Below are 104,842 nucleotides of genomic sequence, written 5' to 3'. Positions count from 1 at the left end.
GCAGAATCAATGCCGTGCACCTCTTCAAGCACAATCCGTGCCGGACAGCCGTGGGACGACCCCGGCCATGACGGGGAGACCCTCGCCCCGTCGTCACCGATCGCTCGCATTCGAGCGAAAAGGTTAACGCCTTGTTGGGGTTAAGCCTCCGCTAACGAGTCCCGTCTTAAGCTCTCGGAAAGGTCGTTTCGAGCGCCGGCGAGGCTTGTTCGCGTATGTCGTCCTTGTTTCCGGGACTGGACAGTCTGGTCGGGCTCGCCCGCCATGGCGTCGACGTCAAGCCGACGCTGCTGCGCGTCCTCACCGATCTGTATGTCCAGAAGCCGACCCATACGCCGGACGAGGAGCGTCAGTATGTCGAGCTGTCGCTGCGCCTGATCGACGCCGTCGACGCGGCGACTCGCGACATCGTCGCCAAGACGCTCGCCGCCTATCCGGGCGCGCCCGAGACGGTTCTGGCCCGGCTCGCCGGGCGGCCGGCGCCCGCGGAGGCGCCGCCGCCGCCCGAGACGCGCGGCCGGAGCGAGGCGCGCGCTCTGGTGCGCGACTTCTTCAATGCCGACACGGACGGCCGCCGCAGCCTCCTGGACGCGCTCGACCGCGCCGGTCCCTTGGTTGCCGGGGCCTGGCCGACGCCGGGCGATGAGGTGGCGCGCCGGCTGGAGACGAGCGTGCTCGGCGGCCGGCCCGGTGACTTCGTGCGCGAGCTCGAGCGAGCGCTCGGCATTTCGCGAACGCTCGCCGAACGGATCGTCAACGATCTCGGCGGCGAGCCCCTGGTGGTCGCGGCGCGCGCCCTCGCCGTGCCGGCTCCGGTGCTCCAGCGCATCCTGCTGTTCGTCAACCCGGCGATCGGCCACTCGGTGCGGCGCGTCTATGCGCTGAGCGCCCTCTACGACGAGATCAGCCTCGCGCCGGCGTTGCGGCTGGTCGCCGCCTGGCGCACCGCCGAGCCGGCGGCGCCGACCGCCGCCCCGGCGCGCCCCGGGCCGTCGATCGCGGCGCGCGCGGCGACGACCCGCGGCCGATTCGGCACGGGGGCGCCGGCGCTCGTCCCCGATCGTCTCGTCGGGCCGCCCCGAAAAGCCGGCGTCTGATCAGCGCAGCACGCGATCGAGGAAGTGCCGCCCCGACGGCTCCTCGATCTCGACCACCCAGACGTCCGGATCGAACCGGCTCTCCTTGGCGATGAACGCCTCGACGTCGCGCTCCGGCACCGGGCTCTCCGTCATGACCGAGACGAAGGCGCGGTCGAACGGCATCGCCTCGTCGAACGCGGTCTGTGGCGCCGGGCCGTAGAGGTCGGCGGTGCCGTTCAGCCGGTTGACGATGACGAAGACGGCACCGGCCTCCTCGGCGCCGCGCCGGCGCACCGCCGCGAAGACGCCCTCGACGCCGCAGCGCCGGATATAGGCCGCGACCCAGATTCCCGATTTCAGACGCATGCGGCCTCGGAAGGAGCGAATAGCGAATGGCGAGGGGCGAATAGTGAAGGAGCGGGCGAGCGGGCGCCATCCCCACGCGCTACTCGCTGCTCGCTACTCGCTGATCCCGCTCACTCGATCGGCCGCCCGGTCAGCGCGACCAGCTCGCGCACCAGGCGGTCGCTGACCTGCCCGGTGACCGGCATGCGGCGGGCCTCCTCGAAGGCCGCGATGGCGTCGTGGGTCGCCTTGTCGTGGCTGCCGGTCGGCCGCACCTGGCCGTAGCCGTAGTCGGCGAGCGCCCGTTGCACGGCCTTGATCTGCGACGTGCCGGCGGCCGTCGCCGCGCCGCCCGCCCTCGGCTGGGCGATCGGCTGCGGGGGCGCGAGTGCCGGCGGCGCCGCGAGGCTCGTCGTGGTCACGGGCGCCACCGGATGGGCCGCGAGCGGCGTCGCCACGGCCCCACCGGTCGCCTTCGCGTGCACGACGGGCGCGACCGGTGTCCGCACGGAAGCCGACGCGGGTGCGCCCCCGGACAGAAGCCCGGCGATCGGATCCGGCCGCGGGGCCGGCGCGGCCGCCGGCTTCGGCTTGGCGGGCGAGCGGGTGATCGATTTAAGGATGGCGTCGGTCGGCTCACCGGTCGGCGACAGCCCCTGCGCCTGCTCGAAGTCGCGGATCGCCGCCTCGGTGCGGCTGCCCGCGATGCCGTCGATGGCGCCGTCGTAATAGCCGCGCCGCATCAGCTCGCGCTGGATGTCTCCGACGAGCTCGGGGCGAGCCCGCGTCGCGGGCTTGGCGGCCGTGGCGGCGGCCGGCTCGGCCTTCGCGGTCGGCTGCGCATCGGCCGGGCGCGGCCGCGGCAGCACGGCGAGCGTGCCGGTGGACTCGCGCGTCGGTGCGGGGGCCGTGGCGGTGCGCGGCCGCTCGGTCTTCAGGGCGAAGATCGGCGCCGGATGCGGGCCCGGCTGCATGTACACCGCGTTGATCACGACGGTGGCGCAGGCCGCGATGGCGGCCGCGGCGGCCAACGTGTCACGCGGCCGCCCCATGAGCTTGAGGGCGATCGCACCCGCGCGGCCGCGCGCCGCGCGCGCCCCGCCGTCCCGCCCGTCGACGTCGTCGTCGACACCATCACGCACGCTTCTTGACCGCAAACGCCGCCTCGTCGCTCGTCTCGTCGGAGGGAAGGGGCTCGGGCGGAGGATCGCCCGGCAGGTTCAGACGCCGCACCGTCGAGGTCGCGGTGGCGCGCGGCGCCGCCCGGCCGCCGCGGGCGGGATCGCAATCGAGCGGAATTCGAACCGTGACGCAAGTGCCGGCGCCGAGCCGGCTCGTCATGCCGATCTCGCCACCGTGCAGGCCGACCAGGCCCTTGACGATCGACAGGCCGAGGCCGGTGCCGTGATGCGGCCGATCGTAGGAATCGCGCGACTGGAAAAACGGATCGCCGCAGCGCGCGAGGTCGGCCTCGCGGATGCCGATGCCGTTGTCCTCGACCGTGATGGCGAGCCGGGCACCCTCGCGCCGGGCCGCGACCGTGACGCAGCCGCCGCGATCCGTGAACTTCACCGCGTTGGACAGGAGGTTGATCAGGATCTGCTTGATCGCCCGCTTGTCGGCGACGAGCTCGGGCAGTGTCGGATCGACCGCGGTCTCCAGCCGGATGTCCTGCTCGCGCGCCTTGAGCTCCAGGAGATCGCAGCACGAGCGCACGACCGGCGCCAGCGCGAACGGCTCCGGCCGGATCTCGAACTCGCCGGTCTCCAGCTTCGACATGTCGAGAATGTCGTTGACGACCGACAGGAGATGGCTGCCGGACTCGTTGATCAGGCGTGCGTATTCGAGCCGCCGCTCGGGCGTGATCTTGAGCGACTTCTCGTTGATCAGCATGTCCGAGAAGCCGATCACGGCGTTGAGCGGCGTGCGCAGCTCGTGGCTCATGGTGGCGAGGAAGCGGCTCTTGGCCGAGTTGGCGCGCTCCGCCTCGGCGCGCGACTCCTCGACGGCGCGCTCCTGCTCCTTACGCTCCGTCACGTCGCGCATCACCGCGACCACCTCGCGCGTGGCGCCCTCCGGCCCGGCGACGGCGCGATCGAGCGGGCGACAGCGCATCTCGATCCAGATGAACCGCACCGGCTCGCCGGCGACGTCGGGATCGCGCCTGACCCTGAACTCGACCGAGCCCGAGAGCCCGTGCGCGGCGGCGTCGGCGAGCGCGTTCAGATAGGCCGGCCGGTCGGCGATGTGGACGCGATCGAACAACCCGTGGCCGCGCAGCTCGGCGGCGCGCGCGCCGAACAGCGGCTCGGCCGCCGGCGAGACGAACAGCACGGCACCATTGTGGCCGTGGCGCGTGATCACGTCGGTCATGTTGCGGGCGAGGAGCCGGTAGCGATCCTCCTCGGCGTAGAGGAGCCAGAAGCTCTTGCGGGCGAGCGACTCGGCGCCGAGCGCGAGGCCGGTCGCGTAGAGCGAGGCCGAGACGATGCCGAGCGCGGCGAGCGCGCCCGCGTCGTGGCCGACGCCGATCTGCGCCGGCAGATGACCGGACGCGGTCAGGCCGACCAACAGGCCGGCGGCGCCGAGCGCCATGGTCGAGGCGAGTGCGACGACGCGGCGCGACGCCGACAGCGCCGCCTCGAGCGGCACCACGACGAGCCAGATCGCCGCGAAGGATCCGATGCCGCCGGTCTTCGCGGCGACGACCGTGACGACGCCGGTGAGCGCCAGCGCCGAGAGCAGATGCGCGTTCTCGTAGCGCCCGGTCCGCGAGAGATAATAGGAGACGAGAATCGGCGCGGCGAGCCAGCAGAACACCAAGACCTCGAGCGCGCTCGGCGCGCCCCGCCAGGCGAGCCACGCCGGGAACGCGACCAGCGCCGTCAGGCTACCGATCAGCCGCGGTGCGATGAACGCCCGGTGCCGGGCCCGCGCCAGCGGGTCGGCCTGCACCGAGGGGTGCACCAGCGCGTCCACGTAATGTCCGAGTGATCCGATAACGCTCACGTCGCCCACTGCACGTCCCGACATGGACGCCCCTTCGCGTCGATGGGATCGTGTCAGACCCCCCTTAAACGAACACTAAGGTCGCCGCTCCGCGGGGAAGCGGTTTCGTCCGCACACGACAAAGCCCCGTTCCGACGCGATCCATTCTGCGCGAATGGTGAACGCGACGTTGAATGGTGAACGCGACGTCAATTGGTGAACGGTCCGTCAAGACGCGCGAACGAACGGCGTTAGCGCCGATGAAATCGATGTTTTCTCCATCGCCCCCGCCGAATCGTCCAACCCCTTGAACGAGCGACGCACGGGATGCCCGAAAGGTGCTGACCGATGGTGAACGCGATCGTTCGAATTGTCCTAAAACTCGCGTCGAATGCGACCGTCGCGCCGAACCGCGCGTCAAAGCCCTGCTGCTACGGTCCACCTCGGGGAACAATGAACAGGGACACGGGACGAGGGAGACGGGGCACACAGGGACAGGGACAATGGGTTTCTTGTTGCGCACGGCCTTCTGGCTCGGCGTCGTGGCGGTGCTGTTGCCGACCGTCACGCGCGGGCCGTCCGAAGGCGACGGCGCGCCGGCGGTGAGCGCGGCGGATGCCGCGGCCGCGGCCGCGTCGACGGTCGCGGATCTGCGCCAGTTCTGCACCCGTCAGCCCGACGTGTGTGCCATCGGCACCCAGGTCGCGGTGGCGGTCGGGCAGAAGGCGCAGGCCGGGGCGAAGATCATGATGGAGATGGTGAGCGAGACGCTCTCCTCGTCCGACCGCTCGCCGGTCACGACCGGCGCCAGCGCCCTCAAGGGCGACCTCGCGCGGCCGCAGGCCTCGCAGAACACGCTGACCTCGGCCGACCTCGCGCCGGACTGGCGCGGGCCGATCGGCCGCCGGGACGCCGGCCGCCCGCCGGGCTGAGCCGGACACCACGGAACGACCGAACGGCGGCCCGCGGGCCGCCGTTCGCGTTTTTGCGCGCGTGCGCGCCATCCGCCGGACGGCGAATTCCCTTCCGGCGCGTTCCCCCTTATGTATGCGGAGAACGGCCGCGTCGGCGGCTCGACCGAAGATCAGCCTGGACGGCGAGACCACGCGACATGACCCTCGACGAGATCCTCGACAACTTCGCGCTGCTCGACGACTGGGACGACCGCTACCGCTACATCATCGAGCTCGGCCGCACGCTGACCCCGCTGCCGGAGGCCGACCATGTCGAGGCCAACAAGGTGCAGGGCTGCGCCAGCCAGGTGTGGCTGACGACGCAGGTGCGGCCCGACGGTGCCGACGGACCGGTGCTGAGCTTCGTCGGCGACAGCGACGCCCACATCGTGCGCGGCCTGATCGCGATCCTGTTTTCGCTCTACTCGGACAAGCCGGCCAAGGAGATTCTTGCGATCGAGCCGGCCACCATCTTCGAGACTCTCGGCCTCAAGGAGCATCTCACGCCGCAGCGCTCCAACGGCCTGAAGTCGATGGTCGCCCGCATCCGCCGCGACGCCGAAGCGGCGCTGGCGGCACGCGGCTGACACTGCAAGGCCGGTGAGACCGCGGGCCGCTCCACCCTTCACCCTCATGGTGAGGAGGCTGCGAAGCAGCCGTCTCGAACCATGCGGCCACGGACAGGCCGTGGTCCGATCCGGTGCGGGCTCGACCTCGGTGCCCGCCCGCGCCCTTCGAGGCTCGACCTACGGCCGAGCACCTCAGGACGCGGGCGGAGAGAGGCACGTGCGTCGCATTGCTCTCACGACCGCCCCTGCCAGGGCGGCATCGGCAGCACCGGGGCGGCGACGGCGAACTCGGCCGGAAGCACGACGGTGGGCGTGCGGCCGCGGTTCTGCACCACGGCGGCCTGGATGTTGTTGTTCTGACCCTTCTCGTCGAAGCGGATCGGGCCGCCCGTCATCACGTGCTCGGCTATGTCGGTCGCCTTCACGGCCTTCATCAGGGTCGGGCCGTCGCTGGTGCCGGCGCGCTTGAAGGCATCGGCGGCGATCATGATCGCCTCGAACGTGAAGCCGGCGTTGAAGCAGTCGACCTCGAAACGGTTCGACGGATGGGCGCTCTTGAACGCCGCGGCGAGCGCCTGCGTCACGCTCGACTTGGCGTTCGCCCACGGCAGGTTGGTGATGTGGAAGTCGGCCAAGGGCCCGAGCGCCTGATAGAACTCCTCGTCGTAGAGGCCGGGCGAGCCGGGCGAGATGATCGCCTTCGGCTCGAAGCGCTGGCGCACCATGTCGCGGATCAGCTTGATGGCGTCGGAGGAGCGCGTCGTCGACATCACCAGCTCGGGCGCGAGCGCGCGGATCTTCGTCACCTCGACGGCGAGATCCTGGGCCTTCGGATCGTAGGCGATCGATTCGAGGATCGGGAACGGCAGCCCGGCGGCCGGGAACAGCCGATCCATGGCGGCGCGCTGCGCCGTGCCGAAGGTGTCGTTGGCATGGACGAACACGGCGGTCTTGAACCGGATGCCGGCGGCGTCGATCAGATCCTTGATCAGCTTGAGGCCGCTCGAGACCACCATCACGTTGGTGTGGAAGTTGCGCACCAGATACGTGTAGCCCTGCTCGGTGAGCTGCGGCACCGAGCCGATGTTGACGATCAGCGGCACCTTGCGCTGCTCGCAGATCTGGGCGATCGCCAGCGTCGCGCCCGACTCGAAGGCGCCGACCACGCATTGCGCGCCTTCCGAGATCGCCCGCTCGGCCTGGGTGCGCGCGATGTCGACATTCGACTCCGAATCGACATGCAGCAGCTCGACCGTGACGCCGAGGTCGGCCAGCACCTTCGGGGCGACGACGGCGCCACGGTGGCAGGCCTGCCCGGCGGCGGCGAACAGCCCGGAGCGCGGCAGCACCACGGCGACCTTGAGGGCCTTCGCCTGGGCGCGCACGACCGCCGGCGCAGCCAGCACGGCACCGGCCGCGGCGACCCCGGCCAGCACGGTTCGTCGGCTCGGCCGGGCGGCCGTGGACGCGACCGGCGGCGCGGAAACGGCATCGGGGGGCGGAAACTCGGGCTCGACTGGCATGGCAATGGTCCTGCTGACGGGGCGACCGGCGCGTCCGCTCGCAATAATCCGGGGCGGAGCGGGAAGGAAGGCCGGATCGTAGCAATTTCGCGACCCGTGAGCATGCCGTCATCTTGGGCAGGTCGCCCGCGGCGACCCGGCCGGCCGGGGGGAGTTCCGGGAACGCCCACCTGTCCTGTAGGATCGCGGCGCCGCCCCTCGGGGGCGTCCAGCGGCCGCGCTCGGCGACGGCCTCGCGAGGGGGAGGACGTGCAGTGCGACCGACGCGCATTCGATGGGCCATCGCCCGGACCGTGACGGCCGGCCTGCTGCTCGCCGCCGCCCTCGCGGCGCCGCGGCCGGCGGCAGCGGCCGAGATCCAGTTCTGGCACGGCATGCCGGGCGAGCTCGCCTATCCGCTGGAAGACCTCGTCGCCGGCTTCAACGAGCAGCAGTCGGAGCACCGGATCGTCCCGGTGTTCAAGGGCCTCTACACCCAGACCATGATGGCGGCGATGTTCGCCACGCGGATCGGCGAGCAGCCGGCGATCGTGCAGATCGCCGAGGTCGGCACCGCGACGATGATGACGCGCCGCGACGCGATCGTCGCCGTCCACGAGCTGATGCGCCAGGAGAAGGCACCGTTCGATCCCGCCGCCTACATTCCGGCCGTCGCCGCCTATTACACCGACGGCCGCGGCCAGATGCTCTCCTTCCCGTTCAACTCGTCGGTGCCGATCCTCTTCTACAACAAGGACAAGTTCCAGGCCGCCGGACTCGATCCGGAGACGCCGCCGACGACCTGGCCGGAGGTCGAGGCGGCGGCCAAGAGGCTGCGCGCCGCCGGGCAGGCCTGCGGCTTCACCACCGACTGGCCGTCCTGGATCAACATCGAGAACTTTTCCGCCGTGCACGGCCTGCCGCTCGCCAGCCGCGGCAACGGCTTCGAGGGGCTCGACGCGACGCTCGCGATCGACAACCCGCTGATGCTGCGCCATCTCGAGGCGCTGGTCGCCTGGCAGAAGGCGGGCATCTTCGTCTATGGCGGGCGCGCCACGCGGGCCGAGGAGAAGTTCCTCGGGCGCGACTGCGCGATCTTCCTCGGCTCCTCGGCGTCGCGCGCCGAGATGCTCAACAACGCCACCTTCAAGGTCGGCTTCGGCCCCCTGCCCTATTGGCCGGACGTGCGCGGCGCACCGCATCCGCCGCTGATCGGCGGCGGCAGCCTCTGGGTGCTGCGCGGCAAGACCGATGCCGAATACGCGGGCGTGGCGAAGTTCTTCGCCTATCTGTCGCAGCCCGCCGTGCAGGCGCGCTGGCACCAGACGACCGGCTATCTGCCGATCACCCGCGCGGCCTGGGAGACGAGCCGCAAGAGCGGCTTCTACGAGAAGAACCCGGGTGCCGACATCGCCATCAAGCAGCTCGGCCTCGCCCCGCCGGCGGCCGGCCGCAAGGGCCTGCGGCTCGGCTCCTACGTGGTGGTCCGCGACATCATCGAGGAGGAGGTCGAGCAGGCGCTCGCCGGGGCGAAGACGCCGGCCGCCGCGCTGAAGGCCGCCACGGCTCGCGGCAACGCCGTGCTGCGCGACTTCGCCGCCCAGAACACCACGGCGTCCGGAACGCGGTGAGGCCCGGGCCGGGCCGGAGAACGAGCGGCGCTGTCGCGTTGCCTCGACCCCGGGGGAGCCGCCTCATCTCCCGGAGGCGTTCGGCCGGCGAACCGCACCTCACTCCAGCCGCGCCACCGTGATCTCGCCGTCGGCCTTGTAGTGGTTGACGCGGCGCGGCGGCACCGTCTCGCCGGCACGCACGAAGGTCGGGTCGGCGATCACCCGATGCTCGGTGAGCTCGGCGACGATCAGGTCGCGCTCGGCATTGGTGTCGTCGTCGGTCGCGTGGGTGACCTGGAAGGTCAGCCGGGTGAAGGACAGGCCGGTGTCACGGGTCGCGGCCCCGACCCACATCACGGTGTCGCCCGCGGGCGGCGGCGGCGTGCCGAGCCAGAATTCCGGCGTGGTCGGCGACACATCGGCGCGATCCATCCCGAGCGCCCAGAAGCGGACGTGATGGCGCTGGCGCGGGCTGTCGCCGATCGGCTTCTGGAAGCCGATGTCCTGGCCGCGCCCGAACAGATGCAGGGTGCTGAACGGCGCCGTCGGATAGGGCCGGTTCAGCACGAAGGCCTGCACCATCCGCCACGAGCTCGACAGCGACAGCGGATCGGCCTCGGCCCAGCCGGCCGCCGCGAAGGCGGCGCACAGCTGCGCCTTGGTGCCGACCAGCACCAGGTTCACCGGATCGCCGGGCAGCCCGTCCACCGTCATGGTGAAGCTCGGGATGCTGGTACGGCGGAGAATGCGCAAGGCCCCGCGCACCGCCCGCGGCAGGATCACGTAGGCGGCGAGCCCGTAGGTGACGGCGACGGCGACGATCCAGGGCAGCCGCTGGTCGGCCGTGTCGAACACCACGAAGACGATCAGCCAGACGGTGACGACGCCGACGAACGCGACGAGCAGCCGCTGCACCAGACGAACCAGCAGTCTCATCCGCGCCCTCCCCGAGTCTGCTCGTTCAGAGCACCGGCCCGCGCCCGGCGCCGAGCACCGCGCCTCAGCCGCCGAACGTCCAGGTGCGCGGCGCCGCGGTGCCGCCGGTCTTCAGCATCGTATCGAGCAGCAGCAGCGCGTCGGCCGTCATGTCGGCGTCGAGCAGCGCGCCGTGGCGGTCGTCGCGGGCACTGGCGTCGAGGGCGAGGCGGTCGCACACCGCGGTGAGCGACGTCGACGCGCCCGGAAAGAGCTGGGCGTAGAGCCGCTGCGTGCAGACGTAGCGCGACTGCGGATAGGCGCTCTCGCCCCAGGCGATCGCCTTGGCGCGGGCGAACTCGTAGTCGAGGAAGCTGCGCTCGTTCTCGGCCGCGTGGGCGACGATCGGCGCCGTGCCGATGACGTCGCGCACCTTGTCGAGAATCGCCGGGAAGCGCGGCGCCGTCTTCAGGTCGGCCGGCTTGATGCCGTGCACCTTGATCGCGGCGGGCTCGATCGGCGCGTCGGGATTGACCAGCGTGCGGAAGGTCTCACCCTTGCGCCACCCGTCGCCGTCGCGGAGAAGCTCGACGAAGCCGACCTCGATGACGAGTCCGGGCGCCCGCCATCCCGACGGCTGCTTGCGGATGAAGCCGACGTCCGGAGTGCGCTTTCCGGTGGTCTCCGCATCGAAGGCGACCAGCCGGTCGAAGCCGTCCAAGAATCCGGGCGCGTGCATGGGCTGTCTCCTGAAGGCCGCCGCTCGATCACGCTCCATTATGGCGCAGGCTCAAGGTGGCATGCCACCGGTTCGAAAAAGCCCTCCAGGCCTCCCGGAAATACCGGATGGCGACGCCGGCCGCGACGCCTAGCATCGTGATCGTCCGCGGGTCGCCCCGGCGCACCCTGGTCGATCCCGGAGGTTGGAAGACTGGAGGTTCGGCATGGACGCGGATCGAAGGCCCGGACAGGTCGGCGGCCTGATCGTGTTCGTCGGCAGCATCGGGGCGCTGTTCCTGATCGCGCGCTTCACCCATTTCGTCTTCATGGTGATCAAGGATCCCGACCGGTTCTCGGCCGCGACGATCGCGCAAGGCGCCCTGATCGCCGCCGGGGTTCTGCTGGTCGGCGGGATCGTCGCGGCGGCTCGGCTGCTGCTCGCCCGGCACGACCCGCACCATCACGGCCCGGTCGGGCACTTCTCCGGCCGCGCCGCCTGAAGCCGGAGGCTGTCGAGATCAGTCGGTGCGCACCGCGAGCGCCGCACCGTTCGGTGCGTCCGTTTTCGACACCGCGTAGCGCCGCAGCAGCAGGATCGCCTGGACGACCAGCGCCGGCAACGCGAGCAGCATCAGCGGGCGCGCCGGCACGCCGGCCGCGAGCGCCGCCGCGGTGACGAGGCAGGCCGCGATCCCGCCGAGATCCCAGCCGGCCTCCGCCCGGTAGTGGAACCGCACCGTGCAGGGCGAGGTCTTGGCGGCATTGTAGACGGCGGTCATCAGGGTCGGGACATAGAGGCCGAACAGTGCCGTCGAGGCGAGGGCCGCGACGACGACGCCGGTCGGGCTGCCGGCGAGCACGACGCGCAGCAGCACCACGGCCGTCATGGCGGCGAGGTTGAGCCACACGGCCCGCGCGGCATGCCCGGCGTCGATCAGCCGGCCGAGCACCAGGCCGCCGACCGCGCCGGCGAGCGCCGCCGCCCCCAGGAGCCCGCCGAAGGCGTCGAAGCGGCGATCGAAGGCCTCGAACATGATCAGGCCCCAGGTGACGGCGAAGCCGCACATCACGAAGCCGTCGGTGGCGAACAGCCGGACGCCGTCGCGGAACGGCGCGGGCCCCGGATCCTCGCCGATCGCGACGTCGGGCACGCTCACGCCGCGGAACGGCACGATGGCGATCAGCGCGACCACGGTCGCAGCCGCGAAGGCGGCCCAGCCGTGCCAGGTGAGCAGCAGCCCGCCGACGACGGGGGCGACCGTGTCGGCCAGAACCATCACGACGGTGCGCACGCCGATCTGGGCGCCGCGCTCGCCGACGTCGCCGGCGGCCGCGAAGACGGCGTGGTAGCAGGTCCAGTAGACGACGTCGGCGACCGCCACGGCGAGCACATAGGCCGCGATGGTCCAGGGCCGGCCGGCATCGACCAGGGCGAGCACCGGGAATTGGCCCGCGAACAGAACGCACCCGACCAGCATGGCGTTGCGCAAGCCGGCGCCGCGGATCAGCGCGAAGGCGGCCGGCCGGGTGACGAGCCGCAGCCCCAGCATGGCGGCGAGCGCCAGGAAGGCGCCGGCGGGCGACAGCCCGGCGCGGAGCAGCACGGCGAAGAAGAAGATGCCGGCAAGCCCCCAGGCGAGCTGGCGCAGCCCGGCATGCACGGCCAGCCGGTTGACGTCGGGATTGCGGAACAACGGGATCTCCGGGGGCGCGCGACGATGGCGCTGCGATAGCACACGAAGGGGCGGGATGGCGGCGGGGCCGCGCAAATGACGACCACGGCGCGCGCGACTCACCCCCTCCCCACCCCCACAAGGGGGGTGGGAGCCGGCTGCGGCCCGGCAAAGACGGCCGAGACGAAACCGGAAGCCGGCCGCCGGGTCGGACGCCGCGGCTTCAGCGTTCCCTCCCCGCTTGTGGGCGAGGGACAGCGAGGGGGAGTAGCCGCGAGCGCGGAGCCGACGATCATCCGCTGCAGCGAGCCCCGCAGAAGAAAAAAACTCACTCTGGCGTCAGAACTTCCTCGCCGCGGCCGGCCTCCCACAGGCCGGTGAGGCGGCCGTCGCTGCCGAGCGCGTAGACGACCGGGGTGGCGGCGCCCCAGTCGACGGTGAGGATGTTGCCGTCGAGCCGGCCGGTGCCCTGATAGCTCGATCCGACCTTCCAGTTCAGCCGGTAGAGGTCGCCCTCGCGCCGCAGGGTGAGGGTGCCGGAATAGCGGCTGCCGTCGGCGTTGCGGCCGGCGACCCGGTAGCGCCCCTCCTGCAGCGTCATGCGGCCGGGGGCGGCGAGCGCGAAGGGGACGAGCCGCTCGGTCGCGGTGCCGTCGGCCCATTCGCCGTCGAGCACGGCGCCGGAGCCCGCTCCGAAGCTGTAGACGACCGGGTGCTTCTGGCCCCAGTTCACCACCAGCATGCGGCCGGCGAACTCGCCGTTTCCACGGAAGATCTGGCGACCGATCCACCAGGTGAAGCGCATCCCGTCGGCGGTCGGCTGCAACGCCACCATGCCCTTGTAGCGGCTGCCGTCGGGATTGCGGCCGTCGGCCCGGTAAATGCCGGCGAGCTGCGGCGCGATGGTCGCTTGCGTCGGGCGCTGGTCGCGCGGCGCGGCGACCGGCGGCGGCGCCGGGGCGGGTCCGACAGAGGGCGGCGGCGCAGGCGACGGCCGGGGGCCGCCGCCGGGAGCCAGTGCCGCCTCGCGAAAGACGAAGTCGCCGAAGAAGGACGACGACAGCCACGGCGTCTGCTTGCCCGACGTCTCCTGATAGACGCCCTTGAGGGTGCGCTTGAACGTGTCCTCGAGATTGAGGCCGGGGGTCAGCAGGGCGCGGGCGAGATGCTTGGTGTAGGGGCTGTTGCGACCCTCGCCGTCGAGCGCCACGGCGCCGGGCGAGGTCGAGAAGGAGACGAACACGCGGGCGCCGCTGTCGATGCGCGACAGGCCCTTGGTGCCGGTGCCGGGCAGCGGATTGTCGCGGCAGGCGTCGAGCACCACGATGTTGAGCGCGTTGCCGGCCGCCGTCATGGCGTCGACCACGTCGGAGGCGGCGACCGAGGCGGCGCGCAGCTCCTCCGGGGTCGGCGCCTTGGCCATGACCGGCACGATGTAGTTCTCGCCGCCGACCTGGATGCCGTGCCCGGCGAAGAAGAACATCCCGACGCCACCGCGCGCCTTCAGCGTGTCCGTGAACCGCTTCACCGCCGCCTGTAGGGCGGCCTGATCGGCATTGGTGGCGAGCGTCACGTCGAACCCGGACTGGCGCAGGGCCGCGGCGACGTCGGTCGCGTCGTTGACCGGGTTGGCGAGCGGGGCGAAGCCGTAGGCGGCGTTGCCGACGATCAGTGCGGTGCGCGGCTCGCCGGCGGCGCGGGCCGGAGCGACGCCCACCACGGCCGTGGCGACGGCGAACAGCATGGCGACGAGGGAGTGAATCGCGGCCCGGACGGGTCGTGGCATGCGGCATTCCATGCGGTGCCCTGCCGCGGGACGCGGCATCACGGGCCGACACGGAACCATAACGGCCGCTCTCGGCGACGACAACACGATGTCGCCCGACCGAACCCGGCCGACGCGGCGGCGCGGAGCGGCGCCGGTCAGTAAGGCTGCAGGGAGGCGGCCGGCCCCGCCGGTCGCGGCGGCTCCGCATAAGCGCCACCGCCATAGGCACCGCCGGACACCGGGCCGGCAGAGACCGGCCCACCCGGCGCCGGCACGCTGCCGACCGGCGCACTGCCCCAGGTTCCCTCCTCGATGGCGCGCCGGATGACGCCGCGGATCTGCTCGTTGGAGAGGAACAGGTCGTGATTGATCACGCCGAAGCCGCTGGCCGAGGCGTCGATGACCCTGATGCCGACGCCCTCGAGCTGCGCCTTCTCGGCGGCACCGACGCGCGTCACACCGCCGGCGATGATCCGCGACACCGCGAGCGCGCGGTCGTTGGTCGCGGTCACCACCGTGATCTTGTCGGCGAGCCGGCCGATCCGACCGACCGAGGAGACGAACACGTCCATGTCGATGTCGGGCGAGGCGAACACGATGGCGCCGATGCGGTTGACGAGATCGTCGCCGCGCCGCGCATGGACCTGGCGCAGCGCCTCCAGCGTCAGCATGGTGCCGATCGAGTGCGCCACGATGTTGATGCGCCCGACCGTCGGGCTGACGACCAGCTGATCGAGCACGCGGTCGAGCGAGTCGCGCGACCACATCACGCTCTCGCGGTCGTAGCCGTAGTCGAGCAGCTTGGCCCGCGACGGCCACGAGAACAGCATGCTGGCGCCGCGGAACGAGACGCCGTCGGAGAGCTTCACGGCGTCGAGCGCCGCGGTCTCGAAGGTGGTGTTGTAGCCGTGGACATAGAGGAGGAGATCGCGCCCGGTCGGCACGCCGCGGAACAGGTCGTCGACCTGCCCGACCCGGTCGATGCCGACGAGCTTCCAGTCCGACAGGCCGACGGCGGCGAGCGAGAAGCGGCTGCCGTCGGGCGGCTGCAGGCGCGCCTTGGCGATGGTGAGCGGCCCACGCTCCGCCCCGAACCAGGGCGACGCCTGGGCGCCGTTGGCGGCACGACGATTGGTGGCGACCAACAGGCTCGGCTGCGTCGCGAGCGCCGAGGCATCGTAGACCGGTGCGTCGGCGCCGACGCTGGCACAGCCGCCGAGCGCCAGCGCGGCGGCCGCCGCACCCGACGCGAGCAGAAAAGCCCGGCGCGACGGCGCCGTTCTGTTCGTCTCCATCGTGATCATGTCCCGCGTGCCGCCGCGGCGCTCGCGGGCGCCCGGCCGTTCCCCGTCCCTTCCCTGATCCCCGATCGCGGCGAGAGCAGGGCGAGCCCGTGATCCGGGCCCGCTGAACGCGACGGTAACTCGGCGGGTGTCCTCGACCGAAAACGTTACCGCCGGGTTACTGCAAGGGCGGAGCGTACTGAATCCCGCCGGCGCTCCACAGGTGATTGAGGCCGCGCGGGATGCCGAGCGGCGTCTTGACGCCGACATTGCGCTCGAACACGTCGCCGTAGGTGCCGACATGCCGCACGATGCGCACCACCCAGTCCTTGGTGAGACCGAGCGCGCCGCCGAGATCGCCGTCGTTGCCGACCAGCCGGCGGATCTCGGGCTTCTCCGAAGTCTTGGCGCGGTCGAGCGTCTGCGCCGTGACGCCCGCCTCCTCGGCGTTCAGCATGGCGAAGTGGACCCACTTCACGATCAGCGCCCACCGGTCGTCACCTTGGCGCACCGCCGGGCCGAGCGGCTCCTTCGAGATCACGTCGGGCAGGATGACGTGATCGGCCGGCGTCTTCAGGCCGGCCCGCTCGGCGTGGAGCTGCGAGACGTCGCTCGTGATCACCTCGCAGCGACCCTCCTCGTAGGCCTTGACGACACCGCGGGCGTCGGCGATCGGCACCAGCGTCGCCTTGACGTCGTTGGCGGCGAAGTAGTCGGCGGCATTGCGCAGATTGGTGGTGCCCTCGCGCACGCAGACCTTCACGTCCTTGAAGTCGAGCGGCGACTGCGCGCCGACGCTGTTGCGCAGCATGAAGCCCTGGCCGTCGTAATAGGTGGTCGCCGGGAAGACGAGGCCGAGCTGCGCCTCGCGGGCGAGCGTCCAGGTCGAGTTGCGCGACAGCACGTCGATCTCGCCCGCCTCGAGGGCGGCGAAGCGCTTGTCGGCATCGAGCGGCACGAAGCGGACCTTGTCCGGATCGTCGAAGATCGCGGCGGCGAGCGCCCGGCAGAAGTCGACGTCGAAGCCGGTCCAGCGGCCCTTGTCGTCCTTGACCGAGAAGCCGGCGAGGCCCTCGCTGACGCCGCAGACGAGGCTGCCGCGGTCCTTGACGGCCTTCAGGGTTCGCGCCTGTTGGGCCTGCGCCTCGCCGGCCGCCACGCTGGCGGCGCCGAGGGCGAACGCGATCGTCGCCGCGACGGCGGCGCGTGAAGCGAACTGAGTCATGGATCAGAGCTCCGGAGCCTGGCGGACGACCACCCGGGTGCCGACCGGGATGCGCTCGTAGAGATCCTCGATGTCCGAATTGACGAGGCGGAAGCAGCCCGACGACACGGCGTGGCCGATCGTCTGCGGCTGGTTGGTGCCGTGGATGCGATAGACGGTGCCGCCGATGTAGAGGGCACGCGCTCCCATCGGGTTGCCGGGGCCGCCGGCCATGAAGCGCGGCAGATAGGGCTGGCGCTCGATCATCTCGGGCGGCGGCGTCCAGTCCGGCCACTCGGCCTTGCGGACGATGGTCTTGAGGCCCTGCCACTGGAACCCGTCGCGGCCGACCCCGATGCCGTAGCGCAGCGCCCGGTTGTTGCCCTGGACGACGTAGAGAAAGCGCTCCGAGGTGTGGACGATGATGGTGCCGGGCGCCTCGGTGGTCCGGAAGAACACCAGCTGGCGCTGCAGGGCCACCGGGAGGCGCTCGTCCTCCGGCACGAAGCCGGGCTGGTCGTCGATCTTCATGGTCTCGACCGAGCCGAACCGGCCCGTCTGGGCCGTCACCGGACCGCCGAGTGCCACGAGGGCGAGCAGCGCGGTCGTCAACGCGAAATAGGCGCGCAAGATGTCCACCTCCCCGGAAAGAACCAAAGTACCAACCGGAGATTTCGCACCACAGGATTGAAGCAGAAATCGGACGGCGGCACCGCGCTACCGCACGTTGTGGTCACGCTTTCGACCGTCCGCCCCCAGGGCGGCCGGTGAGGAGCTCGCCCGGACCTCGCCCGGCTGCTCAGCCCGGGCGTCCCTCCGCATGGAGAATCAGCACGTCCCGCACCGCTTGGTTGAGTGGGGTCGGCACCCCGGCCGCGGCCCCGAGGTCGACCACCCCGCCCGACAACCAGGGCAGCTCGAGCCTGCGGCCGGCGGCGAGGTCGTGGAACATCGAGGCGACCATCCCGGCCGGCAGGGTGTCGATGAAGGCGAGCCTGTCCGCGGGGAAATCCACCGGCACCGCGACCCCGCGGGCGCGGGCGACCGCCACCACCTCCTGCATCACCCCGAGCAGCATCGCCCGGGTCGCGGGGTTCTCGCGCACCGGCCCGATCGGGCAGCGGGTCGCGCAGGTGAGGGCCGAGAGGCCGACCAGAAAAACGAATTTCTGCCATATCTCGCGGGTGATGTCGGTCGAGATCTCGGCCTTGATGCCGCCGGCCAGGCACGCCGCGAGAAACCGCTCGGCCCGCTCCGAGCGGGCGCCGTCGAACTCGCCGAAGACGAGCCGCTGCATGGTGCCGGTCTGGGCGATGACGCCGGGCCGCGCGATGGTGGTCGAGACCTGGGCGATCGCCCCCATCAGGGCGGCGTCGCCGACGATCGGCCGCAGCATGTCGTCCTTCTGGACGCCGTTCTGGAGCGACACCACGGCGGTCCCCGGCCGGACGATCGGGGCGATGGCGCGCGCCGCCGCCTCGGTGTCCCACAACTTGACCGCGAACAGGACGAGATCGACCGGGCCGATCGAGGCCGGGTCGTCGGTCGCCTGCACGTGCGGCAGCGTGAACGGATCCTCGGCGCTCTCGATCGTCAGCCCGGGGCTCCGCAGCGCGGCGAGATGCGCCCCGCGGGCGACGAACACGACGTCCGCCCCGCCGCGGGCGAGCCGCCCGCCATAGAAGCCTCCGAGCCCGCCCGAGCCCATCACCGCGATCCGCATGGTCGTTCTCCCGTGTGGCCGTCCCGTCCGCTCTACTCCTTCGCGCATGGCCGCGGCAGGGGGAACGGCGGAGCGGCTGGATTGCGCGCCGGGTGGGGCCCGCCGGTCTCCGCCGAGCCTTCGCAGTTGCAGCGTCGGCGTTCTTGAACGCTTAAAAGATATTCCCATATCCTGGGATGTCCGGACCCGGCAGGCCCAAGCGGCTGACGAGACCGGACGGGGCGCCGCAAGGGCCTCTCCCCAAAGTCGCTGCACAGGACTTTGAGACCATGTCGCGTGTGTCTTCGCTCTCCAGCCCGTTCCTGCTCGGCTTCGACGAGATCGAGCGGGCTCTCGATCGGGTGTCCAAGGCCGCGGACGGCTATCCGCCGTACAACATCGAGCGGATCGCCTGCGCCGACGGCCAACCGGAACGGCTGCGCATCACGCTCGCCGTCGCCGGCTTCACCCGCGAGCAGCTCGACGTCACCGTCGAGGAGAGCCAGCTCCTGATCCGGGGCCGGCAGCAGGAGGACAAGACACGCCAGTATCTGCATCGCGGCATCGCCGCGCGTCAGTTCCAGCGGACCTTTCTGCTGGCCGACGGGATGGAGGTATTGGGGGCCGACCTCAGCAACGGCCTCTTGTCGATCGATCTGGCGCGTCCGGAGCCGGCGCGCGTGGTGCGATCGATCGCCATCAGGCAGACGGACTGACGGTCACGCACAGGACTCGGCAAAGCCAGAACACAAGGAGTCGAGGGCCATGAACAACGACACCGATCCCCGCAATACCGATCGCCACGAGACCGACCGAAACGAGGCCATCTCGGCGGAGGCGCTGGCGCATCTCGGCGACGGCCGCATCGCCTACGTGAAGGCGATTCGCTCGGAAGACCTGCCGACGCTGTTCCCACAGGCGCCCCTGGTGGCGCCCGGCCTGCGCCTGTTCGCGCTGCACGCCGCGGACGGCACGCCGATCATGATCACCGACAGCCGCGAGGCGGCGGTCGCCAACGCCTGGAGCCACGAGCTCGAAGCGATGAGCGTCCACTGAGGTGCACGGACGCCGAACGGCCGGCGCGCCGCGGCGCGCGCCTTGCGTGGCTTCGCGACGATCAGAATCGGAAATGCCCGGCCGACGTGCCGGGCATCGTCGTTTCGGGGCACGGCAAGCGACGGCGTGGCGGCTCAGCTCACCGGCGGCGGCATGGCGAGCACGGCGTAGAGCGCCTCGCGATCCTGCGAATCGCGCAGCATGCGGGTGATCTCGGGCTCGCGCAGCATGCGCGCGATGCGGGCCAGCGCCTTGAGATGATCGGCGCCGGCACTTTCCGGCGCGAGCAGCAGGAACACGAGGTCGACGGGCTGGCCGTCCAGCGCCTCGAAGTCGATCGCCCGATCGAGCCGCGCGAACAGGCCGAACAGCTTGTCGAGCCGCGGCAGCTTGCCGTGCGGAATCGCGATGCCGTTGCCGATCGCGGTCGAGCCCAGCCGCTCACGCTGCATGAGCACCTCGAGGATCTCGCGTTCCGTGCGCCCGGTCAGTTCGGCGGCACGCTCGGCGAGTTCCTGGAGCGCTTGCTTCTTGTTGTTGACCTTGAGCGCCGGAATGACCGCTTGCGGCGCGACGAGATCGTTCAGCGGCATGGAACGGTCCGACTCGGGGAAACGATGCTCGGCGCACACCCTGGGGCGACGGCGCGCGGACGATAGGGACCGGTCCGGGCCGCGTCAATAGCGTGGCGGGCAGTCCCGGGCCGCACGGATCGGGTGGTCGACAGTGCCACCAGGGGGCTCCCCCACATGCGGTCTTCTCTCGATTCGACAATGACTTGGCCGATCGGCGGCCGGCCGGCCTCGATTGCGTCCGTCCGCCCGTCGTGGCAGAGGTGTGCTCCCTCCGCCACGCTGTCCCGGTGACCGACGATGGGTTTCGACGCGCTGCCGTCGCTCGATCAGATCGCCGTCGCGCTGCCGACGCTCGCGGTCGCCTATGTGATCTTCGGCATCGCCGGATTCGGCACCGCGCTGATCGCCGCGCCGGTGCTCGCGCACGCCATGCCGGTCGCCGCCATCGTGCCGACGCTCGCCCTGCTGGACTGCGGCGCCGCGATCGTCAACGGCATCCGCATCGGCGACAAGGTGGCGAAGGACGAGCTGTTCACATTGGTGCCGCTGATGGTGGTCGGCAGCGTGGCCGGGGCCTGGCTTCTCCTGATCCTTCCGCCGCGGCCCATGATGCTGGCGCTCGGCGTCTTCGTCGTCGGCTACGCCGTCCACGCGCTGTTCGCCCGGCCGCCGGAAGCGCGGCTGTCGCGCGGCTGGGTGCTGCCGTTCGGCGGCATCGGCGGCATCGCGAGCGCGATGTTCGGCAGCGGCGGCTTCATCTACGCCATGTATCTGGGGCGACGCCTCGCCGACAAGGACGCCATCCGCGCCACCCAGAGCGCGCTGATCGGCCTCTCGACGATGACGCGCGCGATCATCTTCGCGCTCGCCGGCGTCTATTCGGACGGTACGCTCGTCGTCTTCGCGCTGCTGCTGGTGCCCGGCATGCTGCTCGGAACCTGGGCCGGGCATCACGTCACGCTGCGCCTGTCGCGTGATCAGTTCCTGAAGATCCTCTATCTGGTCCTGATCGCCTCCGGCACGACCTTGCTGATCCGCGCCGCCGCGATGTGACGCAGCCGGGCCAGGTCGAAGCCTCGCTTAACCGTTGCGAGTATCGCTCCGTCGTCCCGGGGCGGCGCGTCAGCGCCGAGCCGGGATCCATACCCCCTGTCCCGCGGGCAACACCAACACCGGGCGTATGGACCCCGGGCTCGCGGATCTTAAGGTCCGCGAGCCCGGGATGACCAATCACGCGAAGCCCTCGCCCGCGCGGACGACGATCACCGGGAGGCGAAAGCTCTGAAACGCGCCCGCTGGTGCGACGCAACATCGTCGGCCCGGTCCACCCATTGCGGTCGTCGACCTCCCGCCCACGCCGCCCAGTGCTGCATCTGAACATGGAAGCTCTGCAAAGCGGGATTAGCCGGGCCGTTGACGCCCCCGGGGAGTGCGTGATGACTTCGGACAACAACGCGATAACAACCGGGGAGCGACCATGAAGGGGCGAACGCCGAAGAAGCTCGGGCTCGCGATCGTCGGTGCCGGCCGCGTCGGCCTGTTCCGCGGCGAGGTGGCGACCCGCCACCCCTCGGTCGAGTGGATCGGCATCGCCGAGCTCAATCCCAACCGCGCCGCCTCGGTCGCCGAGAAGATCGGCGCCGACTTCGTCACCGACAGCCATCGCGAGCTCCTGGCCCGGCCCGAGGTGAACTGCGTCATCATCGCCACCGACGAGCACCTGCACGTCGATCCGATCATGGCGGCGGTCGAGCGCGGCCTGCCGATGCTGATCGAGAAGCCGCTCGCCACCGATCTCGCGGCCTCGGCCAAGGTGCTGGCCGCGATCGAGAAGGCCGGGCTCGACGCGGTGGTCGGCTACACCCAGCGGTTCCGCCGCCGCTGGCTCGCCACCAAGGAGAAGTGCCGCTCCGGCGCGCTCGGCGAGATCGAGCTCGTCACCTCGCGGGCGTTCATGAATCGCCTGGTGGCGATCGACAACTACAAGCGCACCGACGACCCCGCGACCATCTCGCCGCTCGTCATCTCCGGCACGCATGCGCTCGACATCTGCATGTGGTGCCTGGAGGAGAAGACGCCGACCGAGGTCTACGCCCGCTCGGTCGACAAGGTGCTGGGCCCGCTCTACCAGGGCATCGACGCGACCGCCGGAATGATCATGTTCTCGGACGGCACCGTCTATCATCTCAGCATCTCCTGGGCCATGCCGGTGACCTGGCCGGCCGCCGTCTACAGCCTCGAGGTCGGCATCGCCGGCACGACCGGCGTGCTGACCATCGACGACACCCATCGCGACATCGTCCTCGCCGTCACCAAGCCGCAGTCGGAGGGCTACAATCCCGACGAGCGGCGCCTCGTCGACTTCATGGGCAGCTATCCGCCCGGCGACATGGCGCTCGGCGAGCTGCGCGGCCCGATGGCGGAGGAGACCGTGTCGTGGCTCAACCGCATGGCGCTCGGTATCCCGACCGTCGCCGCCACGGCCGCCGAGGCGCACCGCAACCTGATGCTCACCAAGGCGCTCGACCTCTCCGCCAAGCGGAAAGCGGCGGTGCCGCTGCCGCTCGACCCGGCCGAGCTCAACGCCTGATCGACGCGACGCGCGACGACCGCCGGACGACGATGCCGCCCGGCCCCGGCCGACAGAAGACGAGAGGCTCCGTCAGAGGGCCACACGGAGGACGACCATGATGAACCGTCGAAAGGCCTTCGGGCTTCTGCTCGCGACCACCTGCACGGTCGCGCTCGCTCCCGTCATCGGCGCCCGCGCCGCCGAGGATCCGGCCAAGTATCCGAGCCAGCCGATCCGCGTGATCGTGCCGTTCGCGCCCGGCGGCGCGTCGGACTTCGCGATGCGGCTGCTGCAGGCGCCGATGTCGCAGGCGCTCGGCCAGCAGATCGTGATCGAGAACCGCGCCGGCGCCGCCGGCAATGTCGGCATGGACGTCGCAGCGCGCGGCGCGCCGGACGGCTACACGGTGTTCTTCGGCAATGTCGGCACCGTGTCGATCAACCCGACGCTGTTCACCGACATGACGATGAAGCCCGACAAGGCCTTCATCCCGGTATCGGTCGCCTCCGAGACGCCGAGCGTCTTCATCGCCAACCCGAAGTTCCCGCCGAACACCATGAAGGAGCTGATCGACTACGCCAAGGCGCGTCCCGGCAAGGTGAACTTCGCCTCGCCGGGCAGCGGCAGCGTCGACCGGCTGGAGATGGAGCAGTTTCGCAAGGCCGCCGGCCTCGACATGAATCACGTTCCCTACAAGGGCGGCGCCGGCCCGGCCGTCGCCGACATTCTGGGTGGCCATGTCGAGGTGATGTCGGTGACGCTGCCCTCGGCGATGCCGCACATCAAGTCCGGGCGCATCAAGGTGCTGGCCATCACCGACGCCAAGCGCAGCCCGGTGTTGCCCGACGTGCCGACCGTCGTCGAGCTCGGCTACCCGGACATCGTCGCCACCTCGTGGCAGGGCTTCCTGGTGCCGGCCGGCACGCCCAAGCCGATCGTCGACAAGCTGTTCCAGGCGATCGTCAAGGCGACCCAGGATCCGACCGTCAAGCAGCGCATGCAGGAGGGCGGCGTCACCGCGGTAGCGAGCGAGTCGCCCGAGGCGTTCAAGGCCTTCATCGAGAAGGACACAGCGCGCTGGGCCAAGGTGATCGCAGAGTCCGGCGCCAAGCCGGATTGATCGAGTCGACCTGATCACGTCGTGATCGCCGGCCGGACTCCGACCGGCAATGTACCGAACGTCGTGACAGGGCTGATCAGTTCGGGTCTTCGATCGCGAGTTCGGTGCAAGACCTTCCCCCCACCCCCCGACCCCTCCCCGCCATTCGCAAGAGCGAATGGGAGGAGGGGAGCACAGGCGCCCCGGCCCGACCGATCACCTACGAGGCGCCGCGACTTGCAGGCGCCCTGACTTGCAGGCGCCGTGACGTGCGAGGCGCATCGACTCCCCTCTTCCCGCTCGCGAAGCGAGTGGCGCGGAGGGGTCGGGGGTGGGGGGAAGCCCCACGCTGGAACGCCGCGATCGTTCCGCAAATCGAGCGACACAGGGAGGTGCCCGTGCGCCTGCGTCTCACGACCGATCTCGTCACCGGCCTCTTGTTCGTCTCGCTCGGTGTGTTCGCCATCGTGTACGGCTGGACCTATCCGATCGGCACGCCGGCGCGCATCGGCCCCGGCTACTATCCGCTGCTGGTCGCCTCCGGGCTCGTCCTGCTCGGCCTGATCCTGCTCGGCCGCGCGCTCGTCACGCCGGGCGAGCCCATCGAAGGGATCGCCTTACGGCCGCTCGTCTTCGTGCTGCTCGGCACCGCGCTGTTCGGGCTCTTGGTCGAGAAGGCCGGCTTCGTGATCTGCGGCATCCTCGTCGTGGTGCTGGCACGGCTCGCCGACCGCGACTTCCGTCCGGTCGAGGTCGCCCTGCTCGCCGCCGGGCTCGTCGCCTTCATCGCCCTGTTGTTCTGGCTCGGTCTCAGCCTGCCGCTCCATCCGTTCCCGAAGTGGTGAGCCCGCCATGGACATCCTGAGCAATCTCGCGCTGGGCTTCTCGGTCGCGCTCGATCCCGTCAACCTCGTCTACGCGTTCCTGGGCGTGCTGCTCGGCACCGCGATCGGCGTGCTGCCCGGGCTCGGCCCGGTCGCCACCATCTCGATCCTGCTGCCCGTCACCTTCACGCTGCAGCCGCAGTCGGCCATCATCATGCTGGCCGGGATCTATTACGGCGCCGCCTATGGCGGCTCGACCACGGCCATCCTGGTCAACCTGCCGGGCGAATCGTCCTCGGTCGTCACGACGCTCGATGGTTATCAGATGGCCCGTCAGGGCAAGGCCGGCCTCGCCCTCGCGACCGCGGCGCTGTCGTCCTTCATGGCCGGCACGATCGCGACCTTCATCATCGCCTTCGCGGCGCCGGCGCTGGCCGAGTTCGCGCTCGACTTCGGCCCGGCCGACTACTTCTCGCTGATGGTGTTCGGCCTCGTCGCCGCCGTGATCCTGGCACATGGCTCGGTCGTCAAGGCGATCGGCATGATTCTCGTCGGCATCCTGCTCGGCACCATGGGCATCGACGTGAACTCGAGCCTGCCGCGCTTCACCTTCGGGGTGCCGCAGTTCGGCGACGGCATCGACTTCGCCGTCATCGCGATGGGCATCTTCGGCATCGGCGAGACCATCGCGAATCTCGGCCGCGGCGCGGAGGCGCGCGAGTACGTGAAGGACTACAAGGGTCTGTGGCCGGCACCGCAAGACTTGAAGACGATCGTCAAGCCGGCGCTGCGCGGCACGTTCCTCGGCGCCGCGCTGGGCATCCTGCCGGGCGGCGGGCCGGTGCTCGCCTCCTTCTCGGCCTATGCCTTGGAGAAGCGCATCGCCCGCGAGCCGGACCGCTTCGGGCGCGGCGCCATCGAGGGCGTCGCCGCCCCGGAGGCCGCCAACAACTCCGCCTCGCAGACCGCGTTCATCCCGCTCCTCACGCTCGGCCTGCCGGCGAGCCCGGTGATGGCCCTGATGGTCGGCGCCCTGATGATGCACGGCCTCTATGCCGGGCCGCAGCTCATCGCCGAGAAGCCGAGCCTGTTCTGGGGGCTGGTCGCCTCGATGTGGATCGGCAACCTGCTGCTCGTCGTCCTCAACCTGCCGCTGGTCGGCGTGTGGGCGCGGCTCCTCACCGTGCCGTACCGCCTGCTCTACCCCTCGATCCTGTTGATCTGCTGCATCGGCGTCTACTCGATCCGCAACGATGCGCTCGACGTGATCATCGCGAGCGTGTTCGGCCTCGTCGGCTACGTGCTGCAGCGGCTGCAATGCGAGCCGGCGCCGCTGCTGCTCGGCTTCATCCTCGGGCCGCTGATCGAGGAGAACCTGCGTCGCGCCCTCCTCATCTCGCACGGCAGCCCGGCCGTGTTCGTCGAGCGCCCGATCAGCCTCGCCTTCCTGATCCTCACCGTGATCGTGGTGCTGATCCTGCTCCTCCCCGCGATCCGCTCCGGCCGGGACAAGGTGTTCGTCGAGGAGACGAGCTGAGGCGAACGTCACATCGGCCTCGTGTCCCGGCGAAAGCCGGGATCCAGGGGCGACGCGGCAGAGCCTCGGCGACACCTCGCCCGCCGCTCCTAGGCCCCGGGTCACGGCGCGATGCGCCGCGCCCGGGACACGAGGCTCGAACGAGCGGTGAGCGCGGGTGCTACAGCGTCACCCCCGGCTCGAAGAGCTCGACCTTGGTGCCGTCCGGGTCGGCGACGTAGATGGTCAGCCCGTAGATGCCGTCGTGCAGCGGCTGGACGAATTTCACGCCGGCCGCCTCGAGGCGCGCCGCGAGGGCGCGCACGTCCTTCACCTGGAACGCCATGTGGTCGATCTGGCGGGCGCCGACGCCCCCCGACGTGAGCGCCAGCCCCTGCACGAAGGGCACGAAGGCCCGCCCGTCCGGCAACGGCTTCGCCACGCGCGGCGTGAAGCCGACGAGGTCCGCATAGAAGCGTCGCGACGCCTCGATGTCGGCGACCTGCAGCAGCAGGTGGGCGAACGACACGATCCGCGGCGCCAGCTTGGCGTCGATCCAGGCGCTCACCTCGCCCGCGCCGGCGAGCACGCAGAAATACTGCGCCCACACCTTCTGGGCCGTCTCCTCCCAGACGGCGTCGACGCCCGAGATGCAGTCCGTCACCGCGACCACGTCGTAGTCGCGCAGATAGGCCTCGCGGATCGAGGTCTCGACGCAGGCGTTCGTCGTCGTGCCGGTGACGAACAGCGTCGTCACGCCGAGCTGGCGCAGAAGGATCTCCAGCCGCGTCTCGTGAAAGGCGCCGAAGCGGTGCTTGCGCAGCACGAAGGTCGGATGCTTCGCGGCGAGATCCTTCAGCTCGTCGACGATCGCGGCGTCCCAGCTTCCGGCCAGGCACGACACCTGCTTGCGCCGCGCCGTGTGGGCCGCGAGCTTCTTTCGCGCCCGGCTCGCATCGACCGCGAAATGCTCCTGCACGGTCCAGATCACCGGCACGCCGGCGTCCTGAAATTTTTCCACCAGCGCCCTGGTCGGCCCGACGATGCTCTTCAGTCGGCCGACATCGACGCCGGAGACGCCGAGCGTGCCCTTCTCGTGCAGAAAGCCGTTCTGCATGTCGATGACGAGCAGCGCGGCGCTCTCGATCTCGATGGCGTCCAGCGACATTCTTGGGCTCCTCGGCCGGGATGCCGGCTCTTGGCTCAGGGTTTCGATGGTGTGGCGAGCGAGGATGCGCCGGCCCACTGCGCGGCGGGCAGCGAAAAGCCGGTGGCGAAATCGTTGCCGGCGTGATCCCGGCCGCGCACCAGCCACAGCGGCCGGGTCGCGAGGTTGACCAGCACGCGCCGCTCGGCGCCGCAGCGGTTCTGCGGCGCCCGCGGGTCGCGAACGTAGCGCGATGTCGCCGGCATGAATCGAAGCACGTAGAGCGGCCCGGGCGGGGGCTGCGCCGCGCGAACCGCGCTCGCGAGCCGCGTGATGTCGACGAGCCGCATCATGCCGTCGACGAGACTGATCAGCACCAGCGCGCCGGCGAGCGGCGCGACGGGCCACCACGCCGCCTCGTCCACATCAAGCGCGGCAGCGTCGGAGAGAATCTCGCTGTCCCACAGCACGAGGTCGGGACCGAGCACCGCCTCGACCGCGTCGACGACGGCGGCGCTCTCGCCGACGTCGAGAAAGCTCCAGGCGGCGGCGACGCAGGCGTGGCGACCGAACGGGTTGTGGACGCCGGACAGAAGCTCCGGCCACGGCCTTTCGGCGAGCGCGCGCGTGGCGGCGGCGCGCACCGGCGCGAGCAGGCGCTCGGGCACCGGCGGGCCCGTCGCCCGGCCCGTGTCGTCCCATCTCTCCCGAAGCTGCGTCGTGATCATCTCAGTCCGGACGAATGACGCAACGGCCGCGGCCATGGCGTTCCACGACCGCGCCGTTCTCGTGGACCACGTCGCCGCGCGAAACGGTGAGCACCGGCCAGCCCTTGAGCGTCCAGCCCTCGTAGATGCAGTGGCCGTGCCCGGTGTGGTGCACGGTGCGCTCCTCGTCGAGGTCGACCAGCACGAGGTCGGCGTCGGCGCCCGCCTGCAACGAGCCCTTCTTCGGCCACAGGCCGAAACGGCGGGCCGGATGATACGCGTTGAGCTGCACGAGCCGCGACAGCGACAGGCCGCGCTGACGCACGCCGAAATGCAGGAGCAGCGACAGCTCCCACGGGAAGCTGACGACACCCGGCACCTCCTTCCAGATGTCCTCACCCTTCTTCGGCACGAAGGGCACGTGATCGGTGCCGAGGCTGTAGACCGAGCCGTCGAGCACGCCGCGCCAGAGGCCCTCCAGCTCGGTGCGGTCGCGCAGCGGCGGCGAGATTTTCGCCTTCATGTCGAGGTCGGGATCGTAGCAGGTGCGGGTGAGATAATGCGGACAGGTCTCCACCGTCACGTCGATGCCGCGGCCGCGCGCCTCCGCCGCCAGCACCGGCCCCTGCCCCACCGAGGTGTGGACGAGATGCAACGGACAACCCGTGCGCTCGGCCAGGAAGATCATCCGCTTGATGGTCTCCTCCTCGCAGAAGGCCGGCCGCGACTCGCTGTAGACGCCGAGATCCTGGCGGCCCGTCGCCTTCATCTCGTCCTTCAGCCAGGAGGCGATGCCGGTGTTCTCGCAATGGACGCTGATCACGCCGCCGGGGATCTGCTTGAGATGCCGCATGGTGGCGTAGACCCAGCCGTCGGTCGCCGGGACGATGCCGATCGGATTGTCGGGCTCGTAGCCGAAATAGCACTTGAACGAGCGCACTCCGGTCTCGCGCACGATGTCGGGGATTTCGTGGATGTGCTCCTCGCGCTGGATGCCGAAATGGAAGCCGAAGTCGATCAGGCTGTTGGCCTCGCCGACGGCGCGGCGCTCCTTGTAGAACGGCACGTAGGGGCCGCTCTTGTTGCGGATGTAGAGGAGCACCGTGGTGACGCCGCCGCTCGCCGCGGCCGCCGTCTCCGAGCGCATGTCCTCGTCATAGGGGTAGTTGACGCCGAGATGGCAGTGCGGGTCGATCACGCCCGGCATCAGCACGCGGCCCTCGGCGTCGATGGTGCGCGTGGCATCGGGCAACGCGTCGTTCGTGCCGGTGAGGACGATGCGTCCGCTCGTCACAGCGACGCCGCCGAAGAACTCGCCGTCGTGATCGACGACGCGGGCGTTCTTGATGACCAGATCGGCCTTCATGGGAGGTCTCTCGATGGGGGTCGGTGTGGAGTAGCGTGATGCGTGGGATGGAATTCGAGCTCCGGACTGGGCCCCGTCATCCTGAGGTGCTCGCGCAGCGAGCCTCGAAGGATGCGACCCCGTACACGAGCCGTCGCCCACCCGATCTCGGGCTTGCCCGAGATCGGCTTGTGACGAGGGCAAGCCGACTTGCCGTGGCCCGGCTGCGCCGGGCACCCCAGGGTGACGGAGCCGGTCACAGCGTCTACCCCGTCGTCAGCACGCCGCGGGCCTCGAAGATGCCGCGGATTCGCGACATGTGGTCGATGAAGACCGGATCGGTGCGGCTGCGCCAGCTCCGCGGCCGCTCGATCGCCACGGTGAGGTCGAGGTCGACGCGGCCGGGCCGCGGCGACATCACCAGCACGCGGTCGGCGAGAAACACGGCCTCCTCGATCGAGTGGGTGATGAATAGCACCGTGCTGCCGACCGACAGCCACATCGCCTGCAGGTCGGTGATCATCTGCTCGCGGGTGAGCGCGTCGAGCGCGCCGAACGGCTCGTCCATCAGGAGGAGCCCGGGCTCCTGGACGAGCGCGCGACAGATCGCGGTGCGCTGGCGCATGCCGCCCGACAGCTCGCTCGGATACTTCTCGGCGAATCCACCGAGCCCGACCTGCTCGAGCAATCGTTCGGCCTTCGGCCGGTAGTCCTGCTTGCGCCAGCCCTTGATCTCGACGGGCAGCAGGATGTTGTCCATCACGGTGCGCCAGTAGAGCAGGAGGTCGGTCTGGAACACGACGCCGACTTTCGCGTGCGGCCTTTTCACCTCCTCGCCGTCGATCAGGATCCGGCCGGTCGAGCAGCGGGCGAGGCCGGCGACCAGCGACAAGAGCGTGCTCTTGCCGCAGCCGGACGGGCCGACGATGGCGACGAACGCGCCCGGCGCGATCGACAGACCGACCCGGTCGAGGGCCAGGAGGTCGCTGCCGTCGCGCAGCTCGTAGGTCTTGGTGACGTTCTCGATGGCGACCGACACGCCGTGCAGGCGGGTGGTGGCGGGCGTCGGATCCTTCATCGGGCCGCCTCGCGCTGGAACACGGCCCGCTTCTCCAGCGCCTCGAGGCTCCAGAAGGTGACGACGCCGAGCGCCGCGATGACGATCATGGCGGCGAAGCTCAGCGTCGTGTCGAACTGCGAGCTCGCCTGGAGCTGCAGGTAGCCGAGCCCCTTCTCGGCGGCGACGTACTCGCCGATCACGGCCCCGATCACCGACAGGCTGATGCCGACCTTGAGGCCGCCGAACAGGCTCGGGAGCGCCGCCGGCAGCCGCACCTTGACGAAGGTCTGCCACTCGTTGGCGCCCATCGAGCGGACCAGGCTCACCATCGTCTTGTCGAGGCTGTTGAGCCCCACCACGGTGGCGATCACGACCGGGAAAAAGGCGAGCAGGAACGACAGGAACAGCTTCGGCGCGTAACCGTACCCGAGATAGAGAACGAGCAGCAGCGCCAACGCCACCTTGGGGATGGTCTGCAACGCGACGAGGAGCGGATAGATGGCCCGCTCGAACAGCCGCGAGTAGAAGATCATCAGCGCCGTGCCGACTCCCGTGACGGCCGCGATGGCGAAGCCCGCCACCGTCTCGAACAGCGTCACGCCCGCATGGGTGGCGATCAGCTCATGGTCCCTCACGATGCGTCCGAGAATCTGGGTCGGCGTCGGCAGGATGAAGCTGGACAGCCCGGCGAGTGGCGCCCCGATCTCCCACACGGCCAGGATGAGCAGAGCCAGCACGGGTGCCGCCGCCGTCTCGGTGACGGCGCGCACGAGATGACGCTTGCGCCGTTGCTGCTGGATCGTCACGCCGATGCCCTCGCTGTGTCCCCTCGTCCCGTGGCGGTGCTCAGGGCTGCAGCAGCGCGTTGGTGTAGAAGGTCGCGGCCGGCTTCGGCGCGTCGATCTCGCCGGCGGACTTCAACAGCTCGAGCGCGTCCGTGATCGTCTTCTCCTCGATCCAGCCGATCGGCTTGCCGGCCGGCACCGGAATCGCGCCGACCGTCGCCTTGACCTGCTCCAGCACCGCGGTCTCGCTGGGCGGCGAGGCCCAATTCTTACGAATGGCCTGGGCGGCGGCCATCGGATCGGCCTTGGCAGCCGTCACGGCCTCGGCCGAGGCCTTCAGGAAACGCTTGAGCACGTCGGGTTTCTTGGCGAGATGCTGGTCGCTCGTCACCAGCGCCATGCCGGGCACGGCGAGGCCGTACTCGACCATGTCCATCACGACGAAGTCGACGCCCTTGTGCTGCTCGCGGATGATCGGCAGATCGTTGGTCTGGTAGACGCTCACCACGTCCACCTGCTTCTGGATGAAGGCGGGCACGCGCGCCTGTGCGTTCATCAGCGTGCGCTTGACCGCGGCCGGATCGACCTTGTTGAGGCGGAGGAACGCGTCGAGATAGCTGGTGCCGGTCTCGCCCACCGAGTGGGCGACCGTCATGCCGGCCAGATCCTTCGGCGTCTTGGCCGGCTTGTCCGGCCAGGTGATCAGCGTCACCGGCGTCTTCGGATGATAGAGCGCGACGATCTTGACCGGCAGCCCCTTCTGGATCGCGCTCAGCGCGAACACGCCGGGCAGGACGACGATGTCCTCCTGGCCCTGGATCAGCGCGCCGAGCGCGGCCTGCGCGCCGGCCCCCTCGCCGAGCTTCACGTCGAGGCCCGCCGCCTTGAACAGCCCCTTCTCCTGCGCCAGGAAGCACGTGCCGTACTCGCCCTTCATCTTCCACGAGAAGCGGACGTTGACCGTGTCCTGGGCGACGGCCGGCGCCACCGGGCCGACGAGGGCGGCGGCCGCACCGAGAGCGAGGGCGGCGAACGATCGGCGTGACGGGCGAGATCCGAGCATGTCGAGGTCTCCGGTTGGCGTGCCGGACCCGATCCGGATCGGGGCGATCGCGGGGTCGGCCGGCCGGAACGGCGGGCGCCTCGCTGAATGCAAGAAGCGCGCCGCTTACTCGTCATACAAAGCCGGACCGAGTGTGGGGGCGTGGGCGCGGGGCTGTCAAGGAAACGGCCGGCGACGGATCGTCACCGCGGGACGCGAACGCGATACGCTCTTACCGGCCTCGACGGTTGTCACTCGCTATTCGCCCACACTCCGCTCGTGCCGGCGCAAGCGGGAATCCAGGGGCGCCACGATCTGCGGCCCCTTGGTCCCCGGCTTCGCGGGGACGAGCGGACATCGGGGCCGGATCATCACAACCGAGAACGGCTCTGGCAGCGCGAACAATTCAGCCGAAGGCTGCGGCGCGCTTGCGCAGGTCGTCGAGGTCGGGCTCGCTCGGGTTCTGCGGCTCGCCGGGGTGGATGATGCCGACCGGGCAGCTCTCGGCCGCCTCGACGAGCTGGCGGTAGGTGCCGGCGGAAAGGTCGCCGATCGTCGCCTGCTTGTTGCCGTCGTAGACGAACAGCCGCGTGTTCACCTGCAGGCAGGCGTTGCAGCTCGTGCAGCGCGGTGTCTCGATATAAGCTTCGCCGCTCGGCGCCGACGCCGGCTCCGGTGCAGGCGTCGCAGCCTCCTTCGCGGCCGCCTTGGGCTCGGCCTTGGCGGCCGATACCGCCGCCACGGTCCCGACCGGCGCCGGGGACGGCGGCGCGGCCGCCACGTCCTCGCCCACCGCCTCGGCGGCCTCGCGCTCGGCCTGCTCGCGGGCGAGGCGCTCGGCCTGCGCGCGCCGCTCGGCCCATGAGTTGTGGATGTCGCCGAGCTCCTGCAGCCGATGCCACGCCTCGCGGGCGCGCCGGGTCGCCGCGATGACGGGCTCGCTCGCCACGGCGCGCCACAGGCGATTCTGGTCGTCGACCACCGGCACGTAGGGCACGGCGCCGACCGGCTGCGGCGGCCCGGCGATCCACACATCGACCGGCACCATGGCGTCGTTCCAATGCGCGCTCTCGACCAGGCCGAACAGATGCGCGTGGCGCGGATCGCCGGCGATCAGGTCGGCCGCCGTGAAGGCGATCTCGCCGACGATGCGCTGCTGCTTGGCATCCTCGCAGCGGAACGGGTGGACGCTCCAGTCGGCGTCGGGACGCGGATTGTCGGCGACGTCCCAGCGCTCGGCGAGCCCCGGACCGGCGGACGGATCGTAGGTGAAGCTCGGGAACACACGCGCCTGCGTCGCCGCGGCGGCGCGCAGATAGGGCGCCACCGGATCGGCGCCGTCGCGGCCCCCGTCCCGTCCTGCACCCGTATAGATCGAGATCAGCGTCGGCCCGGCATAGGCGAGCCCGCGGGCGAGGCGCGCGCCGCAACGGCCGAGCGCCGCCACGGTGGTCTGCAGGACGAACACGTCGTCGAGCCCGGTCGCCATGGTGGCGAGCCGCGTGCCGGCGAGCGTCGGCGCGCCGTGCTGGACGCCCGGATCGCCGATCACGTCGCCGGTCAGCACGACGACCTTGGCCGGCACGCCGGCGGCGAGCAGCTCCAGCACCTCGGCACGGCGCAGCGCGCCGGCGTCCTCGACGCAGACCAGGAGATCGGGGCCGAGCGCGAGGTCGCTGGGGCCGAGCGCGGCTTCCGAATACGCCTCGAAGAACGGATCGTGCTCCTCCTCGCGATAGCGCCCGTCGATCTCCAATTCGGCGATGGCGATCGCCCGGACGAGGGCGACGAGATCGGGACGCCGGGCCTCCCAGGCGGCGAGCGCCGTCGCGCAGTCGGTCACCACCAGGGTGGCGAGCGCCTGCTCCTCGGCGACGCGGTCGCGGCTGCGCAGCGCCCTGAGGAGCGGCTGCGCCTCCAGCACGGCGAGCGCCTGCTCGATGCGGCGGCGGCGCCGCTTCGACACCGGGCCGGAGGCCGAGACCGAGCCGAGCAGCTCCGACATGGTGGAGAAGTCGAACAGCGCGGAGAACCCGGGGCCGACCGCGGCGGCGAGCGCGTCCGGCGCCCGCCCGGCCTCGGAGCGGGCGAGGTCCGCGGCCAGGATGTCGGTCAGCTTGAGGATGATGCCCTCCACCCGCTCGGCGAGCCCGGCGAGCTTTCGCTCCTGCTCGAGCCGCCACAGATGGCGCACGATGGTCAGCGGCGTCTGCGCCGTGCAGGCGAGCAGCGCGCCGTCCACCCGAATGGCGGCGCGCACCGCCGCGCCGGTCTCGGCGAAGCTCGGGTCGGTCGCGGCGAGGGCGGCGACGACGTCGTCCCACACCGCCGACAGCAGCCCGCCGGCCGCCGAGCGGGCGCGGATCTCGCGCTCGATGCGCAGCGCCTGGCGGCGCATCTTCTCGCCCTGCGGACCGCGCGGCGCGACCGCCTTGAGGGCTGAGTCGACGAGGCCGGTCAGCGTCTGCACCACGTCGGCAGGCGCGGCGTCGCGCACCAGCACCAGCGGGTAGTCGTGCCGCAGGCGCGTCGGATCCGCATAGGCGGCGAGCAGCGCCGGCCGCAGCCGCCCGACGCTGTCGGCGGGCCTGGTGCCGACGGTGCTGCGTCCGAGCACGTGGAAGGCGAGCTGGGTCCTGACGTCGGCGTCCATGGGTCTCGTCCCCGCGCGTCGCGGGCCTCCGAAGTGATCAGGCGATGCGGGCCGCGGGCTCGTCGTCGGGCCACACCGTGAACTTGTCGAGCTCGGCCTCGAGCCCGGTCTTGACCATGTCGAGCGAGCGCGGCGTGCCGGCCTCGCGCACGTCCTCGTAGCAGGGCACGCTCTCGTCGCGGAACAGGATCCCGACCGGCACCGGATCGATGCAGGAGGCGATCTCGCGCGCCCTGTGGATGTCGGAGGGATCGTGCACCTGGCGGTTCTTGTAGATGCGCTGCAGGCCCGGCGAGAAGGAGATGCCGTCGTCGTGCTTGAGCAGCAGCGTCTTCTCCGGATCGCGCAGCCAAGCGTCCCACATGTTGGGCAGGAACTCGGGGCAGCGCTGGATGATGCGCACGAACGAGAAGCCCTTGTGGTGGAACGCCGCCCGGATCACGGCGTAGACGGCCTCCGGAATCCAGTCGACGGCCTGGGCGACGAACGACACGTTGGTGACGCCGAGCGTCACGGTCAGCGGGTTCATGGCGTCCAGATACGCGCCGTGCGGCGTGGTGTTGCTCTTCAGGCCCCTCGGCGAGGTCGGCGAGACCTGCTTCTTGGTGAGGCCGTAGACGTGGTTGTCGTGCAGCATCACGGTCATGTTCATGTTGTAGCGGATCGCGTGCAGCCAGTGCGCCGCGCCGATCGAGCAGCAGTCGCCGTCGCCCGTGTTGACGAAGACGTGCAGGTCCGGCCGCGCCATCTTGACGCCCTCGGCGATCGGCAGCGCGCGGCCGTGGATGCCGTGGAACCCGTAGGTCCGCATGTAGTGCGGGAAGCGGCTGGCGCAGCCGATGCCCGACACGAAGGCGAGCTTCTCGGGGCGCAGGTTCTCGTCGCGGCAGAGACGCTGGACGGCGGCCAGCACGGCGTTGTCGCCGCAGCCGGAGCACCAGCGCGGAACGCCGCTCTGGTAATCTTCCAGCGGATGATCGTCCTCGACCAGCCGGACCAGGCAATCGTGCTTCGGCATCGACATGATCGTTCTCCCGTCAGGCGAGCCGCGCGCGGATGAGCGCGTGGATGGTGCCGGGCTTGATCGGCTGGCCCATCACCTCGCCCCAGCAATCGACATCGACCAGGAACCGGCTGCGCAGCATCATGGCGAGCGCCGAGAAGCGGCGGTTGTTCTCGTCGATCAGCTTGTCCTCGGGGCGATCGCACCAGTTGGCCTCGACGCACAGAACCTTGTCGAAGCCCTGCATGATCTCCTTCACGCCGGGTTGCAGCGGCTGCAGGAAATGCAGGTGGGTCGAGGACACCTTCAGGCCCTCGGCCCGGGCACGCGTGACCGCCTCTTCGATCGCACCGCGGGTCGAGCCCCAGCCGACGATCAGGAGATCGCCGGTGCGGTCGCCGAACACCGGCGGCGGCTTCAAGGTCTTCTGCAGGGCGGCCAGCTTGAGGCTGCGGGCGCGGATCGATTCCTGGTTGATCACCGGATCGTAGGCGACCCGGCTGTCGCGGTCGTGGGCGAGGCCCGTGACCGTGTACATGCCGTTCGGCTGACCCGGGATGACGCGCCGGAACAGGCCGGTGTCGGGATTCCAGTCGTAGGGCTTGGTGCCGAACGGCACCGGGCTCTGGTCGATCGGTGCGGCGAGCCACGCCTCGTCGAACTTCGGCCGCGGGAACGGCTGCTGCGAGGTCGCGAGGTTGGAGTCGGAGAGCACCACGACGACCATGTTGAAGGCCTCGGCGATCTTGCGGGCCGTGATCACCGAGTAGAAGCAGTCCTCGATGGTGGACGCCGCCATCACGACCTTCGGGGCGTCGCCGTGGCTCCCGTAGATGGCGGTGAGGAGATCGCCCTGCTCGCCCTTGGTCGGCTGGCCCGTGGACGGACCGCCGCGCTGGACGTTGATGACGACGAGCGGGATCTCGGCCATCACGGCGAGCCCGATCGCCTCCTGCTTGAGCGAGTATCCGGGCCCCGACGTGATGGTGACGGCGCACTTGCCCGCGTAAGACGCGCCGATCGCGAACGTGCAGGCGGCGATCTCGTCCTCGGCCTGGTGGACGATGCCGCCGACCCGCTCGAACACCTCGCTCAGGTAGTGCGAGGCCGAGGTCGCCGGCGTGATCGGGTACATGGCGCAGATTTCCATGCCCGAGGCGAGCACGCCGAGCGCCAGCGCCGTGTTGCCGTTGACGACGATCTGCGGCACCGTCGCGCGCCGCGCCGGGATGCGGTACTTGACGTCGAGATTGTCCTCGGCCCAGGCGGCGCCGGCCTCGAGCAGCGTCAGGTTCGCCCGGATCACCGTGTCGGACTTCTTGCGGAAGGTGAGCCGCACCTGCTCGCGAGCGAGCTTGAGGTCGAAGCTGAACAGGCTGCACAAGAGCCCGAGCACGAACATGTTCTTGCCGCGGCGGGCGTCCGGCACCACCGGCTTGCACAGCGCCTCGAACGGGATCTCGACCACCAGGAAGCCGCGATCGACCAGCTCCTCGTAGGTCTCGCGATAGGCGGCGGCGATGCGCGGATCGGAGTGCGTGCGCCACATGCTCTCGAGGAAGATCGTGCAGCCGGGCTTCAGCTCGCCGGCCCGCACGCGGCCGAGCAGCACCTGCTCGTTGAAGGCGACGACGATGTCGACGCCGTCGCCGCCGTTGGCGATGCGGCTCGATCCGAGCCGGATGCGGTTGCCGCTGGCGCCCGCGACGCTGCGGGCCGGCGGCTGGATCTCGGCCGGAATGATCTCGACCGTCCACACGCCGTTGCCCATGCGGGCCGCGATGGCGCCGAGCGACTGGCCGCAGCGCTGCGCCCCCTCGCCCGAGTCGCTGATGATCTCGACGACGCATTCGTCGAGCGTTGTGACCGTCGGCTCGGCGACGACGGGGCGCGGCGGCGCCGGCTCGTCGGCCGTCACGTCCTCGCGCACGGAGGTCAGCGTCTCGCTCATGACAGTCTCTTTTTCGTTCTTGAAGGCAGCCTGTCGGTGTGCCGGTGTGTCGGTCTTCTGTGGTCGCGAGCGCCGACCGGGCGGTCGGCGCGTCATACGGCTTTCACGCGAACGAAGTTGTGCTCGGCAGGATCGAAGCCGAACAGCGCGGCTTCGGGGGGCGTCGGGTCGGCGTAGACGGTCTCGGTGTCGCGCAGGCCGAGATACTTCTTCATGCTGCGCGCGGCGGTGCGGCCGGCCCCCATCGCCTTGATGACGGTCGCGGCGCCGGTGACGATGTCGCCGCCCGCGTAGACGCCGGCCAGCGAGGTCGCGAGATCGGCGTCGGTCGCGATGTAGCCGCGCTTGTCGAGCGCGATCTTCGAGGTCTGGCCGATGATCGGGTTGGCATTGGTGCCGATCGCCACGACCACGAGGTCGCAGGCGAACTCGTACTCGCTGCCCTTCACGGTCACGGGCTTGCGGCGGCCGGAAGCGTCGGGCTCGCCGAGCTCCATCTTGATGCAACGCATGCCGCGCACGCCGCCCTTGCCGTCGTCGAGGATCGCGACCGGCGCGGTGAGCCAGTGGAACGCGATGCCCTCCTGCTCGGCGTGGTGGACCTCCTCGATGCGGGCCGGCGCCTCGTTGCGGCTGCGGCGATAGATGCAGTGCACCTCCTCGGCGCCGAGCCGCTTGCACACCCGCATGGCGTCCATGGCGGTGTTGCCGGCGCCGATCACGGCGACCTTGGCGCCGATCGGAAGCGGCGTGTCGAAGCCCTCGTCCTTCGCCTGCATCATGTTGCAGCGGGTGAGCAGCTCGTTGGCCGAGAGAACGCCGTTGAGCGAGTCGCCCGGGATGCCCATGAAGCTCGGATAGCCGGCGCCGGTGCCGACGAAGACGGCGTGGAAGCCCATCTCCTCGATCATCTGCTCGATCGTGAACAGGCGGCCGACCAGCGTGTTGCAGACGAACTTGACGCCGAGCTTCTCGAGGTTGCGGATCTCGGCGTCGACCACGCTGTTGGGCAGACGGAAGTCCGGAATGCCGTAGCGCAGCACGCCGCCGGGCAGGTGGAACGCCTCGAACACGGTGACGTCGCAGCCGGCCTTCGCCATGTCGGCCGCGCAGGCCATGCCGGCCGGTCCGGAGCCGACGATGCCGACCTTGAAGCCGTTCGGCTCGATATAAGGAACGTTGCTCCAGCCCTGAGCGATCGCGGTGTCGCCGACGAAACGCTCCAGCCGGCCGATGGCGACCGGAGCGAGCTGATTGCCGACCACGCAGGCGCCTTCGCACTGGTTCTCCTGCGGGCAGACGCGACCGCACACGGCGGGCAGGAGGTTGGTCTGGGTGATCACGTCGTAGGCGCCGCGCAGATCGTTGGCGGCGATCTTGGCGATGAAGCCCTTGATGTCGACGCCGACCGGGCAGCCCGGCGTGCAGGCCGGCCGCGGGCATTCGATGCAGCGGCTCGCCTCGAGCTCCGCCTGCTCCGGCGTGAAGCGCAGCGTCACCTCGTAGAAATTCTGCACCCGCACCTGCGGATCCTGCTCGCCGACCTCGGCGCGCTCGCGCGGGATCGTCCGAATCGTCTTTCGCTTCGCCATCGTTTCCCGCACCCTCGCAGGCGTTCGTCACATCCCGTCCGTCACGCAGCCGGCTCGCGGCCCATGCGGCAGCTCTCCTCGTATTTCGCCAGCGCCGCCTTCTCGGTGGCGGCGAAGCGTTTGAGGCGAACCATGAGATCGTCGAAATCGACCTGATGTGCGTCGAAGTCCGGCCCGTCGACACAGGCGAACTTGATGCCGTCGCCGATCTTCACCCGGCAGCCGCCGCACATCCCGGTGCCGTCGACCATGATCGGGTTGAGGCTGACGACCGTCTTGATCTTGTGTGGCCGCGTCGTCTCGGCGCAGGCCTTCATCATGATGGGCGGGCCGATGGCGACGACCTCGTCGACGTCGGGATGCGCGGCGATCGCTTGGCGCAGGCCTTCGGTGACGTTGCCCTTGATGCCGACCGAGCCGTCGTCCGTGCAGACGATCACCTCGTCGCAGCAGGCGCGGAACTTGTCCTCCCAGAAGACCAGATCCTTGGTGCGGAAGCCGACCACGGCCGTCACGTGGGCACCGGCCTCCTTGTAGGCGCGCGCCTGCGGGAAGATCGGCGCCACCCCGAGGCCGCCGCCGACGCAGACGACGCGGTGCTGGCCGCCGATGTGGCTCGGCTCGCCCATCGGGCCGGCGAGCGCGTGCAGGAAGGTGCCGACCCGGCAGACGTCTTGCATCTCGCGCGTGGTCTTGCCGACCGCCTGGATCACCAGCGTGATGGTGCCACGCTCGCGATCGAAGTCGGCGATGGTGAGCGGGATGCGCTCGCCGTGATCGTCGAGCATGACGATCACGAACTGCCCGGCGCGCGCGGCTTTCGCCATCAAGGGATGGCGCACCTCGAGCAGATAGGTGACGTCGGAGAAATCTTGCCGGGCGACGATCTCGAAGCCGCGGGAGTCCAGGAGGCTCGACATGGCACGTCGCCTGCGAGGATTGATGGAAAGCACCCCACCCGGCGAGGCACCAGGACGACCGAGCGCTTCCTCTCGGGTTTCTTGTCGACCCTCACATGAACGTTTCGTGTCCGATGCACATTGACCTCGCTCAAACGACCGGGGTGCAAGCGAATCCGGCACCGCAGCGAGACCTCCGCCGGCGGCGACGGCCGGTGCGCTGCAGCGAGCGATTTCCGCTGACGGGAACACGAGTTCGGCTGTCCGAAACAACGCCGGCCGCGGGCGGCGCCACGGCCCCGCCGCACCTCGGCAGGCCCGCCATACGCACACCGAATGGCGGACGAGCCAGAGGGCGAGTTGTTCGTGTCCGAAGCCTTCGCCTCTTCCCAGCGGGAACTTTGTATTATTTGGTCATTCCGGGGCGGCGCGCAGCGCCGAACCCGGTATCCAGCCCAGGATGTGGAATTTGCCGCTGGATTCCGGGTTCGCGCCTTCGGCGCCCCCCGGAATGACCAATTTTGCAAAGCCGCCCCTCAGAGAGAGGGTGAAACCAGCCTCAGTGGCTCCGTTCGGCGACGAAGCGGGCGGCGGCGCGAAGGATGTCGGCCTTCGGACCGAACGCGGCGACGGCGGCTTCCGCTTCGGCGACGAGGTCGGCGAGGGCCCTGCGGGCGCCGTCGACGCCCATGATCCGCACCAGGGTCGCCTTGTGGAGGCCGGCGTCCTTGCCGGTCGCCTTGCCCACCGTGGCGGCGTCGCCGGTCGCGTCGAGGAGGTCGTCGGCGACCTGGAAGGCCTTGCCGACGGCGACGCCGTAGCGGTCGAGCGCCGCCTGGGCATCCCGGTCGGCGCCGGCGACGATCGCCCCGCCGACGCAGGAGAAGCGCAGCAGCGCCCCGGTCTTCATCGATTCCATCGTCTCGGTCGCGGCGCGGTCGAGCGGCTGGGGCACGTTGCCGTTGAAGCGCCCTTCGGCCGCGAGATCGAGCATCTGGCCGCCGACCATGCCGCCGATGCCCGACGCCCGGGCGAGCGCCAGGACGAGATCGATGCGCACCACCGCGTCCGGATGCGTCTCGGGCCGGCCCAGCACGTCGAAGGCGAGCGTCTGGAGCGCGTCACCCGCCAGGATGGCAGTGGCGTCGTCGAACGCCTTGTGGGTTGTCGGCCGACCGCGGCGCAGGTCGTCGTTGTCCATGGCGGGGAGGTCGTCGTGCACCAGGGAGTAGCAGTGGACGAGCTCGACCGCGGCGCCGACCATCAAGGCGCGCGAGCGGTCGCCGCCGAACAGGGCCGCGGATTCGACCGCCAGGAACGGGCGGAACCGCTTGCCACCGGCGAGGCTCGCATAGCGCATCGCGGCGAGCAGCCGGTCCGGGCGAGCCTTCTCGCCGGCCTCGGGAGCGGCACCGAGCAGGCGCTCCAGCAGGGTCTCGGTCTCGGCCGCGACGGCGTCCAGCCGTGCGGGAAATCCGACGTCGGCACTGGCGACGTCGGCGTGCTTGGTGTTGCCCAACAACTCGGCTCTCCCCGGATGCCCGTCGGTCGGGCCCCCGGCCGCCCGCGCCCGCATGGCGCCGGCTCCTGCCGTCCGACGACGGGATCTCGGCCCCTGGCTTAATCATCGCGGCCCGCGAGGGCAACCGGCTTGACCACCGGGCGCCCGCCCGGGCCGGCGCCCGGCCGGGTGCCGTGGTGGACCACCGGGAACGGTGTCGCGACGGCCGGGTTCGGTTCGCGCCGGGTTCCGCGAAAGCCGCGCCGGAGCGTGTCCCGGATACACCCCCGGCGCCGAAAACGCAGCCGGAACAATCGTTCCGGCCCGCGCGCGCGTTGACTCGCAAGGCCCTGCATGCTTTGAACTTCGGACGCCTCGCAGCACTCGAATATTGCGCTGTCGCTCGCGCGCGCTGCCCCAGGAGATCCGGCCCGAGTGACCCGGCCCGCTCGTCGGCCAGTCGCCGGTCCACGCACGAGCATCGATTCATCAACAAGGGCCTGCCGGTCGCGTCATGATCCCGAACGTCGCCCCCGACTCCGTCTTCGTGCGCCGCCCGTCCGGCCCGGCGCCGGCTCGTGAGATCATCTCGTGCGAGATCCGCCCGTGACGACCACGGCCGCCGATCTGCGGTCCGGCAAGGGATCGCACGACGAGAACTTCCCGGTCGCGTCGTGGATCGTGCATCCGCGCCACCGGCCGGCGATCCTCGCCTTCTACGAGTTCGTCCGCGTCGCCGACGACATCGCCGATCACCCCACCCTGACCGAGGCCGACAAGCTCGCCTATCTGGACCGCCTGGAGAGCAGCCTGCTCGGCAAGGGCGCGAGCGAGCCGGAGGGTGTCGCGCTCAAGGTCGCGCTCGCCGACCGGGCGCTGTCGCCGCGCCACGCCCGCGACCTTCTCACCGCGTTCCGGCTCGACGTCACCAAGCGGCGCTACACCGACTTCGACGACCTGATCGACTACTGCAGCGTCTCGGCCATGCCGGTCGGCCGATTCGTGCTCGACGTGCACGGCGAGCGCGGCACCACGTGGAACGCCAACGACCGCTTGTGCGCCGCGCTGCAGATCATCAATCACCTGCAGGACTGCGCCAAGGATTACCGGACGCTCGACCGCGTCTACATCCCGGGCGACATCTTCGCGGCCCACGGCGCTTCCGTGGAGGATCTGGGCGCTGCGCAGGCGAACCCGGCGCTGAAGGCCTGCATCGCCGACCTCGCAGGACGCACCGACAGCCTGCTCGCCGAGAGCCGGGTGTTCTCGTCGCTGATCCGCGACCGCCGCCTCGCCCTCGAGGTCGCCGTGATCCAGACGCTCGCCGAGCGGCTGACCGCGATGCTGAAGGTGCGCGACCCGCTGTGCGAGCGCGTCCATCTCGCCAAGCCCCAGGTCGCCGCGCTCGGCCTCCTCGGCCTCGTCAACGGCATTCTGGGGCGCTTCCGGCGCCCGCCCACCGCTCCGGCCGCGCCCGCGGCCGATCCCGCGAACCCGCGACGCCAGCCATGACCCAGCTCGCCGTTCATCCCGAGGAGACCGAGCCCGTCGCGTCGCGCCGCGCCGCCGGCAGCTCGTTCTACTTCGCCATGCGCATGCTGCCGCGGGCCCGCCGCGACGCCATGTTCGAGATCTACTCGTTCTGCCGCTATGTCGACGACATCGCCGACTCCGAGGCGCCGCGCGCCGACCGGATCGCCGCGCTGGAGCGCTGGCGGCGCGAGATCGACGACGTCTATGCCGGCCGGGTGGCGCCGCAGCACCGTGGCCTCGCCCAGGCGATCGCCGATTTCGGCCTGCGCAAGGAGGACTTCGTCGCCATCATCGAAGGCATGGAGATGGATGCGGCCGCCGACATGAGGGCGCCCGACCTCGCCACCTTCGACCTTTACTGCGACCGCGTCGCGAGTGCCGTCGGCCGCCTGTCGGTCAAGGCCTTCGGCATGGGCGAGCCGGACGGCGAGCAGCTCGCCCATCACCTCGGCCGCGCCCTGCAGATCGTCAACATCCTGCGCGACATCGACGAGGACGCCGAGAACGGCCGCCTCTATCTTCCGCGCGAGCTCCTCCAAGAGGCCGGCATCGACACCACCGAGCCGCGCGTCGTCGCCGCGCATCCGGGCGTCGGGCAGATCGGCCAGGCGTTGATCGAGCGGGCCCGAAAGCACTTCGAGGCGGCCGACGAGATCATGGACCGCTCGCCGCGCTGGATGGTCCGCGCCCCGCGCATCATGGGCAAGGTCTATCGCGCGATCCTGGACGATCTTTCGGCCCGCGGCTTCGATCAGCCGCGCGAGCCCGTGAAGGTCAACAAGCTGTCGCTGCTCCTGATCGTGCTGCAGTACGGGTTCGTCTGATGGCGGGCGCCGTCCACATCATCGGGGCCGGCCTCGCCGGCCTCGCCGCGGCGGTGCGCCTGGCCGGCACCGGCCGCCGCGTCACGGTGCACGAGGGGTCGAAGCAGGCGGGCGGCCGCTGCCGCTCCTATCACGACGCGGCGACCGGCCTCTACATCGACAACGGCAACCACCTGCTCCTGTCGGCCAACGCGGCCGCGCTCGACTATGCCGCGACCCTCGGCACCGCCGATCGCCTGCACGGGCCGGCCGAGGCGGCGTTCGATTTCTTCGATCTGCGCACCCGGACCGGATGGCGCCTGCAGATCAATAACGGCCGCATCCCGTGGTGGATCTTCGACGAGCAGAAGCGCGTGCCCGGCACCGGCTGGCGCGACTACGTCGCGTTGGCCAAGGTGCTGTTCCCCGGCGAGCGGCCGCTCGGCGAGGTGATCCCGTGCAAGGGCGCGCTCTACGAGCGGCTGATCGAGCCCCTGATGGTCGCGGCGCTCAACACGGCGCCGCCGGTCGCCTCGGCGGCGCTCGCCCGCACGATCGTGCGCGAGACGCTGGCGAAGGGCGGCGTCCATTGCCGGCCGCTGGTCGCCACCGGCGGGCTCGGGAGCGTGTTCGTCGAGCCGGCGCTCGACCATCTGCGCGCCCGCGACGTCCCGGTGTCGATGACGCACGAGCTGCGTGCCCTCGTGACGGATAGCGACCGCGTCACGGGGCTCGATTTCGGCGACGAGACGATCGCCCTCGGCCCCGACGACTCCGTGATCCTCGCCGTGCCGGCCTGGACCGCGACCGCGCTGGTGCCCGGTCTGACCGCTCCGACCGAGTTCCGCTCGATCCTCAACACGCATTTCCGCACCGTGGCGCCACCCGGAACGCCGCCCCTGGTGGGCGTGATCGGCGGCACGGCGGAGTGGATCTTCGTGTTCCCGGATCGCGTGTCGGTGACCACCTCGAACGCGGATCGTTTCATGAAGGAGCCGCGCGAAAAGCTCGCGCAGACGATCTGGGACGAGGTGCGCCGCGTGATCGGCATCACGGAGACGGAGCTTCCGGCCTGGCAGATCGTGCGCGAGCGGCGCGCCACCTTCGCGGCGACGCCCGAGCAGAACGCGCTGCGGCCCGGCCCCACGACCGCGTGGAAGAACCTGGCGCTGGCCGGGGACTGGACCGACACCGGCCTGCCCGCGACCATCGAGGGCGCGATCCGATCCGGCAACACGGCCGCCGCACTGATCTGACGCCGCGCCGACCCGAGCACGACCCCGAACAAGAACACGACCGAGAACGAGAGCAGTCCGATGCGAGACGTGACCACCTTGGCCGACGCCACCCCGGTCGCCGGAGCGACCCTGATGGCGGCGCTCGAGACCCACATCCGGAAGGCGACGGACGCGCTCCTGTCTTATCAGCAGCCGGACGGCCACTGGGTGTTCGAGCTGGAGGCGGACGCGACCATCCCATCCGAATACGTGCTGCTCGTCCATCACCTCGGCGAGACGCCCGACCCCGCGGTCGAGCGCAAGATCGGCGTCTATCTGCGCCGCATCCAGGGCGAGCACGGCGGCTGGCCGCTGTTCAAGGACGGCGACTTCGACATCTCGGCGAGCGTGAAGGCCTATTTCGCGCTCAAGATGATCGGTGACGACCCCGAGGCGCCGCACATGCGGCGCGCCCGCGAGGCGATCCTGGCGCATGGCGGCGGCTCCAAGGTCAACGTCTTCACCCGCATCCAGCTCGCCCTCTACGGCGTGATCCCGTGGAACGCCGTGCCCGTGATGCCGCCCGAGGTGATCTTCCTGCCGCGCTGGGCGCCCTTCACCATCTGGAAGATCTCGTACTGGGCGCGCACCACCATCGTGCCGCTCCTGGTGCTGCAGACCCTGAAGCCGAAGGCCCGCAACCCGCGCGGCGTGACCATCGACGAGTTGTTCCTGGAGCCGCCCGCGACGGTCGGTCCGCCCAAGAAAGCGCCGCATCAGAGCTGGTGGTGGTTCTTCCTGTTCCGCGGCATCGACAGCGTGCTCCGGGTGATCGACCCGCTGATGCCGCGCGCCCCGCGCCGGCGCGCCATCGAGGCGGCGCTCGCCTTCGTGCGCGAGCGGCTCAACGGCGAGGACGGGCTCGGCGCCATCTATCCGCCGATGGCCAACTCGGTGATGATGTTCGACGTGCTCGGCTTCCCGCCCGACTATCCGGAACGTGCCGTCGCCCGCCGCTCGATCGAGAAGCTGCTCGTCGTCGGCGACGAGGAGGCCTATTGCCAGCCCTGCGTCTCGCCCGTGTGGGACACGGCGCTGACCTGCCACGCACTCCTGGAGGCCGGCGGCGAGACGGCGGTCGAGAAGGCCCGCAAGGGTCTCGACTGGCTGAAGCCGCTGCAGGTGCTCGACCTCGAAGGCGACTGGGCGCATGCGCGGCCGGGCGTGCGCCCGGGCGGCTGGGCGTTCCAGTACGCCAACGCCCATTATCCCGATCTCGACGACACCGCCGTCGTGGTGATGGCGATGGACCGGGCACGCAACACCGGCGGCGACGGCCGCTTCGACATGGCGATCGAGCGCGGCCGCGAATGGGTGCTCGGCCTGCAGAGCAAGAACGGCGGCTGGGCCGCCTTCGACGCCGACAACACCTACACGTATCTCAACAACATCCCGTTCTCCGATCACGGCGCCCTGCTCGATCCGCCGACCGAGGACGTCGCGGCGCGCTGCGTGTCGATGCTGGCGCAGCTCGGCGAGACACCGGAGACGAGCCCGGCGATGGCGCGCGGTGTCGCCTATCTGCGCGAGACGCAGCTCGCCGACGGAAGTTGGTACGGGCGCTGGGGGCTCAACTACATCTACGGCACCTGGTCGGTGCTGTGCGGCCTCAACGCCGCCGGCCTCGGCCGCGACGACCCGGCGGTGCGCAAGGCGGCCGACTGGCTGATCCGCATCCAGAACGTCGACGGCGGCTGGGGCGAGGACGCCACCAGCTACAAGCTCGACTACAGGGGATACGAGCCGGCGCCCAGCACGTCGTCGCAGACCGCCTGGGCGCTGCTCGCCCTGATGGCGGCCGGCGAGGTCGACCATCCCGCCGTCGAGCGCGGCGTCGCCTATCTGGCGCGCACCCAGAACGCCGAAGGGCTGTGGGACGAGGAGCGCTACACGGCCACGGGCTTTCCGCGCGTGTTCTATCTGCGCTACCACGGCTACCGAAAGTTCTTCCCGCTGTGGGCGATGGCGCGCTACCGCAACCTCAAGCGCGCGAACGACCGAAGGGTGGCGTTCGGGATGTGACACGGCATCGCTGACGACCTTTTCGGTCGTTCACCCCGCCGTCGTCGCGACCGGCCACCAGCCGTCGCTGCGGCGCTCGAACAGCGGCGTGGTGAAGACGGTGCGCACCGGCAGGCCGCCGAGCACGGATTTCCAGCGCTCGGTCTGGCCCATGATGGCGAGCGCCCCGACCGTCACGGCGCCGGCCCGATCGAGCACATGGCGCGCCGCCGTCACGGTGGTGCCACGCGACACCACGTCGTCGACGATCACGACCCGCCGGCCGGCGAGCCGCGGGATCAGGTTGGGGTCGAGATAGAGGCGCTTCGCCTGGGTCGGCGTGGTCACCGAGGAGACCGGCTCGGACAGCGCCTCGTCGTACCAGAACTTTCGCGAGTACCCCATCGGGACGTAATGGGCGTGCCCCAGCCGCTCGGCGACCTTCGGGGCGAGCGTCAGCCCGAGCGTCGGAAGGCCGACGACGACATCCGGCGCCAGCGCGCGGCCGAGCGCCGCGAGGGCGTCGGCGAACCGATCGACGACGGCGAACGAGGCCTGGTTGATGATGATCGAGGCGACGGCGCGGTCACCCTCGGGAAGCGTGCGCAGCGGCAGGTCGAGCACGAGCCCGTCGCCCACCGGCACCGGATAGCGGTCCTTATAGGGCGGCCCGGACTGCGCCACGGCATCGTCCGCCGGGCCGGGATAAAGGTGCTGCCAGAAGCCTTCGGTCGACATGGAACGGGTGACGCCTGCAGCGCGCGGACGCGCCGGCCGGGCCGACGCGCCGCGCCGTGTCTCACTCGGCCGCGGTGAGCTGCGGCTTCGGCTTCTCGGCCGCGTGGATCTCGGCGATCTTCTTCTCGACGTGGCGGGAGAAGACGTACTCGGCCGGGCGCTGGTTCTCGAGCGAGATCTCGGGGGCCATCTCGCCCTCGGTCGTGACGCCGAACAGCGCGACCTTGAGCGCCGCGAGCGGCCGGCGCATCGTGGCGTCGGCGGCGGTCGGCTCGTAGCCGCAATGCGCCATGCAGTCGGCGCACTTCTCGTAGCGGCCGGTGCCGTAGGAGTCCCAGTCGGTCTCCTCCATCAGCTCCTTGAAGGTCTTGGCATAGCCTTCGCCGATCAGGTAGCAGGGCTTCTGCCAGCCGAAGATGTTGCGGGTCGCCATGCCCCAGGGCGAGCACTGGAATTGCTGATTGCCGGCCAGGAAGTCGAGGAAGAGGCCGGAATGCATGAACTGCCAACGCTTGCCCTTGCCGAGCGCGAAGACCTTGCGGAACAGCTCCTTGGTGCGCTTGCGGGCGAGGAAGTGCTGCTGGTCGGGGGCGCGCTCGTAGGCGTAGCCGGGCGAGATCGACACGCCGACGCCGAGCTCGGCGGTGAGATCGAGATAGCCGGCGATGTCCTCGGCCGACATGCCCTCGAAGATCGTCGCGTTGACGTTGACGGCGAAGCCCTTGGCCTTGGCGGCCTTGATCGCGGCGACCGCCTTGTCGAACGTGCCGGGCTGGCAGACCGAGCGGTCGTGATGCTCCCTCAATCCATCGAGATGGACCGAGAAGAACAGGTAGGGCGACGGCTCGAACAGGTGCAGCTTCTTCTCGAGCAGCAGCGCGTTGGTGCACAGCGAGACGAACTTCTTGCGCGCCACGATGCCCTTGACGATCTCGCCGATCTCCTTGTGGATCAGCGGCTCGCCGCCCGGGATCGCGACCATCGGGGCGCCGCACTCGTCGACGGCGGCGAGGCATTCCTCGACCGACATGCGCTGATTGAGGATCGTGTCCGGGTAGTCGATCTTGCCGCAGCCGGCGCAGGCGAGATTGCAGCGGAACAGCGGTTCCAGCATCAGCACGAGCGGGTAGCGCTTTCGCCCGAGCATCTTCTGCTTCAGCACATACGCGCCAATACGCATTTCCTTGAAGAACGGTATTGCCATTGTTCCTGCTTCCCGAACTCGCCTGCGACACGCCGTGCCGTCGTCGATATCGCACCGATATCGTCTTCGGCGGGCGGCAGAACTCCTGGTGTTAATCGGAAGGCGCCGCCGGTTCAAGCGCCGGCCGACCGCTCGGTCGGCACCATGAACGCTTGTTCATTCGGCACCCGAGAGCAATTCCAGAGGCTTCCGACGCCTGTAACGTGCTGTTGTTTCAGTTCGGCGACACCGGCGCAGGCGCGCGTGGCGCTCTCCGAGGTGACGCAGCCGACCTTCGGATTAGACCGCAACCTGTTGATAATCCGTGAGTTGAACCCGCAGGCACGGTGCAGCGTCGAGGCGGTGGAGCCGCCATCCCGCGACAGCTCCACCTTCCGGCGAGGATCGGGCCTGCCTCGCACGGGGTTGCCACCTCAATTCCGGCCCTATTATGAAGCACATGCACGCGCGGCCCCGGTGGGGTCGCGGACTTTCGTCGTCGGTGCGGTGAAGGCGGCAGGGCGGGCCGAGGGGCGCGCACGCAAAAGCCCCGTCCGCCGGCAGATGCCCGAACCACGCGACACGTCCTCTGACCCCCCACGACCGGACCCATGCTCGTCAAGTCGATCGTCCGCACCGTACGGTTCTGCATTCGGCACCCCCGGGTCGTCGTCGGCCTCTATCTGGTGCTGGCGGTCGTCGCCGGCGTCTACGCGGCCCGCAACTTCGCCATCGACACCGACGTCAACAAGCTGATCTCGCCGGCGCTCGACTGGCGACAGCGGGAGATCGCCTTCGAGAAGTCGTTCCCGGGCCGCTTCGACACCATCCTGGTGGTGGTCGACGCACCGACGCCCGAGCTGACGTCGCGCGCCACCGCGACGCTCGCGGCCCGGCTGAAGCAGAACACGACGGCGTTCCGCGCCGTCGAGGATCCGGGCGGTGGCCCGTTCTTCGCGCGCAACGGTCTCTTGTTCCTGCCGGTCCAGGAGCTCGAGACGACGGCCCAGGGCCTGTCCCAGGCCGGGCAGCTGGTCCGCACGCTGGGCGGCGATCCGAACCTGCGTGGTCTCGTCCAGGGCCTGTCGCTGGTGCTGTCGGGCGTGCGCGGCAACATGGTGCAGCTCGACGCCGCCGCGCCCGCCTTCGACCGCGCCGCCGCGACGATCGAGACGGCGCTGGCCGGCAAGCCCGCGAGCTTCTCCTGGCAGGCGCTGATGACCGGCAAGGCGCCCACGCCGGAGGATCTGCGCCAGTTCATCGTGGTGCGGCCGGTGCTCGACTATTCGGCGCTGGAGCCCGGTGCCGCCGCGTCGGCCGCGATCCGCGAGGCCGCCCGCGACCTCGACCTCGCCGGCCAGTACCAGGCGCGCGTGCGGCTCACCGGCTCGATCGCCATGGCGGACGAGGAATTCTCCACCATGCAGACCGGCGCCGTGCGCGACGCCGTGCTGACCGTCGTGGTGGTGCTCGGCATCCTGTGGATGGCGCTGCGCTCCGGCAAGCTGATCTTCGCCGTCTACGCCAACATGTTCGTCGGGCTCGCCGTCACGGCGGCGCTCGGCCTGATGATGGTCGACGCGCTCAACCCGATCTCGGTCGCCTTCGCGGTGCTGTTCATCGGTCTCGGCGTCGACTTCGGCATCCAGTTCGCGGTGCGCTACCGCACGGAGCGCCACGAGATCGACGATCTAGAGACGGCCCTGGTCGCCACCGCGCGCCGGATCGGCGCGCCGCTGACCCTCGCCGCCGGCGCCGTCGCGGCGGCCTTCCTGTCGTTCACGCCGACCGACTATTCGGGCATCTCCGAGCTCGGCAAGATCGCCGGCGTCGGCATGATGATCGCGCTCGTCACCAGCGTGACGCTGCTGCCGGCGCTCCTCGAGGTGATGAAGCCGGCGGGCGAGCCGGAGGAGATCGGCTATCGTCAGCTCGCGCCGGTCGACCGCTTCCTCGAGCGATATCGCTTCGCCGTGATCGGCGGGACCGTGGGGATCGCGCTGCTCGGCGCGCCGCTCCTGTATTTCCTCACCTTCGACTTCAACCCGGTCAACCTGCGCAACAAGAACGTCGAGTCGGTGGCGACGCTGCTCGACCTGCGCGCCGACCCGAACGTCGGCGCCAACGCCATCGACGTGCTGGTGCCGAACGCGACCGCCGCGGAGGCGGCCGCGCAGAAGCTGCGGACCTTGCCGGAGGTCGGCCGGGTGATGACGCTGACGAGCTTCGTGCCGTCCGACCAGGAGCAGAAGCTCGCGATCCTCGAGACCTTGAAGAAGGTGCTGGTCCCGGCGCTGAACCCGCGGATGATGCCGCCCCCGAGCGAGGAGGACGAGGTCGCGGCGCTCAAGCGCGGCGAGGATCTCCTGACCCGCATCCAGGTCGACCGGCCGGGCTCCGGCGCCGTGGCCTCGGCGCGGCTCGCCGCCGCCCTCGGCCGCCTCGCCGCGGCGTCGCCGAAGACGCGGGAGACGGTCGAGGCCGCCTTCATCGTCCCGCTGAAGGCGATGTTCGACCAGTGGCGCGACCTCCTGCAGGCGCAGCCGATCACGCTCGAGACGCTGCCCTCCGATCTGGTGTCCAGCTGGCGCACGGACGACGGGCGCCTGCGCGTCGAGGCGACCCCGAAGGGCGATCCGAACGACACCGCGGTGCTCCGCGGCTTCGCCCAGTCGATCCTCGCCGTCTATCCGGACGCCACCGGCGCCCCGATCTCGATCCTGAAGTCGGGCGAGACCGTGGTGTCGGCGTTCATCCAGGCCGGCCTCTACGCCCTCGTCTCGATCATGGCGCTCTTGTGGATCGTGCTGCGCCGCTTCGGCGACGTGCTGCTCACCTTGGTGCCGCTGTTGCTCGCCGGCGTGCTGACGCTGGAGTTCTGCGTGATCATCGGCATGCCGATGAACTTCGCCAACATCATCGCCCTGCCGCTGCTGCTCGGCGTCGGTGTCGCGTTCAAGATCTACTACATCATGGCGTGGCGGGCCGGGCAGACCGGGCTCCTGCAGTCGAGCCTCACCCGCGCCGTGGTGTGGAGCGCGCTCACCACCGCGACCGCATTCGGCTCCCTGTGGATGTCGAGCCATCCCGGCACGTCGAGCATGGGCGAGCTGCTGGCGCTGTCGCTCGTCACCACGATGTGCTTCGCGGTGCTGTTCCAGCCCGCCCTGATGGGGCCGCCGCGGGTGATCGAGACGGAGGCGCCGACCGAGCCGGAGACGCCTGCGCCCGCCCCGGCGGCGCCCCGCAAGGACGAGGTTCCCGCGGCGGAGTGAGACCGTCGCGGTAATTCAGGCGTGCACCGACGGCGCGAGCCGGCTCTCTCCGTCACGCCGAGGTGCTCGGCGAAGCCGGGCCACGGCAAGTCGGCTCACCGACTTGCCGACGTTACATACCGATCTCGGGCAAGCCCGAGATCGATGCCATTGAAGCCAAGTCGGCTCGGCGACTTGGCCGGCCGAATCCTTCGAGGCTCGCTGCGCGAGCGCCTCAGGATGACGGGTCGAGGTCCGGGGTCGTTGGTGTCAGATACGAATAATGCCCGCCGCGCGGCGGGCATTATTCGTTTCGCTCGGCTTGCCGTGCGGGCGGGCCTACGCTTCAGCGCGGCGCCGGGGCCGGCCTGGCACCGCCCGCGGCCGGGCGGGCCGGCGGCTGCTCGGCGACGACCGGCAGGCCGGTGGCGTCGGCGACCGCGGTGCAGACGTCCTTGACGGTCTCGAAATTCTTGGCGGCGCCCACCTCGGGCGTCGCCGCCTGGCCGGTGGTGCCGCGGGCCGGCGGCTTGGCGGTCGCGGCCGGCTTGGCGCTCGCCGGCGGCTTCTGGGTCGGCAGCGCCGCGGCGGTGCGGGTCCAGGTCTGGCCGCCGCACAGGAAGCCGAGCACGCAGCCCTGCAGCTCGAGCTGGTCGGGGCTGGAGAGCCTGATGTTGGCCGTGTAGGTCTTGCCGTTCTGGGCGTTGTAGATCTCGCCGTCCCAGCGGCCCGGCTGCTGCTGCTGCATGCCGAGCAGGATCGGCATGCCGAGCGTCGGCCGCGCCCGCTTGCCCGGATCCGGATTGTATTGGTCGATGCCGCCCGGCTCCTTCTCCCAGGAGACGACGCCCCAGAGCTTGTTGGCGCAGCTCTCGATGCGGACCTTGGCGACGCCGTCGGCGACCATCCATTCGCCGGTCGGGTCGGCCGCGAGCGCGGGGACGACGCCGAGCAGCAGCCCGGCGACAGCCAGCCATCCGCTACGGCCTGCACGCGTGGTGTCGATCATCGGTCGGCTCCAAACGGTGTTCGTGTGCACACGGTGTTCGTGTGAACGTCGTCCCCCGGGGTCTTCAACACGCCAAAATCGACGAAACCTTGGCGCCACGGCGGTTTTCGCCGACGCGCACGGCTCGTTTTCGCGCCACCCCGGGTCTTCCCCGGCTCAGCCGGCGAAGCCGCCGGCGTCGAGAAAGGCCTGCTCCTCGGCCGTGGTCTGCCGCCCGAGCAGCGGGTTGCGGTGGGGGAAGCGGCCGAAGCGGCGGATGATGTCGGCGTGCAGCTCGGCGTGGTGCACGCCGTCGGCATCGTCGGCCGCCCGGCACAGGGCGACGCAGCGCTCCTGGTCGGCGAGGTCTTCGGAGTGCATGTGCGGCAGGTAGAAGAACCGCCGGACCGGGTTGTCGAACGCCCGATCGAAGCCGCGCGCGATCGCCCGCTCGGCGATCGCCAGCGCCTGGGCATCGGTCGCGAAAGCCTGCGGCGAGCCGCGAAACATGTTGCGGGGAAACTGGTCGAGCAGCAGGAGCAGCGCCAGCGCACCCTCCGCCGTCTCCTCCCACGCCGCGAGCCGGCCGGCCGCCGCGGCCGCGTGGGCCGGGCCGAAGCGCGTCCGGATCTCGTCGTCGAGCGCGAGATCCTTGACGAACCACCGCGCCGGCCCGAGCCCGATCCACCAGGAGGCGATCTCCGTCGGCGTCGACAGGCCGGCAGCGAGCGCGTCCGCACGGGTCTGGTCAGAGTCACGATCAGGCATCGTCATCCCTCACGGGCTCGGCCTCGCGCGGCGCCCGCACTGCGAGCGGCAGCCAACGACGCGTCCGCGTCCGAGCCGACACGGTGAAACTGTTTTCACCGATCCCTTGTGCCCGTCGCCCGGAACCGGCCCGGTCGCGGCGCTACCGATCGATGCCGCCGAACGGCACCAGCGGATTGTCGACCAGGGCGGCGCGGTCCGGCCGGTCCGGCCCGACCGCCGACAGGAAGGCGGCGAACAATTCGCGGATGCGCGCCTCGGCGATGTCGCGGACGATCAGGACGAGCCTCGTGCGCCGGTCGTCGTCCGGCCAGGCAGCGAGCTGCGCGGGTGGATGGAAGACGTGCTGGACGCCGTGGATCACCATCGGAGCGTCCGGCTGCTCGGCGAGCTTCACGATACCCTTGAGGCGCAGGAGCTCCGGCCCGTGGACGGAGCGCAAGAGCTCCAGGAACATGTCGAAGGCGGCGGCCGGCACCGCCTCCTCGGTCGACAGCGTGAAGGCGCGGATGTGGTCGTCGTGGCGGTTCGGGTCGTGACCGTGAGGGCCGTGGTGGTGACGATGCCCATTCCGACCCGTGCCATGCGCATGCGGCGCGGGGTCGTGCCCGTCGGGATCCTCGGCGTCACGACCCTGATCATGATGGTCGTGATCACGACCGTGATGCCGATGATCGCGCGGCACCTCGACCGCCTCGGCGGCGAGCCAGCGGCGCACGTCCACGGTCTTGGTCGCCGGGTCGTAGAGGCCGCAGTCGAACAGCCGCGCCGGCGCGGCCTCCGCCACCGGGATCTGCGGCGCCGCCGGGTTGAGGGTCGCGAGCCGCGCCGCGAGACGCGACAAGCCGGCGCGACGCTCCGCCGGGTCGATGAGATCGGTCTTGCTGATCACCAGCCGGTCGGCGACGGCGGCCTGCTTCACGGCCTCCGGATGGGCGTCGAGGGTCGCGGCGCCGTTGACGGCGTCGACCACCGTGATCACGCCGTCGAGCCGGAACCGCATGACGAGATACGGATGCACCATGAGGGTGTGCAGGATCGGGGCCGGATCGGCGAGCCCAGTCGTCTCGATCACGACGCGATCGAAGGCGACGCGCCCGTTGTCGCGGTCGCGCAGCAGGCTCTCCAGGGCGGTCACGAGATCGCCCCGCACCGTGCAGCACAGACAGCCGGTGGACAGCATCACGACGCCGTCGCGCACCGGCCGGACCAGGAGATGGTCGAGACCGATCTCGCCGAACTCGTTGATCAGCATCGCCGTGCCGGCGAGCGCCGGGTCGCGCACCAGGCGGTTGAGCAGCGTGGTCTTGCCGGCGCCGAGGAAGCCGGTCAGCACGGAAAGCGGCAACGGGGCGACCGGGCCCCGCGTCCGCTGGTCGAATGATTCGGTCATTGGGTCCGCGTGGCGGAGGATGTGTCGGTGCCGTCGATCGACTTGGCGGCCGGCGAGGCCACCGGACGCGCGGCGGCCGGACGCGCGGCGGTCGGCTTGGGCGGACCTGCGGTCGCTCCGGCGGCGGCGGACTTCGGCGCGCTGCCCGCCGGTTTCGGCTTGTCGCCGGCGGTCGTCGCCGGGCTCGTCGCGGCGGTCGGCTTCGGTTTTGCGGCGCCGGGATTGGCAGCCACGGGCCTCGGGGCCGCCGGCTTGGCGTCGGTCGGGGTCGTGGCCCCGGTCGCGGTCGTGGCCGCGGTGCCGGCCGGCTTCGCCGCGACGGGCTTCGGCGCGACCGCTCTCGGCTTGGCCGGCGGCGCCGGCACGGCGCCGGCCGTCGGTCCGCGATTGGGTAGCGCCACCAGGCCCTTCGGCGCCGGCTTCGGGGTTGGCGGCTTGGTGGCGGTGGCGAGCGCCGCGGCGCCGGCGTCGGGCTTGGCGGGCGGCACGATCCGGCCCGCCCCGGTGGAGGCGAGGGCCGTCCCGGGCCGGCGCGGCGGCCCGACATGGACGTCGATCGGCGGCCCGACCGCGATGGTCTGGGAGACCAGGGCCGAGGCCTTGGTCCCGGCCGTCCGGGCGCCGGGGAACAGCAGCGCCTGCACGCCGCCGGGCTCGCCCGTCGCGTTGCTGCCCGGCATGCCGGCGATTTCGTCGTCGTCGGCGTCCTCGGCGGCCGGGCGGCGACGGTGCTTGCCGCACATCTCCTCGCGCAGGTTCGGCGGCTCGGCCGCGATCGGCGCCAGCGACGCGACATTGCCGTAGGACGGCGCCAGCCAGCCGAGGCCGGTGTTGGTGAAGGCGCTCTCGAACAGGAAGGCGGCCTTGGCGGCGCGCACCGCCGGGGACGGCGCGCCGAACACGACGGCGATCAGCCGGCGGCCGTCGCGGGTCGCGGTGGCGACGACGTTGAAGCCCGAGGCGCAGATGAAGCCGGTCTTCATGCCGTCGACGCCCGGATAGCGAACGAGGAGCGAGTTGGTGTTGCGGATGATGCGCTTGCCGAAGCGGATCGCCGGGATGCCCCAGTAGCCCTCGTATTCGGGAAGCTCGCGCAGCACCGCGCGGGCCAGGATCGCCATGTCGCGCGCCGAGGTGATCTGCCCGTCGGCCGGCAGGCCGTTGGGATTGACCCAGCTCGACTGGGTCATGCCGAGCCGCGCCGAGGCCGCGTTCATCTCGTCGGCGAAGGCCTCGACCGAGCCCGACACGCCCTCCGCCAGCACCACGGCGATGTCGTTGGCCGACTTCACCATCATCATCTTGAGGGCGTTGTCGACCGTGACCTGGGTGCCGGTGGCGAAGCCCATCTTGGTCGGCTGCTGGGCGACCGCGTTCGGCGACACGGTGAACACCGTATCGAGCGTGATTCGGCCTTCCTTCACGGCGCGCAGCGTCACGTAGGCGGTCATCAGCTTGGTGACCGAGGCCGGATACCACGGATGCGTGGCGTTCTCGGCCTTCAGCACCTTGCCGGTGTCGGCCTCGACCAGCAGCAGCGCCTCGCCGGCGGCGCGCGCATCGGCGGTGGCGACCGCGAGGGCGAGGCCCACGGCGGCCGGGAGAACGACGAGCGGAGACGACACGCGCATCGGATGACCAGCCCCGTAGATGGAAGATCGCGCCCGGATCGCGTCGCGGGCGTGCCAGTCTAATCCGATCGGAGGCGCGAACGCAAAATCCCCTCCCGACCGGAGGCGAACCACAGCCAAGCCGGAGGAAAGCGTCCAAAGTTCGACCGTGCGGCGGCCCCGCGCCCCGCGAGTCCGCCGGCGCATATTCGACCGCGCGACTTCGGACGGTCTCGACGGCCCGCGATAAACACGCGTCGCGAGCCCCCACCGAGCCGAGAATCACGTACCGCAGCACCGCCGTCACGGTGCACTTCGCACCCGCGAAAATCCCGCAGCGCAGCGCCTGAACTGACCTAGATCAAATTGATTGTCCGCGAGATTTGGCACGCTGACCGCATCGAGCCAGGAGCAAGGCCGATCGAGCGCACTGCACCCAGGCACCAGCGGGTTTTTCGATGACGAATATTCCGACCGAGCTATTGCGCACGCTGCTGACGGTCGTCGATCTGCGCAGCTTCACCAAGGCGGCCCAGAAGCTCGGTGTCACCCAGCCCGCGGTCAGCGCGCAGATCAAGCGCCTGCAGTTCCTCCTCGGGTTCGATCTGCTCGACAAGAGCGCGCCCGGTGTGAGCCTGACCGAGAAGGGCAGCAACGTCGTCGTCCAGGCGCGCAAGCTGCTCGCCATCAACGATCAGATCGTCTCGCTCGCGCACGGCACCGGCCGCGGCCGCCTCCTGCGCTTCGGCCTGCCCGGCGACTTCATCGGGCTGCCGCTGTGGCAGAGCCTCGCGGCGTTCCGGGCGCGCTGGCCCGACGTGCGGCTGCACATGAAGACCGGGTGCAGCACCACGCTCCTGCAGGAGTTCGAGCATGGCGAGATCGACGTCGTCGTCGCGATGACGAGCCCGCACCCGCACGAGATGGCGAGCCATCACTGGCGCGAGGACATGGTGTGGACGCGCGGGCCGCTCGGGCTCGATCCCGGCAAGCCGCTGCCGCTGGTGAGCCGCGGCGAGACCTGCATGTTCCACCGCCACATGGTCGCCGCGCTGGAGAGCGCCGGGCGCAGCTTCGACATCGTCTTCACGGCCGGCCATATCGACGAGCTGCGACGCGCCGTCGCGGCGGGTCTCGGCGTCACCGCGATGACGCGGACGCTCGCCGACGCCGGCTCGATCTGCGACGACCCGGACCTCCCGGCACTGGCCGACGTCGCCTGCAGCATCTGCACCGGGACCGACGCCGACCCGGTGGTGCGCGACGATCTCGTCGCCGTGCTGGCCGAGACGCTGCGCCCGCGCGGCACCGCCAAGGCGGGCGGCGACAGAGGCGGCGCCGAAGGACGCTCGCCCGACATGCGGGCGGCCGCCCGGTCCGGGATGCAGTCGGTCGCCTGAAGCGGCGCCCGCGGGGCCCCGAGCCCGCACGAGATCGCAATACAGGAGGCCCGGAGCGCGCGCGCCCCGGGCTCCGTCGTCTCGGGCCTCGTCGTCTCGGTTCCGTCGTCTCGGTTCCGTCGTCAGCGGGCCGGCCCGCCGGGGGGCAGGCGCTCGTCGAGCGGCGGCAGGAAGGACGGATCGAACACCTCGGTGGGCTTCGGCTTGACGCGCAGCTCGCTGCCGAGGCCGAGCTGATCGATCGATCGGCCGAGCCGCTCCATGTCGACCGCCCCGAACCCGTTCTCGCGCACCTCCGGCGTCACCAGGCTGCCGACGAGATCGATCTCCAGCTTGGCGAGCTCGCGGTCCCGCGCCGCCTGCTCGGTCCGCTGGACCACCGAATCGATCGCCCGGGCGGGGTCGCGGGCCGTTTCCTCGAGGCCGCGCGCGGCGGCCCGCAGGAAGGCCCGCAACGCGACACCCCGCTCGGCCACCATGCGCGCGGCGGCGACGATCGCCTGGCCGTAGAGGGCGACGCCGTAGTCGGCCATCGGCAGCACCACGATGTCCTCGGCCGGCACGCCGCGGGCCCGCAGATCGACGACCGTCGCGGTGCGCGCCGCGATGGCGTCGACCTGGCCCGAGGCCAGCATCGGCTCGCGCACCGGCAGGGCGACGGCCTCCAGCCGGAGGCGGGCCGGCTCGACGCCGTTCAGCTTGGCGAACACCTGCAGGTAGGTCAGCGAGCCGTCCGCCGTGGAGGCGCCGAGACGCTTGCCGTCGAGCTCCTTCGGGCCGACGATACCGCGGCCGCGACGCGCCAGGACAGCGAACGGCAGCCGGTTCTCCACCATGAAGACGGCCGTCATCGCAGCGCCGGGGGTCTGGGCACGGAACTTGATCAGCGCGTTGATGTCGACGAGCGCGAGGTCGTAGGTGCCGGCGGCGACGCGCGCGAGCGCCTCTTGGGGCGACGGGGCCGGGTCGATCGAGACGTCGAGGCCCTCGGCCTTCAGCCAGCCCCGGTCGAGGGCGAGCAGGAACGGGGCGGCGCGGCTGTCGATCCGGCCGTCGAGCGTGAACTTGACGTAGGGCTGCGCGATCGCCGGGGACGCGAGAATCGAAATCGCCGCCTGAACGACCACGACGGTCGTCGCCGGCAACAGCAGGAGGCGCCGCAGGAGCCTGCCCATGCGCATTGTTCTTGCCCTTGTCGTTCCCGCCCTTGTTCCAGTCCCGCAGCCCGGACCGGGTTCGCGACCGGCCGACCGCCGAACGTCGTACCGCGCCGCGAAACGGCGTCGGCCGTCGCGACGATGCCACACGGTCGCTGATCTGGCGCGCGATTTCGTGTCCCGTCGCGGTCCGACGACCCGACACTGTGTCGCAGCGGCGATAGCCGCCGTTCATCCGACGCGGCGGACACGCGAGTCCGGGTCGAGGAGGTCACGATGAGCACGCAGGAGGCGGCCATGCCGGCATCCCGGCCACCGAATGGGCCGGCGCCGTTCCGGGCGCCACTGGCGCCGCCGGACGAGCCGATCGCCGAACGCTCCCTCGCCGCCGGGCGGCTCGATCCCGCGGCCGAGGCCCGAATCGAGGCGCGGGCGACCCGGCTGGTCGAGGCCGTGCGCACCGGGCCGGGCGGCATCGGCGGCATCGACGACCTGATGCGCGAATACGCCCTCTCCACCCGCGAAGGCCTCGCCCTGATGGTGCTGGCCGAGGCCCTGCTGCGCGTCCCGGACGACGCCACGGCCGACCGGCTGATCGAGGACCGGCTGCGCGCCGCCGACTTCGTCCATCACGCCGGCCGCTCCGGCACGCTGGTCGGCTCGGTCGCCGCCGCCGCGCTCGGCCTGTCGGCCCGCCTGGTCGCCGCCGAGGAGACGCCGCACGGGCTCGTCGCGCCGCTGGTCGCCCGGCTGGGTCGCCCGGCCGTGCGGGCCGCGGTGTGCCAGGCGATCCGGCTGCTGGGCACCCACTTCGTGTTCGCCGAGACGATCGGCGAGGCGGTCCACCGGGCCGCGCGACAACCGCGGCTGCGCTGGTCGTTCGACATGCTCGGCGAAGGCGCCCGCACGGCCGCCGACGCGGAGCGCTATGCCGCGAACTACGCCGCCGCGCTCGCCGCGATGGCACGCCACGCCGGACCGCCCGCCGCCGGCGCGACCCGGACGGGCACCGACCCGGACGGACGACCCAGCCTCTCGGTCAAGCTCTCCGCCCTGCATCCGCGCTACGAGGCGGTGTCGCGGAACCGCGTCATGGCCGAGCTCGGGCCGCGGCTGCGCGACCTCGCCGGGGCGGCGCACGCGCACGGCATCGGCATCACCATCGACGCCGAGGAGGCCGACCGGCTGGAGCTGTCGCTCGACCTGTTCGAGCGTCTCTTGGCGGAGCCGGAGCTGGCCGGCTGGGACGGGCTCGGCCTCGCCGTCCAGGCGTACCAGAAGCGCGCCGGCGCCGTGATCGCCTGGCTCGCCGACCTCGCCCGCGCGCGCCGCACCCGCATCCCGGTGCGGCTGGTGAAGGGCGCCTACTGGGACACCGAGATCAAGCGGGCGCAGGAGCGCGGCCTCGCCGACTATCCGGTCTTCACCCGCAAGGCGATGACCGACCTCGCCTATCTCGACTGCGCCCAGGCCCTGCTGGCGGCGCGGCCGCATCTTTCGCCGCAGTTCGCCACCCACAACGCCCTGACGATCGCCAGCGTGATCGAGATCGCCGGCGGCACCGAGGGCTACGAGTTCCAACGCCTGCACGGCATGGGCGCGGCGCTCTACGCGCGGCTGCTCGCCGACGAGCCCGCCGCGGCCTGCCGGGTCTACGCCCCGGTCGGCGCGCATCGCGATCTCCTCGCCTATCTGGTGCGGCGGCTCCTGGAGAACGGCGCCAACTCGTCCTTCGTGTCGCGCGCCGCCGACCCGGCCGTGCCGCTTTCGGCCGTGCTGAAGCGGCCCCGCGAGATCATCGTCAGTGCCGCGCAGGCGAGAAACCCACGCCTGCCCATGCCCTGCGACATCCATCCGGGCCGGCGCGGCGGCGAAGGGATCGAGTTCGGCCATGCCGAGAGCCTGACCGCGCTCGTCGCCGCGGCACGGCTGCCGGAGGCGCGCCACGCAGCGCCCTTGATTGCGGCGCCGCTGGTGGACGGCGTCGCCCTGCCCGGCCATGTCCGCGACGTGATCTCGCCGATCGACGGCGCCGTGATCGGCCGCGTCACCGAGGCCGACGCGGCGATCGTCACGGCCGCCATGGCGGCGGCCGCGGCCGGCTTTTCGGCCTGGGACGCGACGGCGCTGACGACGCGTGCGGCTGCGCTCGTCCGCGCCGCCGACCTGATCGAGCGGGAGCGCGGGCCGCTGATCGCCCTCCTTCAGGCCGAGGGCGGCAAGACGCTCGACGACGCGCTCGCCGAGGTCCGCGAGGCCGTCGATCTGTGTCGCTACTACGCCCTGGACGCCCGTCGGACGCTCTCGCCCGAGCCGCTGCCCGGCCCCACCGGCGAGTCGAACCTGCTGCGGCGGCGTGGGCGCGGCGTCGTCGCCTGCATCAGCCCGTGGAACTTTCCGCTGGCGATCTTCGTCGGCCAGGTCGCCGCGGCGCTGGTCGCCGGCAACGCCGTGGTGGCGAAACCGGCCGAGCAGACGCCGCTCGTCGCCGCCCACGCGGTGCGGCTCCTGCACGCCGCCGGCATCCCGGCGACCGCGCTTCATCTGCTGCCCGGCGACGGCCATGTCGGCGCGATGATGGTCGGCGACCCGCGGCTCGCCGGCATCGCCTTCACGGGATCGACCGCGGTGGCGCGATCGATCGCCCAGGATCTGGCGGCGCGCGACGGGCCGCTGGTGCCGCTGATCGCCGAGACCGGCGGCATCAACGCCATGATCGCCGACGCGACCGCGTTGCCGGAGCAGCTCGTCGACGACGTGATCACGTCGGCGTTCCGCTCCGCCGGCCAGCGCTGCTCGGCGCTGCGGCTCCTGTGCGTGCAGGAGGACGTCGCCGATCCCGTGATCACGATGCTGGTCGGCGCCGCCAGGGAGCTCGCGATCGGCGACCCGCGCGATCCCGCGACCCATGTCGGCCCGGTGATCGACGCCGACGCGCAGGACCGCCTCCTCGCCTGGCTCGACCGGGCGGAGAAGCAGGGCCGCCTGTTGTGGCGTGCCGACGCGGACCGACCGCTGCCGCGAGACGGGATCTTCGTGCCGCCCGCCGTGATCGCGCTCGACCGGGCGAGCGATCTTCGGGACGAGGTGTTCGGCCCGGTCCTGCACGTCGTGCGCTGGCGGGCCGACGGCTTCGACGACCTCGTCGAGGACATCGCCCGCAACGGCACGCGACTGACGCTGGGGATCCACTCGCGCATCGCCGCGACGGCCGAGCGCGCGATCGCCCGACTCGGCCACGGCAACGTCTACGTCAACCGCAACATGATCGGCGCCGTGGTCGGCACCCAGCCGTTCGGCGGCAGCGGCCTCTCCGGCACCGGCCCCAAGGCCGGCGGCTCGGACTATGTGCGCCGCTTCGCCGTCGAGCAGACCATCACGATCAACACGGCCGCCATCGGCGGCAACGCCGCCCTGCTGGCGGACACGGAGGAGTGAGCGCGGACCTCCCCGTGAGCCGCACGGCATCCATTGACAAACTACGGATATTCCGTACTTATGACACGCAACGACTTCGAATGGGACGACGCCAAAGCGGCACGGAACGAACTCGACCATCGTGTGAGTTTCGAGACGGCAACGCTCGTGTTCCGAGACCCGTTCGCCGTCGAGTGGTTCGACGATCGCGAAGACTACGGCGAGGACAGGTGGTGTCTTCTCGGGATGGTGGAGGGCCGCCTGCTGTATGTCGCTTACACGATGCGCGGCGAGACAATTCGCATCATTTCCGCACGCGGAGCCGAGCCCTATGAAAAACGGCGATACCACGAAGACAACATTTGAGCGGCCGGGCACTGGGATGACGGACTGGAGCCGCTTCGATGCGATGTCTCCAGCCGAGCGAAGCCGCGCAGCGGCGGCCGATCCGGATGCGCGGCCCCTCACCGAAGCCGACATGAAGCGGATGAAGCGCACGCCGCAGGTGAAGGTGGTGCGTCGGGCGCTCGGGCTGACGCAGGAAGATTTCGCGGCCCGATACCACATCCCGCTCGGCACGCTTCGCGACTGGGAGCAGGGCCGGGTCGAACCCGACCAGGCCGCGAGGGCCTATCTCACCGTCATCGCCCGCGAGCCGGAGACGGTGAGGGCCGCGCTGGAGCAGCGCCGGACCGGAGCTTGAGAGCCCACGTTCCTCCCCCGCTCAAAACACCCCGAGATGCTGGCCGAGATCGACGCCGTGCTCGACCTCCGCCGTGGTGGCGGCGACGGCGACCCGGCCGGTGTCGAGGATCACGATGTCGTCGGCGACGTCGAAGACGAGCTTGGGGTTCTGCTCGACCAGCACGATGGACAGGCCGCTCGCCTTGAGCTTGCGGACCGTCGCCATCACGTCGGCGACGATCTGCGGCGCGAGACCTTCCGACGGCTCGTCCATCAGGAGGACGCGCGGGTTCGACATCAGGGCGCGGCCGATCGCCAGCATCTGCTGCTCGCCGCCCGACAGATACGCGGCCATCTGGTGCTTGCGCTCGTCGAGCCGCGGGAACATCGCGTAGACGGTGTCGAGCGTCCACGCCGCCGCCCCGCCGCCGACCGGTTTTCGCGCGGCGACGATCAAGTTCTCCCGCACCGTGAGGCTGCGGAAGACGCGGCGGCCCTGCGGAACGAGCGCGACGCCGCGCAGCGCGATCTGCTCGGGCGCGAGGCGCGAGGTCTCGTCGCCGAACACGCGGACGCTGCCGCGGCGCGGGTGCAGGAGCCCCACCGCGACGTTCATGCAGGTCGTCTTGCCGGCGCCGTTGCGACCGAGCAGGCCGAGGAGCCGCCCCTCGCCGAGCCGGAACGACACGCCCTGAAGAATCCAGCTGTCGCCGTAATAGGCGTCGACCCCGGCGAGCGCGAGTGCGTCAGTGGCCAAGATAGACCTCCCGGGTGCGCGGATCGGCGACCACCTCGGCGCGCGTGCCCTCGACGATCACCTCGCCGAAATTGAGGAGCGTGATCTTCTCGGCGAACTCCAGCGCGACGTCCATGTTGTGCTCGATCATCACCATGGTGACGTCGCGCGGCACCGCCATCAGGAGCTTGTGGACGTCCTGGCGCTCGTCGATCGACAGGCCGGCGAAGGGCTCGTCGAGAAGGAGCACGCGCGGCTTCTGAGCGAGCGCCATGGCGATCTCGACACGGCGTCGCTCGCCGTAGGAGGTCTCGGCGAGCGGCCGGTCGGCGAGATGGGCGAGCCCGACCATGGCGAGCGCCGCCTCGGCCTTCTCGACCAGATCGCGCTGGCGCTCGAAGTCGATGAACGGGTTCCAGCGCCGCTCGGAGAGGCCGAGCAGCGCCAGCATGACGTTGCGGCGCAACGTGTCGCGCCCGAACAGCGTGATGATCTGATAGGTGCGCGCCATGCCGCGATGGGCGCGGTCGCGCACCGGCGTCCTGGTGATGTCCTCGCCGAACAGCGCGATCGAGCCCGAGTCCGGCGTGATCTCGCCGGTGACGAGATTGAACAGCGTCGTCTTGCCGGCGCCGTTCGGGCCGATGATCAGGCGCCGCTCGCCGGCCGCGACGGAAAGGTTCACACGACGCGTCACGTAGAGGCCGCCGAACGACTTTCTCAGCTCCTTGACCTCGAGCGCGATCATGCCCCGCCCTCCTTCGTGGTGGCCGGCGTGGCGGTCTCGGCGGGCACGGTGCCGTCGGCGTCCTGCGGCTTCGGCGCGCCGTGGCGCAGGCGGTGGCGCGCCCAGGCCCAGAACCGCGCCGTGCCGGGCACCAGCCCGTCCGGCATGAAGCTGATGATCAGGATGAAGATGATGCCGAGCACCATGTTCCAGCGCACGATATAGGCGCTGACGACGTTCTTCATGATCACCACGATGGCGGCGCCGACGATCGGCCCGAGCAGCGTCGCGGTGCCGCCGGCGATCACCATCAGCAACGCCTCGGCCGAGGTGGTGAGCGCCACCACCTGCGGGCTGATGAACTGGTTGTAGTAGAGGAACAGGAGCCCGGCGACGCCCGACCAGAAGCCCGACAGCAGGAAGGCGAAGAAGCGGATCAGCCACACATCGTAGCCGAGCGCGGCCATCCGCCGCTCCTGGTCGCGGGTGCCGCGCAGGCTCGCCCCGAACGGCGAGCGCACCACCACGGCCATGGTGGCGACGCAGGCGAGGAACACGGCGAGGCACAGATAGTAGAAGCCGTCCGCGCCGGAAAGGCTCAGCCCGAACGGTGCCGGCCGGGTCGCGACGTTGATGCCGTTGTCGCCGTTGGTGAGACTCGCCCAGCGATAGGCGATGCCCCACAGGATCTGGCCGATCGCCAGCGTGATCATCAGGAAGCCGATGCCGGTCGCCCGCAGCGACAGCACCGCGTAGACGGCGGCTGTCGCGACCGTGACGACGAGCGCGGCGATGTCGGCGACCAGATGACCGTGGCCGCGGCCGAGCAGCAGCGCCGCCGTGTAGCCGGCCATCGCGAACAGCCCGGCATGGCCGAGCGAGGTGAGTCCGCCATAGCCGACCAGCACGTTGAGGGCGAGCGCGAACACCGCGAAGAACAGGATCTGGCTCGCGATGTTGACGTAGTAGGCGTTGGTGATCCACAGCGGGAGCGTGAGGAGAAGCAGCAGCGCCACGGCGATCGCGATGGCGCGCGGCGTGACGGGACCGGTCGCCGCGCTCATGCCACCACCTTGCCGAACAGGCCCTGCGGGCGCAGGACGAGCACGAGCAACATCGGCAGGAACAGGATCACGTAGGCGAGATCCGGAAACATCGCCTGGCCGAAATTGTAGAGGAACCCGATGATGAAGCTGCCGACCAGCGCGCCGAGCAGGCTACCGGTGCCGCCGAGGATCACGACGATGAGAGCGAGCGGCAGCATCTCGAAGTCGAGCCCCGGATAGACCGAGAGATAGGGCGCGCCCATCACGCCCGCGAAGGCGGCGAGCGCCGCGCCGAGCGAGAAGATCAGGGTGAAGAGCTGCGACACCTTGATGCCGACGACGCGGGCGATCGGCGGGTCGTCGACACCGGCCCGGATCATCGCCCCGAGCCGAGTCCAGTCGACCATGATCCACAGCGCGATCGCCACCACCACGGCGACCGCCAGGATCACCAGCCGGTAGAGCGGGAAGAACAGGCCGGCGACCTGCACGGCGCCGGCGAGATGCGCCGGCGTCGACGGCTGCCAGGGGTCGCCCGTCCACACCATCAGGCAGACGTCGCCGATGATGAAGGCGAAACCGAGCGTGAGCAGCACCTGCGGCAGCACCTGCCCCTCGAGCCGACGCAGCAGGAACCGCTCGATCAGGCCGCCGAGCAGCGCCGTGATCAGCCCCGCCCCGATCGCGGCGATCCAGAAGTTCGCGCCGCGGTCGAGGAACGTCACGCCCAGATAGGCACCGAGCATGAAGAACGAGCCGTGCATCAGGTTGGGGATGCGCATCAGCCCGAAGATCAGCGAAAAGCCCGACGAGAGGAGGAACAGGAGCCCGCCGAGCGCGAAGCTGTTCACGGCGAGGGTCAACCAGAGACTCATGGAGAACTCCGCGCAACCTCGACTGACGATGGCGATGGGTGGGCCGCGACCGTCACTTCTCCCCGCCTGCGGGGAGAGGTCGGGCCTCGCGCGCGAGCGCGAGGTCCGGGTGAGGGGGCGTCGCGTGGATACGGAGGCGCCCCCTCACCCCGACCCTCTCCCCGCACGCGGGGAGAGGGAGAGCGGGCGTCGTGCCCGACGACCGTGCGCCCCTCCTCACCACGAGGACGGACGCTCGGACGAGCTCACTCCAGGTTCTTGGCCGGCGGGTAGTCGCGTGCGTAGACCGGATTGGCGAGGAACGCCTGGTCGCCGTAGGTCCAGAACTGGCTCACGTCCGGATAGGTCTTGACGATGGTGTTGACGAGCGCCCCACCCTTGCGCTCGCAGCGGCGGATGTGCACGTCGCCGACGACGTTGCCGTACTTGTCGAACTTCACCGGCCCGCGCGGCGTGTCGGCGAGCGAGACGCCGCGCAGCGCCTCGTTGAACGCCTTCTTGTCGTCCGACTTGCCGCCGGTCTTCTTCAACGCCTCCTCCACCACCTGACCGGCGATGTACATGCCGGCCGAGTAGCCGCCCGGCAGCACGTTGTAGTCCTTCGCCATGTCGGCGACGAACTGCTTGTTGACCGGACTGTCGAGCGAGGCCGAGTACCAGGCGGCCGAGACGACGCCGACCGCCTCGTCGCCGAGGCTCTTCAAGAGCGCGTCGTCCATGGCGGTCCAGCCGGCCAGCAGCGGGATGCGCTTCATGCCGAGATCCGCGTAGGCGCGCATGAACTTGACCGGGTTGGAGCCGGCGAAGCCGTTGGCGACGCAGTCGACATTGCCGATCTGGGCGATGTAGGGCGTGTAGTCGGGCGTCACCAGCGGCGGCCACAGCTTCTTGACCACCTTGCCGCCGTTGTCCTCGAACACCCGCTGGAAGCCGGACATCTGCTCGTAGCCGAAGGCGAAGTCCTCGGAGATGGTCGCGGCGCGCTTGTACTTCAGCTCCTTCGCCGCATAGTCGCCGAGCACGTGGCAGCACTGCGCCGAGGTCGCCGAGGGCCGCATGATATAGGGGTTGGTCTGGCGCTGGGTGACGTCCTCGGCCGCCGCGAGGCTCATCAGCGGCGTGCCCTTCTGGCGGATGTAGTCGTTGAGCGCGAGGAGCTCGAAGGCGGCGAGCGGCCCGAGCACCACGTCGACATTGTCGCGCTCGATCAGCTCGGACGCCTTGGTCTTGGCGCCGGCCGGGTTGCCGCCGGTGTCGGCCGAGATCAGCTCGATCCTGCGGCCCGCGAAGGTGTTGTTGCGCTGCTTGAGCAGGACCGTGATGCCCTGCTCCATCTGGATGCCGCCTTGCGCGAGCGGCCCGGTCTTCACCGTGAGAAGACCGATCTTGAACGGCACGGCTTGGGCGATCGCCGGCATCCCGATCACGGCCGATGCGGTTCCGGCGGCGGTTGCGGCCACGAAGGCACGACGAGTCACTCTCGGCATGGCGTTTCGTTCCTCCTGTTGTTATGTCGGCGGGAGGTGGCGCGCCCGCGTCCTCTCCGAGCGCCGGAAGGAACCGCGGTCGGCCACCCGCGCCGGCGCCGCGTTCGCGGCGATTGGCGATCCGTTCGGTCGCGGGCACCGATCATCCGACAGGGATTTGGAAATTGCAAAGGGAAGAGACGGCGGAAACGCCTGCCGCAGTGCGGGATAGGCATCCCGAAGCGGCACCGTATGCTTTGTCTGCAAAGCAGCCGCGCGAAAGCCGACGATGACGAGCGCGACCGCCTGTGCGTTCGGGGCGCTGATCTGCTTCGGGATCGGCGACTGGATCTACCGCCGCGCCGCCCGCGACGGCTACGCGGCCCATCACTTCCTGATGGGGCAGGCCTGCCTGTTCGCCCCGTCCGTGATCCTCTACGCCGCCGTGACCGGAACGCTCACGGTCGGCGGCGCCGCGGCGTGGGGCAATCTCGCCGGCCTGTTCCTGTTCGTCGGCTTCTTCCTGTTCGCCCGCAGCCTGCGCACCGGGCCGGTGAGCGTCAACGGCCCGGTGTTCCGGCTCGGCTTCGTCGTCACGGTCGCGCTGGCGATCGCGACGCTCGGCGAGCCGGTCACGCCGGCCAAGCTCGGCGGGCTGGCGCTCGCGCTCCTCGCCGTTCCGCTGCTGCTCGGCGGGGCGCCGCCCGCCGGCACACGAAGGCTCTCGGGCCGCTCGCTCGCCGAGGTGCTGGTCGCCACCGTCGCGGCCGGGGCGGGCTATTTCTGCCACAAGCTCGGCAGCCTCGGCGGCGCCGCGCCGGCGACGCTCGTCGCCGCCCAGGCGATGGTGTTCGCGAGCCTCGCGGTGCTGTCGACGGCAGCGATCGAGCGCCGCCTCGCCTGGCCGCCCGGGCTGTGGCGGCACGCGGTGCCGACCGCCGGGGTTCTGGCGGCCGCCTTCCTCTTGATGGTGAACGCGCTCTCCGCCGGTCAGGCGAGCGTCGTCGTGCCGATCGCCCAGATGGGATTCGTGCCGGCGTCGCTGCTCGGGGTCGCGGTCGAAGGCGAGGCGATGACGGCCCGCAAGGCGCTGGGCCTCGCCGCCGCACTCGCCGCGCTGGCGCTCCTCGCCTTCGCATGAAGGCCGATCAGGTGATGCCTACCTCCCGCGGGAAGCCGGCGCGACGCCGGTCAGGGTGCCACGCACACCAGAACCAGCTTGCCGGACGGGCCGCGGCGCGGCGGCGTGTAGACGACGCTGCGGTCGTCCTCGACCGTGAAGGTGCCGGCCGGGTTGACCGCGAAGGCGTTGACCAGCCGCTCGTTCGGCTCGCAGGCGGCCGAGCAGGCGGTCTGCTGGCAGGTGAACTCGGCGAAGCGCAGCCCACCGGCACCGCGTCCGGGCGGGCCGGGAGGCCCGGCGGGGCCGGCCGGACCGGGCGGGCCGGGCGGGCCGGCGGGGCCGGGATCGCCCTTCTGGGGCGCGTCGAGGAAGCCGCACCCGCCGACCAGCAGAACCAGCGAGAGAGCCCCAGCCAAACGTGCTCGCATCAAACGCGCTCGCATCGAACGTGCTCGCATCAACGGTACTCCGTCGTCTCAATCGTCGAGGCCGATCCCGGCCCCGAACGGCAACGCGAAACGATCGGCTTCCGTCGAGCGGAAGCGCGACTCTCTCGGTAGCAGAAGACGGGGGAGGCCGAAAGCCTCGACGACCGAACCGACCACCGGCCCGCGCGATCCGCACCGGACGCTCCGCCGCAATTGCCGCGCCGATGCACGCCACTATAATCGCGCGCCTTCCGAACCCCCCGCCCCATCGAAACAGCCATGACCCCATCGGCCGACGACGCCCCCGCAGTCGCCTTGATCGTCAACGGCACCCCGGTTCAGCTTGTCGGGGATCCGACACGCCCGCTGCTCGCCGTGCTGCGCGAGGAGCTCGGCCTCGCCGGCAGCCGATTCGGCTGCGGCCAGGAGCAGTGCGGCGCCTGCATGGTGCTGATCGACGGCGAGCCCGCCTACTCCTGCTCGCGCGAGATCGGGTCGCTCGCCGGCCGCAGCGTCGTGACGGTCGAGGGGCTCGGCGGCGGCCGTGGGCTCCATCCGCTGCAGCAGGCGCTGCTCGACGAGCAGGCCGGCCAGTGCGGCTACTGCCTGTCGGGGATCATGATCTCGGGTGCCGCACTGCTGGCGCGCAATCCCGTGCCCACCCGGCCGGAGATCCTCGAGGCACTCGACCGGCACCTCTGCCGTTGCGGCGTCCACAACCGGGTCGTCCGCGCCGTCCAGCGCGCCGGCGCGGTTCTGGCGGCAAACGCCGCCGAGGGAGCCGGCGCATGATCCCGAACACGCTGCCGCAGAGCCTCCTCGACAATCCCCTGCTCTCCGACTGGGTCGGCTTCGAGCCGAACGGCCGGGTCCGTGTCTCCACCGGCAAGGTCGAGATCGGCCAGGGCATCCTCACCGCGCTGGTGCAGATCGCCGCGGAAGAGCTCGACGTCGATCCGGGCCGGATCAGGACTGTTTCGGGAGAAACATCCGCCGGACCGAACGAGGGCGTGACGGCGGGCAGCACCTCGGTCGCCATGTCGGGCGCCGCCATCCGGCTCGCCTGCGCCGAGGTGCGGGCGCTGTTCCTGGCCCGCGGGGCCGAGCGGCTCGGCGTGCCGGCCGAAGTGCTCGACGTCGAGGACGGGCGGATCCGCCGCGACGGGCAGGACACCGGCCACGACTACTGGACGCTCGCCGGCGAGGTCGATCTCGTTCGCCCGGCGACCGGTGGGGCGCCGGCGAAGTCGCCGACCCGCTACCGCGTCGTCGGCCGAAACCTGCCGCGCGTCGACCTGCCGGCCAAGATCGCGGGCCGCGGCTTCATCCATGACATGACGACGCCCGATTTGCTGCACGCCCGCGTCGTCCACCGCCCCTGGCAGAACGCTCGGCTGGCGTCGCTCGACGAGGCGGCGATCCGCCGCGCCGCCGGGGCGCCCGTCGAAATTCTGCGCGAGGGCGACTTCGCCGCGATCCTCGGCGAGCGCGACTATGCGGTGCAGCGCGCCGCGCTGACGGCGCGCGACAAGACGGTCTGGGAGGGCGGGACGCCGCTCCCGGACGACACCAACAGCCCGGACTGGCTGCTCGCCCAGCCGGCCCGCTCACGCACCGTCGACACCGGCACGCCGCCTGCCGACGACCAAGGCGAGGTTATCGAGGCGACCTATTGGCGGCCGTTCCAGACCTACGGCTCGATCGGCCCGTCCTGCGGCCTGGCCCGCGTCGACGAGACCGGTCACCTGACGGTCTGGTCGCACACTCAGAACCCCTATGCGCTGCGCGCCCAGATCGCCCGCGCGCTCGACCGTTCGGCCGAGACCGTGACGGTGCTGCACCGGCAGGCCGCCGGCTGCTACGGCCACAACACGGCCGACGACGTCGCCTTCGACGCGGCGTTCCTCGCGACTCGCCGGCCGGGCCGCACCGTGCGGGTGCTGTTCACCCGCGAGGACGAGTTCCTGGCCGCCCCGATGGGCGCCGCCATGGTGATCCGGATGCGCGCCGTGCTCGACGCCGAGCGGCGGCCGAAAAGCTGGACCATCGACCTCGCGAGCCCGGTTCACTCGAACCGGCCGGGCTCGCACGGCCACCACGGCCTGCGCAGCCGGGAGGCGCTGCCGAACCCGCCGCCGCAGCCGGCCGCGCGCAACGACAACCCGGACGCCGCCGGCGGCGGCGCCAGCCGCAACGCGCACGCCCTCTACGACCTACCGTTCCACCGGATGATCCACCACACGGTCGATCCGGTCCCGCTGCGCACCTCGTCGCTGCGCGGGCTTGGCGCCTTCGCCAACATCTTCGCGATCGAATCCTTCATGGACGAGCTCGCCGCGGCGGCCGGCGCCGACGCCGTCGCCTACCGGCTGGCGCTCATGTCGGATCCGCGGGCGCGAGCCGTGATCGAGGCGGCGGCCGAGATGTGCGGCTGGCCAGGCACGACGCCGGTCGGCGAGGGCCGCGGCCTCGGGCTCGGCTTCGGACGTTACAAGAACCGCGCCGCCTACATGGCGGTCGCCGCCGAGGTCGAGGTCGACGAGCGCGTCCGGCTCGTCAAGATCTGGGGCGCCGCCGATTGCGGGCTCGTGATCACGCCGGACGGCGCGATCAATCAGCTCGAGGGCGGCATCATCCAGGCGGCGAGTTGGACGCTGTTCGAGGAACTGCGCTTTTCCGACGGCAAGGTCGCGACGGCGATGTGGGACGACTATCCGATCCTGCGCTTCTCGCAAGTTCCCGAGATCGACATAAGGCTGGTCGGCGACGACCGCGATCCGCCGCTCGGCGTCGGCGAGGCCGCGATGGGGCCGACCGCCGCGGCGATCGGCAACGCGGTCGCCCGCGCGCTCGGCACCCGCATCCGCTCCCTGCCGCTCAGCCGCGACCGGATCATGGCCGCACTTCTCGCTTGAGTCGCGGTCTGGGTGCCTGCTCGGCGGCGATCAGCGGCGCAGCAATCACCTCACCCCAGCGGAGAGCTTTTCAGAATCGCCCCGTCGTCCCGGGGCGGCGCGCAAGCGCCGCGCCGGGAACCCATACGCCCTGTCCGTCGTGAGCCACCGGCACCGGGGTTATGGATCCCGGGCTCGCGGACCTGCGGTCCGCGCCCCGGGACGACGACCTGCGTCTCGCTCTCCGGCCCGACCGCGCCAAGATCGCTCGCATTCATCATGTCGTTTAACGACGCCGCGAAGACACGCGGGGCCGATGGTGTCCTGATGCTTTCGGGCCGTCACGCGGACGTGCTAGCGTCCGCGCCCACGCTGCCCGCCGCCCCCGGCCCCCTTCCGCGGACCCCGCATCGCGCATGAAGCTCGCGACCTTCATCGGCCTTCGCAAGCGACCGCGCCTCGGCGTCGTCGACGTCGAGCAGCGTGCCGTGCTCGATCTCGCCACCGCGGCCGAGATCGTCCACAAGCGCCAGGATCCGATCCTGGCCGACATGTTGTCGCTGATCGACGCGGCCGCGCCCGGCCTCGCCCGGGTCGAGGAGCTGGTGCGCGAATGGCCGAGCGAGGCGGTCGACGACCTCGACGGCGTCAGGCTGCTGGCGCCCATCCCGATCCCGCGCCAGCTGCGCGACGGCATGGCGTTCGAGGCGCATGTGAAGAACAGCCGCGACCAGGTGGCGAAGCGCACCGGCCGGCCGCAGAAGATGCCGGACGTCTGGTACGCGCATCCGGTCTACTACAAGTGCAACCGCTTCAACGTGGTAGGCCACGAGGCCGACGTGATCTGGCCGTCGTTCTCGGAATGGATGGACTACGAGCTCGAGCTCGCCTGCGTGATCGGCAAGACCGGCCGCGACATCGCGGCCGCCGACGCGCCGGCCCACGTGTTCGGCTTCACCATCTACAACGACTTCAGCGCCCGCGACGTGCAGTTCGAGGAGATGCGGGCCGGCCTCGGCCCCGCCAAGGGCAAGGACTTCGACACCGGCAACGTGTTCGGCCCGTGGATCGTCACGCCCGACGAGATCGGCGATCCGCATGCGCTCGCCATGGAGGTGCGCCTCAACGGCGAGCGCCAGGGCGGCGGCAATTCGGCCGACATGCACTGGACCTTCTGGGACATCATCCAATACGTCTCGCGCGGCGAGACGCTCTATGCCGGCGAGATCATCGGCTCCGGCACGGTCGGCACCGGCTCGGCCCACGAGCTCGGCCGCACACTCTCGTCGGGCGACGTGATCGAGCTCGAGATCGAGAAGATCGGCGTGTTGCGAAACCGGCTGATCAGGCCGTGACGACCCGCGACGCCGCCCCACCGGACATCGAGACGCCGGCCGCGCACGGCACGGCAGCCGAGGTCTTTCTCGTCTTTCTGCGTCTCGGCCTCACCTCGTTCGGCGGACCGATCGCGCATCTCGGCTATTTTCGCGACGCGTTCGTCACGCGGCGGCGCTGGCTCGACGACCGCGCCTATGCGGACCTCGTCGCGCTGTGCCAGTTCCTGCCCGGCCCGGCGTCGAGCCAAGTCGGCATCGCGGTCGGCCTGTCGCGCGCCGGCTTTCCCGGCGCCCTCGCCGCCTGGATCGGCTTCACGATGCCGTCGGCGATCGCGCTCGTCGCCTTCGCCTACGGCATCCGAGCGCTCGGCGACCCGACCGGCGCCGGCTGGCTGCACGGGCTGAAGATCGCCGCCGTCGCCGTCGTCGCGCAGGCCGTGCTCGGCATGCTGCGCTCCCTCGCGCCCGACCGTGAGAGGGCGAGCCTCGCCGTGATCGCCGCCGCGATCGTGCTGGCGGTTCCCACGGCGTTCAGCCAGGTCGCCGCGATCGTGCTGGGCGGCCTGGCCGGGTTTCTCCTCCTGCCCCGTGGCGATGCCGTGGCCGATCACGCGCCGCTGCCGCTGACCGTCGGTCGGACCACCGGCGTGATCGCGCTGACGTTGTTTTTCGTGCTGCTCGCCGGACTGCCGGTGCTGGCGAGCGCCACCGGCGCGCACCTCGCCGCGCTGGTCGACGCCTTCTACCGGGCGGGCTCGCTGGTGTTCGGCGGCGGCCATGTGGTGCTGCCGCTGCTGCAGTCCGCCGTGGTGCCGCCCGGCTGGGTGAGCAACGACGCGTTCCTGGCCGGCTACGGTGCGGCGCAGGCGGTGCCGGGGCCGCTGTTCACCTTCGCGGCCTATCTGGGTGCGGTCGCAGGCCCCGCTCCGGACGGCTGGCTCGGCGGCGCGATCGCGCTCGTCGCGATCTTCCTGCCGTCGTTCATGCTGGTGATCGGCGCACTGCCGTTCTGGGAGGCGCTGCGCCGACGCGCGAGCGCCCAGGCGATGCTGCGGGGCGTCAACGCCGCCGTCGTCGGCATCCTGCTCGCCGCGCTCTACGATCCCGTGTGGACGGCGGCGATCCACGGTGGGCTCGACTTCGCGCTCGCCGCCGCGGCCTTCCTGCTGCTCGTCGCCTGGACGACGCCGCCCTGGCTCGTCGTGCTGCTCAGCGCCGGCACCGGCGCGCTGCTGGCCCTCGTCTGACCGTCACGGCACCAGCACGACGTCGCCGATCAGCGAGGAGTGATCCCACGGCACCTGCTTCTCGCGGGTCGCCGTCACCACCTCGGCCCGCACCCGCCGCATGATCGTGCCGATGTCGACGCCGGGCGTGCCGATGTGTTTCAGCAACGCCGTCGTGAAGGGGCTGTTGCGGCCCTCGCCGTCGAGCGCGACGTTGTCGGGCTGGGTCGCGTAGGCGATCATGGTGCCGAGCGCGCTCTGGATCGAGGCGAGCCCGGTGCCGACGGTCGCCGACCGGGTGCCGAGCGAGCGGGCCAGGCTGCGCGACAGCGGATTGTCGCGACAGGCGTCGAGGAACACCAGGTTGACCCGCTTGTCGGCCTCCATCTGGGCCAGCACCAGCGAGACGTCGACGGCGTCGAGGGCGAGGTCGCCCGGCCGTTCGAGCTTCGCGTCGACCGGCACCAGATAGTTCTTTCCGGCGACCTGGAGCCCGTGGCCGGCATAGAAGAAGACGGCCAGGTCGGCGCCGTCGAGCTTGCGGCCGAAGCTGCGCACCGCCTCGTCCATGCCCCGGCGATCGAGGTTGCGGCCCTCGACGACGTCGAAGCCGATGCGGCGCAGCGCCGCGGCGACGTCGCCGGCGTCGTTCTGGGGATTGGCGAGCGGCGGCGCATGGACATAGGCGCTGTTGCCGACGACCAAGGCGACGCGGCGAGCGAAGGTCGGCGCCGCGACACTCTTCGGCGGAGCCGAAGGTGGCGCGACCGCTGCGCCGGCCGGCGCGACCGCCGCCGTCGCGGCGGCCGGCGCCGCCGCTGTGACGGCGGGCGGTGTCGCGCTCGGCGCCGCCGTGAGCGCGGCGATTCGGTCGCGTGCCTTCTCGCGCGCCGCCTTGGCCTCGCTCGACTCCGGCAGCGTCACGGCGATCCGATAGTCCGAGAGCGCGCGTGATGCCTCGTTCTTCTGCTCGAGCACCTGCCCCCGGGCCGTGTAGGCCCCGGGATCGGCCGGATCGAACCTGATCGCCGCGTCGAGATCGGCGAGGGCACGGTCGACATCGCCGATGCGCGCCAGCAGCTCGCCGCGGCCCCGATAGGCCGCCGCGTATTTCGGGTCGAGCCGAATGGCGCTGTCGTAGTCGCGCATCGCGGCGCGGATGTCGCCACGCCGCGCCAAGACGTCGCCGCGATGGCGATAGGCGTTCGAATAATTCGGATCGAGCGTGATCGCCTGGTCGAAATCCCGCATGGCGCGATCGGTCTCGCCCTTCATCGCGAGGGCGAAGCCGCGATTGTTGTAGGCGCTCGTGTATTTGGGATCGCGCCGGATCGCCTCGTCGTACTCGCGGATGGCGCGATCGAGCTCGCCGCGCAGGCGATAGACGACCCCCAGATTGTTGTAGGCCTGCGGCCGGGTCGGATCGAGGTGGATCGCCTCGCTGTAGTCACGCACGGCCTGATCGAGGTCGCCCTTGCGCCGATAGGCGAACCCGCGGTTCGTAAAGGCGCCGCGATGGCCGAGCCGGATCGCCTCGTCGAAATCGCGAATGGCGAGGTCGTGGTGACCCTTCTCGTTGAGGGCCACGCCGCGATTGTTGAACCAGATCGCACGCTCGCTCACCGGCGCATCGGCGACGCCGTCCAACAGGCGGGTGCAGGCGGCGATCGATGCGTCCGGATCCTTGCCGGAGCAGGCGGCACGGTCGGCCGCCTGCGCATCGCCGCGCTTCGGGGCCGCGGCGGCGGGCGTCGCCGCCGCCGTCACGACGAGAACGACAAGACCGAGCAGAATCGCCCCCGCGGCACGACGGCGCCGGGCCGATCCTGGTGGCGGGAACACCGCAGAAGGAGACGCAGCAAGAGGAAACGCCGCAGGAGGAGATGGCGCGGGAGGAGATGCCGCAGGAGAAGCCGACCGTGGCGGCGACGACCCCAAGACCGAAAGGCCGTCATGAAACATGATCGCCTCCGTGGAGCGAAGGCTCGGGAGCGAAGGCTCGGGACAGCGTCGCATGATACCGCTTCGCGGCCGCTTCTGCCAGAGCCTGGAGGTGTCGCCCGGCCGGACGTCGCGCGGCGCGCTGCCGACCTGGCCGGGTTGACCCGGTGCGCCCGCTTGTCCAGCATGCCCCCCGGCACGATGCGTACCGCCTGCGGCGAAGAGCGCTCTCCCGGCGAGGTCCGCGGGAGGCGATCGTTCTCGGCTCGCACGGCGGACAGCGTGGACCGACTTTTCTGTCCGCCCCAGATTGCGGGTTCGCCCGATCGCGGCTTCCATCGCCGTCCCGGCCGCTCACCACGAGGATCCGGCACACGCCGATCCGGCGAAGAACGGCCGGGCCGGAACGGAACAGGTGAACGCAATGATTCGTGCCTCGATGACGCCGCTGTCGCGAACCTCACCGACGGTGGCGATCCTGATGGCGATCCTGCTGATCGCCGGCGGCGGACCGGCGGGCATCGGCGCGGCACCCGCACAGGCCCAGACCGTCACGCTCGTCAACGTGTCCTACGACCCGACCCGCGAGCTCTACCGGGCCGTCAACGACGCCTTCGCCAAGGACTGGAAGGCGAAGACCGGCCAGACCGTCACGATCCGCACTTCGCACGGCGGCTCGGGGCGCCAGGCCCGCTCGGTGATCGACGGCCTCGACGCCGACGTCGTGACCCTGGCGCTCGCCGGCGACATCGACGCCATCGCGCGCGAATCGAAGCGCCTGCCCGAGACCTGGCAATCGCGGCTGCCCAACAATTCGTCGCCCTACACGTCGACGATCGTGCTGCTGGTCCGCAAGGGCAACCCGAAGGGCATCAAGGATTGGGACGATCTGGCGAAGGCCGGCGTCCAGGTGATCACGCCGAACCCGAAGACCTCGGGGGGCGCGCGCTGGAACTACCTCGCCGCCTGGGCCTACGAGCTCGACCGCACCGGCGGCGACGCCGCCAAGGCCCAAGCCCTGGTCGCGGCGATCTACAGGAACGTGCCGGTGCTCGACACGGGCGCCCGCGGCTCGACCACCACGTTCGTCCAGCGCGGTCTCGGCGACGTGCTGATCGCCTGGGAGAACGAGGCGTTCCTGGCCCTGCAGGAATTCGGCGCCGACAAGTTCGACATCGTCTACCCGTCGCTGTCGATCGTCGCCGAGCCGCCCGTCGCGCTCGTCGACAAGGTGGTCGACAAGCGCGGCACCCGCGCCGTCGCCCAGGCCTATCTCGATTTCCTCTACGAGCCCGCGGCGCAGCGCATCATCGCCGCCAACTATTATCGTCCCTTCAAGCCCGAGGCGGCGGCGCCCGAGGATCTCGCCCGCTTCGGCAAGACCAAGCTCGTCACCATCGACCAGGTGTTCGGCGGCTGGACGAAGGTGCAGGCCGAGCACTTTGCCGACGCCGGCGTGTTCGATCGGATCTACGCCCCCGGGGGAGGCCGCGGACGATGAGCCTCGTGGCTCCCTCGGGCACGGCCGGCGACGCACCGCCGCGGGTGCCGTGGCGTTTCCGGCAGCCGAGCGCGCTGCCCGGCTTCGGCCTCACCTTCGGCTTCGCCGTCACCTATCTGTCGCTGATCGTCCTGGTTCCGCTCGCCGCCCTGGTGATCCGGGCGAGCGGGCTCGGGATCTCCGGCATCTGGCAAATCGCGACGACGCCGCGCGTGCTCGCCGCGCTGGAGACGAGCTTCGGCCTGTCGCTCGCCGCCGCCGCCGCCAACGCCGTGTTCGGCCTTCTGGTCGCCTGGGTGCTGACCCGCTACGACTTCCCGGGCCGGCGTGTCCTCGACGCCGTGGTCGATCTGCCGTTCGCGCTGCCGACCGCGGTGGCCGGCATCGCGCTCGCCGCCGTCTATGCGCCGACCGGCTGGATCGGCGCGCTGTTCGCCCCCTTCGGCCTCAAGATCGCCTTCACGCCGCTCGGCATCTTCGTGGCGCTCGTCTTCGTCGGCCTGCCCTTCGTGGTGCGCACCGTGCAGCCCGTGCTGGCCGATCTCGACCGCGAGATCGAGGAGGCGTCGGCGACGCTCGGCGCCACGCGGCGCCAGACCATCCTGCGCGTCGTGCTGCCGACCCTGCTGCCCGCCGTGCTGACCGGCTTCGCACTCGCCTTCGGCCGCGCCGTCGGCGAGTACGGCTCGGTGATTTTCATCGCCGGCAACATCCCGTTCCGGTCCGAGATCGCGCCGCTGCTCATCGTCATCCAGCTGGAGGAGTTCAACTACGCCGGCGCCACCGCGATCGCCACCGTGATGCTCGCCATCTCGTTCTTGCTGCTGCTCGCCATCAACCTCCTGCAGATGTTCAGCCGGCGGAGATTCGGCCATGTCTGACGCGGAGGCGACGCTCCCGGACGACGCCGTCTCCGGGCGAGCGGGCACGAGCGCGGCGGCACGGCCACGCCCGGTGATCGACGAGACGCGGCGCACGAAAATCCTGCTGATCTCCCTCGCCGTGGCATTCCTGGCGCTGTTCATCGTGCTGCCGCTGGTCGCCGTGTTCACCGAGGCGCTGCGGCGGGGCGTGGCGCACTACCTCGAGTCCTTCGGCGACCCCGACACCCAGGCCGCCATCCGCCTCACCCTCACGGTCGCGGCGATCGCCGTGCCGCTCAACCTGGTGTTCGGAGTCGCCGCCGCCTGGGCGATCGCCAAGTTCGAGTTCCCCGGCAAGAGCCTGCTGATCACGCTGATCGACCTGCCCTTCTCGGTGTCGCCGGTGGTCTCCGGCCTGGTCTTCGTGCTGCTGTTCGGGGCGCAGGGCTATCTCGGCAAGTGGCTCGCCGCGCACGATCTGCAGATCGTCTTCGCGGTGCCCGGCATCGTGCTCGCCACCGTGTTCGTCACCTTCCCGTTCGTCGCCCGCGAGCTGATCCCGCTGATGCAGGAGCAGGGCACGGCCGAGGAGGAGGCGGCGCTGACGCTCGGCGCCTCGGGCCTGCGCACCTTCCTGACCGTGACGCTGCCCAACGTGAAATGGGCTCTGCTCTACGGCGTGCTCCTGTGCAATGCGCGCGCCATGGGCGAATTCGGTGCCGTCTCCGTGGTCTCGGGCCATGTGCGCGGCCTGACCAACACGATGCCGCTGCACGTGGAGATCCTCTACAATGAGTACAACTTCGTGGCGGCTTTCGCCGTCGCCTCGCTCCTCGCCGGGCTCGCCCTCGTCACGCTCCTGGCCAAGTCGATCCTCGAATGGCGCTACGGTGACGCGCTCGGCCGAACCCGCTTATACTGACGGCGTGGACACGGTCGCGATACGGGCCGAAGGGCTGGAGAAGCGGTTCGCCGGCACGCCGGCGCTCGCCGGGGTCGATCTGTCGATCGAGGCGGGCGAGCTCGTCGCGCTGCTCGGGCCGTCGGGCTCCGGCAAGACGACGCTCCTGCGCGTCGTCGCCGGGCTCGAGCGGCCGACCGCCGGGCGTATCTTCTTCGGCGGCGAGGACGCGACCTTCGTGCCCGTGCAGGCGCGCCGCGTCGGCTTCGTGTTCCAGAGCTACGCCCTGTTCAAGCATCTCGACGTCGCCGGCAACATCGCCTACGGGCTGAAGGTGCGGCCGCGCCGCCTGCGGCCGAGCGCGACCGAGATCCGGCAGCGCGTCGCCGACCTCCTCGATCTCGTCCAGCTCTCCGGGCTCGAGCGGCGCTTCCCCTCGCAGCTCTCCGGCGGCCAGCGGCAGCGCGTCGCGCTCGCCCGCGCGCTCGCGGTGGAGCCCAAGGTGCTGCTGCTCGACGAGCCCTTCGGCGCGCTCGACGCGAAGGTCCGGCGCGACCTGCGCCGCTGGCTGCGCGACCTGCACGACCGCACCGGACACACGACCCTGTTCGTCACCCACGATCAGGACGAGGCGCTGGAGCTCGCCGACCGGGTCGCGATCCTGGCGCACGGCCGCATCGAGCAGATCGGCACCCCGGACGAGGTCTACGACCATCCGGCGAGTGCCTTCGTGGCCGGCTTCATCGGCGACGCGCTGCGCCTGCCCGTGACGGTGGAACAGGGTGTCGTGCGGATCGGCCCGCACGCGCTGCCGGCACCTGCCGCCGCGGCGAGCGGGCCGGCCGCCCTGTTCCTGCGGCCGCGTGACGTCGTTGCGTCCGACGCGCCCTCCGGCGGGCTCGCGACGACCGTCGTCGGGGTCAGGCGCGCCGGCCCGGCGCGGCGCGCGGAGCTGCGCCTCGGCGACGGCCTGCCGCCGGTCGAGATCGAGCTGCCGGCGGACGTCTCGGTCGCCCGCGGCGACACGCTGCACGTCGCATTCCGGACGCTGCGGGTGTTTCCGGAGAAGGGCGAATAGCGAAGCGAGAAGGGCGAATGGCGAATGGCGAATGGCGCGTAGCGAGTAAGGAATAGGGACGCGAGCCGGCGAGGCATCTCGCCACTCGCCACGCGCTCCTTCTTCACGCCGAGGCGCGCACGCCGGCGCGGGTCTCGCTCGGCCCCGGCACCGGGTAGGCGGTGCTCGACTTGATCCGTTCCATGGCGAAGCGCGACGTGACGTTCTTCAGCGGCACCGTCTCGATCAGCTTCTTGTAGAAGGTGTCGTAGGCGCCCATGTCGGCCACCACGACGCGCAGCATGTAATCGACGTCGCCGGCCATCCGGTAGACGTCCATCACCTCGGGCATCGCCGAGATCGATCGGGCGAAGGCGTCGAGCCACTCCTTGGAATGGTCGCCCGTCTCGATCGAGACGAACACGGTGAGGCCGAGGCCGATCTTCTCGGGCGACACCAGCGCCACCCGGCCGGTGATCACGCCGTCCGCCTCGAGCCGCTGGATGCGCTTCCAGCACGGCGTCTGCGACAGATGGACCTGCTTGGCCAATTCGGCCAGCGTGATGCTGGCGTCGCGCTGCAGCACCGTGAGGATTCGGCGATCGACCGCGTCCACCTTGCGGACGCGGGCCTGAGTGGTGTCCTGTTTCATGATCTCACACTCTGGAAGAATATTTTTTCTTCCGTATCGACTTCGATCGCGATCAGTAAAAAATAATTCTCCCCGAAACGCAAGGCGCCCGATGTTGCGCGGTGGCCCGCTGCTCTCGTCGCGCCGCCGGCCGCTCCGACCGAAAGCCGAACCGCCGATCGTGACACGGCATCGCGACGACGCTTCACCAGCGAACGATCGTCTGCCTGCACGCGACCCCGCGCCGTCGCGGGCGACCAAACGGAGCGGCGCGATGACCGGCGGCGCGATGACCTCGTCGTTGCGACGACCCTGCACCGGACCCGCCACGCCGGGATCAGATCATGACGCGCGCGGCCGACGATCCGCGGCGCACGGCGGCGGCGTGATCAGCATGGCGGACGGCCCCCCGGCGGACGGAGGCGCGTGACGATGCGCCGCGTCGGACCGACTCGACGGCGCGACGTGGCGGGCGTCGTCGCGACGAGGCGGCGGCAGCCGAGCCGGCGGCCGAACCGCCGTCGTGTCCTGCTCCCGGCGGGCCGACGTCGGCGCTGGCCTTGCTGATAAGCTGGCTTCGGGCCGCAGCGCGCGAGTACGTGATCACGTCGGATGTTTCCGCGTTAACAATTCGTTATCGGAGAATACGAGGGATCCGGTCCGGTGCCGGAGCGCCGTTTCGCTCCACCGACCCGACCAGATCAGACAACATGAGGGCACTCCGATCGCCGACCTGATCCGAAATGTTCTGTGCTTATGCCGCATGAAATGCAGATCGAAGGTTTACAGCGGCGTCGTGATGAGATAACCGGAACACTCCTTTGTATGCTGCGCGATGGTCGTCATGCGTCCCATCGCGTCGTGATGCGGCCCACGGGCATCAGAACAGCCGGACCGAACGCACCGACCCACGTTTCACGAAACCGCGGAACCGCAGCTCCCGAGGCCGCACATCGCGCGTTCCGCCCCTTCCATATCGAGGAGTAATCGATGGCTAAAGCGACGACTGCCAAGAAGGCCGCATCGAAGAAGGCCGCCCCCAAGAAGGCTGCCGCCAAGAAGGCCCCGGCCAAGAAGGTGACGGCGCCCAAGAAGGTCGCGGCCCCGAAGGCAGCGAGCAAGACCGCCGCCACCGCCAAGAAGGCCGGCGCCTCCAAGCGGCGCGGCTGGACCAACGACGACGTGAAGGAGCTCAAGGCGCTCGCCAAGCAGAAGCTGCCGACGGCGAAGATCGCCAAGGCGCTGAAGCGGACCGAAGGCGCGACCCGCCAGAAGGCCTATTCGCTCGGCGTCTCGCTCGACTCGCGGCGCTGACGCACGTCCGACTCGCGGCGCTGACGCGCGTCGCCGACGCGACGATCCTCCGCCGTCGTTCGGTCCCGACCGGGCGGCGCAGCGGACGGTGCCTCGTGTGAGAACTCACGGCTCGGGCTGGTTGCTCCCGTTCGCGGGACCAGCCGGCCGTTGCTGTTTTGATCGGAACGATCGTTTCGGGATGTTCGCGACGTCTTCGGGCGTCCCGGTCGTGACGTGCGACGACGGACCGAGGCCCTGACGGCCGTTCTCGTAAGACATCCGGCTGATCGATTCGGTCGTCATTTCGGAGCGGCGCCACGGCGGCCGGCCTGCCGCCGGCCCGACGGCAGGCTCCGCGCCGAAGCCGAAATCCAGCGGAAAGCTCCGAGTGTGTCGCCGGAACCGGGCGCGGCATCGCCGCACCCCGCCGGCACGCGGGTCAGCGCCGGCCCTTCTCGTTGCTGCCGCCGCCGCCGAGGCCCGCGCGTCGCAGCGCCTCGGCCAGCGCATTGTTGCCGGTGTCGCGCTCGGGCTTGCGGCCGTAGTCGCTGCGCCCACCGCCGCCGCGGGCATCGCGCCCGGCACCACCCGCCGGACGGCCGGCGCCGGAGCGCTGCTCCTGCCCCGGCTGGTCGTCGAGCCGCATGGTGAGCGAGATGCGCTTGCGCGGCTTGTCGACCTCGAGCACCTTCACGCGCACGATGTCGCCGGGCTTCGCCACCTCGCGCGGATCCTTCACGAAGGTCTTCGACATCGCCGAGACGTGGACGAGCCCGTCCTGGTGCACGCCGATGTCGACGAAGGCGCCGAACGCCGCGACATTGGTGACGACGCCTTCGAGGATCATGCCGGGCTCGAGGTCGTCGAGCGTCTCGACGCCCTCCTTGAACTCGGCCGTCTTGAAGGCCGGGCGCGGGTCACGGCCCGGCTTCTCCAGCTCCTTCAGGATGTCCGTGACGGTCGGCAGACCGAAGGTCTCGTCGACGAAGCTCTTCGGTTGTAGGCCGCGCAACGTCGCCGCGTTTCCGATCAGCGCCTTGATGTCGCTCTTGGTCGCCTGGAGAATCCGCCGCACCACCGGATAGGCTTCCGGGTGCACGCCGGATGCGTCGAGCGGATCTTCACCGTTGCGGATGCGCAGGAAGCCGGCGCACTGCTCGAACGCCTTGGGCCCGAGCCGCGGCACCTCCTTCAGCGCCTTGCGGCTCTTGAACGGGCCGTTCGTGTCACGGTGCAGCACGATGTTCTGGGCGAGCCCCGAGCCGATGCCCGACACCCGGGCGAGCAGCGGCGCCGAGGCGGTGTTCACGTCCACGCCGACCGCGTTCACGCAGTCCTCGACCACGGCGTCGAGCGAGCGGGAGAGCTTCGACTCGGAGAGGTCGTGCTGATACTGGCCGACGCCGATCGACTTCGGATCGATCTTGACGAGTTCGGCGAGCGGATCCTGCAGCCGGCGCGCGATCGACACGGCGCCGCGCAGCGTCACGTCGAGGCCCGGCAGCTCCTCCGACGCGAAGGCCGAGGCCGAGTACACCGAGGCACCCGCCTCCGACACGACGATCTTCGAGAGCTTCAGCTCGGGATGCTTCTTGATCAGCTCGGCGGCGAGCTTGTCGGTCTCGCGCGACGCCGTGCCGTTGCCGATGGCGATCAGCTCGACCTTGTGGGCGCGGGCGAGCGCCGCGAGCGTCGCGATCGAGGCGTCCCAGCGCCGCTGCGGCTCGTGCGGGAAGATCGCGTCGGTCGCCACCACCTTGCCGGTGGCGTCCACCACGGCCACCTTGACGCCGGTGCGGTAGCCCGGATCGAGGCCCATGGTGGCGCGGGAGCCGGCCGGGGCGGCGAGCAGGAGATCGCGCAGATTGGCGGCGAACACCCGCACCGCCTCATCCTCGGCCGCCGTCCACAGGCGCAGCCGCAGATCGATGGTGAGATGCACGAAGATCTTGGTGCGCCACGCCCAGCGCGCGGTGTCGACAAGCCACTTGTCGGCCGGCCGGCCGCGATCCGCGATGGCGAAGCGGTGCATGATCGAGAGCTCGTAAGGCGTCGGGCCCGAGCCCGCGTCCTCCCCCTCGATGCGCACGTCCAGCATCTCCTCGCGCTCGCCGCGGAAGATCGCGAGGATGCGGTGCGAGGGCAGCTTGGTCAGCGGCTCGGAGAAGTCGAAATAGTCGGAGAACTTGGCGCCCGCCTCGGCCTTGCCGTCGCGCACCTTGGAGACGAGCTTGCCGGTCGACCACAGCGCCTCGCGCAGCTTGCCGATCAGATCCGCGTCCTCGGCGAAGCGCTCGACCAGGATGGCGCGGGCGCCGTCGAGCGCCGCCGCCGCGTCGGCGACGTTCTTGTCCGGGTTCACGAAGGTCGCGGCGAGTGCCTGCGGGTCGTTGGTCGGATCGGCGAGGAGTTGCTCGGCGAGCGGCGCGAGGCCGGCCTCGCGGGCGATCTCCGCCTTGGTGCGGCGCTTCGGCTTGAACGGCAGGTAGATGTCCTCGAGCCGCGCCTTCGAGTCGGCGGCCATGATCTGCGCCTCGAGCGCGTCGTCGAGCTTGCCCTGCGACTTGATCGACTCGAGGATCGCGGTGCGTCGCTCCTCCAGCTCGCGCAGGTATCGCAGCCGTTCCTCCAGGGTGCGAAGCTGGGAGTCGTCGAGCGCGCCGGTCGCCTCTTTGCGGTAGCGGGCGATGAACGGCACCGTGGCGCCCCCGTCGAGCAGCTCGACCGCGGCGGCGACCTGCGGCTCGCGCACCTCCAGCTCCTCGGCGATGCGGCGATTGATGGTTGCGCTCACGTTGGTTGCGCTCACGTTGGCTGCGCTCACTCGGACCTCCCGACCCTCGCCGGCGCGAGCGAAGGCCGCGGCGCCGGGGTCCGGGGTATGCCGGAGGCCGGCACGATTCCGCAACCCCCCTGCCCCGCAGGGGCGTCGCCACCGCATCTCGCGGGTCGCCCGGGGCGACCCACGATCCCGGTGCACGGCCGCAGCGGACCGCGACCGGAACGTCTTCCGCGCCACGGCATTCCCTCACGAACGCCCTCTCGCGTGCGAGGATGTCCATGCCGGCCCGAACACCCGCTCGAATACCTGCTCGAATGCCTGCTCGAATGCCTGCGCGGCGGTCACCCGTCGGGCGGCTCCCGGCCCGGCGCGCGTCATTGCGGACGGTGCTTGGAATGGTCTCGGGGGCGGTCGCGATGGCCGGCGCAGTGCTGCTCGCCGAATCGCCTCGCACGCACGCCCAGACGCCGCCGCCGACGATGCCGTCGACCGGCGGTGTCGGCCCAGTGTCGACCCGGCCGGCCCCGCTCACCGAGGCCCAGAAGGTCGCGATCGTGCAGGCGGTGCGCCAGACCCGCCGCGACGTGAAGGTGCCGCCCGGCGTCTCGCCGCAGGTCGGGGCCGAGCTGCCGCCCGCGATGGAGCTGCACATGCTGCCCGACCGGACGCTGGCCGACATCCCGGAGGCGACGCTCTACCGCTACACCGTGGTCGAGGAGCGGATCGTGCTGGTCGACCCGACCAACATGCGGGTGGTCGAGGTTCTCGCGAAGTAGCCGGCGGCGCCGCGCGAGCGCTCACTCGCACCCGTCACTGGCTTGTGACTTGGGCTTGGCGCGCTCCGGCATGCGGCTGGCGGCGGCCGGCAGTACATCGAGGAACGGGCCCCTGAAGACGACTTCGTCGCCGCCCTCGCCGTCGCCCTCGCCGTCGGTGGCGTCCCAGGCGTCGATCCTCTCGCACACGGTCGCCGGGTCGGACCCCGGGCATGATCGAAACAAGGTTAAGGCCGCATCAAGCTGTGCGGCGACAGCGTGGCGGTCGCACGATCCCGATCGCATCCAGGAACAGTGTCTGCGGAGCCGGCGTTGACGAGGAGATCACGTCGCGATGGAGGTCTCGCATGCGCCGTTCGCCGCCGATCCTGATGCTCGCGGCCCTGCTGGCGGCGGTGACGCCGGATCGCGTCGCCGCCCAGACGACGCCACAGGACACCCAGGATCCGGGCGCGGCTCCGCGCGTGCGCTTCAGCGACGCGCAGCGCCACACGATCTATCAGAGCGTCAGCCGCACCCGGAAGAACCACGCCGCCCCGACCGGCTTCCGCGTCTCCGTCGGCGCCACGCTGCCGGCCGGCGTCGACATCGCGCCGATGCCGGACACGCTGGTGACGCTGATGCCCGAGGCGGCGCTGTTCTCGGTGGCGATGATCGAGACGCAGGTCGTGCTGGTCGAGCCGGCGTCGCGGCGCGTCGCGCTCGTGATCACGTCGCAGGAGTGAGGCCGGCGACCGGAGCACGGAGGTCCGGTCCGGGGACGCCTTCGCGCCCGGTCTCCCCGAGGGCTAGGCGTCGCGCCGCATCGACGCGCTGAAACACCGATTGTCGTCGGACGAGTCGAGGGGCGGCTCGCACCCCTTCACCTCTCCCCTGCGGGGAGAGGGTTCGGTGCCCGACCGCGACGTCTCCTTGGATCTGATCGGCAGGGATCGACCAGATGAGAGACGCGGCCTCGACTCACGCCGTCTTGGTCTCGTCGACGCCGGCGTGCGTCTTCCATTTCGACATGCTGTCCGCGATGATGCGGGTCGAGGCCATGGCGGCCTGGTTGAGCTGGGCGTAGCCGGCGAGCTCGCGCTGCACGCGCTCGCCCTCGCTGGCGATGTAGTCGCGCAGCGTCTGCAGCTCGCCGATCAGGTTCTCGATCTCGGCGAGCGACGTGCCGGCGACCCGCTGCACCAGGGTCGAGATGTTGCTGGCCGCGAACTCGCCCGAGCCGGTGTCGGTGCCGCGGCGCACCGGCGTGAAGTCGCGCCGGACGAACTCGCGGATCTCGCCCTCGAACGAGGTGGCGGCGGCCTCGACGTCGTCGGCCGGCTGCAGCGGCGCCTGGGTCGTGATGGTCATTCTCCCCGTACTCCTGGTTTGAAACTCTGGTCTGGTTCGAAACTCTGGTCCCCTCGGCGCATCCGGTCGGGCCCGATCCACCCTGCGGTGGTCCCCTTCGAGCGACGCCCCATGGCGACGCGCCATCCCATGATTAACTCTCGGGAATTTGACGTCGTGACGGCCGCAGCGGGGCATTTGCCGCCTCGCTGTCGTCCAAAGATCGCCACATTCTCGAGATCCGACGAGCGCTCACGAGACCGTGTGACGGTATGCCGGGAACGGCACCGGAGCGCCGGCGTTGGGGTGTACCGTCACCAGCCCGGAGAGGCCGCATGACCGCATCCCGCCTGCTCGCCCCCCGCCCGTCTCGTGGCCTGGCGCCCCGCCTGTCCGCCCCGCGCCTGTCCGCCCCGCGCCTGTCCGCCCCGCGCCTGCTCGCCCCCGGCATGCTGGTCGTCACCGCGGCGCTCCTGTCGGGAACCACCCTCGCCGAGGCCCAGACCGTCATCTCCCGCGAGGTCTCGAACGAGCCGGTCGAGACCGTGATCACCAGCGGACCCGCCGGCATCACGGTGACGCGGCGGCCGCTGCAGACCATGGCGCCCCCGGTGGTCTCCACCACGCCGGTGTTCCCGACCTACGGTCCTTCGGGCGACGCCTATCTCCAGAGCTGGGCGCCGGCGCCGACCGGCTGGGTGCCCGCCGACCCGGCGCCGCCCGCCGTCGCCGTCGCGCCGGCCGCCCGGGCGGCCGGCGGCGTGACGGTGCGCCCCTATCGCGGTCCCTATGGCGAGACCGCCCCGGTCGACGCGACCCGCACCGTGGTGATCGAGGAGTCGGTCGACGATCCGTTGCCGGCCCCGGCGGTCCGCACGGTCCGGCGCGGCACGCCGCCCATCATGGCGCGCGCCGTCGAGCCCGAGCCGACGCGGACGACCCGCACCCGCACGGCGCGGCGGGTCACGGCCGATCCGATGGCGCTCGCGCCGACGCAGCGGGCCGTGATCTACCGCACGCTCGGCCAGCAGGCCTCCTACGATCCCGCGATGCTGGAGCGGGTGACGCCGACCTACGCGCAGCCGACCTACGCGCAGCCGGCCTACGCGCAGCCCTGGGGCCAGCCGGCCTATGCGCAACCCTACGGCTGGCAACCAGCCTACGCCGGCTACGCCGCCGTGCCGACGACCCGCACCGTGACCTGGACGGTCGGCTCGGTGGTGCCGGACACGGTGACGCTCGCCCCGTTGCCCCGCCAGATCGTGACGCAGATCCCGCAGACGCGCGGGTATCGGTACGCCGTCGTCGACGGCCGCGTGCTGCTGATCGACCCGTCGACCGGCACCGTGGTGGCCGACGTGGTCCGCTGAGGTGGTCCGCTGACGCCGCGGCCGCGGCCATGACGCGGCCGCGGCCGCGCCGTGGTCGCGACATCCGCCCATGGCGCTGTCGTGACATCCGGCCCGGGAGATCGCCCGGGCGCGATCGCTCAGCACGCGCTGGCAAATCGCTCCAGGCAGGTCTTCAGCACCTCGTCGCCGGGCTTCTTCCACCAGTCCTCGGACGAGAAGATCTCGACCTCGTGATAGCCGGTGAAGCCGGCGTCCTCGATCATCCTGGCGATCGCCGGCAGGTCGATGACGCCGTCGCCCATCATGCCGCGGTCGAGCAGCATGTCCTTGGTCGGCACCAGCCAGTCGCAGATGTGGTACGCGAAGATGCGCTTCTCGCGACCGGCGCGGGCGATCTGGCTCGCGAGATCCGGATCCCACCAGACGTGATAGGCATCGATCGCCACACCGACGTCCGGCCCGAGCTTTTCGCACAAATCCAGCGCCTGGCCGAGCGTGTTCACGCAGGCACGGTCGCCCGCATACATCGGGTGCAAGGGCTCGATCGCGAGCGGCATCCTCGCGGCGCGGGCGTGCGGCAGAATCGTCGCCATGCCGTCGGCCACCATCTCGCGGGCGCCAACGATGTCGCGCGAGCCCTTCGGCAGGCCGCCGACGACCAGCACCAGGCACGCGGCGCCGATCGTGGCCGCCTCGTCGATGGCACGCCGGTTGTCGTCGATCGCCGCCTGCCGACCGGCCGCGTCCGCGGCCGGGAACATGCCGCCGCGGCAGTAGCCGGTGACGTCCATGCCGTGATCCTTGATGACCTTTGCGGACTCCTCGAGCCCGAACGCGGCGACCTGATCACGCCACGGGTCGATCGCCTTGATGCCGTGGCGGGCGCAGGCCGCGACGGCCTCGCCGAGGGTCCACTGCTGACGCACGGTGGCGAGGTTGATCGACAGACCTTTGTTGGACATGACGGATCCTGGGGTGATTTGTTCAGGACGATGCAGCGACGCGTGTCGACACGCCGGTGTCGGGTGGGACGGTCAGGGGATCGCTTCGAGAAGGGCGCGGACATAGCCGGCGGCGCGGGCCGCACAGGCGGGGCCGTCCGGCTCGTAGACGAAGGGCTCGACCCCGATCACGTCGCGCCAGCCGACCTCGCGGAGCGCCGCGACGATGGGCGCGAACGCGAGCTCGCCTTCGCCCGGGCCGCGGCGATTCGGGTCGTTGAAGTGCACGTGGCCGATCAGGCCGGTCGGGATCCAGTGCCTGATCAGATCCGGGATCGGCTCCGCCTCGGTGACGGCCGCGGACGAGCAGTCGATCATGGTCTTGAGCGCCGGATCGCCGACCGCGGTCACGATCGCGGCGGCCTCCGCGACCGTGTTGATGCAATTCGTCTGGCGCTTCGACAGGGGCTCGATGCAGTAGACGACGCCGGCCGCAGCCGCCGCCGGCGCGACCGCCGCGAAGGCGTCGGCGGCACGCTTGCGGCCCTCCGCCTCGGCGCCGGGATCGAGCCTGCGCTGGTCGGGCGAGCCGTGGATCAGCACGCCGGCGCCGAGATCGTGCGCCAGCTCGCACAGGCGTCGCATCACCTCGATGCTGGCCTCGCGGACGCTCGCGTCCGCCGTGGTGATCGAGAGGCCGGCCGGGGCCTTCATCAGATAGTGCAGCCCGGTGATGGTGATCCCGGCGTCGGCTGCGGCGCGGCGCAGCGCGGCGCGCGCGGCCGCCGGCATCAGGTGCGGCGTGTCGGAGAGCGTGAACGGCGCCATCTCCAGCCCGTCGTAGCCGACCGCGGCGGCGAAGCCGCACTGCCGGGGAAACGGCAGCGCGGCGATCACCTCGTTGCACAGCGCGATGCGCATCAGGCCTTGGTCCAGCCGAACAGCCGCGCCACGCCGCGCTGCACGGCCGGGATGGCGCCGAGGATCACCAGCGCCGTGGTGATCCACAGCACGGCGGAGATCGGCCGGGTGAAGAACGGCGTCATGTCGCCGTCGGCGAGCACCAGCGCGCGCCGCAGGCTCTTGTCCAGGATGTCGCCGAGGATCACGCCGAGCACCAGCGGCGCCATCGGGTATTTCATCTCGCGCAGGATGAAGCCGAGGATGCCGAAGAACAGCGTGACGTAGATGTCGAACAGCCGCAGCGTGATGGCATAGGGGCCGATGACGCAGAGCACGAACACGACCGGCATCAGCCGCTCGCGCGGCACCTTGAGGATCTTCAGGAGCGGCCGGGTGAGGAGAATGCCGAAGATGCCCATCGCCAGCGTCGCCATGGCGACCATCCAGACGACCTGGAAGACGAAGTCCGGGCTCTCGATCATGATCATCGGGCCGGGCCGCAGGCCGTGGATCAGCATGGCGGCGAGCAGCACGGCGGCCGGCGCCGAGCCCGGCACGGCGAGCGTCAGAGCCGGGATGATGGCGCCCGGGATCGCCGCGTTGTTGCCGGTCTCGGCGGCGCACAGGCCCTCCTTCGAGCCCTTGCCGAACTGATCGCGCTCCTTGCTGGCGCGGCGCGCCGCCGCGTAGGAGATCCAGGCGCCGATGTCCTCGCCGACACCCGGGATGATGCCGACCGCGGTGCCGATCAGGCCGGAGCGCACCACGGTGCGACGGTAGTGCCAGAGATCCTTCCAGCGCGGCACGACGTGGTCGACCACGTTGGTGGCGAGCTCGGCGGCGCGGTTGCGCATCACGGTGAGGATCTCGGCGACCCCGAAGGTTCCGACCAGCGCCGGGATCAGCGCGATGCCGCCGGACAATTCAGACCAGCCGAAGACGAAGCGCTCCTCGGCGTGGATGCCCTCCTGGCCGATCATCGCGACGAACAGGCCGAGGAAGCCGGCGATCCAGCCCTTGAGCGCGTCGTCGAACGAACACATCTGGCCGGCGATGACGATGCCGAAGATGGCGAGCCAGAAATACTCGTAGGACTGGAAGTCGAGCGCGATCTCGGCGAGCGCCGGGGCGATGACGGCGAGGAACAGGATGCCGATGAAGGTGCCGATCATCGACGACGTGGTGGCGAGCCCCATCGCCTCGCCGGCGCGGCCGGCCTTGGCGAGCGGGAAGCCGTCGAGCGTCGTCGCGGCATTGGCCGGCGTGCCCGGGATGTTGAGCAGGATGGCGGAGCGCGAGCCGCCGTAGATGGCGCCGACATAGCAGGAGATCAGCACTAGGATCGCCTGCTCGGGGGCCATCTTGTAGGTCAGCGTCGTCAGCAGCGCGACGCCCATGGTGGCGGTCAGGCCGGGCAGCGCCCCGATCGTGATGCCGACCAGCGTGGCCCAGCAGACGTTGAACAGCGTGGTGAAGTTCGCGAACGTCTCGAACGCGGCGAACAGATGTCCCAGTCCCTCGAACATTGTCTTTCGCTCTCTAAGGAAGCCGGACGAGGAACAGCGTCTCGAACATGTAGGGGATCAAGCCCGCCGCCAGCACCGCGATCAGGGCCGCGATGGCGAGCTTGCGGGCGCGCGAGGCCCACGGCTCGCTCCGCTCCCATTCGAAGGCGACGATGAACACGAAGACGAAGAGGCCGGTGGCGAACCAGAACGGTGTATGGCCGACCAGCACGACCGCGTAGACGAAGCACAGCGCCGAGCAGAGCGCGAGGCGGCGCCACGCGGCGCGGCGCTCCTCCGGCGTGTCGTCGTCGAGCGGGATCTGCGGGCCGAACGCGCCGGCGAAGGCCGAGCGCAGCGCCAGCACCAGGCCGAGCAGCGCGATGACGATCCCGAGCAGGCCGGGCACCAGACCGGGCGCCGTCCACGGATTGATGCTTCGCTCCTCGAGCCGCGGCATTCCCCACGATTCGGCGAAGGCCGCGACGCCGAACACGACCAGGATGACCCCGGTGATCAGGTCGGCGCGGGCGAGAGGTCTGGTGTGCATGGAGCCTCGCGAGACAGGCAGGACGTGATGCGGGGCGGGCCGGGCCCGCCCCGCCGCGTGATCGACCGAGTCCGATCAGGGCTTCGGAATGCCGACGGTCGCGGGGTCGACCTTGGCTTCCTTGCGCTCCCACATGCCCCAGGCGAACTCCTGGATGGCCGGCATGACGGCCTTCTTGGCCTCCTCGCCGTAGAGCGCCGCGACGATGGCGCCGCGCTGGGTGGCGTACTTCTTCAGCGCCTCGGACTTGGCGACCTTGTCCTTCCAGATCATCTCGAGCGTGGTGATCACCTCGGCCGGCGTGCCCTTCGGCACGAAGATGCCGAAGTAGTTGTCGGTCGCCTTGTAGGCCGGGATCGACGAGGTGATGGTCGGGATGGTGCCAACGCCCTCGAGCTCGAGCGGCTTGGTGGCGAACACGCCCAGCGCCCGCAGGCGCTTGGCGCGAAGCATCTCGGCCTGCTCGACGGCGAGCTGGGTGGTCGCCTGGGTCTCGCCGCCCGCGGTGGCGATGACGGCCGGGTTGCCGCCGTCATAGGTCACCTGGCGGGGCTGCACGCCGGCCGCCTGCGCGAAGGCGCCGAGCGCCGCGCCGCCCGAGGAGTTGATGCCGGCGGTCGCGACCGTGATGCCGTTCGGCTTCTCCTTCATGGCCTTCACGAGATCGTCGAGCGTCTTGTAGGGGGTCGCCGCGTTGACGCCCATCACCGAGGCGTTGATCACGCCGAGGAAGAGGTGCCAGTCGTCCAGCTTGGTGTTCAGGAGGCCGGTCACCGGATAGGTGCCGAGATCCTTGGCCGCGCCGGAGGCGAACATGTAGCCGTCCTTCGGCGCCTCGACGACCGACTTGGTGCCGATCGAGCCCGACGCGCCCGGCTGGTTGACGATGACGACCGTCTGGCCGATCGCCGCCTCGATCTCCTTGCCGAGGAGGCGCACGACCTGATCGGTCGAGCCGCCGGCGCCCCACGGCACCACGACGGTGATCGGCTTGGTCGGCTTCCACGGATAATTCTGGGCGTCGGCGACGCCCGTGAGGGCGAGGACCGCCGCGGCGGCCGCGAGCAGGGTTCGTTTCATTCGAGGTCTCTCCCTTCGAGTCGTTGGTGGGTCGTGATCGAGGTGACGCGCTTCTGCCGGCGCGTTTCGGGGGCTCCTTTACGCCGGCATCGTGACGAGCGGCCCGGGGGCGGCCGGCGGCGCGGAAACGGATCGCACGGTGGACATCCTCTCCTCGAGCGTCACACCGATACCGGCGTCTGCACGGGATCTCGGGGGCCCGCCGACACCGACGTCGGCAGCCCGGCAGGCACCACCATGGGCCGCATCGCGGCGAGATCCGGCATGGCGCCGACCGCGAGGCCCGGGGCCGCCGCGATCGAGCCGAGCGACACGGCACCGTTCCGGATGGCGAGGCGCGCGCGCCCGCTCGCGCGGGCATAGAGATCCGGATGGGCGACGAGAAACCGACCCTGCTCCGCGTCCGAGGCGCCGGCCATGCCGTCGACATAGTGATGCCCGTTGCGCTCCACATGGGTCATGCCCACGAGGGTCGCGAGCGCCAGATCCTGCTGCACCGCGACGCCGGCCTGCGTGGTCAGATCCTCGGCCGACATGAAGGCGCGCGCAACCCCCGTCGCGCCCTCGCCGGCGTTCCAGTGCGCGACGCGCGCCCGATTGATCAAGGCGCGGTAAAAACCCTTGCACGACTTCGCGGAGACTCCACGATAGCCGAGTGCCCGGGCGCGCGGGAACACGTCGAGATCGCTGTCCGATTCGTCGACCTCGACCGGCACCAGCGCGGCGAGCGCATGCACGGGCTCGGCGAGCGCGCGGGCGCGGCCGATCGGCTGCTCGATGTGCGGCGTCGACGCCACCATGCGGGCGAGCCGCGGCGTCTCACCCATGCGGCGCCACAGCGCGACGACGGCGTCGACCGTGTCGTACTGCTCGTTCCCGTCGAGCGTGACGACGTAAGGATCGGCGATCGCGTCGATCACGGCGGCGATGCCTTCGAGCCGCGCGATGTCGGCGGCGATGTCGCCCGAGACCTTGAGCTTGAAATGACGGTGCCCGTAGGCGGCGACGACCTCCTCCAGGCTCTCGGGGAGACCGTCGTCGAGCCGCTTGCCGGCCGTCTCGGCGCTCGTGAGCGCATCGACCATGCCGACCGTGTGGCGCACGAAGATCGACGGGGCGGGCGTCAGCCCGGCGAGGAACTTTTCGAGATCGAAGCCGGCGAGATCGGGCGCGCCCTGCGTCGTGAGACCGACACGATTCGCCGCCACCAGCGCGAAGGCCGGAACGCCCTCGATGCGCGCCAGCGCGTCCAGAATCGCGCGCTCGATCTCGGCGATGCCGAACGAGGCGACGAGCCCGTTCAGCCCGACGGCCGCGCAGGCGGCGCGATGCGCCGGCTCGATCGTGGCGGAGAGGCCGAAGGCCGTGCCCTCACCGGCGGCGAGACACTGCGCGCGCGCGATCGCCAGTGCGGCGCGGAGCTGATCGAAGTTCTGCTCGTTGGTGAGGTCGGGCGACTTGTCGAACCATTTCGGCACCATCAGCTGGGCCGCGATGCCGTCGCCCTCGCGCCCGTCGGCGAGCCGGATGCGCACCCTGGTGAAGACCTGCGGTGCCTCGCGCAGCGTCACCACGCCGAAGCGGAACGGCAGCCGCAGCGTGACCGGGCGCTCGAAGAAGTCCGCTGCCAGAAGGCGAAGGCGCGGGGCCTCGGTGGTCGCCGCGCTCATGGCCGGCATCCGTCCGCGAGACACGCGACCGCACCGGGCGCGGCCGTGCCACGAAGTCCATAGATGCGCCGCCGACAAGACCCGGTCACGGGCAGCTCCTCTCATCTAATAACCAACTGGTTACATCTGGACCGAGAGCGTCGCAAGGCCCGAAGCCGCCTCGCCCGACAAGATCCGCCATGCGGACTTCGCAGGCGACGTGTCACAAAGTCCCGACCCGACGCGACGTTATGCTGCGTGTGCGAAGCGTCTGTGGAATCCTACCATCCGTAGTTCTGCGAAGCACACCAGTGCCCGGACGAGAGACGACACGGCAAAGACGCGGATGGCCGGGGACGAGCCCGGCCATCGTGCTTGGGCACTCGGCATCGACTGCGCAACGCAACGCGAGTCCTCGGCCGAGACTCTCGTCGCGCGTCATCGCCGGGCTCGTCCCGGCCATCCACGATCTCGTTCTTGGGAAGCGTCTGTTCGTAGATACCCGCGACGAGCGCGAGCATGACGAGGTGAACGCCCGGAGGCTCGACTCACACCGTCAGCTTCGGCACGTCGAGCCAGCGGCGCTCCTGCCAGCTCTTCAGGCCGAGCTCGGCGAGCTGCACGCCCTTCGCGCCTTCCAGCAGGCCGTGCGCCCACGGGCCGTCGGCGACGACGTGACGGATGAAGTTCTCCCACTGGATCTTGAAGCCGTTGTCGTACTCGAAATTGTCCGGAACCTCCTCCCACTGGTCGTAGAAGTTCATGGTCTGCGGGACGTCCGGATTCCAGATCGGGCGCGGCGTGTTGACCCGGTGCTGGGTCCAGCACTTCGAGAGACCGGCGACGGCCGAGCCGTGGGTGCCGTCGACCTGGAAGGTGACGAGGTCGTCACGCCGCACGCGCACGCACCACGACGAGTTCATGTGCGCGACGACGCCGCCCTCGAGCTCGAAGGTCGCGTAGGCGGCGTCGTCGGCATCCGCCACGTAGGTCTTGCCGTTCTCGTCGACGCGGCTCGGGATGTGGGTGGCGCCGAGGCAGCTCACCGCCTTCACCTCGCCGAACAGGTTGTCGAGCACGTAGCGCCAGTGGCACAGCATGTCGAGAATGATGCCGCCGCCCTCGGCGAGCTTGTAGTTCCAGCTCGGCCGCTGCGCCGGCTGGCCCCAGTCGCCCTCGAACACCCAGTAGCCGAACTCGCCGCGCACCGAGAACATGCGACCGAAGAAGCCGGCCTCCTTCAGCTTGGCGATCTTGCGCAGCCCCGGCAGGAACAGCTTGTCCTGGACGACGCCGTGCTTGATGCCCCGCTCCTTGGCCAGCTTGGCGATGGCGAGCGCCTTGTCGACCGTGTCGGCGATCGGCTTCTCGCAATAGATGTGCTTGCCGGCCGCGATCGCCTGCGTGATCAGATCGGCGCGGGCCTGCGTGGTCGCCGCGTCGAAGAAGACGGTGTCGTCGGGGTTCTTCAGCGCGGCGGCGAGATCCGAGGTGGTGCGCTCGATGCCGTACTGGCGACCCAGCGCCGCGACCTTCTCGGCGTTGCGGCCGACCAGGATCGGATCCGGCATCACGCGATCGCCGTTGGGCAGCACGACGCCGCCCTGCGCCCGGATCGCGACGATGGAGCGCACCAGATGCTGGTTGAGACCCATGCGCCCGGTGACGCCGTGCATGATGATGCCGAGCTTCTTGGTGGCCACTTGCATGCCTCGCCTGATGTGAAAAAACGCGATGACGGCCCTCGCCGGCGAACGCCTCAAGTAACCGCCTGGTTACAAATCACCACGACGCCGGAAGACCGTCAAGCGGCTTGTCACATTCAAAATTGCAGGCCCGCGTCGCGATCCGGCATGGCTGGCGAACGCGCCGACTTCGCTGCGCCGCAGCATAATCACGTGAGATCGATGATCAGCGGCCGAGGGCTACGCCGGCGATCGCGACGCGCCGCCGCTCACGGCCGCAGATAGGCGAGCACCACGTCCTCGATGTGCCGGCCGCGGGCCTCGAGGCTGGCCGGGTCGTCCATGCTGCGGCCGAAGATGGTGGCGAGCGTGTAGCGGTTGGAGAGGTAGAAGAAGCCGAGCGAGGCGATCGAGATGTAGAGCTGCACCGGATCGATGCCGGGCCGGATCACGCCCTTCTCGGCCCCGCGCGCGAGCTGATGCGACAGGGTGGCGACCAGGGGCGAATGCAGGTCGCGGATGCAGGCCGACTGCTTGAGATAACGCGCGCGGTGCAGATTCTCGGTGCCGAGCAGGCTCAGGAACTCCGGGTGATCGATGAAGTAGCGCCAGGTGAAGCGGACGAGCTCGCAGATGGCGTCGAGCGGCTCGCGGTCACCGAGATGAAGGTCGTTCTCCGCATGGCGGATCGCCGAATAGGTCGCCTCCAGGACCGCGACGTAGAGCCCCTCCTTGCCGCCGAAATAGTGGTAGATCATCCGCTTGTTGACACCCGACCGCTTCGCGATGGTGTCGACGCGGGCGCCGGTGAGGCCCTTGGCGCGGAACTCGTGGGTCGCCGCCTCCAGGATCGCGGCGCGGGTGCGGACGGGATCGCGCGGGCCGGTCGGCCGTTTCGGGGGGACGGCTGTGGGGGGATCCGTCTTGGTGGAAGTCGCGTCCATGGCCTCGCCTGCGGCGGAGTCGCGCTGCCGCCCGGGCGCACCATACAGCATTGTTCTCCTCTGCGGCACTCGCTCGCGTGCGATCACACCCGCAGATCACACCTGAAGATCACACCTGCAGCCAGCGCTGGCGCACCGTCTGGTCGGCCGCGAGCGCCGCCGAGGTGCCGGTCCACACGACATGCCCCTTCTCCAGCACGACGTGCCGGTCGGCGAGCCGGGTCATGGCGTCGAGATGCTTGTCGACCAGCAGGATCGCCTGTCCGTCCCGCTTGAGCCGGCTGAGCCCGCGCCAGATCTCGGCCCGGATCAGCGGCGCGAGACCTTCGGTCGCCTCGTCGAGGATCAAGAGGCGAGGATTGGTCATCAGGGCGCGGCCGATCGCCAGCATCTGCTGCTCGCCGCCCGAGAGCTGGCTGCCGAGATGGCCGCGCCGCTCGGCGAGTCGCGGGAAGAAGTCGTAGACGCGGTCGAGCGTCCAGCGGTCGCCGAAGCGCGCCGCGGCGGTCGCGACGAGGTTTTCGCGCACCGTGAGGGTCGGGAACACCTGCCGGCCCTCGGGCACGAGGCCGAGCCCGAGCTGGGCGATCCGATACGGCGGCAGCCCGGTGACCGGCACCCCGTCGAGCGCGACGCTGCCGCCGGTCGGCCGCACCAGGCCCATCAGCGCCCGGATCGTCGTCGTCTTGCCCATGCCGTTGCGGCCGAGCAGCGTCACCACCTCGCCGGCCGCGACCCGAAAGCCGACGTCGAACAGCACCGGCGTCTCGCCGTAGCCGGCCTCGAGGTTTTCGACCGTCAGCATGGGATGGCCCGGCATTCCGACGCCGTCCTGTCCGGCCTGGTGCCGGGCATCCGCATCCTGGCCGCAAACGAAGGCGTGGATGGCCGGGACGAGCCCGGCCATGACGAAGGATGGATCGAAAACCACCTCATCGCTCGAACTCGATCTCGTCGCCGAGATAGGCGGCGACGACCTGGGGATCCTCGCGCACCTCGTCGGGGCGGCCGCCGAGCAGGATGCGGCCGTAGATCAGCACCGAGATGTGGTCGGCGAGCGCGAAGACGGCGGTCATGTCGTGCTCGACCAGCATCATGGCGAAGCGCCCCTTCAGCCGGCGCAGCACCGTGATCAGGCGCGCCGTCTCCTCGCGGCCGGTGCCGGCCATCGGCTCGTCGAGCAGCAGGAGCTTCGGCTCGGTGACGATCGCCATGGCGAGCTCGAGCGCCCGCTTTTCGCCATGGGAGAGATGGCCGGCCGGCACGTCGGCGCGCTCGGCGAGCCCGACCTCGGCGAGCGCGGCCATGGCGGGCGTGTTGAGGGCCGGCTCGGCGGCGGCGTCGCCGAACAGGCGAAAGCTCGAGCCGGCTCGGGCCTGAACCGCGATGGCGACGTTCTCCAGCGCCGAGAAGGTCGGCAGCACCGAGGTGATCTGGAACGTGCGGGCGAGGCCGCGCCGCGCCCGCTCGTGCGGGGCGAGGCGGGTGACGTCGTGACCGGCGAACAGGATCGTCCCGGAATCGGCCGGCAGCACGCCGGAGATCTGGTTGATCAGCGTCGTCTTGCCGGCGCCGTTCGGGCCGATGACGGCGTGCAGCTCGCCGGGGGCGACCGAAAGATCGACCGAGTCGGTGACGACCAGGCCGCCGAACTGCTTGCGCAGGCCCTTCAGCGCGAGGATCGGCTCAGCCACGGCGCAGCCTCCGGCTCACGGCGGCCGAGAGCGCCGTCCCGATGCCCACGAGGCCGCCGCGCACGAACACGACGACCAGCACCAGGAGCGGACCGAAGATCATCTTCCAATGCTCGGTCAGGCCGGCGAGCCATTCCTCCAGCAGCAGGTACGCCGCCGCGCCGACGATCGCGCCGTGCAGGGTGCCGAGCCCGCCGAGCAGCACCATGATGATCAGCTCGCCGGACCGTTGCCACGACATGTAGGCCGGGCTGACGAACTCGGTCGCGTTGGCGAGCAGGAAGCCCGCGAGGCCGCCGATCATGCCGGCGATCACATAGGCGGCGAGCTGGAAGCGATAGACCCGGAAGCCGAGCGTCGTCATCCGCAGCGCGTTGTCCTTGGCGCCGCGCAGGACGCGCCCGAAACGCGAGGCGACGAGCGCACGGCAGAACAGATGGACGGCGATCAGAACGGCGAGCACGACGTAGTAGAAGGCGAGCGGCCGGTCGAGCACGGCGAAGCCGAACAGTGTCGTGCGGTCGTGGATGGTCAGCCCGTCGTCGCCGCCATAGGGCGCGAGCGACGACGCCGTGAAGAACGCCATCTGGCCGAAGGCCAGCGTGATCATGATGAAGTAGACGCCCTTGGTGCGCAGGCAGACGAGCCCGGTGGCGAAGGCGAACAGGCCGGAGGCGAGGAGCGCGGCCGGCAGCGCGACCACGAGGTCGTTGGTCTCGTGCGCGTCGAGGATGCCGACCGCATAGGCGCCGATGCCGACGAAGGCCGCCTGCCCGAACGTCACCAGCGCCGCGTGCCCGATCAGCAGCTCGACCGACAAAGCCGCGATGGCGAAGATCATCACCCGGACGAACAGGTCGAGCAGATAGCCGGCCGACATCGACGCGGCGGCGAGCGGCAACACCGCCAGCAGCGCGAAGAGGACGAGCGGCAGCACGACGTTTCGGCGCGGCCGCCGGGTCGCCGGAGCCGTCTCGTCCGGAACCGCGGCCAGCGTCATCTCAGCGGCCTTTCGCCGGGAACAACCCGGTCGGCCGGACATAGAGCACCACGGCCATCAGGAGATAGATCAGCATCGAGGCGAGCGCCGGACCGACCGTGCGGGCCGTGGAGGACGACAGGAACAGCCGCAGGATGTCGACCGCGAAGGAACGGCCGAGCGTGTCGACGAGGCCGATCAGCAACGCCGCGACAAACGCCCCACGGATCGAGCCGATGCCGCCGATGACGATCACGACGAAGGCGAGAATGAGGATCGTGTCGCCCATGCCGGGCTCCACCGACAGGATCGGCGCGATCATGATGCCGGCGAAGCCGGCCAGCATGGCGCCGAAGCCGAACACCAGCGTGAACAGGCGGCGGATGTCGACGCCGAGGGCCGACACCATCTCGGGGTTGGTGGCGCCCGCCCGCACCAGCATGCCGATCCGGGTGAAGGAGACCAGCGCCCACAGCAGCACGGCGACGACGAGGCCGCTGCCGATGATGACCAGCCGCCACACCGGATAGAGGAGGCCGGGCGCGAGCGCGACCGAGCCGGTCAGCGCCTCGGGCACCGGCAGCGACAGCGGCGCCGCGCCCCAGACGTATTTCACCGCGCTGTTGAGGAACAGGATGATGCCGAAGGTCGCGATCACGTGGTCGAGGTGGTCGCGCCCGTAGAGATGGCGGAACACCACGGCTTCGAGCAACAGCCCGAACGCCAGTGCGGCGGCGAGCGCCAGCACGAGCGCGGCGACGAAGCTGCCGGTCAGCCCGTAGAACATCACGGCGAGATACGCGCCCAGCATGTACTGGACGCCGTGCGCCAGGTTGATGAAGTCCATCACGCCGAACACGAGCGTCAGCCCGGCCGCGATCAGGAACAGCAGCACCCCGAGCTGCAGGCCGTTGAGGACTTGGACGACGAGGAGCGTGGTGGACATGGGAGGCGGGTTGTCGCGGGATGTAGGGTGGGCAAAGCGACGCGGGCCCACCCGCCGATGTCGCGCCGATGTCGCACCGGAGTCACCCCCGACCCGCAGCGTGGGCACGGCGCTCACGCGCCTTTTCCCACCCGACGGCGGCGTGTCCGGCGGGCGCCGCCTCACTTCATCTTGCAGCTTCCGACATAGGCGTCGGCGTAGTCGTCGAAGACCTTGGAGACGATCTCGGTCTGGTACTTGCCGTCGGGGCGCTTGGCGACCTTGGTCAGGTAGAAGTCCTGGATCGGATAGTTGTTGGTGTTGAACTTGAAGTCGCCGCGCAGCGAGACGAAGTCGGCCTTCTTGAGCGCGGCGCGCAGCGCGTCCTTGTCCTTGGTGTCGCCCTTGGTCGCCTTCAGGGCGCTGTCGATCAGCATCGCGGTGTCGTAGGCCTGGAACGCATAGGTCGCCGGCACGGCGCCGAACGCCGCCTCGTAGGCCGCGACGAAGGCCTTGTTCTTCGGATTGTCGAGGTTCGGAGCCCAGTTCGAGCCGGCGAAGAAGCCGAGCGCGGCGTCCTGCTGGGCCGGCAGCGTCGACTCGTCCACCGTGAAGGTGGACAGCACCGGGATCGTCTCGGCGAGGCCGGCCTGGCGATACTGCTTGACGAAGTTGACGCCCATGCCGCCGGGCAGGAACACGAAGACGACGGAGGGCTTCGCCGCGGCGATCTTCGACAGCTCGGCCGAGTAGTCGAGCTGGTTGAGCGGCACGTAGACCTCGTCGACGACGTCGCCCTTGAACCACCGCTTGAAGCCGGCGAGCGAGTCCTTCCCGGCCTGGTAGTTGGGCGCCATGATGAAGGCGGTCTTCATGCCCTTGTCCTGGGCGTATTTGCCCGAAACCTCGTGCATCTGGTCGTTCTGATAGGACGTGACGAACAGGTTCGGGTTGCAGTCGCGCCCGGCGTAGTTCGAGGTGCCGGCGTTCGGGCTGATCAGGATGGTGCCGCCTTCGGTCGCCGGCTTCACGATCGCCTGCAGGATGTTGGAGAACACCGGGCCGACCACGAAGTCGACCTTGTCGCGCTCGACCAGCGCCTTGACCTTGCCGACCGCGACGTCCGGCTTGAGCTCGTCGTCCTGCACCAGCACCTCGACCTCGCGGCCGCCGAGCTTGCCACCCAGCTCCTTGACGGCGAGCTGGAAGCCGTTGCGGATCTGCTGGCCGAGCACGGCGGGCGGGCCCGACAGGGTGGCGATCACGCCGACCTTCAGCTTCTCCGGCGCCTGGGCGTGCGCCTGGGTCGGCAGGGGGGCGACGAGGGCGCAGGCCGCGACGGCGGCGAGCCACGAAACGGTTTTGGTCATCGCAACTGGTCCTCCGGAAACAGGATCGGCACGGGGGCGGGCAAGGGTCGGCACGGCGGCGGACCGCGCCGGCCGCCGAGATAAGCCGGTCGGCGGCGCGGCGTTCAAGCAAAAAGTGCAGGCCGGGACGCAGTATCGTGTCCCCCCACCGGCCCGCCCTGCCCCTCGGCTTGCGCGGCCGGGGCGAAAAGCGCAATTTCCGGCCCGGACGCAACGTCCCGGCCCGTTCGGGGCCGTTCCCGGTCCGCGCGGGGCCGGAGGGGGAGCATCGCATGATCGAGCCTTACAACGCGGTCGGCCTCATTCCGACCTTCTGGGGCATTCGCCGCCGCGAGGACATCAAGCACAACATCGAGCATTTGAAGAGCCTGACCAAGGCGGCCTTCTGGCTGTCCAATCTCGACATCCCGGTCCGCCTCCTCGCCATTCCCGAGGGCGGACTGATGGGCTTCAACGACGAGGTGCTGGACGTCGACCACGCCG

90 protein-coding genes (1 of these 90 cut by a window edge) are annotated in these 104,842 nt (G+C 70.5%); 35 read left to right on the top strand and 55 right to left on the bottom strand.

Going from position 1 to position 104,842, the window contains the following annotated elements; genetic code table 11:
* The first annotated feature begins 215 nt into the window (after positions 1 to 215).
* The gene (locus ACFSOX_RS10300) at positions 216 to 1,097 is read left to right on the top strand and encodes a DUF2336 domain-containing protein (protein ID WP_378477720.1); all 882 of its coding nucleotides are present in this window, start codon (positions 216 to 218) and stop codon (positions 1,095 to 1,097) included.
* Here ACFSOX_RS10300 and ACFSOX_RS10295 read toward each other — a convergent pair whose 3' ends face one another.
* The 3 genes from ACFSOX_RS10295 to ACFSOX_RS10285 all read right to left on the bottom strand — a co-directional run bounded on the left by ACFSOX_RS10295 (position 1,098) and on the right by ACFSOX_RS10285 (position 4,457).
* The gene (locus ACFSOX_RS10295; RefSeq protein ID WP_378477719.1) at positions 1,098 to 1,445 is read right to left on the bottom strand and encodes a DUF1491 family protein; all 348 of its coding nucleotides are present in this window, start codon (positions 1,443 to 1,445) and stop codon (positions 1,098 to 1,100) included.
* Positions 1,446 to 1,555: 110 nt separating this feature from the next.
* The gene (locus ACFSOX_RS10290; RefSeq protein WP_378477718.1) at positions 1,556 to 2,566 is read right to left on the bottom strand and encodes a peptidoglycan-binding domain-containing protein; all 1,011 of its coding nucleotides are present in this window, start codon (positions 2,564 to 2,566) and stop codon (positions 1,556 to 1,558) included.
* The gene (locus ACFSOX_RS10285) at positions 2,559 to 4,457 is read right to left on the bottom strand and encodes a sensor histidine kinase (protein ID WP_378477717.1); all 1,899 of its coding nucleotides are present in this window, start codon (positions 4,455 to 4,457) and stop codon (positions 2,559 to 2,561) included. The genes ACFSOX_RS10290 and ACFSOX_RS10285 overlap by 8 nt, the downstream gene beginning before the upstream one ends.
* Positions 4,458 to 4,915: 458 nt before the next feature.
* Between ACFSOX_RS10285 and ACFSOX_RS10280 the strand changes: the two genes are divergently transcribed.
* Positions 4,916 to 5,344 carry a DUF5330 domain-containing protein gene (locus ACFSOX_RS10280; protein ID WP_378477716.1) on the top strand — a complete coding sequence of 143 codons (429 nt, stop codon included), beginning with the start codon at positions 4,916 to 4,918 and terminating at the stop codon, positions 5,342 to 5,344.
* A gap of 179 nt (positions 5,345 to 5,523) precedes the next feature.
* Entirely contained in the window at positions 5,524 to 5,952 is a 429-nt protein-coding gene (locus tag ACFSOX_RS10275; protein ID WP_378477715.1) for a SufE family protein, read from the top strand.
* A gap of 215 nt (positions 5,953 to 6,167) precedes the next feature.
* Here the strand turns inward: ACFSOX_RS10275 and ACFSOX_RS10270 are convergent, their stop codons facing one another.
* Complete coding sequence (locus tag ACFSOX_RS10270; RefSeq protein ID WP_378477714.1) at positions 6,168 to 7,457, bottom strand: ABC transporter substrate-binding protein; 1,290 nt, start codon at positions 7,455 to 7,457, stop codon at positions 6,168 to 6,170.
* A 254-nt stretch (positions 7,458 to 7,711) separates the two neighbouring features.
* On the opposite strand from ACFSOX_RS10270, the gene ugpB reads away from it, so the two are divergent.
* A complete protein-coding gene (gene ugpB, locus ACFSOX_RS10265) occupies positions 7,712 to 9,067 on the top strand; it encodes a sn-glycerol-3-phosphate ABC transporter substrate-binding protein UgpB (protein ID WP_378477713.1) in 1,356 nt (451 codons plus the stop codon).
* Between the two features lie 99 nt (positions 9,068 to 9,166).
* Here the strand turns inward: ugpB and ACFSOX_RS10260 are convergent, their stop codons facing one another.
* Positions 9,167 to 9,985: an LssY C-terminal domain-containing protein gene (locus tag ACFSOX_RS10260; protein WP_378477712.1), complete on the bottom strand. Its 819-nt coding sequence runs from the start codon at positions 9,983 to 9,985 to the stop codon at positions 9,167 to 9,169.
* 64 nt (positions 9,986 to 10,049) lie between these two features.
* On the bottom strand, positions 10,050 to 10,703 hold the full coding sequence (locus tag ACFSOX_RS10255; RefSeq protein ID WP_378477711.1) for a 3'-5' exonuclease: 654 nt from the start codon (positions 10,701 to 10,703) through the stop codon (positions 10,050 to 10,052).
* 205 nt (positions 10,704 to 10,908) lie between these two features.
* Here ACFSOX_RS10255 and ACFSOX_RS10250 point away from each other — a divergent pair, with 205 nt between their 5' ends.
* Positions 10,909 to 11,184: a hypothetical protein gene (locus ACFSOX_RS10250; RefSeq protein ID WP_378477710.1), complete on the top strand. Its 276-nt coding sequence runs from the start codon at positions 10,909 to 10,911 to the stop codon at positions 11,182 to 11,184.
* An 18-nt stretch (positions 11,185 to 11,202) separates the two neighbouring features.
* Here ACFSOX_RS10250 and ACFSOX_RS10245 read toward each other — a convergent pair whose 3' ends face one another.
* The 6 genes from ACFSOX_RS10245 to ACFSOX_RS10220 form a co-directional block, all read right to left on the bottom strand.
* A complete protein-coding gene (locus tag ACFSOX_RS10245; RefSeq protein ID WP_378477709.1) occupies positions 11,203 to 12,378 on the bottom strand; it encodes an MFS transporter in 1,176 nt (391 codons plus the stop codon).
* A gap of 307 nt (positions 12,379 to 12,685) precedes the next feature.
* Positions 12,686 to 14,143: a caspase family protein gene (locus tag ACFSOX_RS10240; protein ID WP_378477708.1), complete on the bottom strand. Its 1,458-nt coding sequence runs from the start codon at positions 14,141 to 14,143 to the stop codon at positions 12,686 to 12,688.
* Positions 14,144 to 14,280: 137 nt separating this feature from the next.
* Positions 14,281 to 15,420: an alpha/beta hydrolase gene (locus tag ACFSOX_RS10235; RefSeq protein WP_378477707.1), complete on the bottom strand. Its 1,140-nt coding sequence runs from the start codon at positions 15,418 to 15,420 to the stop codon at positions 14,281 to 14,283.
* 166 nt (positions 15,421 to 15,586) lie between these two features.
* Positions 15,587 to 16,633 (bottom strand): amino acid ABC transporter substrate-binding protein, encoded by a 1,047-nt coding sequence (locus tag ACFSOX_RS10230; RefSeq protein ID WP_378477706.1) that lies wholly within the window; start codon positions 16,631 to 16,633, stop codon positions 15,587 to 15,589.
* Positions 16,634 to 16,636: 3 nt separating this feature from the next.
* Positions 16,637 to 17,182: a L,D-transpeptidase gene (locus tag ACFSOX_RS10225; RefSeq protein WP_378477725.1), complete on the bottom strand. Its 546-nt coding sequence runs from the start codon at positions 17,180 to 17,182 to the stop codon at positions 16,637 to 16,639.
* A gap of 229 nt (positions 17,183 to 17,411) precedes the next feature.
* On the bottom strand, positions 17,412 to 18,335 hold the full coding sequence (locus ACFSOX_RS10220; protein ID WP_378477705.1) for a ketopantoate reductase family protein: 924 nt from the start codon (positions 18,333 to 18,335) through the stop codon (positions 17,412 to 17,414).
* 269 nt (positions 18,336 to 18,604) lie between these two features.
* Here ACFSOX_RS10220 and ACFSOX_RS10215 point away from each other — a divergent pair, with 269 nt between their 5' ends.
* Together ACFSOX_RS10215 and ACFSOX_RS10210 are read left to right on the top strand one after the other, a co-directional pair.
* Positions 18,605 to 19,030: an Hsp20 family protein gene (locus ACFSOX_RS10215; protein WP_111360345.1), complete on the top strand. Its 426-nt coding sequence runs from the start codon at positions 18,605 to 18,607 to the stop codon at positions 19,028 to 19,030.
* Positions 19,031 to 19,079: 49 nt separating this feature from the next.
* Positions 19,080 to 19,370, top strand: a complete 291-nt coding sequence (locus tag ACFSOX_RS10210; protein WP_378477704.1) for a BQ00720 family protein — start codon at positions 19,080 to 19,082, stop codon at positions 19,368 to 19,370.
* Between the two features lie 134 nt (positions 19,371 to 19,504).
* On the opposite strand, the gene ptsN is transcribed toward ACFSOX_RS10210, so the two are convergent.
* Positions 19,505 to 19,963, bottom strand: a complete 459-nt coding sequence (ptsN, locus tag ACFSOX_RS10205; protein WP_378477703.1) for a PTS IIA-like nitrogen regulatory protein PtsN — start codon at positions 19,961 to 19,963, stop codon at positions 19,505 to 19,507.
* A 279-nt stretch (positions 19,964 to 20,242) separates the two neighbouring features.
* Here ptsN and ACFSOX_RS10200 point away from each other — a divergent pair, with 279 nt between their 5' ends.
* The 5 genes from ACFSOX_RS10200 (at position 20,243) to ACFSOX_RS10180 (ending at position 25,977) form a co-directional block, all read left to right on the top strand.
* A complete protein-coding gene (locus ACFSOX_RS10200; RefSeq protein ID WP_378477702.1) occupies positions 20,243 to 20,998 on the top strand; it encodes a sulfite exporter TauE/SafE family protein in 756 nt (251 codons plus the stop codon).
* A gap of 424 nt (positions 20,999 to 21,422) precedes the next feature.
* A complete protein-coding gene (locus ACFSOX_RS10195; RefSeq protein ID WP_378477701.1) occupies positions 21,423 to 22,535 on the top strand; it encodes a Gfo/Idh/MocA family protein in 1,113 nt (370 codons plus the stop codon).
* Positions 22,536 to 22,632: 97 nt separating this feature from the next.
* The gene (locus ACFSOX_RS10190; protein ID WP_378477700.1) at positions 22,633 to 23,637 is read left to right on the top strand and encodes a Bug family tripartite tricarboxylate transporter substrate binding protein; all 1,005 of its coding nucleotides are present in this window, start codon (positions 22,633 to 22,635) and stop codon (positions 23,635 to 23,637) included.
* A gap of 377 nt (positions 23,638 to 24,014) precedes the next feature.
* A complete protein-coding gene (locus ACFSOX_RS10185; RefSeq protein ID WP_378477699.1) occupies positions 24,015 to 24,461 on the top strand; it encodes a tripartite tricarboxylate transporter TctB family protein in 447 nt (148 codons plus the stop codon).
* Positions 24,462 to 24,468: 7 nt separating this feature from the next.
* A complete protein-coding gene (locus ACFSOX_RS10180) occupies positions 24,469 to 25,977 on the top strand; it encodes a tripartite tricarboxylate transporter permease (protein ID WP_378477698.1) in 1,509 nt (502 codons plus the stop codon).
* 160 nt (positions 25,978 to 26,137) lie between these two features.
* On the opposite strand, the gene ACFSOX_RS10175 is transcribed toward ACFSOX_RS10180, so the two are convergent.
* The 12 genes from ACFSOX_RS10175 to ACFSOX_RS10120 all read right to left on the bottom strand — a co-directional run bounded on the left by ACFSOX_RS10175 (position 26,138) and on the right by ACFSOX_RS10120 (position 41,662).
* Positions 26,138 to 27,124: an isochorismatase family protein gene (locus tag ACFSOX_RS10175; protein ID WP_378477697.1), complete on the bottom strand. Its 987-nt coding sequence runs from the start codon at positions 27,122 to 27,124 to the stop codon at positions 26,138 to 26,140.
* A gap of 35 nt (positions 27,125 to 27,159) precedes the next feature.
* Positions 27,160 to 27,771 carry a resolvase gene (locus ACFSOX_RS10170; RefSeq protein WP_378477696.1) on the bottom strand — a complete coding sequence of 204 codons (612 nt, stop codon included), beginning with the start codon at positions 27,769 to 27,771 and terminating at the stop codon, positions 27,160 to 27,162.
* 61 nt (positions 27,772 to 27,832) lie between these two features.
* Positions 27,833 to 29,176, bottom strand: a complete 1,344-nt coding sequence (locus ACFSOX_RS10165; RefSeq protein ID WP_378477695.1) for a dihydroorotase — start codon at positions 29,174 to 29,176, stop codon at positions 27,833 to 27,835.
* A gap of 244 nt (positions 29,177 to 29,420) precedes the next feature.
* Entirely contained in the window at positions 29,421 to 30,233 is an 813-nt protein-coding gene (locus ACFSOX_RS10160) for an ABC transporter ATP-binding protein (RefSeq protein ID WP_378477694.1), read from the bottom strand.
* Entirely contained in the window at positions 30,230 to 31,021 is a 792-nt protein-coding gene (locus ACFSOX_RS10155; protein WP_378477693.1) for an ABC transporter permease, read from the bottom strand. Before ACFSOX_RS10155 ends, ACFSOX_RS10160 begins: the two co-directional genes overlap by 4 nt.
* Positions 31,022 to 31,061: 40 nt before the next feature.
* Complete coding sequence (locus ACFSOX_RS10150) at positions 31,062 to 32,063, bottom strand: ABC transporter substrate-binding protein (RefSeq protein WP_378477692.1); 1,002 nt, start codon at positions 32,061 to 32,063, stop codon at positions 31,062 to 31,064.
* 385 nt (positions 32,064 to 32,448) lie between these two features.
* The gene (locus ACFSOX_RS10145; protein WP_378477691.1) at positions 32,449 to 34,695 is read right to left on the bottom strand and encodes a ferredoxin; all 2,247 of its coding nucleotides are present in this window, start codon (positions 34,693 to 34,695) and stop codon (positions 32,449 to 32,451) included.
* A gap of 37 nt (positions 34,696 to 34,732) precedes the next feature.
* Positions 34,733 to 35,719, bottom strand: a complete 987-nt coding sequence (locus ACFSOX_RS10140; RefSeq protein ID WP_378477690.1) for a thiamine pyrophosphate-dependent enzyme — start codon at positions 35,717 to 35,719, stop codon at positions 34,733 to 34,735.
* Between the two features lie 13 nt (positions 35,720 to 35,732).
* Positions 35,733 to 37,649 (bottom strand): 2-oxoacid:acceptor oxidoreductase subunit alpha, encoded by a 1,917-nt coding sequence (locus ACFSOX_RS10135; protein WP_378477689.1) that lies wholly within the window; start codon positions 37,647 to 37,649, stop codon positions 35,733 to 35,735.
* A 92-nt stretch (positions 37,650 to 37,741) separates the two neighbouring features.
* Positions 37,742 to 39,241 carry an NADPH-dependent glutamate synthase gene (gene gltA, locus ACFSOX_RS10130; protein ID WP_378477688.1) on the bottom strand — a complete coding sequence of 500 codons (1,500 nt, stop codon included), beginning with the start codon at positions 39,239 to 39,241 and terminating at the stop codon, positions 37,742 to 37,744.
* Positions 39,242 to 39,282: 41 nt separating this feature from the next.
* On the bottom strand, positions 39,283 to 40,161 hold the full coding sequence (locus ACFSOX_RS10125) for a sulfide/dihydroorotate dehydrogenase-like FAD/NAD-binding protein (RefSeq protein WP_378477687.1): 879 nt from the start codon (positions 40,159 to 40,161) through the stop codon (positions 39,283 to 39,285).
* A gap of 538 nt (positions 40,162 to 40,699) precedes the next feature.
* Positions 40,700 to 41,662: a polyprenyl synthetase family protein gene (locus ACFSOX_RS10120; protein WP_378477686.1), complete on the bottom strand. Its 963-nt coding sequence runs from the start codon at positions 41,660 to 41,662 to the stop codon at positions 40,700 to 40,702.
* A gap of 585 nt (positions 41,663 to 42,247) precedes the next feature.
* Here ACFSOX_RS10120 and hpnC point away from each other — a divergent pair.
* From hpnC to shc, 4 genes are all read left to right on the top strand, one after another.
* Positions 42,248 to 43,153 carry a squalene synthase HpnC gene (hpnC, locus tag ACFSOX_RS10115; protein ID WP_378477685.1) on the top strand — a complete coding sequence of 302 codons (906 nt, stop codon included), beginning with the start codon at positions 42,248 to 42,250 and terminating at the stop codon, positions 43,151 to 43,153.
* Positions 43,150 to 43,998 (top strand): presqualene diphosphate synthase HpnD, encoded by an 849-nt coding sequence (gene hpnD, locus ACFSOX_RS10110; RefSeq protein ID WP_378477684.1) that lies wholly within the window; start codon positions 43,150 to 43,152, stop codon positions 43,996 to 43,998. The genes hpnC and hpnD overlap by 4 nt, the downstream gene beginning before the upstream one ends.
* On the top strand, positions 43,998 to 45,233 hold the full coding sequence (gene hpnE, locus ACFSOX_RS10105; RefSeq protein WP_378477683.1) for a hydroxysqualene dehydroxylase HpnE: 1,236 nt from the start codon (positions 43,998 to 44,000) through the stop codon (positions 45,231 to 45,233). Before hpnD ends, hpnE begins: the two co-directional genes overlap by 1 nt.
* Positions 45,234 to 45,347: 114 nt before the next feature.
* The gene (gene shc, locus ACFSOX_RS10100) at positions 45,348 to 47,276 is read left to right on the top strand and encodes a squalene--hopene cyclase (protein ID WP_378477724.1); all 1,929 of its coding nucleotides are present in this window, start codon (positions 45,348 to 45,350) and stop codon (positions 47,274 to 47,276) included.
* A gap of 30 nt (positions 47,277 to 47,306) precedes the next feature.
* On the opposite strand, the gene ACFSOX_RS10095 is transcribed toward shc, so the two are convergent.
* Positions 47,307 to 47,993: a phosphoribosyltransferase gene (locus ACFSOX_RS10095; protein ID WP_378477682.1), complete on the bottom strand. Its 687-nt coding sequence runs from the start codon at positions 47,991 to 47,993 to the stop codon at positions 47,307 to 47,309.
* Positions 47,994 to 48,054: 61 nt separating this feature from the next.
* Positions 48,055 to 49,197, bottom strand: coding sequence for an adenosyl-hopene transferase HpnH (gene hpnH / locus ACFSOX_RS10090; protein WP_378477681.1), 1,143 nt, complete (start codon positions 49,195 to 49,197; stop codon positions 48,055 to 48,057).
* A 590-nt stretch (positions 49,198 to 49,787) separates the two neighbouring features.
* Between hpnH and hpnN the strand changes: the two genes are divergently transcribed.
* On the top strand, positions 49,788 to 52,451 hold the full coding sequence (hpnN, locus tag ACFSOX_RS10085) for a hopanoid transporter HpnN (protein WP_378477680.1): 2,664 nt from the start codon (positions 49,788 to 49,790) through the stop codon (positions 52,449 to 52,451).
* Between the two features lie 325 nt (positions 52,452 to 52,776).
* Here hpnN and ACFSOX_RS10080 read toward each other — a convergent pair whose 3' ends face one another.
* The 4 genes from ACFSOX_RS10080 to ACFSOX_RS10065 all read right to left on the bottom strand — a co-directional run bounded on the left by ACFSOX_RS10080 (position 52,777) and on the right by ACFSOX_RS10065 (position 57,210).
* On the bottom strand, positions 52,777 to 53,439 hold the full coding sequence (locus ACFSOX_RS10080) for a DUF2147 domain-containing protein (RefSeq protein WP_378477679.1): 663 nt from the start codon (positions 53,437 to 53,439) through the stop codon (positions 52,777 to 52,779).
* A gap of 156 nt (positions 53,440 to 53,595) precedes the next feature.
* A complete protein-coding gene (locus tag ACFSOX_RS10075; protein WP_378477678.1) occupies positions 53,596 to 54,186 on the bottom strand; it encodes a DUF924 family protein in 591 nt (196 codons plus the stop codon).
* A gap of 142 nt (positions 54,187 to 54,328) precedes the next feature.
* Complete coding sequence (locus ACFSOX_RS10070) at positions 54,329 to 55,579, bottom strand: CobW family GTP-binding protein (protein WP_378477677.1); 1,251 nt, start codon at positions 55,577 to 55,579, stop codon at positions 54,329 to 54,331.
* Positions 55,576 to 57,210, bottom strand: a complete 1,635-nt coding sequence (locus tag ACFSOX_RS10065) for a serine hydrolase (protein ID WP_378477676.1) — start codon at positions 57,208 to 57,210, stop codon at positions 55,576 to 55,578. The genes ACFSOX_RS10070 and ACFSOX_RS10065 overlap by 4 nt, the downstream gene beginning before the upstream one ends.
* A 437-nt stretch (positions 57,211 to 57,647) precedes the next feature.
* Here ACFSOX_RS10065 and ACFSOX_RS10060 point away from each other — a divergent pair, with 437 nt between their 5' ends.
* Positions 57,648 to 58,589, top strand: a complete 942-nt coding sequence (locus tag ACFSOX_RS10060) for a LysR family transcriptional regulator (RefSeq protein WP_378477675.1) — start codon at positions 57,648 to 57,650, stop codon at positions 58,587 to 58,589.
* Between the two features lie 122 nt (positions 58,590 to 58,711).
* Here ACFSOX_RS10060 and ACFSOX_RS10055 read toward each other — a convergent pair whose 3' ends face one another.
* Complete coding sequence (locus ACFSOX_RS10055) at positions 58,712 to 59,764, bottom strand: ABC transporter substrate-binding protein (RefSeq protein WP_378477674.1); 1,053 nt, start codon at positions 59,762 to 59,764, stop codon at positions 58,712 to 58,714.
* 258 nt (positions 59,765 to 60,022) lie between these two features.
* Here ACFSOX_RS10055 and putA point away from each other — a divergent pair, with 258 nt between their 5' ends.
* Genes putA through ACFSOX_RS10040 form a run of 3 tightly spaced genes read left to right on the top strand, consistent with a single transcriptional unit; the run spans position 60,023 to position 63,866 of the window.
* Positions 60,023 to 63,184: a bifunctional proline dehydrogenase/L-glutamate gamma-semialdehyde dehydrogenase PutA gene (gene putA / locus ACFSOX_RS10050; protein ID WP_378477673.1), complete on the top strand. Its 3,162-nt coding sequence runs from the start codon at positions 60,023 to 60,025 to the stop codon at positions 63,182 to 63,184.
* 60 nt (positions 63,185 to 63,244) lie between these two features.
* Positions 63,245 to 63,529: a BrnT family toxin gene (locus ACFSOX_RS10045; protein ID WP_378477672.1), complete on the top strand. Its 285-nt coding sequence runs from the start codon at positions 63,245 to 63,247 to the stop codon at positions 63,527 to 63,529.
* Positions 63,495 to 63,866 carry a helix-turn-helix domain-containing protein gene (locus ACFSOX_RS10040; protein WP_378477671.1) on the top strand — a complete coding sequence of 124 codons (372 nt, stop codon included), beginning with the start codon at positions 63,495 to 63,497 and terminating at the stop codon, positions 63,864 to 63,866. Before ACFSOX_RS10045 ends, ACFSOX_RS10040 begins: the two co-directional genes overlap by 35 nt.
* Before the next feature lie 21 nt (positions 63,867 to 63,887).
* Here the strand turns inward: ACFSOX_RS10040 and ACFSOX_RS10035 are convergent, their stop codons facing one another.
* From ACFSOX_RS10035 to ACFSOX_RS10015, 5 genes are all read right to left on the bottom strand, one after another.
* Positions 63,888 to 64,604, bottom strand: a complete 717-nt coding sequence (locus ACFSOX_RS10035; protein ID WP_378477670.1) for an ABC transporter ATP-binding protein — start codon at positions 64,602 to 64,604, stop codon at positions 63,888 to 63,890.
* Positions 64,594 to 65,331: an ABC transporter ATP-binding protein gene (locus ACFSOX_RS10030; protein WP_378477669.1), complete on the bottom strand. Its 738-nt coding sequence runs from the start codon at positions 65,329 to 65,331 to the stop codon at positions 64,594 to 64,596. Before ACFSOX_RS10030 ends, ACFSOX_RS10035 begins: the two co-directional genes overlap by 11 nt.
* Positions 65,328 to 66,374, bottom strand: coding sequence for a branched-chain amino acid ABC transporter permease (locus ACFSOX_RS10025; protein WP_378477668.1), 1,047 nt, complete (start codon positions 66,372 to 66,374; stop codon positions 65,328 to 65,330). The genes ACFSOX_RS10030 and ACFSOX_RS10025 overlap by 4 nt, the downstream gene beginning before the upstream one ends.
* Entirely contained in the window at positions 66,371 to 67,231 is an 861-nt protein-coding gene (locus tag ACFSOX_RS10020) for a branched-chain amino acid ABC transporter permease (protein WP_378477667.1), read from the bottom strand. The genes ACFSOX_RS10025 and ACFSOX_RS10020 overlap by 4 nt, the downstream gene beginning before the upstream one ends.
* A gap of 245 nt (positions 67,232 to 67,476) precedes the next feature.
* Entirely contained in the window at positions 67,477 to 68,718 is a 1,242-nt protein-coding gene (locus tag ACFSOX_RS10015) for an ABC transporter substrate-binding protein (RefSeq protein WP_378477666.1), read from the bottom strand.
* Between the two features lie 268 nt (positions 68,719 to 68,986).
* Between ACFSOX_RS10015 and ACFSOX_RS10010 the strand changes: the two genes are divergently transcribed.
* The gene (locus tag ACFSOX_RS10010; protein WP_378477665.1) at positions 68,987 to 69,838 is read left to right on the top strand and encodes an EamA family transporter; all 852 of its coding nucleotides are present in this window, start codon (positions 68,987 to 68,989) and stop codon (positions 69,836 to 69,838) included.
* Between the two features lie 50 nt (positions 69,839 to 69,888).
* Here the strand turns inward: ACFSOX_RS10010 and ACFSOX_RS10005 are convergent, their stop codons facing one another.
* Positions 69,889 to 70,236: a hypothetical protein gene (locus ACFSOX_RS10005; protein ID WP_378477664.1), complete on the bottom strand. Its 348-nt coding sequence runs from the start codon at positions 70,234 to 70,236 to the stop codon at positions 69,889 to 69,891.
* A 291-nt stretch (positions 70,237 to 70,527) separates the two neighbouring features.
* On the opposite strand from ACFSOX_RS10005, the gene ACFSOX_RS10000 reads away from it, so the two are divergent.
* The 4 genes from ACFSOX_RS10000 to chrA all read left to right on the top strand — a co-directional run bounded on the left by ACFSOX_RS10000 (position 70,528) and on the right by chrA (position 75,726).
* Positions 70,528 to 71,040: a (2Fe-2S)-binding protein gene (locus ACFSOX_RS10000; protein ID WP_378477663.1), complete on the top strand. Its 513-nt coding sequence runs from the start codon at positions 70,528 to 70,530 to the stop codon at positions 71,038 to 71,040.
* Positions 71,037 to 73,163 carry a xanthine dehydrogenase family protein molybdopterin-binding subunit gene (locus ACFSOX_RS09995; protein ID WP_378477662.1) on the top strand — a complete coding sequence of 709 codons (2,127 nt, stop codon included), beginning with the start codon at positions 71,037 to 71,039 and terminating at the stop codon, positions 73,161 to 73,163. Before ACFSOX_RS10000 ends, ACFSOX_RS09995 begins: the two co-directional genes overlap by 4 nt.
* 395 nt (positions 73,164 to 73,558) lie before the next feature.
* The gene (locus tag ACFSOX_RS09990) at positions 73,559 to 74,497 is read left to right on the top strand and encodes a fumarylacetoacetate hydrolase family protein (RefSeq protein WP_378477661.1); all 939 of its coding nucleotides are present in this window, start codon (positions 73,559 to 73,561) and stop codon (positions 74,495 to 74,497) included.
* Complete coding sequence (chrA, locus tag ACFSOX_RS09985) at positions 74,494 to 75,726, top strand: chromate efflux transporter (protein ID WP_465270121.1); 1,233 nt, start codon at positions 74,494 to 74,496, stop codon at positions 75,724 to 75,726. Before ACFSOX_RS09990 ends, chrA begins: the two co-directional genes overlap by 4 nt.
* Before the next feature lie 3 nt (positions 75,727 to 75,729).
* Here the strand turns inward: chrA and ACFSOX_RS09980 are convergent, their stop codons facing one another.
* On the bottom strand, positions 75,730 to 77,472 hold the full coding sequence (locus tag ACFSOX_RS09980; RefSeq protein ID WP_378477660.1) for a tetratricopeptide repeat protein: 1,743 nt from the start codon (positions 77,470 to 77,472) through the stop codon (positions 75,730 to 75,732).
* Positions 77,473 to 78,127: 655 nt separating this feature from the next.
* Here ACFSOX_RS09980 and ACFSOX_RS09975 point away from each other — a divergent pair.
* Genes ACFSOX_RS09975 through ACFSOX_RS09960 form a run of 4 tightly spaced genes read left to right on the top strand, consistent with a single transcriptional unit; the run spans position 78,128 to position 81,989 of the window.
* On the top strand, positions 78,128 to 79,147 hold the full coding sequence (locus ACFSOX_RS09975) for a sulfate ABC transporter substrate-binding protein (protein WP_378477722.1): 1,020 nt from the start codon (positions 78,128 to 78,130) through the stop codon (positions 79,145 to 79,147).
* The gene (gene cysT, locus ACFSOX_RS09970) at positions 79,144 to 80,028 is read left to right on the top strand and encodes a sulfate ABC transporter permease subunit CysT (RefSeq protein WP_378477659.1); all 885 of its coding nucleotides are present in this window, start codon (positions 79,144 to 79,146) and stop codon (positions 80,026 to 80,028) included. Before ACFSOX_RS09975 ends, cysT begins: the two co-directional genes overlap by 4 nt.
* Positions 80,021 to 80,932, top strand: a complete 912-nt coding sequence (gene cysW / locus ACFSOX_RS09965) for a sulfate ABC transporter permease subunit CysW (RefSeq protein WP_378477658.1) — start codon at positions 80,021 to 80,023, stop codon at positions 80,930 to 80,932. Before cysT ends, cysW begins: the two co-directional genes overlap by 8 nt.
* Before the next feature lie 4 nt (positions 80,933 to 80,936).
* Entirely contained in the window at positions 80,937 to 81,989 is a 1,053-nt protein-coding gene (locus ACFSOX_RS09960; RefSeq protein ID WP_378477657.1) for a sulfate/molybdate ABC transporter ATP-binding protein, read from the top strand.
* A 103-nt stretch (positions 81,990 to 82,092) separates the two neighbouring features.
* Here ACFSOX_RS09960 and ACFSOX_RS09955 read toward each other — a convergent pair whose 3' ends face one another.
* Positions 82,093 to 82,620, bottom strand: a complete 528-nt coding sequence (locus ACFSOX_RS09955) for an Lrp/AsnC family transcriptional regulator (protein WP_378477656.1) — start codon at positions 82,618 to 82,620, stop codon at positions 82,093 to 82,095.
* Between the two features lie 969 nt (positions 82,621 to 83,589).
* Between ACFSOX_RS09955 and ACFSOX_RS09950 the strand changes: the two genes are divergently transcribed.
* Positions 83,590 to 83,913 carry a hypothetical protein gene (locus ACFSOX_RS09950; protein WP_378477655.1) on the top strand — a complete coding sequence of 108 codons (324 nt, stop codon included), beginning with the start codon at positions 83,590 to 83,592 and terminating at the stop codon, positions 83,911 to 83,913.
* 421 nt (positions 83,914 to 84,334) lie between these two features.
* Here the strand turns inward: ACFSOX_RS09950 and ACFSOX_RS09945 are convergent, their stop codons facing one another.
* Positions 84,335 to 86,719 carry a Tex family protein gene (locus ACFSOX_RS09945; protein ID WP_378477654.1) on the bottom strand — a complete coding sequence of 795 codons (2,385 nt, stop codon included), beginning with the start codon at positions 86,717 to 86,719 and terminating at the stop codon, positions 84,335 to 84,337.
* A gap of 353 nt (positions 86,720 to 87,072) precedes the next feature.
* Here ACFSOX_RS09945 and ACFSOX_RS09940 point away from each other — a divergent pair, with 353 nt between their 5' ends.
* A complete protein-coding gene (locus tag ACFSOX_RS09940; protein WP_378477653.1) occupies positions 87,073 to 87,453 on the top strand; it encodes a DUF1236 domain-containing protein in 381 nt (126 codons plus the stop codon).
* A gap of 347 nt (positions 87,454 to 87,800) precedes the next feature.
* Positions 87,801 to 88,178, top strand: a complete 378-nt coding sequence (locus tag ACFSOX_RS09935) for a DUF1236 domain-containing protein (protein ID WP_378477652.1) — start codon at positions 87,801 to 87,803, stop codon at positions 88,176 to 88,178.
* Positions 88,179 to 88,413: 235 nt separating this feature from the next.
* Here the strand turns inward: ACFSOX_RS09935 and ACFSOX_RS09930 are convergent, their stop codons facing one another.
* Positions 88,414 to 88,803, bottom strand: a complete 390-nt coding sequence (locus ACFSOX_RS09930; protein ID WP_378477651.1) for a hypothetical protein — start codon at positions 88,801 to 88,803, stop codon at positions 88,414 to 88,416.
* A 314-nt stretch (positions 88,804 to 89,117) separates the two neighbouring features.
* On the opposite strand from ACFSOX_RS09930, the gene ACFSOX_RS09925 reads away from it, so the two are divergent.
* Positions 89,118 to 90,152, top strand: a complete 1,035-nt coding sequence (locus ACFSOX_RS09925) for a DUF1236 domain-containing protein (protein WP_378477650.1) — start codon at positions 89,118 to 89,120, stop codon at positions 90,150 to 90,152.
* A 119-nt stretch (positions 90,153 to 90,271) separates the two neighbouring features.
* Here ACFSOX_RS09925 and ACFSOX_RS09920 read toward each other — a convergent pair whose 3' ends face one another.
* The 13 genes from ACFSOX_RS09920 to ACFSOX_RS09860 all read right to left on the bottom strand — a co-directional run bounded on the left by ACFSOX_RS09920 (position 90,272) and on the right by ACFSOX_RS09860 (position 104,359).
* Positions 90,272 to 91,096: a sugar phosphate isomerase/epimerase family protein gene (locus ACFSOX_RS09920; protein WP_378477649.1), complete on the bottom strand. Its 825-nt coding sequence runs from the start codon at positions 91,094 to 91,096 to the stop codon at positions 90,272 to 90,274.
* A 72-nt stretch (positions 91,097 to 91,168) separates the two neighbouring features.
* The gene (locus tag ACFSOX_RS09915) at positions 91,169 to 91,996 is read right to left on the bottom strand and encodes a sugar phosphate isomerase/epimerase family protein (RefSeq protein ID WP_378477648.1); all 828 of its coding nucleotides are present in this window, start codon (positions 91,994 to 91,996) and stop codon (positions 91,169 to 91,171) included.
* The gene (locus ACFSOX_RS09910; protein ID WP_378477647.1) at positions 91,996 to 93,504 is read right to left on the bottom strand and encodes a tripartite tricarboxylate transporter permease; all 1,509 of its coding nucleotides are present in this window, start codon (positions 93,502 to 93,504) and stop codon (positions 91,996 to 91,998) included. Before ACFSOX_RS09910 ends, ACFSOX_RS09915 begins: the two co-directional genes overlap by 1 nt.
* A 13-nt stretch (positions 93,505 to 93,517) precedes the next feature.
* Complete coding sequence (locus ACFSOX_RS09905; RefSeq protein ID WP_378477646.1) at positions 93,518 to 94,033, bottom strand: tripartite tricarboxylate transporter TctB family protein; 516 nt, start codon at positions 94,031 to 94,033, stop codon at positions 93,518 to 93,520.
* Between the two features lie 75 nt (positions 94,034 to 94,108).
* On the bottom strand, positions 94,109 to 95,113 hold the full coding sequence (locus ACFSOX_RS09900; RefSeq protein ID WP_378477645.1) for a Bug family tripartite tricarboxylate transporter substrate binding protein: 1,005 nt from the start codon (positions 95,111 to 95,113) through the stop codon (positions 94,109 to 94,111).
* 161 nt (positions 95,114 to 95,274) lie between these two features.
* The gene (locus ACFSOX_RS09895; RefSeq protein WP_378477644.1) at positions 95,275 to 96,783 is read right to left on the bottom strand and encodes a mandelate racemase; all 1,509 of its coding nucleotides are present in this window, start codon (positions 96,781 to 96,783) and stop codon (positions 95,275 to 95,277) included.
* A 527-nt stretch (positions 96,784 to 97,310) separates the two neighbouring features.
* Positions 97,311 to 98,471 (bottom strand): Gfo/Idh/MocA family protein, encoded by a 1,161-nt coding sequence (locus tag ACFSOX_RS09890; RefSeq protein WP_378477643.1) that lies wholly within the window; start codon positions 98,469 to 98,471, stop codon positions 97,311 to 97,313.
* A 245-nt stretch (positions 98,472 to 98,716) separates the two neighbouring features.
* Positions 98,717 to 99,391: a TetR/AcrR family transcriptional regulator gene (locus tag ACFSOX_RS09885; RefSeq protein ID WP_378477642.1), complete on the bottom strand. Its 675-nt coding sequence runs from the start codon at positions 99,389 to 99,391 to the stop codon at positions 98,717 to 98,719.
* 109 nt (positions 99,392 to 99,500) lie between these two features.
* Positions 99,501 to 100,196 carry an ABC transporter ATP-binding protein gene (locus ACFSOX_RS09880; protein ID WP_378477721.1) on the bottom strand — a complete coding sequence of 232 codons (696 nt, stop codon included), beginning with the start codon at positions 100,194 to 100,196 and terminating at the stop codon, positions 99,501 to 99,503.
* A 127-nt stretch (positions 100,197 to 100,323) separates the two neighbouring features.
* Complete coding sequence (locus ACFSOX_RS09875; RefSeq protein ID WP_378477641.1) at positions 100,324 to 101,085, bottom strand: ABC transporter ATP-binding protein; 762 nt, start codon at positions 101,083 to 101,085, stop codon at positions 100,324 to 100,326.
* The gene (locus ACFSOX_RS09870) at positions 101,078 to 102,085 is read right to left on the bottom strand and encodes a branched-chain amino acid ABC transporter permease (protein ID WP_378477640.1); all 1,008 of its coding nucleotides are present in this window, start codon (positions 102,083 to 102,085) and stop codon (positions 101,078 to 101,080) included. Before ACFSOX_RS09870 ends, ACFSOX_RS09875 begins: the two co-directional genes overlap by 8 nt.
* 1 nt (position 102,086) lies before the next feature.
* Positions 102,087 to 103,010, bottom strand: coding sequence for a branched-chain amino acid ABC transporter permease (locus tag ACFSOX_RS09865; protein ID WP_378477639.1), 924 nt, complete (start codon positions 103,008 to 103,010; stop codon positions 102,087 to 102,089).
* 161 nt (positions 103,011 to 103,171) lie between these two features.
* Positions 103,172 to 104,359, bottom strand: coding sequence for an ABC transporter substrate-binding protein (locus ACFSOX_RS09860; protein ID WP_378477638.1), 1,188 nt, complete (start codon positions 104,357 to 104,359; stop codon positions 103,172 to 103,174).
* A gap of 272 nt (positions 104,360 to 104,631) precedes the next feature.
* On the opposite strand from ACFSOX_RS09860, the gene ACFSOX_RS09855 reads away from it, so the two are divergent.
* Positions 104,632 to 104,842, top strand: partial view of a nitrilase-related carbon-nitrogen hydrolase gene (locus ACFSOX_RS09855; protein ID WP_378477637.1) — the beginning only. The gene runs 857 nt beyond the window's last position; only the first 211 of its 1,068 coding nucleotides appear in the window; its start codon is at positions 104,632 to 104,634; the stop codon falls past the right edge of the window.

The sequence above is a fragment of the Rhodoplanes azumiensis genome, assembly GCF_042682915.1.
Lineage (GTDB): Bacteria > Pseudomonadota > Alphaproteobacteria > Rhizobiales > Xanthobacteraceae > Rhodoplanes > Rhodoplanes azumiensis.
Note: the sequence above shows the minus strand (reverse complement) of the source record. Positions and strands in the feature narration are given on the sequence as shown.

Excerpts from the sequence above, each read along its gene's own strand:
- ACFSOX_RS09995 (WP_378477662.1), top strand. The coding sequence starts at position 71,037 with ATGATCCCGAACACGCTGCCGCAGAGCCTCCTCGACAATCCCCTGCTC.
- ACFSOX_RS10075 (WP_378477678.1), bottom strand. The coding sequence starts at position 54,186 with ATGCCTGATCGTGACTCTGACCAGACCCGTGCGGACGCGCTCGCTGCC.
- ACFSOX_RS09940 (WP_378477653.1), top strand. The coding sequence starts at position 87,073 with ATGGTCTCGGGGGCGGTCGCGATGGCCGGCGCAGTGCTGCTCGCCGAA.
- ACFSOX_RS09950 (WP_378477655.1), top strand. The coding sequence starts at position 83,590 with ATGGCTAAAGCGACGACTGCCAAGAAGGCCGCATCGAAGAAGGCCGCC.
- ACFSOX_RS09910 (WP_378477647.1), bottom strand. The coding sequence starts at position 93,504 with ATGTTCGAGGGACTGGGACATCTGTTCGCCGCGTTCGAGACGTTCGCG.
- gltA (WP_378477688.1), bottom strand. The coding sequence starts at position 39,241 with ATGGCGAAGCGAAAGACGATTCGGACGATCCCGCGCGAGCGCGCCGAG.
- ACFSOX_RS10145 (WP_378477691.1), bottom strand. The coding sequence starts at position 34,695 with ATGGACGCCGACGTCAGGACCCAGCTCGCCTTCCACGTGCTCGGACGC.
- ACFSOX_RS10250 (WP_378477710.1), top strand. The coding sequence starts at position 10,909 with ATGGACGCGGATCGAAGGCCCGGACAGGTCGGCGGCCTGATCGTGTTC.
- hpnH (WP_378477681.1), bottom strand. The coding sequence starts at position 49,197 with ATGGCAATACCGTTCTTCAAGGAAATGCGTATTGGCGCGTATGTGCTG.
- ACFSOX_RS10040 (WP_378477671.1), top strand. The coding sequence starts at position 63,495 with ATGAAAAACGGCGATACCACGAAGACAACATTTGAGCGGCCGGGCACT.
- ACFSOX_RS10270 (WP_378477714.1), bottom strand. The coding sequence starts at position 7,457 with ATGCCAGTCGAGCCCGAGTTTCCGCCCCCCGATGCCGTTTCCGCGCCG.
- hpnN (WP_378477680.1), top strand. The coding sequence starts at position 49,788 with ATGCTCGTCAAGTCGATCGTCCGCACCGTACGGTTCTGCATTCGGCAC.
- ACFSOX_RS10150 (WP_378477692.1), bottom strand. The coding sequence starts at position 32,063 with ATGCTCGGATCTCGCCCGTCACGCCGATCGTTCGCCGCCCTCGCTCTC.
- ACFSOX_RS10015 (WP_378477666.1), bottom strand. The coding sequence starts at position 68,718 with ATGCCGAGAGTGACTCGTCGTGCCTTCGTGGCCGCAACCGCCGCCGGA.
- ACFSOX_RS10285 (WP_378477717.1), bottom strand. The coding sequence starts at position 4,457 with ATGTCGGGACGTGCAGTGGGCGACGTGAGCGTTATCGGATCACTCGGA.
- ACFSOX_RS09880 (WP_378477721.1), bottom strand. The coding sequence starts at position 100,196 with ATGCTGACGGTCGAAAACCTCGAGGCCGGCTACGGCGAGACGCCGGTG.
- ACFSOX_RS09955 (WP_378477656.1), bottom strand. The coding sequence starts at position 82,620 with ATGAAACAGGACACCACTCAGGCCCGCGTCCGCAAGGTGGACGCGGTC.
- shc (WP_378477724.1), top strand. The coding sequence starts at position 45,348 with ATGGCGGCGCTCGAGACCCACATCCGGAAGGCGACGGACGCGCTCCTG.
- ACFSOX_RS10160 (WP_378477694.1), bottom strand. The coding sequence starts at position 30,233 with ATGAAGGATCCGACGCCCGCCACCACCCGCCTGCACGGCGTGTCGGTC.
- ACFSOX_RS09905 (WP_378477646.1), bottom strand. The coding sequence starts at position 94,033 with ATGCACACCAGACCTCTCGCCCGCGCCGACCTGATCACCGGGGTCATC.
- ACFSOX_RS10055 (WP_378477674.1), bottom strand. The coding sequence starts at position 59,764 with ATGGGCAGGCTCCTGCGGCGCCTCCTGCTGTTGCCGGCGACGACCGTC.
- ACFSOX_RS10230 (WP_378477706.1), bottom strand. The coding sequence starts at position 16,633 with ATGACTCAGTTCGCTTCACGCGCCGCCGTCGCGGCGACGATCGCGTTC.
- ACFSOX_RS09930 (WP_378477651.1), bottom strand. The coding sequence starts at position 88,803 with ATGACCATCACGACCCAGGCGCCGCTGCAGCCGGCCGACGACGTCGAG.
- ACFSOX_RS10020 (WP_378477667.1), bottom strand. The coding sequence starts at position 67,231 with ATGAGTCTCTGGTTGACCCTCGCCGTGAACAGCTTCGCGCTCGGCGGG.
- ACFSOX_RS10135 (WP_378477689.1), bottom strand. The coding sequence starts at position 37,649 with ATGAGCGAGACGCTGACCTCCGTGCGCGAGGACGTGACGGCCGACGAG.
- ACFSOX_RS10255 (WP_378477711.1), bottom strand. The coding sequence starts at position 10,703 with ATGCACGCGCCCGGATTCTTGGACGGCTTCGACCGGCTGGTCGCCTTC.
- ACFSOX_RS10280 (WP_378477716.1), top strand. The coding sequence starts at position 4,916 with ATGGGTTTCTTGTTGCGCACGGCCTTCTGGCTCGGCGTCGTGGCGGTG.
- ACFSOX_RS09920 (WP_378477649.1), bottom strand. The coding sequence starts at position 91,096 with ATGTCCAACAAAGGTCTGTCGATCAACCTCGCCACCGTGCGTCAGCAG.
- ACFSOX_RS10200 (WP_378477702.1), top strand. The coding sequence starts at position 20,243 with ATGGGTTTCGACGCGCTGCCGTCGCTCGATCAGATCGCCGTCGCGCTG.
- putA (WP_378477673.1), top strand. The coding sequence starts at position 60,023 with ATGAGCACGCAGGAGGCGGCCATGCCGGCATCCCGGCCACCGAATGGG.
- ACFSOX_RS10165 (WP_378477695.1), bottom strand. The coding sequence starts at position 29,176 with ATGAAGGCCGATCTGGTCATCAAGAACGCCCGCGTCGTCGATCACGAC.
- ACFSOX_RS10025 (WP_378477668.1), bottom strand. The coding sequence starts at position 66,374 with ATGAGCGCGGCGACCGGTCCCGTCACGCCGCGCGCCATCGCGATCGCC.
- ACFSOX_RS10125 (WP_378477687.1), bottom strand. The coding sequence starts at position 40,161 with ATGTCGAGCCTCCTGGACTCCCGCGGCTTCGAGATCGTCGCCCGGCAA.
- ACFSOX_RS10180 (WP_378477698.1), top strand. The coding sequence starts at position 24,469 with ATGGACATCCTGAGCAATCTCGCGCTGGGCTTCTCGGTCGCGCTCGAT.
- ACFSOX_RS10140 (WP_378477690.1), bottom strand. The coding sequence starts at position 35,719 with ATGTCGATGCCGAAGCACGATTGCCTGGTCCGGCTGGTCGAGGACGAT.
- ACFSOX_RS10045 (WP_378477672.1), top strand. The coding sequence starts at position 63,245 with ATGACACGCAACGACTTCGAATGGGACGACGCCAAAGCGGCACGGAAC.
- ACFSOX_RS10275 (WP_378477715.1), top strand. The coding sequence starts at position 5,524 with ATGACCCTCGACGAGATCCTCGACAACTTCGCGCTGCTCGACGACTGG.
- ACFSOX_RS10030 (WP_378477669.1), bottom strand. The coding sequence starts at position 65,331 with ATGATCGCGCTCGAGGTCAAGGAGCTGAGAAAGTCGTTCGGCGGCCTC.
- ACFSOX_RS09885 (WP_378477642.1), bottom strand. The coding sequence starts at position 99,391 with ATGGACGCGACTTCCACCAAGACGGATCCCCCCACAGCCGTCCCCCCG.
- ACFSOX_RS10060 (WP_378477675.1), top strand. The coding sequence starts at position 57,648 with ATGACGAATATTCCGACCGAGCTATTGCGCACGCTGCTGACGGTCGTC.
- ACFSOX_RS09900 (WP_378477645.1), bottom strand. The coding sequence starts at position 95,113 with ATGAAACGAACCCTGCTCGCGGCCGCCGCGGCGGTCCTCGCCCTCACG.
- ACFSOX_RS09895 (WP_378477644.1), bottom strand. The coding sequence starts at position 96,783 with ATGAGCGCGGCGACCACCGAGGCCCCGCGCCTTCGCCTTCTGGCAGCG.
- ACFSOX_RS09860 (WP_378477638.1), bottom strand. The coding sequence starts at position 104,359 with ATGACCAAAACCGTTTCGTGGCTCGCCGCCGTCGCGGCCTGCGCCCTC.
- ACFSOX_RS10010 (WP_378477665.1), top strand. The coding sequence starts at position 68,987 with ATGACGAGCGCGACCGCCTGTGCGTTCGGGGCGCTGATCTGCTTCGGG.
- ACFSOX_RS10215 (WP_111360345.1), top strand. The coding sequence starts at position 18,605 with ATGTCGCGTGTGTCTTCGCTCTCCAGCCCGTTCCTGCTCGGCTTCGAC.
- ACFSOX_RS09890 (WP_378477643.1), bottom strand. The coding sequence starts at position 98,471 with ATGCAAGTGGCCACCAAGAAGCTCGGCATCATCATGCACGGCGTCACC.
- ACFSOX_RS10220 (WP_378477705.1), bottom strand. The coding sequence starts at position 18,335 with ATGCGGATCGCGGTGATGGGCTCGGGCGGGCTCGGAGGCTTCTATGGC.
- ACFSOX_RS10095 (WP_378477682.1), bottom strand. The coding sequence starts at position 47,993 with ATGTCGACCGAAGGCTTCTGGCAGCACCTTTATCCCGGCCCGGCGGAC.
- ACFSOX_RS10000 (WP_378477663.1), top strand. The coding sequence starts at position 70,528 with ATGACCCCATCGGCCGACGACGCCCCCGCAGTCGCCTTGATCGTCAAC.
- ACFSOX_RS10260 (WP_378477712.1), bottom strand. The coding sequence starts at position 9,985 with ATGAGACTGCTGGTTCGTCTGGTGCAGCGGCTGCTCGTCGCGTTCGTC.
- ACFSOX_RS09870 (WP_378477640.1), bottom strand. The coding sequence starts at position 102,085 with ATGACGCTGGCCGCGGTTCCGGACGAGACGGCTCCGGCGACCCGGCGG.
- ACFSOX_RS10300 (WP_378477720.1), top strand. The coding sequence starts at position 216 with ATGTCGTCCTTGTTTCCGGGACTGGACAGTCTGGTCGGGCTCGCCCGC.
- hpnD (WP_378477684.1), top strand. The coding sequence starts at position 43,150 with ATGACCCAGCTCGCCGTTCATCCCGAGGAGACCGAGCCCGTCGCGTCG.
- ACFSOX_RS10080 (WP_378477679.1), bottom strand. The coding sequence starts at position 53,439 with ATGATCGACACCACGCGTGCAGGCCGTAGCGGATGGCTGGCTGTCGCC.
- ACFSOX_RS10175 (WP_378477697.1), bottom strand. The coding sequence starts at position 27,124 with ATGTCGCTGGACGCCATCGAGATCGAGAGCGCCGCGCTGCTCGTCATC.
- cysW (WP_378477658.1), top strand. The coding sequence starts at position 80,021 with ATGTCTGACGCGGAGGCGACGCTCCCGGACGACGCCGTCTCCGGGCGA.
- ACFSOX_RS10240 (WP_378477708.1), bottom strand. The coding sequence starts at position 14,143 with ATGCCACGACCCGTCCGGGCCGCGATTCACTCCCTCGTCGCCATGCTG.
- ptsN (WP_378477703.1), bottom strand. The coding sequence starts at position 19,963 with ATGCCGCTGAACGATCTCGTCGCGCCGCAAGCGGTCATTCCGGCGCTC.
- ACFSOX_RS10070 (WP_378477677.1), bottom strand. The coding sequence starts at position 55,579 with ATGACCGAATCATTCGACCAGCGGACGCGGGGCCCGGTCGCCCCGTTG.
- cysT (WP_378477659.1), top strand. The coding sequence starts at position 79,144 with ATGAGCCTCGTGGCTCCCTCGGGCACGGCCGGCGACGCACCGCCGCGG.
- hpnE (WP_378477683.1), top strand. The coding sequence starts at position 43,998 with ATGGCGGGCGCCGTCCACATCATCGGGGCCGGCCTCGCCGGCCTCGCC.
- ACFSOX_RS09865 (WP_378477639.1), bottom strand. The coding sequence starts at position 103,010 with ATGTCCACCACGCTCCTCGTCGTCCAAGTCCTCAACGGCCTGCAGCTC.
- ACFSOX_RS09915 (WP_378477648.1), bottom strand. The coding sequence starts at position 91,996 with ATGCGCATCGCGCTGTGCAACGAGGTGATCGCCGCGCTGCCGTTTCCC.
- ACFSOX_RS10295 (WP_378477719.1), bottom strand. The coding sequence starts at position 1,445 with ATGCGTCTGAAATCGGGAATCTGGGTCGCGGCCTATATCCGGCGCTGC.
- ACFSOX_RS09975 (WP_378477722.1), top strand. The coding sequence starts at position 78,128 with ATGGCGATCCTGCTGATCGCCGGCGGCGGACCGGCGGGCATCGGCGCG.
- ACFSOX_RS09925 (WP_378477650.1), top strand. The coding sequence starts at position 89,118 with ATGACCGCATCCCGCCTGCTCGCCCCCCGCCCGTCTCGTGGCCTGGCG.
- ACFSOX_RS10065 (WP_378477676.1), bottom strand. The coding sequence starts at position 57,210 with ATGCGCGTGTCGTCTCCGCTCGTCGTTCTCCCGGCCGCCGTGGGCCTC.
- ACFSOX_RS09990 (WP_378477661.1), top strand. The coding sequence starts at position 73,559 with ATGAAGCTCGCGACCTTCATCGGCCTTCGCAAGCGACCGCGCCTCGGC.
- ACFSOX_RS10190 (WP_378477700.1), top strand. The coding sequence starts at position 22,633 with ATGATGAACCGTCGAAAGGCCTTCGGGCTTCTGCTCGCGACCACCTGC.
- ACFSOX_RS10235 (WP_378477707.1), bottom strand. The coding sequence starts at position 15,420 with ATGGAGACGAACAGAACGGCGCCGTCGCGCCGGGCTTTTCTGCTCGCG.
- ACFSOX_RS10210 (WP_378477704.1), top strand. The coding sequence starts at position 19,080 with ATGAACAACGACACCGATCCCCGCAATACCGATCGCCACGAGACCGAC.
- ACFSOX_RS10195 (WP_378477701.1), top strand. The coding sequence starts at position 21,423 with ATGAAGGGGCGAACGCCGAAGAAGCTCGGGCTCGCGATCGTCGGTGCC.
- ACFSOX_RS09935 (WP_378477652.1), top strand. The coding sequence starts at position 87,801 with ATGCGCCGTTCGCCGCCGATCCTGATGCTCGCGGCCCTGCTGGCGGCG.